Source organism: Microbacterium sp. 4-7 (genome assembly GCF_014332665.1).
Lineage (GTDB): Bacteria > Actinomycetota > Actinomycetes > Actinomycetales > Microbacteriaceae > Microbacterium.
Window position 1 is genome coordinate 704,382 of the sequence record NZ_MCRH01000001.1, and the last position, 109,437, is coordinate 813,818.

General features: G+C 68.9%; 120 protein-coding genes and 1 tRNA gene (1 of these 121 cut by a window edge). 82 read left to right on the plus strand and 39 right to left on the minus strand.

The window, feature by feature from the left end; translation table 11 throughout:
* Positions 1-63 precede the first annotated feature (63 nt).
* Both purB and BEP68_RS03365 read right to left on the minus strand, forming a co-directional pair.
* Entirely contained in the window at positions 64-1,446 is a 1,383-nt protein-coding gene (purB, locus tag BEP68_RS03360; RefSeq protein WP_056275439.1) for an adenylosuccinate lyase, read from the minus strand.
* Positions 1,443-1,919: a low molecular weight protein-tyrosine-phosphatase gene (locus tag BEP68_RS03365; protein WP_230100954.1), complete on the minus strand. Its 477-nt coding sequence runs from the start codon at positions 1,917-1,919 to the stop codon at positions 1,443-1,445. The genes purB and BEP68_RS03365 overlap by 4 nt, the downstream gene beginning before the upstream one ends.
* A 230-nt stretch (positions 1,920-2,149) precedes the next feature.
* Here BEP68_RS03365 and BEP68_RS03370 point away from each other — a divergent pair, with 230 nt between their 5' ends.
* Positions 2,150-2,413, plus strand: coding sequence for a hypothetical protein (locus BEP68_RS03370; protein ID WP_072592106.1), 264 nt, complete (start codon positions 2,150-2,152; stop codon positions 2,411-2,413).
* Positions 2,410-3,687: a hypothetical protein gene (locus BEP68_RS03375; protein ID WP_187249207.1), complete on the plus strand. Its 1,278-nt coding sequence runs from the start codon at positions 2,410-2,412 to the stop codon at positions 3,685-3,687. The genes BEP68_RS03370 and BEP68_RS03375 overlap by 4 nt, the downstream gene beginning before the upstream one ends.
* Before the next feature lie 27 nt (positions 3,688-3,714).
* Here the strand turns inward: BEP68_RS03375 and BEP68_RS03380 are convergent, their stop codons facing one another.
* Complete coding sequence (locus BEP68_RS03380; RefSeq protein ID WP_053098140.1) at positions 3,715-4,119, minus strand: phage holin family protein; 405 nt, start codon at positions 4,117-4,119, stop codon at positions 3,715-3,717.
* Positions 4,120-4,171: 52 nt separating this feature from the next.
* Between BEP68_RS03380 and BEP68_RS03385 the strand changes: the two genes are divergently transcribed.
* The 5 genes from BEP68_RS03385 to BEP68_RS03405 all read left to right on the plus strand — a co-directional run bounded on the left by BEP68_RS03385 (position 4,172) and on the right by BEP68_RS03405 (position 9,939).
* Entirely contained in the window at positions 4,172-5,245 is a 1,074-nt protein-coding gene (locus BEP68_RS03385) for a histidinol-phosphate transaminase (protein WP_187249208.1), read from the plus strand.
* Positions 5,246-5,341: 96 nt separating this feature from the next.
* A complete protein-coding gene (gene pdhA, locus BEP68_RS03390) occupies positions 5,342-6,469 on the plus strand; it encodes a pyruvate dehydrogenase (acetyl-transferring) E1 component subunit alpha (protein WP_053099303.1) in 1,128 nt (375 codons plus the stop codon).
* 115 nt (positions 6,470-6,584) lie between these two features.
* Complete coding sequence (locus BEP68_RS03395; RefSeq protein WP_053099302.1) at positions 6,585-7,565, plus strand: alpha-ketoacid dehydrogenase subunit beta; 981 nt, start codon at positions 6,585-6,587, stop codon at positions 7,563-7,565.
* Between the two features lie 36 nt (positions 7,566-7,601).
* Positions 7,602-8,957 (plus strand): dihydrolipoamide acetyltransferase family protein, encoded by a 1,356-nt coding sequence (locus tag BEP68_RS03400; protein ID WP_053098139.1) that lies wholly within the window; start codon positions 7,602-7,604, stop codon positions 8,955-8,957.
* A gap of 67 nt (positions 8,958-9,024) precedes the next feature.
* The gene (locus tag BEP68_RS03405) at positions 9,025-9,939 is read left to right on the plus strand and encodes an aldo/keto reductase (protein ID WP_187249209.1); all 915 of its coding nucleotides are present in this window, start codon (positions 9,025-9,027) and stop codon (positions 9,937-9,939) included.
* Here BEP68_RS03405 and BEP68_RS03410 read toward each other — a convergent pair.
* Both BEP68_RS03410 and BEP68_RS03415 read right to left on the minus strand, forming a co-directional pair.
* Positions 9,930-10,469, minus strand: coding sequence for a 2'-5' RNA ligase family protein (locus BEP68_RS03410; protein WP_187249210.1), 540 nt, complete (start codon positions 10,467-10,469; stop codon positions 9,930-9,932). The two genes, BEP68_RS03405 and BEP68_RS03410, sit on opposite strands and share 10 nt — an antisense overlap.
* A gap of 4 nt (positions 10,470-10,473) precedes the next feature.
* Positions 10,474-11,694 carry an ROK family protein gene (locus BEP68_RS03415; protein ID WP_187249211.1) on the minus strand — a complete coding sequence of 407 codons (1,221 nt, stop codon included), beginning with the start codon at positions 11,692-11,694 and terminating at the stop codon, positions 10,474-10,476.
* Between the two features lie 101 nt (positions 11,695-11,795).
* Between BEP68_RS03415 and BEP68_RS03420 the strand changes: the two genes are divergently transcribed.
* The 12 genes from BEP68_RS03420 to BEP68_RS03475 all read left to right on the plus strand — a co-directional run bounded on the left by BEP68_RS03420 (position 11,796) and on the right by BEP68_RS03475 (position 24,473).
* A complete protein-coding gene (locus BEP68_RS03420; RefSeq protein WP_083569407.1) occupies positions 11,796-13,139 on the plus strand; it encodes an ABC transporter substrate-binding protein in 1,344 nt (447 codons plus the stop codon).
* Entirely contained in the window at positions 13,136-14,137 is a 1,002-nt protein-coding gene (locus BEP68_RS03425) for a carbohydrate ABC transporter permease (RefSeq protein WP_230100920.1), read from the plus strand. The genes BEP68_RS03420 and BEP68_RS03425 overlap by 4 nt, the downstream gene beginning before the upstream one ends.
* Entirely contained in the window at positions 14,137-15,015 is an 879-nt protein-coding gene (locus BEP68_RS03430) for a carbohydrate ABC transporter permease (RefSeq protein WP_053098134.1), read from the plus strand. Before BEP68_RS03425 ends, BEP68_RS03430 begins: the two co-directional genes overlap by 1 nt.
* A 45-nt stretch (positions 15,016-15,060) precedes the next feature.
* Positions 15,061-16,740, plus strand: a complete 1,680-nt coding sequence (locus BEP68_RS03435) for a glycoside hydrolase family 13 protein (RefSeq protein WP_187249212.1) — start codon at positions 15,061-15,063, stop codon at positions 16,738-16,740.
* Between the two features lie 153 nt (positions 16,741-16,893).
* Positions 16,894-17,889 carry a metal ABC transporter solute-binding protein, Zn/Mn family gene (locus tag BEP68_RS03440; protein ID WP_072592100.1) on the plus strand — a complete coding sequence of 332 codons (996 nt, stop codon included), beginning with the start codon at positions 16,894-16,896 and terminating at the stop codon, positions 17,887-17,889.
* Positions 17,886-18,740 carry a metal ABC transporter ATP-binding protein gene (locus BEP68_RS03445; protein ID WP_056275410.1) on the plus strand — a complete coding sequence of 285 codons (855 nt, stop codon included), beginning with the start codon at positions 17,886-17,888 and terminating at the stop codon, positions 18,738-18,740. The genes BEP68_RS03440 and BEP68_RS03445 overlap by 4 nt, the downstream gene beginning before the upstream one ends.
* Positions 18,737-19,615 carry a metal ABC transporter permease gene (locus tag BEP68_RS03450; RefSeq protein WP_187249213.1) on the plus strand — a complete coding sequence of 293 codons (879 nt, stop codon included), beginning with the start codon at positions 18,737-18,739 and terminating at the stop codon, positions 19,613-19,615. The genes BEP68_RS03445 and BEP68_RS03450 overlap by 4 nt, the downstream gene beginning before the upstream one ends.
* 44 nt (positions 19,616-19,659) lie before the next feature.
* Positions 19,660-20,076, plus strand: a complete 417-nt coding sequence (locus BEP68_RS03455; RefSeq protein WP_042540517.1) for a Fur family transcriptional regulator — start codon at positions 19,660-19,662, stop codon at positions 20,074-20,076.
* The gene (locus BEP68_RS03460; protein WP_150115130.1) at positions 20,073-21,107 is read left to right on the plus strand and encodes a permease; all 1,035 of its coding nucleotides are present in this window, start codon (positions 20,073-20,075) and stop codon (positions 21,105-21,107) included. Before BEP68_RS03455 ends, BEP68_RS03460 begins: the two co-directional genes overlap by 4 nt.
* Positions 21,100-21,891 (plus strand): TIGR03943 family putative permease subunit, encoded by a 792-nt coding sequence (locus BEP68_RS03465; RefSeq protein WP_261987672.1) that lies wholly within the window; start codon positions 21,100-21,102, stop codon positions 21,889-21,891. The genes BEP68_RS03460 and BEP68_RS03465 overlap by 8 nt, the downstream gene beginning before the upstream one ends.
* Positions 21,881-23,740 (plus strand): Ig-like domain-containing protein, encoded by a 1,860-nt coding sequence (locus BEP68_RS03470; protein WP_187249214.1) that lies wholly within the window; start codon positions 21,881-21,883, stop codon positions 23,738-23,740. Before BEP68_RS03465 ends, BEP68_RS03470 begins: the two co-directional genes overlap by 11 nt.
* Before the next feature lie 4 nt (positions 23,741-23,744).
* Complete coding sequence (locus tag BEP68_RS03475; RefSeq protein WP_187249215.1) at positions 23,745-24,473, plus strand: DNA-3-methyladenine glycosylase; 729 nt, start codon at positions 23,745-23,747, stop codon at positions 24,471-24,473.
* Here the strand turns inward: BEP68_RS03475 and BEP68_RS03480 are convergent.
* Positions 24,413-25,423 carry a LacI family DNA-binding transcriptional regulator gene (locus tag BEP68_RS03480; protein ID WP_187249216.1) on the minus strand — a complete coding sequence of 337 codons (1,011 nt, stop codon included), beginning with the start codon at positions 25,421-25,423 and terminating at the stop codon, positions 24,413-24,415. The genes BEP68_RS03475 and BEP68_RS03480 overlap by 61 nt on opposite strands.
* A 140-nt stretch (positions 25,424-25,563) precedes the next feature.
* On the opposite strand from BEP68_RS03480, the gene BEP68_RS03485 reads away from it, so the two are divergent.
* The 9 genes from BEP68_RS03485 (at position 25,564) to BEP68_RS03525 (ending at position 34,995) form a co-directional block, all read left to right on the plus strand.
* Positions 25,564-27,573: a beta-galactosidase gene (locus BEP68_RS03485; protein WP_187249217.1), complete on the plus strand. Its 2,010-nt coding sequence runs from the start codon at positions 25,564-25,566 to the stop codon at positions 27,571-27,573.
* The gene (locus BEP68_RS03490) at positions 27,570-28,499 is read left to right on the plus strand and encodes a carbohydrate ABC transporter permease (protein WP_053098126.1); all 930 of its coding nucleotides are present in this window, start codon (positions 27,570-27,572) and stop codon (positions 28,497-28,499) included. The genes BEP68_RS03485 and BEP68_RS03490 overlap by 4 nt, the downstream gene beginning before the upstream one ends.
* A complete protein-coding gene (locus tag BEP68_RS03495; protein ID WP_410054836.1) occupies positions 28,496-29,401 on the plus strand; it encodes a carbohydrate ABC transporter permease in 906 nt (301 codons plus the stop codon). Before BEP68_RS03490 ends, BEP68_RS03495 begins: the two co-directional genes overlap by 4 nt.
* 88 nt (positions 29,402-29,489) lie before the next feature.
* Positions 29,490-30,824 (plus strand): ABC transporter substrate-binding protein, encoded by a 1,335-nt coding sequence (locus tag BEP68_RS03500; RefSeq protein ID WP_187249218.1) that lies wholly within the window; start codon positions 29,490-29,492, stop codon positions 30,822-30,824.
* Between the two features lie 63 nt (positions 30,825-30,887).
* Positions 30,888-33,008 (plus strand): alpha-galactosidase, encoded by a 2,121-nt coding sequence (locus tag BEP68_RS03505; RefSeq protein ID WP_187249219.1) that lies wholly within the window; start codon positions 30,888-30,890, stop codon positions 33,006-33,008.
* Positions 33,009-33,168: 160 nt separating this feature from the next.
* Complete coding sequence (gene rpmB / locus BEP68_RS03510) at positions 33,169-33,405, plus strand: 50S ribosomal protein L28 (protein ID WP_042540533.1); 237 nt, start codon at positions 33,169-33,171, stop codon at positions 33,403-33,405.
* A complete protein-coding gene (gene rpmG, locus BEP68_RS03515) occupies positions 33,405-33,575 on the plus strand; it encodes a 50S ribosomal protein L33 (protein ID WP_017203558.1) in 171 nt (56 codons plus the stop codon). Before rpmB ends, rpmG begins: the two co-directional genes overlap by 1 nt.
* A gap of 3 nt (positions 33,576-33,578) precedes the next feature.
* A complete protein-coding gene (rpsN, locus tag BEP68_RS03520; RefSeq protein ID WP_042540535.1) occupies positions 33,579-33,884 on the plus strand; it encodes a 30S ribosomal protein S14 in 306 nt (101 codons plus the stop codon).
* A 286-nt stretch (positions 33,885-34,170) separates the two neighbouring features.
* On the plus strand, positions 34,171-34,995 hold the full coding sequence (locus BEP68_RS03525) for an endonuclease domain-containing protein (protein WP_187249220.1): 825 nt from the start codon (positions 34,171-34,173) through the stop codon (positions 34,993-34,995).
* A gap of 141 nt (positions 34,996-35,136) precedes the next feature.
* Here BEP68_RS03525 and BEP68_RS03530 read toward each other — a convergent pair whose 3' ends face one another.
* Positions 35,137-35,964, minus strand: coding sequence for an alpha/beta hydrolase (locus BEP68_RS03530; RefSeq protein ID WP_187249221.1), 828 nt, complete (start codon positions 35,962-35,964; stop codon positions 35,137-35,139).
* A 125-nt stretch (positions 35,965-36,089) separates the two neighbouring features.
* On the opposite strand from BEP68_RS03530, the gene BEP68_RS03535 reads away from it, so the two are divergent.
* From BEP68_RS03535 to BEP68_RS03550, 4 genes are all read left to right on the plus strand, one after another.
* Positions 36,090-36,698 (plus strand): TetR/AcrR family transcriptional regulator, encoded by a 609-nt coding sequence (locus BEP68_RS03535; protein ID WP_187249222.1) that lies wholly within the window; start codon positions 36,090-36,092, stop codon positions 36,696-36,698.
* A 109-nt stretch (positions 36,699-36,807) separates the two neighbouring features.
* Positions 36,808-37,353: a helix-turn-helix domain-containing protein gene (locus tag BEP68_RS03540; RefSeq protein ID WP_187249223.1), complete on the plus strand. Its 546-nt coding sequence runs from the start codon at positions 36,808-36,810 to the stop codon at positions 37,351-37,353.
* 321 nt (positions 37,354-37,674) lie between these two features.
* Positions 37,675-37,962 (plus strand): HU family DNA-binding protein, encoded by a 288-nt coding sequence (locus BEP68_RS03545; RefSeq protein WP_042541574.1) that lies wholly within the window; start codon positions 37,675-37,677, stop codon positions 37,960-37,962.
* An 85-nt stretch (positions 37,963-38,047) separates the two neighbouring features.
* On the plus strand, positions 38,048-40,057 hold the full coding sequence (locus tag BEP68_RS03550) for a cytochrome c oxidase assembly protein (protein ID WP_083569405.1): 2,010 nt from the start codon (positions 38,048-38,050) through the stop codon (positions 40,055-40,057).
* An 18-nt stretch (positions 40,058-40,075) separates the two neighbouring features.
* On the opposite strand, the gene BEP68_RS03555 is transcribed toward BEP68_RS03550, so the two are convergent.
* The gene (locus tag BEP68_RS03555; RefSeq protein ID WP_187249224.1) at positions 40,076-41,149 is read right to left on the minus strand and encodes a hypothetical protein; all 1,074 of its coding nucleotides are present in this window, start codon (positions 41,147-41,149) and stop codon (positions 40,076-40,078) included.
* A 159-nt stretch (positions 41,150-41,308) separates the two neighbouring features.
* Here BEP68_RS03555 and BEP68_RS03560 point away from each other — a divergent pair, with 159 nt between their 5' ends.
* Positions 41,309-42,703, plus strand: coding sequence for an ATP-dependent RecD-like DNA helicase (locus BEP68_RS03560; protein ID WP_053098120.1), 1,395 nt, complete (start codon positions 41,309-41,311; stop codon positions 42,701-42,703).
* A gap of 12 nt (positions 42,704-42,715) precedes the next feature.
* Here BEP68_RS03560 and BEP68_RS03565 read toward each other — a convergent pair whose 3' ends face one another.
* Both BEP68_RS03565 and BEP68_RS03570 read right to left on the minus strand, forming a co-directional pair.
* Positions 42,716-43,363 (minus strand): heme oxygenase (biliverdin-producing), encoded by a 648-nt coding sequence (locus BEP68_RS03565; protein ID WP_053098119.1) that lies wholly within the window; start codon positions 43,361-43,363, stop codon positions 42,716-42,718.
* 55 nt (positions 43,364-43,418) lie between these two features.
* Positions 43,419-43,742, minus strand: coding sequence for a DUF2470 domain-containing protein (locus tag BEP68_RS03570; protein WP_187249225.1), 324 nt, complete (start codon positions 43,740-43,742; stop codon positions 43,419-43,421).
* Between the two features lie 90 nt (positions 43,743-43,832).
* Here BEP68_RS03570 and BEP68_RS03575 point away from each other — a divergent pair, with 90 nt between their 5' ends.
* Both BEP68_RS03575 and corA read left to right on the plus strand, forming a co-directional pair.
* Positions 43,833-45,116 carry a serine hydrolase domain-containing protein gene (locus BEP68_RS03575; protein WP_187249226.1) on the plus strand — a complete coding sequence of 428 codons (1,284 nt, stop codon included), beginning with the start codon at positions 43,833-43,835 and terminating at the stop codon, positions 45,114-45,116.
* Between the two features lie 45 nt (positions 45,117-45,161).
* On the plus strand, positions 45,162-46,178 hold the full coding sequence (gene corA / locus BEP68_RS03580) for a magnesium/cobalt transporter CorA (RefSeq protein ID WP_187249227.1): 1,017 nt from the start codon (positions 45,162-45,164) through the stop codon (positions 46,176-46,178).
* Positions 46,179-46,380: 202 nt separating this feature from the next.
* On the opposite strand, the gene BEP68_RS03585 is transcribed toward corA, so the two are convergent.
* From BEP68_RS03585 to BEP68_RS03600, 4 genes are all read right to left on the minus strand, one after another.
* A complete protein-coding gene (locus BEP68_RS03585) occupies positions 46,381-46,542 on the minus strand; it encodes a hypothetical protein (RefSeq protein ID WP_187249228.1) in 162 nt (53 codons plus the stop codon).
* Positions 46,512-48,188 (minus strand): sigma-70 family RNA polymerase sigma factor, encoded by a 1,677-nt coding sequence (locus tag BEP68_RS03590; protein ID WP_187249229.1) that lies wholly within the window; start codon positions 48,186-48,188, stop codon positions 46,512-46,514. Before BEP68_RS03590 ends, BEP68_RS03585 begins: the two co-directional genes overlap by 31 nt.
* Positions 48,189-48,359: 171 nt before the next feature.
* The gene (locus BEP68_RS03595) at positions 48,360-48,584 is read right to left on the minus strand and encodes a hypothetical protein (protein WP_053098107.1); all 225 of its coding nucleotides are present in this window, start codon (positions 48,582-48,584) and stop codon (positions 48,360-48,362) included.
* A complete protein-coding gene (locus BEP68_RS03600; RefSeq protein WP_187249230.1) occupies positions 48,571-49,953 on the minus strand; it encodes an APC family permease in 1,383 nt (460 codons plus the stop codon). Before BEP68_RS03600 ends, BEP68_RS03595 begins: the two co-directional genes overlap by 14 nt.
* Positions 49,954-50,164: 211 nt before the next feature.
* Between BEP68_RS03600 and BEP68_RS03605 the strand changes: the two genes are divergently transcribed.
* From BEP68_RS03605 to BEP68_RS03620, 4 genes are all read left to right on the plus strand, one after another.
* A complete protein-coding gene (locus BEP68_RS03605) occupies positions 50,165-50,809 on the plus strand; it encodes an MIP/aquaporin family protein (RefSeq protein WP_053098105.1) in 645 nt (214 codons plus the stop codon).
* A gap of 124 nt (positions 50,810-50,933) precedes the next feature.
* Complete coding sequence (locus BEP68_RS03610) at positions 50,934-51,605, plus strand: GOLPH3/VPS74 family protein (protein WP_187249231.1); 672 nt, start codon at positions 50,934-50,936, stop codon at positions 51,603-51,605.
* Positions 51,606-51,828: 223 nt separating this feature from the next.
* The gene (locus tag BEP68_RS03615; RefSeq protein WP_187249232.1) at positions 51,829-52,374 is read left to right on the plus strand and encodes a ThiF family adenylyltransferase; all 546 of its coding nucleotides are present in this window, start codon (positions 51,829-51,831) and stop codon (positions 52,372-52,374) included.
* Positions 52,375-52,438: 64 nt separating this feature from the next.
* Positions 52,439-53,632, plus strand: a complete 1,194-nt coding sequence (locus BEP68_RS03620; protein WP_187249233.1) for an MFS transporter — start codon at positions 52,439-52,441, stop codon at positions 53,630-53,632.
* Positions 53,633-53,638: 6 nt separating this feature from the next.
* On the opposite strand, the gene BEP68_RS03625 is transcribed toward BEP68_RS03620, so the two are convergent.
* Entirely contained in the window at positions 53,639-54,388 is a 750-nt protein-coding gene (locus BEP68_RS03625) for a DeoR/GlpR family DNA-binding transcription regulator (RefSeq protein ID WP_187249234.1), read from the minus strand.
* 67 nt (positions 54,389-54,455) lie between these two features.
* Here BEP68_RS03625 and BEP68_RS03630 point away from each other — a divergent pair, with 67 nt between their 5' ends.
* Positions 54,456-54,827 carry a DUF4406 domain-containing protein gene (locus tag BEP68_RS03630; protein ID WP_187249235.1) on the plus strand — a complete coding sequence of 124 codons (372 nt, stop codon included), beginning with the start codon at positions 54,456-54,458 and terminating at the stop codon, positions 54,825-54,827.
* Positions 54,828-54,879: 52 nt separating this feature from the next.
* The gene (locus BEP68_RS03635) at positions 54,880-55,245 is read left to right on the plus strand and encodes a cupin domain-containing protein (RefSeq protein WP_072592087.1); all 366 of its coding nucleotides are present in this window, start codon (positions 54,880-54,882) and stop codon (positions 55,243-55,245) included.
* Positions 55,246-55,260: 15 nt separating this feature from the next.
* Here BEP68_RS03635 and BEP68_RS03640 read toward each other — a convergent pair whose 3' ends face one another.
* Complete coding sequence (locus BEP68_RS03640; protein WP_187249236.1) at positions 55,261-56,163, minus strand: SDR family NAD(P)-dependent oxidoreductase; 903 nt, start codon at positions 56,161-56,163, stop codon at positions 55,261-55,263.
* Positions 56,164-56,173: 10 nt separating this feature from the next.
* Complete coding sequence (locus BEP68_RS03645; protein WP_187249237.1) at positions 56,174-56,749, minus strand: isochorismatase family protein; 576 nt, start codon at positions 56,747-56,749, stop codon at positions 56,174-56,176.
* A 223-nt stretch (positions 56,750-56,972) separates the two neighbouring features.
* Between BEP68_RS03645 and BEP68_RS03650 the strand changes: the two genes are divergently transcribed.
* From BEP68_RS03650 to BEP68_RS03685, 8 genes are all read left to right on the plus strand, one after another.
* Positions 56,973-57,497, plus strand: coding sequence for an Asp23/Gls24 family envelope stress response protein (locus BEP68_RS03650; protein ID WP_053099288.1), 525 nt, complete (start codon positions 56,973-56,975; stop codon positions 57,495-57,497).
* Entirely contained in the window at positions 57,494-57,682 is a 189-nt protein-coding gene (locus BEP68_RS03655; RefSeq protein ID WP_187249238.1) for a DUF2273 domain-containing protein, read from the plus strand. Before BEP68_RS03650 ends, BEP68_RS03655 begins: the two co-directional genes overlap by 4 nt.
* Positions 57,682-58,077, plus strand: coding sequence for a hypothetical protein (locus BEP68_RS03660; protein WP_187249239.1), 396 nt, complete (start codon positions 57,682-57,684; stop codon positions 58,075-58,077). The genes BEP68_RS03655 and BEP68_RS03660 overlap by 1 nt, the downstream gene beginning before the upstream one ends.
* Positions 58,074-58,658, plus strand: coding sequence for a DUF6286 domain-containing protein (locus BEP68_RS03665; RefSeq protein ID WP_187249240.1), 585 nt, complete (start codon positions 58,074-58,076; stop codon positions 58,656-58,658). Before BEP68_RS03660 ends, BEP68_RS03665 begins: the two co-directional genes overlap by 4 nt.
* Positions 58,655-59,269 (plus strand): hypothetical protein, encoded by a 615-nt coding sequence (locus tag BEP68_RS03670; RefSeq protein WP_187249241.1) that lies wholly within the window; start codon positions 58,655-58,657, stop codon positions 59,267-59,269. The genes BEP68_RS03665 and BEP68_RS03670 overlap by 4 nt, the downstream gene beginning before the upstream one ends.
* A 44-nt stretch (positions 59,270-59,313) precedes the next feature.
* Positions 59,314-59,526 carry a hypothetical protein gene (locus BEP68_RS03675; RefSeq protein WP_053098096.1) on the plus strand — a complete coding sequence of 71 codons (213 nt, stop codon included), beginning with the start codon at positions 59,314-59,316 and terminating at the stop codon, positions 59,524-59,526.
* A 99-nt stretch (positions 59,527-59,625) separates the two neighbouring features.
* Positions 59,626-59,799: a CsbD family protein gene (locus BEP68_RS03680; protein ID WP_053098095.1), complete on the plus strand. Its 174-nt coding sequence runs from the start codon at positions 59,626-59,628 to the stop codon at positions 59,797-59,799.
* Positions 59,800-59,886: 87 nt separating this feature from the next.
* Positions 59,887-60,750, plus strand: a complete 864-nt coding sequence (locus BEP68_RS03685; RefSeq protein WP_187249242.1) for a hypothetical protein — start codon at positions 59,887-59,889, stop codon at positions 60,748-60,750.
* Between the two features lie 4 nt (positions 60,751-60,754).
* Here the strand turns inward: BEP68_RS03685 and BEP68_RS03690 are convergent, their stop codons facing one another.
* Positions 60,755-61,696: an SDR family NAD(P)-dependent oxidoreductase gene (locus BEP68_RS03690; RefSeq protein ID WP_187249243.1), complete on the minus strand. Its 942-nt coding sequence runs from the start codon at positions 61,694-61,696 to the stop codon at positions 60,755-60,757.
* 90 nt (positions 61,697-61,786) lie between these two features.
* Between BEP68_RS03690 and BEP68_RS03695 the strand changes: the two genes are divergently transcribed.
* Positions 61,787-62,329: a TetR/AcrR family transcriptional regulator gene (locus tag BEP68_RS03695; RefSeq protein ID WP_187249244.1), complete on the plus strand. Its 543-nt coding sequence runs from the start codon at positions 61,787-61,789 to the stop codon at positions 62,327-62,329.
* On the opposite strand, the gene BEP68_RS03700 is transcribed toward BEP68_RS03695, so the two are convergent.
* A complete protein-coding gene (locus BEP68_RS03700; RefSeq protein WP_072592079.1) occupies positions 62,326-63,027 on the minus strand; it encodes a winged helix-turn-helix transcriptional regulator in 702 nt (233 codons plus the stop codon). The two genes, BEP68_RS03695 and BEP68_RS03700, sit on opposite strands and share 4 nt — an antisense overlap.
* A 90-nt stretch (positions 63,028-63,117) precedes the next feature.
* Here BEP68_RS03700 and BEP68_RS03705 point away from each other — a divergent pair, with 90 nt between their 5' ends.
* Positions 63,118-63,951, plus strand: coding sequence for a class I SAM-dependent methyltransferase (locus BEP68_RS03705; RefSeq protein WP_187249245.1), 834 nt, complete (start codon positions 63,118-63,120; stop codon positions 63,949-63,951).
* Positions 63,952-64,025: 74 nt separating this feature from the next.
* Here the strand turns inward: BEP68_RS03705 and hxlA are convergent, their stop codons facing one another.
* Both hxlA and hxlB read right to left on the minus strand, forming a co-directional pair.
* Positions 64,026-64,649: a 3-hexulose-6-phosphate synthase gene (gene hxlA / locus BEP68_RS03710; RefSeq protein ID WP_053098088.1), complete on the minus strand. Its 624-nt coding sequence runs from the start codon at positions 64,647-64,649 to the stop codon at positions 64,026-64,028.
* A 46-nt stretch (positions 64,650-64,695) separates the two neighbouring features.
* Positions 64,696-65,277 carry a 6-phospho-3-hexuloisomerase gene (gene hxlB, locus BEP68_RS03715; protein ID WP_261987674.1) on the minus strand — a complete coding sequence of 194 codons (582 nt, stop codon included), beginning with the start codon at positions 65,275-65,277 and terminating at the stop codon, positions 64,696-64,698.
* Positions 65,278-65,371: 94 nt separating this feature from the next.
* Between hxlB and BEP68_RS03720 the strand changes: the two genes are divergently transcribed.
* Positions 65,372-66,199 carry a helix-turn-helix transcriptional regulator gene (locus tag BEP68_RS03720; protein ID WP_187249246.1) on the plus strand — a complete coding sequence of 276 codons (828 nt, stop codon included), beginning with the start codon at positions 65,372-65,374 and terminating at the stop codon, positions 66,197-66,199.
* Positions 66,200-66,278: 79 nt separating this feature from the next.
* Here the strand turns inward: BEP68_RS03720 and BEP68_RS18100 are convergent, their stop codons facing one another.
* On the minus strand, positions 66,279-66,503 hold the full coding sequence (locus BEP68_RS18100; RefSeq protein ID WP_261987675.1) for a hypothetical protein: 225 nt from the start codon (positions 66,501-66,503) through the stop codon (positions 66,279-66,281).
* A gap of 541 nt (positions 66,504-67,044) precedes the next feature.
* Between BEP68_RS18100 and BEP68_RS03730 the strand changes: the two genes are divergently transcribed.
* Positions 67,045-67,362 (plus strand): DUF2277 domain-containing protein, encoded by a 318-nt coding sequence (locus BEP68_RS03730; RefSeq protein WP_053098085.1) that lies wholly within the window; start codon positions 67,045-67,047, stop codon positions 67,360-67,362.
* 7 nt (positions 67,363-67,369) lie between these two features.
* On the opposite strand, the gene BEP68_RS03735 is transcribed toward BEP68_RS03730, so the two are convergent.
* On the minus strand, positions 67,370-67,972 hold the full coding sequence (locus BEP68_RS03735) for a TetR/AcrR family transcriptional regulator (protein ID WP_053099284.1): 603 nt from the start codon (positions 67,970-67,972) through the stop codon (positions 67,370-67,372).
* Between the two features lie 94 nt (positions 67,973-68,066).
* Here BEP68_RS03735 and BEP68_RS03740 point away from each other — a divergent pair, with 94 nt between their 5' ends.
* From BEP68_RS03740 to BEP68_RS03760, 5 genes are all read left to right on the plus strand, one after another.
* Positions 68,067-68,693, plus strand: coding sequence for a stage II sporulation protein M (locus BEP68_RS03740; RefSeq protein ID WP_187249247.1), 627 nt, complete (start codon positions 68,067-68,069; stop codon positions 68,691-68,693).
* 122 nt (positions 68,694-68,815) lie between these two features.
* Positions 68,816-69,643 carry a DUF4397 domain-containing protein gene (locus BEP68_RS03745; protein WP_053098083.1) on the plus strand — a complete coding sequence of 276 codons (828 nt, stop codon included), beginning with the start codon at positions 68,816-68,818 and terminating at the stop codon, positions 69,641-69,643.
* On the plus strand, positions 69,643-70,308 hold the full coding sequence (locus BEP68_RS03750; protein WP_261987676.1) for a class F sortase: 666 nt from the start codon (positions 69,643-69,645) through the stop codon (positions 70,306-70,308). Before BEP68_RS03745 ends, BEP68_RS03750 begins: the two co-directional genes overlap by 1 nt.
* A gap of 33 nt (positions 70,309-70,341) precedes the next feature.
* Complete coding sequence (locus BEP68_RS03755; RefSeq protein ID WP_315985266.1) at positions 70,342-70,902, plus strand: RNA polymerase sigma factor; 561 nt, start codon at positions 70,342-70,344, stop codon at positions 70,900-70,902.
* A complete protein-coding gene (locus BEP68_RS03760) occupies positions 70,886-71,725 on the plus strand; it encodes an anti-sigma factor (protein WP_187249249.1) in 840 nt (279 codons plus the stop codon). Before BEP68_RS03755 ends, BEP68_RS03760 begins: the two co-directional genes overlap by 17 nt.
* A gap of 50 nt (positions 71,726-71,775) precedes the next feature.
* Here the strand turns inward: BEP68_RS03760 and BEP68_RS03765 are convergent, their stop codons facing one another.
* Complete coding sequence (locus tag BEP68_RS03765) at positions 71,776-72,498, minus strand: FadR/GntR family transcriptional regulator (RefSeq protein ID WP_315985267.1); 723 nt, start codon at positions 72,496-72,498, stop codon at positions 71,776-71,778.
* A gap of 128 nt (positions 72,499-72,626) precedes the next feature.
* Between BEP68_RS03765 and BEP68_RS03770 the strand changes: the two genes are divergently transcribed.
* The 9 genes from BEP68_RS03770 (at position 72,627) to BEP68_RS03810 (ending at position 82,423) form a co-directional block, all read left to right on the plus strand.
* Positions 72,627-74,225, plus strand: a complete 1,599-nt coding sequence (locus BEP68_RS03770; protein WP_187249250.1) for an ABC transporter substrate-binding protein — start codon at positions 72,627-72,629, stop codon at positions 74,223-74,225.
* A gap of 75 nt (positions 74,226-74,300) precedes the next feature.
* Positions 74,301-75,257, plus strand: coding sequence for an ABC transporter permease (locus BEP68_RS03775; protein WP_187249251.1), 957 nt, complete (start codon positions 74,301-74,303; stop codon positions 75,255-75,257).
* Between the two features lies 1 nt (position 75,258).
* Positions 75,259-77,313: a dipeptide/oligopeptide/nickel ABC transporter permease/ATP-binding protein gene (locus tag BEP68_RS03780; protein ID WP_187249252.1), complete on the plus strand. Its 2,055-nt coding sequence runs from the start codon at positions 75,259-75,261 to the stop codon at positions 77,311-77,313.
* Positions 77,310-78,110: an ABC transporter ATP-binding protein gene (locus BEP68_RS03785; protein WP_187249253.1), complete on the plus strand. Its 801-nt coding sequence runs from the start codon at positions 77,310-77,312 to the stop codon at positions 78,108-78,110. The genes BEP68_RS03780 and BEP68_RS03785 overlap by 4 nt, the downstream gene beginning before the upstream one ends.
* 15 nt (positions 78,111-78,125) lie before the next feature.
* Positions 78,126-79,070 (plus strand): dihydrodipicolinate synthase family protein, encoded by a 945-nt coding sequence (locus BEP68_RS03790; RefSeq protein WP_187249254.1) that lies wholly within the window; start codon positions 78,126-78,128, stop codon positions 79,068-79,070.
* On the plus strand, positions 79,070-80,032 hold the full coding sequence (locus tag BEP68_RS03795; RefSeq protein ID WP_187249255.1) for an ROK family protein: 963 nt from the start codon (positions 79,070-79,072) through the stop codon (positions 80,030-80,032). Before BEP68_RS03790 ends, BEP68_RS03795 begins: the two co-directional genes overlap by 1 nt.
* Positions 80,029-80,712, plus strand: coding sequence for an N-acetylmannosamine-6-phosphate 2-epimerase (locus BEP68_RS03800; protein WP_187249256.1), 684 nt, complete (start codon positions 80,029-80,031; stop codon positions 80,710-80,712). Before BEP68_RS03795 ends, BEP68_RS03800 begins: the two co-directional genes overlap by 4 nt.
* A complete protein-coding gene (gene nagB, locus BEP68_RS03805) occupies positions 80,712-81,488 on the plus strand; it encodes a glucosamine-6-phosphate deaminase (protein WP_187249257.1) in 777 nt (258 codons plus the stop codon). Before BEP68_RS03800 ends, nagB begins: the two co-directional genes overlap by 1 nt.
* Positions 81,485-82,423, plus strand: coding sequence for a DUF4862 family protein (locus BEP68_RS03810; protein ID WP_187249258.1), 939 nt, complete (start codon positions 81,485-81,487; stop codon positions 82,421-82,423). The genes nagB and BEP68_RS03810 overlap by 4 nt, the downstream gene beginning before the upstream one ends.
* Positions 82,424-82,437: 14 nt before the next feature.
* On the opposite strand, the gene BEP68_RS03815 is transcribed toward BEP68_RS03810, so the two are convergent.
* The 3 genes from BEP68_RS03815 to BEP68_RS03825 form a co-directional block, all read right to left on the minus strand.
* Positions 82,438-83,361, minus strand: a complete 924-nt coding sequence (locus BEP68_RS03815; protein WP_187249259.1) for a DUF1295 domain-containing protein — start codon at positions 83,359-83,361, stop codon at positions 82,438-82,440.
* Between the two features lie 17 nt (positions 83,362-83,378).
* Complete coding sequence (locus tag BEP68_RS03820) at positions 83,379-85,208, minus strand: AMP-dependent synthetase/ligase (RefSeq protein ID WP_187249260.1); 1,830 nt, start codon at positions 85,206-85,208, stop codon at positions 83,379-83,381.
* 152 nt (positions 85,209-85,360) lie between these two features.
* A complete protein-coding gene (locus BEP68_RS03825) occupies positions 85,361-85,876 on the minus strand; it encodes a TetR/AcrR family transcriptional regulator (RefSeq protein WP_187249261.1) in 516 nt (171 codons plus the stop codon).
* Between the two features lie 126 nt (positions 85,877-86,002).
* Between BEP68_RS03825 and BEP68_RS03830 the strand changes: the two genes are divergently transcribed.
* On the plus strand, positions 86,003-87,142 hold the full coding sequence (locus BEP68_RS03830; RefSeq protein ID WP_187249262.1) for a zinc-binding alcohol dehydrogenase family protein: 1,140 nt from the start codon (positions 86,003-86,005) through the stop codon (positions 87,140-87,142).
* 63 nt (positions 87,143-87,205) lie between these two features.
* On the opposite strand, the gene BEP68_RS03835 is transcribed toward BEP68_RS03830, so the two are convergent.
* Positions 87,206-87,276: transfer RNA gene (locus BEP68_RS03835), tRNA-Gly, on the minus strand.
* Between the two features lie 93 nt (positions 87,277-87,369).
* On the opposite strand from BEP68_RS03835, the gene dcd reads away from it, so the two are divergent.
* Genes dcd through BEP68_RS03850 form a run of 3 tightly spaced genes read left to right on the plus strand, consistent with a single transcriptional unit; the run spans position 87,370 to position 88,619 of the window.
* Entirely contained in the window at positions 87,370-87,975 is a 606-nt protein-coding gene (dcd, locus tag BEP68_RS03840) for a dCTP deaminase (RefSeq protein WP_042536862.1), read from the plus strand.
* Between the two features lies 1 nt (position 87,976).
* Positions 87,977-88,411, plus strand: a complete 435-nt coding sequence (locus BEP68_RS03845) for a hypothetical protein (protein ID WP_187249263.1) — start codon at positions 87,977-87,979, stop codon at positions 88,409-88,411.
* Complete coding sequence (locus BEP68_RS03850) at positions 88,404-88,619, plus strand: DUF2283 domain-containing protein (RefSeq protein WP_230100931.1); 216 nt, start codon at positions 88,404-88,406, stop codon at positions 88,617-88,619. The genes BEP68_RS03845 and BEP68_RS03850 overlap by 8 nt, the downstream gene beginning before the upstream one ends.
* 94 nt (positions 88,620-88,713) lie before the next feature.
* On the opposite strand, the gene BEP68_RS03855 is transcribed toward BEP68_RS03850, so the two are convergent.
* The gene (locus BEP68_RS03855; protein ID WP_187249264.1) at positions 88,714-89,148 is read right to left on the minus strand and encodes a DUF6069 family protein; all 435 of its coding nucleotides are present in this window, start codon (positions 89,146-89,148) and stop codon (positions 88,714-88,716) included.
* 92 nt (positions 89,149-89,240) lie between these two features.
* On the opposite strand from BEP68_RS03855, the gene BEP68_RS03860 reads away from it, so the two are divergent.
* The gene (locus BEP68_RS03860) at positions 89,241-89,825 is read left to right on the plus strand and encodes a TetR/AcrR family transcriptional regulator (protein ID WP_187249265.1); all 585 of its coding nucleotides are present in this window, start codon (positions 89,241-89,243) and stop codon (positions 89,823-89,825) included.
* Here BEP68_RS03860 and BEP68_RS18425 read toward each other — a convergent pair.
* A complete protein-coding gene (locus BEP68_RS18425; RefSeq protein ID WP_222839078.1) occupies positions 89,822-90,508 on the minus strand; it encodes a twin-arginine translocation signal domain-containing protein in 687 nt (228 codons plus the stop codon). The two genes, BEP68_RS03860 and BEP68_RS18425, sit on opposite strands and share 4 nt — an antisense overlap.
* A gap of 400 nt (positions 90,509-90,908) precedes the next feature.
* On the opposite strand from BEP68_RS18425, the gene BEP68_RS03870 reads away from it, so the two are divergent.
* Together BEP68_RS03870 and BEP68_RS03875 are read left to right on the plus strand one after the other, a co-directional pair.
* Complete coding sequence (locus tag BEP68_RS03870) at positions 90,909-91,469, plus strand: MarR family winged helix-turn-helix transcriptional regulator (protein WP_072592060.1); 561 nt, start codon at positions 90,909-90,911, stop codon at positions 91,467-91,469.
* A gap of 151 nt (positions 91,470-91,620) precedes the next feature.
* Positions 91,621-93,126 carry an HNH endonuclease signature motif containing protein gene (locus BEP68_RS03875; RefSeq protein ID WP_187249267.1) on the plus strand — a complete coding sequence of 502 codons (1,506 nt, stop codon included), beginning with the start codon at positions 91,621-91,623 and terminating at the stop codon, positions 93,124-93,126.
* A gap of 24 nt (positions 93,127-93,150) precedes the next feature.
* Here BEP68_RS03875 and BEP68_RS03880 read toward each other — a convergent pair whose 3' ends face one another.
* The 3 genes from BEP68_RS03880 to BEP68_RS03890 all read right to left on the minus strand — a co-directional run bounded on the left by BEP68_RS03880 (position 93,151) and on the right by BEP68_RS03890 (position 96,493).
* A complete protein-coding gene (locus BEP68_RS03880; RefSeq protein ID WP_187249268.1) occupies positions 93,151-94,071 on the minus strand; it encodes a cation diffusion facilitator family transporter in 921 nt (306 codons plus the stop codon).
* A gap of 46 nt (positions 94,072-94,117) precedes the next feature.
* On the minus strand, positions 94,118-95,530 hold the full coding sequence (locus tag BEP68_RS03885) for an MFS transporter (RefSeq protein ID WP_187249269.1): 1,413 nt from the start codon (positions 95,528-95,530) through the stop codon (positions 94,118-94,120).
* Positions 95,531-95,602: 72 nt separating this feature from the next.
* Entirely contained in the window at positions 95,603-96,493 is an 891-nt protein-coding gene (locus BEP68_RS03890; protein WP_056275302.1) for a serine protein kinase RIO, read from the minus strand.
* Positions 96,494-96,750: 257 nt separating this feature from the next.
* Between BEP68_RS03890 and BEP68_RS03895 the strand changes: the two genes are divergently transcribed.
* Positions 96,751-97,953: an MFS transporter gene (locus tag BEP68_RS03895; protein WP_187249270.1), complete on the plus strand. Its 1,203-nt coding sequence runs from the start codon at positions 96,751-96,753 to the stop codon at positions 97,951-97,953.
* Positions 97,954-97,989: 36 nt separating this feature from the next.
* Here BEP68_RS03895 and BEP68_RS03900 read toward each other — a convergent pair whose 3' ends face one another.
* On the minus strand, positions 97,990-98,907 hold the full coding sequence (locus BEP68_RS03900; RefSeq protein ID WP_187249271.1) for a helix-turn-helix transcriptional regulator: 918 nt from the start codon (positions 98,905-98,907) through the stop codon (positions 97,990-97,992).
* Positions 98,908-98,977: 70 nt separating this feature from the next.
* Between BEP68_RS03900 and BEP68_RS03905 the strand changes: the two genes are divergently transcribed.
* Positions 98,978-99,439: a DUF3817 domain-containing protein gene (locus tag BEP68_RS03905; RefSeq protein WP_187249272.1), complete on the plus strand. Its 462-nt coding sequence runs from the start codon at positions 98,978-98,980 to the stop codon at positions 99,437-99,439.
* A 13-nt stretch (positions 99,440-99,452) separates the two neighbouring features.
* Here the strand turns inward: BEP68_RS03905 and BEP68_RS03910 are convergent, their stop codons facing one another.
* Genes BEP68_RS03910 through BEP68_RS03925 form a run of 4 tightly spaced genes read right to left on the minus strand, consistent with a single transcriptional unit; the run spans position 99,453 to position 102,648 of the window.
* A complete protein-coding gene (locus tag BEP68_RS03910; RefSeq protein WP_056275289.1) occupies positions 99,453-100,139 on the minus strand; it encodes a hypothetical protein in 687 nt (228 codons plus the stop codon).
* Positions 100,140-100,173: 34 nt separating this feature from the next.
* The gene (locus tag BEP68_RS03915; protein WP_315985268.1) at positions 100,174-101,133 is read right to left on the minus strand and encodes an NAD(P)/FAD-dependent oxidoreductase; all 960 of its coding nucleotides are present in this window, start codon (positions 101,131-101,133) and stop codon (positions 100,174-100,176) included.
* Between the two features lie 34 nt (positions 101,134-101,167).
* Positions 101,168-101,926, minus strand: a complete 759-nt coding sequence (gene cobA / locus BEP68_RS03920; RefSeq protein ID WP_187249273.1) for a uroporphyrinogen-III C-methyltransferase — start codon at positions 101,924-101,926, stop codon at positions 101,168-101,170.
* On the minus strand, positions 101,923-102,648 hold the full coding sequence (locus BEP68_RS03925; protein ID WP_187249274.1) for a sirohydrochlorin chelatase: 726 nt from the start codon (positions 102,646-102,648) through the stop codon (positions 101,923-101,925). Before BEP68_RS03925 ends, cobA begins: the two co-directional genes overlap by 4 nt.
* Before the next feature lie 220 nt (positions 102,649-102,868).
* Between BEP68_RS03925 and dnaK the strand changes: the two genes are divergently transcribed.
* The 5 genes from dnaK (at position 102,869) to BEP68_RS03950 (ending at position 108,355) form a co-directional block, all read left to right on the plus strand.
* Positions 102,869-104,731, plus strand: a complete 1,863-nt coding sequence (gene dnaK / locus BEP68_RS03930) for a molecular chaperone DnaK (protein WP_053098066.1) — start codon at positions 102,869-102,871, stop codon at positions 104,729-104,731.
* 2 nt (positions 104,732-104,733) lie between these two features.
* Positions 104,734-105,375 carry a nucleotide exchange factor GrpE gene (locus BEP68_RS03935; protein WP_053098065.1) on the plus strand — a complete coding sequence of 214 codons (642 nt, stop codon included), beginning with the start codon at positions 104,734-104,736 and terminating at the stop codon, positions 105,373-105,375.
* A gap of 7 nt (positions 105,376-105,382) precedes the next feature.
* On the plus strand, positions 105,383-106,372 hold the full coding sequence (locus tag BEP68_RS03940) for a DnaJ C-terminal domain-containing protein (RefSeq protein ID WP_053098064.1): 990 nt from the start codon (positions 105,383-105,385) through the stop codon (positions 106,370-106,372).
* Positions 106,373-106,428: 56 nt separating this feature from the next.
* Positions 106,429-106,860 carry a heat shock protein transcriptional repressor HspR gene (locus tag BEP68_RS03945; RefSeq protein ID WP_053098063.1) on the plus strand — a complete coding sequence of 144 codons (432 nt, stop codon included), beginning with the start codon at positions 106,429-106,431 and terminating at the stop codon, positions 106,858-106,860.
* Positions 106,861-106,933: 73 nt separating this feature from the next.
* Positions 106,934-108,355: an FAD-dependent oxidoreductase gene (locus tag BEP68_RS03950; protein WP_261987678.1), complete on the plus strand. Its 1,422-nt coding sequence runs from the start codon at positions 106,934-106,936 to the stop codon at positions 108,353-108,355.
* 63 nt (positions 108,356-108,418) lie between these two features.
* Here BEP68_RS03950 and BEP68_RS03955 read toward each other — a convergent pair whose 3' ends face one another.
* Positions 108,419-109,063 carry a Pr6Pr family membrane protein gene (locus BEP68_RS03955; RefSeq protein ID WP_230100937.1) on the minus strand — a complete coding sequence of 215 codons (645 nt, stop codon included), beginning with the start codon at positions 109,061-109,063 and terminating at the stop codon, positions 108,419-108,421.
* A 207-nt stretch (positions 109,064-109,270) separates the two neighbouring features.
* On the opposite strand from BEP68_RS03955, the gene BEP68_RS03960 reads away from it, so the two are divergent.
* Positions 109,271-109,437, plus strand: partial view of a DoxX family protein gene (locus tag BEP68_RS03960; protein ID WP_187249276.1) — the beginning only. Its footprint extends 274 nt past the window's final position; the window shows 167 of its 441 coding nt (coding positions 1-167); its start codon is at positions 109,271-109,273; its stop codon lies beyond the right edge, outside the window.

Below are 109,437 nucleotides of genomic sequence, written 5' to 3' on the forward strand. Positions count from 1 at the left end.
GCGGTGCGTTTCTGGCCCCGCACCGAACGAGCGGATGCCTCAGCGGCACCCGCGCGTTCGCGCCTACTTCGCGAGCTGCTCGGCGATGCCGGTGTACGAGGCGGGGGTCAGGGCGAGCAGACGCTGCTTCGCGGCATCCCCGATCTCGAGTCCCTCGACGAACTCCGCCAGGTCCGCGGCGCCCACGCGGTGACCGCGGGTGAGCTCCTTCAGCAGCGCGTAGGGGTCGCTGATCGACGAGCGGCCGGCGACGACCTCCGCGCGGATGACGGTCTGGATTGCTTCGGCGAGGACTTCCCAGTTCACGTCGAGGTCGGCGAGCAGCACGTCGCGCGAGAGCGAGATGGCGTTCAGACCGCGACGCAGGTTGTCGATCGCGAGCAGCGAGTGGCCGAACGCGACGCCGATGTTGCGCTGCGTCGTCGAGTCGGTGAGGTCGCGCTGCAGTCGGCTGGTGACGAGGGTCTGTCCGAGGGATGCCAGCAGGGCGCCGGAGATCTCGAGGTTGGCCTCGGCGTTCTCGAACCGGATCGGGTTGATCTTGTGCGGCATCGTCGACGATCCGGTCGCGCCCGCGACGGGGATCTGCGCGAAGTAGCCGAGCGAGATGTACGTCCAGATGTCGGTGGCGAGATTGTGCAGGATCCCGCCGGCGTGACGCACGCGATCGTAGAGCTCGACCTGCCAGTCGTGCGACTCGATCTGCGTCGTCAGCAGGTTGAAGCCCAGACCCAGGCCCTCGATGTACTCGCGCGAGATGGTGGGCCAGTCGGCGTCGGGGTCGGCGGCGATGTGCGCCGACCAGGTGCCGGTCGCGCCCGAGAACTTGGCGAGGTAGTCGGATGCTGCGATCTGCGCGCGCACGCGCTCGAGACGCCACGCGAAGACGGCGAGCTCCTTGCCCATGGTCGACGGAGTGGCCGGCTGACCGTGGGTGCGGGAGAGCATCGCGGCGTCGGCGTGCTCGGCGGCCAGCTCGCGGAGCTTCGCGATCACGACGTCGAGACCCGGCAGCCAGACCTCCTCGACCGCGCGCTTGACGGTCAGGGCGTAGGACGCGGAGTTGATGTCCTCGCTTGTGCAGGCGAAGTGGGTGAGCTCGGCGATCGCGTCGAGGCCGAGGGCCGACAGGCGGTCGCGCACGAGGTACTCGATCGCCTTCACGTCGTGCTGCGTGACGGCTTCCTTCTCGGCGAGCCAGTCGATCTCGGCCTGGCCGAAGTCGCGGTAGAGGGCGCGCAGGCGCTCCTTGTCGGCATCCGACAGGGGGCTCGTCTCGAAGAGCGAGCGGTCGGTGAGCGCGATCAGCCACTCCACCTCTACCTCGACACGGGCGCGGTTGAGGCCGGCCTCCGAGAGGAAGTCGGCGAGGCCGGTGACGGCGCCGCGGTAGCGACCGTCGAGGGGGCTCAGCGGCTGGGGCGGGAGCGAAGGCTGGAAAGTCAGGGGAGTCCTCCTGATCGGGCCCCGGGAGTGCGGGGCGTGCGGGGCTGGCGGAGAGCCGGCTCGAGCTGGCGGAACAGCCCGCGAGTCGCGGTCTCAATCATACCGAGCACTGAATCGAACATCTCGGCGCCGGCGTAGTAGGGGTCGGGGACATCCTGGCTGTGCGCGTCGGGGTCGAAGGCGAGCAGCAGGGTGACCTTGCCCTCCTCGTCCTCGTTGGCGGCCCACTCGCGCAGGATGCGCTCATGAGTGCGGTCGAGGGCGACGACGAGGTCGTTCTCCGAGAAGGAGGAGAAGGTGAACTGCTTCGCGCGGTGGAGTGAGCCGTCGTAGCCGCGGCGGCTGAGGGAATCGAGAGTGCGGTGGTCGGCCCGTTCGCCGAGGTGCCAATCGCCTGTTCCCGCGCTGCGGGAGACGATCCGCGAGCCGAGACCCTGACGTTCCGCGAGATCGCGGAACACCACCTCCGCCATCGGAGAACGGCAGATGTTCCCCGTGCACACGAAGATCACGCGGAAGGGATCCGGGGATGTCACCGTCCTATTCTGCCGGTCGCAGCCCGATCGCGCGATGCCGGAGATCCCGGGCCGGGCGGGCGCACCCGTTCTGCACCGGTGCCGCGACCGAGCCATCTGCTCACGAGGCCCGAGATCCGAGGGGCGTCCGCACATCGCAGCGGCAGTGGATCGCGGATGCTGGGCGCATGTACTCCTTCGCACTCGCACAGACCGGCGCCGCAGACACCGCCTGGGCCCAGTCCCGCGCCGTGGCAGCGCTTCGCAGCGCCGTCGAGGCGCTCGACGACGTGCGCGCATCGCTCGCCGTCCTCACCGCCGACACCGACTGGCACTCCGACGGGGTGCGCGCGATGCAGCACTCGCTCGACGATCTCCGACGGAGGACACGCGTCGAGGCATCCGAGATGCGCAGCCGTGAGTCAGAGGCCGAACGGATCGACGTCTCATGACAGGGCTGACGATCGACCACGGGGGAGCGATCGCCGTCGACCCCGACGTGCTGCGCGATGTCGCTCACCGCATCGATGCCGTCGCCTCCCGTTATGACGATGCGCGTTCGGCCATCATGCGAGCGCATCGGATCATCGTCGACACTCCCGGCTTCAGCGAGCACGTCGACACGGTGGGGCTGTGGGCGTCGGGCGAGCACGTCGCTCGACTCCACTCCGAGTGCCAGGAGACCGCCGAGTCCACCCTTGTCATGGCCGACGCCTACGAATACGTCGAGCTGCGAGCGGAGGCCGAGATGCTCGCGCAGACCGATCCGAGCACGGCGCAGCGGCTGACACGACGAGCCGATCGTCTTGCTGCGTCGGACGAACGCATCTCGAAGATGGCCGACGACCTCGTCGCTGAGTGGCGCGCCAGACGCTTCGAAGGCCTCACGGGCAACCTCGTGACGCCCGCCCTGTACGACCACGTCTTCGGGACCGCCGCGCTCGTCGGGGCGTTCTCGGGGTTCGGCAAGGTGCTCCCCGGCGAGAGGCTGCAGGGCACGGCCGACCCCGTCACGGTCTCGCCGGTGAAGTCGTCCTCGCCCCAGGGGGCGCCCTCGGGCCTGGCGGGAGCCTTGAGGCGCATGCCGGGCGCCGTCGGAGCGCAGGTCGCCGTCGAGAAGTACTCCTTCGCCGACGGCACCACGAAGTTCGTCGCCTACCTGGAAGGAACGCAGAGCGTCGCATGGGGAGGTGCGCAGCCGTGGGACTCCAAGTCCAACGCCGAGCTCTACACCGGGAAGAGATCCGCGTCGTATCAGGCGACGATCGAGGCGCTCGAGGCGGCGGGGGCGCAGCCGGGCGATGAGGTCGATGTCGTCGCCCATTCGCAATCGGCCATGGTCGCCGCTCACCTCGCGATGGAGAGCCCGTTCGACGTGCAGATGCAGATCACGGCGGGAAGCCCGGTCGAGCCGACCCTGGATGACGACCAGACCATCATCCAGCTGCGTCATTCCGACGACGTGGTCTCCGGGCTGGCCGGCGGAGGATCGCCCGAGGGGACCGGGTCGGATGACAGCATCACCCTGCTCACTGAAGGAACCCCGCAGGACACCCTCGGGGACCTGACGGTCGACGCGCACCACCTCGACACGTACATCGACACCGCGGAGATGGCCGATGAGCTCAGCGACCTGCGAATCGATGCGATGCACGAGTTCTGGCGCGAACTCGACACCGCCGAGGTGGTCGAGCGCACCGAGTATCAGGCCGAGCGTGTCGGATGACGGCCGCGCGAGGTGCGCCGGCGGGCGTCAGTCCCGACGCTGCTTCTTGCTCTGCGGACGCAGGATGAAGCCGAAGACACCGTTGATCAGCGAGATGATGAGCGCGGCGAGCACGCCCCACCAGAAGCTGCCGACCGTGAGACCCCAGCCGAACCCGCTCGTGATCCACGCCGTGAGCCACAGCAGGAAGCCGTTGATCACGAAGCCGATCAGTCCGAGGGTGATGATGTACAGCGGGAACGCGACGATCTTCACCACCGTGCCGATGACGGTGTTCACGAGCGCGAAGATCGCGGCCACCGCGAGCAGGGTCAGCACGAGCTGCAGGGTCTCGCCCGGCGCGAACGCCCTGATCTGCACCTGCAGGGCGGGGATCAGCGTCACGACCCAGAGGGCGAACGCGTTGACGACGACTCGGATGATGAAGCGCATAGTCCGTCCAGTCTTCCATGTGGGGCGCGGGAGCGCCGCGGAATCTAGACTCATGACTGTGACCGACCCGATCCTTCCGCGCATCCGTCCCGCCATCGCCGCCCTGGCGCCGTACCGACAGGGCAAGCAGGCGGGCCCCGACGCATTCAAGCTCTCGAGCAACGAGAACCCGTTCGAGCCGCTTCCGTCGGTCGCCGCGGCGCTGCAGCACACGACGCCCATCAACCGATACCCGGATGCCACCGCCGGCCGCCTTCGCGTACGACTCGGTGCACGGTACGCCGTCGAGCCCGACCAGGTGCACGTGGCTGCGGGCAGCGTCTCGATCCTCCACCAGCTGATCCTCGCGACCGCCTCCGTGGGTGACGAGGTCGTCTACGCCTGGCGCTCGTTCGAGGCCTATCCGAGTCTGCCGCTCGTCGCGGGCGCGACCGGGGTGCAGGTGCCGCTGACGCCCGACTCCCGTCACGATCTCGACGCGATGGCTGCGGCGGTCACCAAGCGCACGCGTGCCGTCATCCTCTGCACCCCGAACAACCCGACCGGTCCGATCATCACGAGCGACGAGTTCGCGACGTTCGTCGAGCGCGTCCCCGCCGATGTGCTGATCGTCCTCGACGAGGCCTACGCCGAGTTCGTGACGGTGCCCGGGGCGGTCGACGGTCTCGCCGAGCGGGTGTTCGAGCGGCATCCGAACGTCGTCGTGCTGCGCACCTTCTCGAAGGCCTACGGACTCGCGGGCCTGCGCATCGGATACGCGATCGGCAACGAGAAGGTCCTCGATGCCGCGCGCACCACCGGCATCCCGCTCTCCGTCACGTCGGCAGCCGAGAACGCCGCGATCGCGAGCCTCGACGCCGAGTCCGAGCTGCTCGAGCGCGTCGCGGTTATCGTCGAGCGCCGCACGCGCCTGCTCGAGGGGCTGCGTCGGCAGGGCTGGGACGTGCCCGACTCGCAGGCCAACTTCATCTGGCTGCCCACCGGCGAGCGCACCGACGAGGTCGCCGCCGCATTCGTCGCCGCCGACCTCATCGTGCGCCCGTTCCCGGGTGACGGCATCCGCATCTCCGTGGGCGAGGAGGCATCCGTGGCGCGCGTGCTCGAGGTCGCATCGTCACTGCGCTGATCCGCGCCGTTCCGCCGTTTCTCCGGGTTCCCGGCAGATGCGAGGACGTCCTAGGTATGCGTGACCGGGCATGCGCGCGCGGGTAGCGTGGGGGTCGTGACCTCGTCAGAGACTGAACTCGTCCGCGTCCTGGATCAGGATGGCCGCTTCACGCCGAGTCCGGCTGCTGAGCAGTATCTGTCGTTGATCGAGGCGATCAGCGACGCCGAGCTCGAGCAGTTCTACCGGGACATGGTGGTCATCCGCGCGATCGACACCCAGGCCACCAACCTGCAGCGACAGGGACAGCTGGCGCTGTGGCCGCCGAGCCGTGGGCAGGAGGCCGCCCAGGTCGGTTCGGCCCGCGCCGCCCGCGCCCAGGACACGCTCTTCCCGTCGTACCGCGAGCACGCCGTGACGCGCATCCGCGGCGTCGACCCCGTCGACATCATCAAGCTGATGCGCGGTGTCTCGCACGGCGGCTGGGATCCGACAGACCCCAAGAACGGCAACACCCGCCTCTACACCCTGGTTCTCGGCTCGCAGGTGCTGCATGCAGCCGGCTACGCGATGGCGTTGAACTTCGACGGTCGATCCGGCACCGGCGACGTCGACAAGGACGAAGCCGTCATCGTCTACTACGGCGACGGGGCGTCGAGCCAGGGCGACGTGCACGAGGCGATGGTCTTCGCCGCGAGCTACCAGGCTCCCACCGTCTTCTTCCTGCAGAACAACCACTGGGCGATCTCGGTGCCGGTCGCGACGCAGTCGCGGGTGCCGCTGGTCGAGCGCAGCGCCGGCTACGGCATCCCCAGCGTCCGCGTCGACGGCAACGACGTCCTCGCCAGCTACGCCGTGTCGCGCGTCGCTCTCGACGAAGCCCGCAGCGGCCAGGGTCCCCGGGCTATCGAGGCGGTCACGTACCGTCTCGGCGCGCACACCACCAGCGACGACCCCACGAAGTACCGCGGCTCCGACGAAGAGCAGTCGTGGGCGCTGCGAGACCCGATCGACCGCATGCGCGCCTTCCTCGAGAACAGGGGAGCGGCGGGGCAGTTCTTCGCCGACGTGGATGCCGAGGCGGCCGACGCCGCCGAGGACCTGCGTTCACGCAGCGTCGAGCTCGGATCGCCGACCGCAGACAAGATCTTCGATCACGTGTACAGCGACCCGCATCCGCTCGTGGCGGAGCAGAAGGCCTGGCACACGCGCTACGAGGCATCGTTCGAAGGAGACGGCAAGTGATGGACTGCCTTCAGGATTCTCGGCCAGGAGCGACTTTCGCGGCCCGCGCTGCGCGCAGTGGCCGCCGAACGTGCGTATGGCCGCAGAAGTTCACGACGTCGAGGACGGTGCACGCATGACCCTCGAGACGATGCCCCTCAGCAAGGCGCTGAACTCGGGCCTGCGCCGGGCGCTCGAAGACGACTCCAAGGTCCTGCTCATGGGCGAGGACATCGGCAAGCTCGGCGGTGTCTTCCGCGTCACCGAGCACCTGCAGCGCGACTTCGGCGACCGCCGCGTGCTCGACACCCCCCTCGCCGAGTCGGGGATCGTCGGCACCGCGATCGGGCTCGCGATGGCCGGGTTCCGTCCGGTGATCGAGATCCAGTTCGACGGTTTCGTGTTCCCCGCGTTCGACCAGATCACGACCCAGCTCGCCAAGCTCACGAACCGCCACGAGGGCAGGATCAGCCTGCCCATCGTGATCCGCATCCCCTACGGCGGGCACATCGGAGCGGTCGAGCACCACCAGGAGAGCCCTGAGGCCTACTTCGCGCACACCCCCGGCCTGCGGGTGGTGTCGCCGTCGACGCCGAACGATGCCTACTGGATGATCCAGGAGGCCATCGCGTCGAACGACCCGGTGATCTTCATGGAGCCGAAGAGCCGCTACTGGCAGAAGGGCGAGGTCGAGCTCGACGCGTCCGCCGCCCCGCTGCACTCGTCTCGCGTCGTGCGCACGGGATCCGACGTCACGCTCGTCGGACACGGAGCCATGGTCACGACCCTGCTGCAGGCGGCCGCGCTCGCCGAGGCCGAGGGCACCAGCTGCGAGGTCGTCGACGTGCGGTCGCTGTCTCCGGTCGACTACGAGCCCATCCTGAGCTCGGTGCGCAAGACCGGACGCATGGTCTACGCCCAGGAGGCCCAGGGCTTCGTCAGCATCGGCAGCGAGATCGCCGCGACCGTCATGGAGCGCGCCTTCTACGCGCTCGAAGCTCCCGTGCTCCGCGTCTCGGGATACGACACTCCGTTCCCGCCCGCGAAGCTCGAGGGCACCTACCTCCCTGACGCCGACCGCATCCTCGAGGCCGTCGACCGTTCGCTCGCCTACTGATCTCACCCTGATCTCACCGTTCCGAAAGGACCGCACATGAGCACGCAGAACTTCAACCTCCCCGATGTGGGCGAGGGCCTGACCGAGGCCGAGATCGTGGCATGGAAGGTCGCGCCGGGTGACTCCGTCGCCATCAACGACGTCATCTGCGAGATCGAGACCGCCAAGTCGCTCGTCGAGCTGCCGTCGCCGCACGCCGGAGTCGTCGGCGAGCTGCTCGCCGCCGAGGGCGCGACCGTCGAGGTCGGCTCGCCGATCATCACCTTCGTGACCGATGCGCGCGACGACGCCGGACCCGGCAAGATCGCCACCGCCGAGGCCCCCGCGCCGGAAGAGGGCGGCGGATCGGTTCTCGTCGGCTACGGCACGGGCGGCGGTGCGACGTCGCGGCGCAAGCGTCCGGCGGAGCGCCCGGTGCGCTCGTCGGTCGGCGTGATCGCGAAGCCGCCGATCCGCAAGCTCGCCCGCGATCTGGGCGTTGACCTCACCACGGTCACGCCCACCGGAGCCGACGGCGAGGTGACTCGCGACGACGTGATGACCCACGCCTCGCAGGCCAGCGTCTTCCGCAACATCGAGACGCCCGAGTGGGGCGCCGTGCGCGAAGAGACCGTGCCCGCGCCGCAGAGCACGCCGGCGGGCCTCGCCCGTGGAGTGTCGGCAGCGCCGGCATCCGCCCCGGTGTCCGACGACCGCACCGAGTCGATCCCCGTGAAGGGCGTGCGCAAGGCGACCTCGTCGGCGATGGTGCAGAGCGCGTACTCCGCTCCGCACGTCACCGTGTGGAAGGAGATCGACGCGAGCCGCACGATGGAGCTCGTCAAGAGGCTCAAGGCATCGCCTGACTATGCCGACATCCGCGTCTCGCCGTTGCTGATCATGGCCCGCGCCGTCATCTGGGCCGCCCGTCGCACCCCGATGGTGAACGCCGCGTGGATCGAGACCGAGGGCGGCGCGGAGATCGCGGTGCGTCACTACGTGAACCTCGGCATCGCCGCGGCGACGCCTCGCGGTCTGCTCGTGCCGAACATCAAGGACGCGCAGGACCTCAGCATGAAGGACCTCGCCCGCGCTCTGAACAGGCTCACCCTGACGGCGCGCGAGGGCAAGACCAGCCCCGCCGACCAGCAGGGTGGCACGATCACGATCACCAACATCGGTGTGTTCGGGATGGATGCCGGTACCCCGATCATCAACCCCGGCGAGGCGGGCATCGTGGCCATGGGCACGATCAGCCAGAAGCCGTGGGTCGTCGACGGCGAGGTGCGCCCCCGCTGGGTGACCACGGTCGCCGGCTCGTTCGACCACCGCGTGATCGACGGCGACGGAATGAGCCGCTTCATCGCCGACGTGGCATCCGTGCTCGAGGAGCCCGCACTGCTCGTGGAGTGAGGCGGACAGCGGGGATACAGTGGCGGAGAACCGTGATGACCGCCCCGACAGAACGGACTCAACGCGGATGAGGATCGAACCGACTGCCATCACCCTCGGAACCTCCGGCCTCGGCCGGCATTCGGAGCCGGGATCCGCCGAGGAGAGAGCGGCCGTCGATGTCGCCATCGACCTGCTCACGAGCCGGCACGGGTTCGTGGACACGTCGAACAACTACTCGGCCGGTCGATCCGAAGCCGTCATCGGCATCGCGCTGCGCGAGCTGGGGATGGACGGTTCGCGAGTCATCTCGAAGGTGGATCAGGACCCTGAGACGGGCGTGTTCGACCGAGACCGCGTCCTCCGCTCGTTCGAGGAGACGACCGCGCGGCTCGGGGTCGACCGGCTTCCGCTGTTGCACCTGCACGACCCGTACTCGGTGTCGTTCGAGGACACGATCTCGATCGGCGGCGCGGTGCAGGGGCTCATCGAACTGCGGAGCGCCGGCGTGGTGGACGCGATCGGTGTGGCGGCGGCTCCGGTCCCGCTGATGGCGAAGTACGTCGAGACGGGGGTGTTCGACGCCGTGCTGATCCATAACCGATTCACGCTCGTGGATCACTCGGCTGAGAGTGTGTTCGCCGACGCCAAGGCACGCGGCATGGCCGTGTTCAACGCCGCGCCGTTCGGTTCGGGACTGCTCGTCAAGGGGCCGCATTCCGGTGCGCAGTACGCCTATCGACCGGCCGGCGAGGAGCTGCTGAGGTGGACCGAGCGGTTGCAGCACGTCTGCGCCGACCATGGAACGTCGATGGCTGCCGCAGCCCTGCACTACTCGCTGCGGTCCCCGCTGGTCGACTCCACAGTCGTCGGGGTGTCGAGACCGCATCGTCGTGAGCAGATCGACGAGCTGGAGCAGGCGGAGGTCCCGGAGGCGCTGTGGGGCGCCATCGAGAGCCTGGGGTCGGCGCCTTCCCCGGTGGACGACAGCGACTACGCCTGACGCAGCTCCGCGAGCGCAGTGATCTGCGCGGTGCCGGGGTCCCAGTGCCGCACACTGCGCGCGTGAGCGTGGATGTCGCCGCCGATGAGATCCAGCGCGTCCGCCAGATCGGTGACCCGCAACCGTCGGGCGAGGGCGACGTGCGGCATCCACTCGCCCGGCGCGGTATGCGGGGCATCGTCACCCGGCCCGACGGCGGAGAGGATCGTCTCGCGGAGGTGGATCAACTCCGCACGGGGAACGATGCTCCGCGCCAGCACACGGCGATCTCCGGAGCCGAAGAGCAGGGGAGCGCCCAGCGTGATCGGGAACGACGGGATGCCGGCGAAGACATCTGGTCCGGGCGGTGACAGGTCGACGCGTGCGACCAGCGTGATGTGAGGGCGGTTGCTCGCCGACGTGTGCCCCGCGAAGCTCGACAGGCCGCGCGCCGCGAGAGCATCCCATTCGGCCCGGACCACGGCCTCGGCCTCTGCGTCGAGGAGCAGTTCGATCGATGACGGGGAGCGCTGCGGCTCTGGTTCTCGCACGACGTCAGCTCACCGCGCTGAGCCGCCGCTCCGCGAGCAGCGGCACGGCCACCTCGCGCGCCGCCCTGCGCGCGGTCGCGACGGCGCCGATCGAGACGACCTCGGCGCCCAGCGTCGAGGCGAGGATCTCGGGTGCCGGCAGGTGCAGCTGGGCCGGCAGCACCTCGCGCGCAGCCGTGAGAACGGGGGCGATGCTCTCGGCCACCGCCCCGCACACGATCACGCGGGAGGGGTCGTACATGCTGCCGAGCACGCCGACCACACGGGCGAGCGTCGCGCCGACGCGGGAGGTGGCCAGGAGCGCAGCGGCATCGCCAGCTGCCGCCGCCGTCAGCACGGCGCGGGGGTCGATGCGGTCCTCGCGTGCGAGCCGCCCGATCGGGGATTCGAAGGAGATCTCGCCGCTCTCGACCGCCGCCCGCACCTGATCCTGCAGGGCGTAGCGCAGACCGAAGGCCGAGCCGACGCCGATGATGTGGTCGAACACGACACCCTCGCCGACTCCGCCGTGAGCGCCGTGCAGCACGTGGCCGTCGACCACGACGCCGCCGCCGAAGCGTTCGCTCGCGAGTAGGGCGACGTAGTCACGGCATCCGATGGCTGCGCCGGCCGAGCCCTCGGCGATCGCGGCGAGCTGTGCGTCGTTCTTGATCTCCACGACGGGGGCCCAGTCGGCGAGCGCCTCGGCGAGACCGGGGTTCGTGCGCTCCCAGAAGCCCTCGGGATGCGGCGGAGAGATGCCCGCCCGGTCGACGGGCGCGGCGACGCCGACGCAGATCGCGAGCACCGCCTCGCGCGAGACCTCGGCCTCGGCGAGCGCGTGCTGCATCTGGTCGAGGATCGTGGCGCGGCGTGCCGCCGCGGTCTGTGTCGGGTCGAGGTCGGTGCGGTGGTGCACGAGAGTGTGGTCGGTGGGGTCGGCGACGGTCACCGCGAGGTGGGTGTCTCCGGCATCCACCCCGATGACGACGCCCAGGTCGGATGCCAGCACGAAACGTCGCGCCGGGCGTCCTGCGCGGTAGCTTCCGGCGGCGCGGGCGTTGGGCAGCTCGCGCAGCACCCCGGCGTCGACGAGGGTGTCGATCCCGTCGATCGCTGTGGAACGGGTCAGCGAGGTGCTCGCCATCGCCTCGGTCGCGGTGAACTCCCCGGCCGCCCAGGCGAAGTCGAGGATGGCGCCGACGCTGGCTCGTCCGGTGCCGAGACCTGCGGAGACTTCTGTCACGGGCCTTGACCTCACTCTCGTCCAGATGAGAGAGTACCGTTCATCGAAGTAAATTCGCTCACTAGATTTAGTCTGCGGATCTACAGGACGAAAGGACGACGGTGTCTGTGAAACCCCCACGCCCGGCGCAGCTGGTGGCCGGTGCGGCCGCGCTCGCCCTGGTCGGAGCGGCTCTGACCGGCTGCTCGACGGCCGGCGGAACCGAGACCATCCGCTTCACGTTCAGCAAACGCGAGGCGATCGAGTTCATGACAGAGCTCGTCGCCGAGTACAACTCCTCGCAGGACAAGGTGCGCGTCGAGATCGACACCTCGGGTGTCGACGTCGTGTCGGCGAGCTTCGTGCGCGGCAACCCGCCGGACATCATGCTGGCCAACTACAACTACGAGATCGCCCGGTTCGTGCAGCGCTGCGCGCTCACGGATCTCTCCGACACCGAGGCCGCCTCGACCATCCGCGACGACCTGCAGCCGCTCATGGAGCAGTACGGCTCGTGCGAGGGGCGCACGAGTGCGCTGCCGTACTCGGTGATGGGCGCGTCGGTCATCTACAACAAGCAGATCTTCGACGAGCAGGGCCTCGAGGTCCCGCAGACGTGGGACGAGCTGCTCGCCGTGTGCGATCAGCTGAAGCAGGCGGGGATCGACCCCTTCTACGCCACCTTCAAGGACGACTGGACCGTCGCGCAGGGCTGGTACGACTACACCGCCGGCGGCTCGGTCGACGTGATCGACTTCTTCGACACCCTCGCGGAGGAGGGGACCGAGGTCGGTCCCGACTCCGAGGTGTCGTTCGAGAAGGACTTCGCCGAGCCCATGGACCGCATGATGACCCTCGCGACCGAGTACACCAACGCGGATGCCGCGAGCCGCGGATACGGCGACGGCAATCTCGCATTCGGCAAGGGCGAGGCGGCGATGTACCTGCAGGGGCCGTGGGCGTTCAGCGAGATCGAGAAGACGGCTCCCGACCTCGACCTCGGCACCTTCCCGCTGCCGATGACCGACGATCCCGCCGACCTCGGCGTGCGCGTCAACATGGACCTCGCCGCGATGATCCCCGAGGGGTCGCAGCACCAGGAGGCAGCAGGTGACTTCCTCGAGTACCTGTTCCAGCCCGAGAACATCGAGGCCTACAACGCGTCGCAGCTCGGGTTCACCCCGACGAAGGACGCACCGGCCCCGGACGACCCTCGGATCGAGGGAATGATCGAGTACTACGACAACGGCCAGATCTATCAGGGACCCTCGGTGCTCGTGCCCCGAACCCTGCCGGTCTTCAACTACGCGCAGGCGATGGTGCTGGGCGCGTCCCCGACCTCCACGTTGCGCACCATGGATGCCGACTGGGCGAGGATCGCGTTCCGCGCTCCCATCCCGTCGACCCAGGACAACGCCTCCGGTGAGGACTCAGCATCCGGCGAGACAGAGGAGTCCACGCCATGACGAACACCGCTCTGCCCAACCCGGCAGCCCCCAACCCCTCGTCGTCGAGGCCGACGGCGGGCACGATCACGAAGCCCAACACCCCCACGACCGACACCACGGCGATCATCACGGGAGGCACCCGCAAGCTCGGTCGCCGCACCCGCAAGGTCGAGCCGATCTACTACCTGTTCCTGCTGCCGACGCTGGTCATCTTCACGCTCGCGATCACCGTGCCCGGCATCATGGGCATCTTCTTCAGCTTCACCGACTCGATCGGCATCGGCGAGTGGAGCTTCAACGGGCTGACCAACTACATCGCGATGTTCAGCGACCCGGCCATCCTGCAGAGCTACCTGTTCACGTTCGGTTTCTCGATCGCCACGGTGATCGTCGTCAACGTGATCGCGTTCCTGCTGGCGGTCGGGCTGACCTCCCGCATCCGGTTCAAGACGGGGCTGCGCACGATCTTCGTGATCCCCATGGTGATCTCGGGCATCATCATCGCCTACGTCTTCAACTTCCTGTTCTCGAACTCGATCCCTGCCGCGGGTGCCGCCACCGGCATCCCGTGGCTCTCGACCAGTCTGCTCGCGAATCCCGATCTCGCGTGGGTGGCGATCGTCATCGTCACCGCGTGGCAGGCGGTTCCGGGCACACTGCTCATCTACATCGCCGGCCTGCTCTCGGTGCCGGGCGAGGTCTACGAGGCAGCCAGCATCGACGGAGCGAACAAGAGGCAGCAGCTCTTCCGCATCACGCTTCCGCTCGTCGCGGGGTACGTGGTGATCAACGTCATCCTGGGCTTCAAGGGCTTCCTCAACGCCTACGACATCATCGTCGGCCTCACCAACGGCGGTCCCGGCACCGCCACCCGCAGCGTCGCGATGACGATCATCGCGGGCTTCAACGGCGGCGACTACGCCTACCAGATGGCCAACGCGACGATCTTCTTCATCGTCGCCGTGCTCATCTCCCTGCTGCAGCTCTCGCTGACCCGCGGAAGGAACGCACTCTGATGTCGACGCAGACACTCACCACCATCCCCACCTCGGGCAAGAAGCCGCGCGTCCGCATGGAGCGTGTCAACTGGTCGGGCACGATCATCCTGATCCTGTGTGCCGTCACCGTGCTGCTGCCGCTGTACGTCACGATCTCGATGGCGTTCAAGACCACGGGTCAGGCAGTCGACGGCAACGCGTTCTCGCTGCCGGCGCCCTTCAGCATCGACGGGTTCGTCGAGGCCTGGAATCTCACGAAGTTCCCGGTCGGCGCGGGGATCTCGCTGCTGGTCACGGCCGGCACCGTGATCGCGACGATCGTGCTCGCGGCCTTCGCGTCGTACGCGATCGTCCGCAACTGGGACCACCGCCTGTTCCGCTGGTCGTTCTTCTACCTGCTCGCCGCGATGTTCATCCCGTTCCCCGTGGTGGCGCTGCCGCAGATCCAGCTGACCGGCTGGGTGGGACTCGACAACCCGTTCGGCGTGATCATCCTCGCGACGATGTTCCAGCTGAGCTTCAGCGTGCTGCTGTTCACCGCGTTCCTGCGATCGATCCCGATCGAGCTCGAAGAGAGCGCCCGCATCGACGGCGCCACCACCTGGCAGACGTTCTGGCAGCTGATCTTCCCGCTGCTGGCGCCGATGAGCGCGACGGTCGGCATCTTCGCCTTCCTCTACGCCTGGAACGACTTCATGATGCCGTCGCTGATCATCTCCGATCCCGCGCTGCAGACGCTGCCGGTGCGGCAGAACCTCTTCCAGACCCAGTTCAGCAACAACTACAACGTGTCGTTCGCCTCGTACCTCATGGCGATGGCCCCGGCGATCCTGGCCTACCTGTTCACGCAGCGCTTCGTCATGGAGGGCGTCACACAGGGCGCCGTCAAGGGCTGACACGTCGCACACCCCAGACCGCAACACGAAGGAGCAACACCCCTCATGACCGATGCGCTTCTCACCGAGACCCGCGACGACACGACGGCCGCATGGTGGCGCCAGGCCGCCGTCTACCAGATCTACCCCCGCAGCTTCGCCGATGCGAACGGCGACGGCCTCGGTGACATCCCTGGCATCGTCTCGCGGGCCGACTACCTGCGCGACCTCGGCATCGACGCCGTGTGGCTCAGCCCGTTCTATCCGTCGGCCCTGGCAGACGGGGGCTACGACGTGGCGGACTACCGCGACGTCGATCCGCGCCTGGGCACGCTCGACGACTTCGACGACATGGTCGCGGCGCTGCACGAGCGCGGCATCCGCGTCGTGGTCGACATCGTGCCGAACCATTCGTCCGACCTGCACGAGTGGTTCCAGGAGGCGCTCGCCGCAGGCCGCGGCTCGGCGGCCCGCGAGCGGTACATCTTCCGCGAGGGATCCGGTCCCGACGGCGCGGAGCCGCCGACCGACTGGACCGCCGCGTTCGGCGGATCGGCGTGGGAGCGGGTCGATGACGGCCAGTGGTACCTGCACAGCTTCGCCCCCGAACAGCCCGACTTCAACTGGGACCACCCGGAGGTGCGCGAGGACTTCCTGACGACGCTGCGCTTCTGGTCGGACCGCGGGGTCGACGGCTTCCGCATCGATGTCGCCCACATGCTGACGAAAGATCTGACCGAGCCGCTGCCCAGCACCGCCGATCTCGAGCTGCTCCCGCACGACGGCAACCATCCGCTGCACGACCGCGACGACGTGCACGAGATCTATGCCGAATGGCGCCGGGTCTTCAACGAGTACGACCCGCCCCGCACCGCCGTGGCCGAAGCCTGGGTCAGCACTCCCGAGCGCCGCGCACGGTATGCCTCGGCCGAGGGGCTCGGGCAGGCGTTCAACTTCGACCTGCTGGTCGCCGACTTCGACGCGACGCAGTTCCGCACGATCATCACCGACAACCTCGCGCAGTCCGAGGCCACCGGGTCGTCGACGACGTGGGTGCTGTCGAACCATGACGTCACCCGCCACGCGACGCGCTACGGTCTCGCGCCGCTCGAGGGGCGCACCGGAGTGAAGCAAGGGGTCGAGTGGGTCGCGGCCGGCGGGCCGGAGGATCAGCTCGATCGCGAGGCGGGTCTTCGCCGAGCGCACGCTGCGACGCTGCTGCTGCTCGGGCTCCCCGGCAGCACCTACCTGTATCAGGGCGAGGAGCTCGGCCTCCACGAGGTCGCCGACGTCGCGCCCGAGCAGCGTCAGGACCCGGCGTTCTTCCGTGGTGCCGTCTTCGACGGACTGGGACGGGACGGATGCCGCGTGCCGCTGCCCTGGACCGCATCCGGACCGTCGTTCGGCTTCGGATCCGCTGAGGCGCACCTGCCGCAGCCCGCGTGGTTCGCCGAGTCCGCGGTCGATGTCGAGGCCGCCGATCCGTCGTCGACGCTCTCGCTCTACCGGGAGGCACTGCGGCTGCGGCACGAGCTGCAGACCGAGGAGAGCCTGGAGTGGATCGAGACCGGCCGGCCCGATGTGCTGCGCTTCGCCCGCCCGAACGGCTGGCAGATCGTGACGAACTTCGGCACCGAGCCGTTCGACCTCGGAGCGGATGCCGCCGATGTCGTCCTCGGCACGGTGGTCGACGGGGCGGTCCCGGCGGACTCGACCGTGTGGATCGCGCCGGGTCTCCTCGGCTGACCCGGTCTGATTGCAGGACGAAAGCACGGATGCAGGGCGAGAACACGGTTTCTCGTCCTGCATCCGTGCGTCGGCCCTGCAATCGATCGTGGAGCGTGCCACCCCAGCCCACCGATTTGATAATGGTTCTCATTAGCGTTTAGAGTGGGGGGCATGAAGAAGCCGTTCGTCGCCCTCGCCCTCGCATCCGTCGCCGCACTCTCGCTGGCCGGATGCTCGACCACCCCCGCTGCGGGAGAGGGCGGCGACGGCGGAGCGGTGACGGTCGTCGCGAGCACCAATGTCTACGGTTCGCTCGCCGAGCAGATCGGCGGTGACCGCGTCGACGTGACCTCGATCATCACCTCGGCCACGCAGGACCCGCACTCGTACGAGGCCTCGGCCCGTGACCGCCTGACGGTGCAGAAGGCCGACCTCGTGATCGAGAACGGCGGCGGCTACGACGGCTTCATCGACACCCTGCTGCAGGATGCCCAGGACCCGCACATCGTCACCGCCGTCGAGTTCTCGCACGATTTCCCGGGCAACGAGGGTCACTCCGATGAGGAGGGCGCGACCGAGGAAGAGCACGATCACGACCACGCCGAGGGTGAAGAGGGGCATGAGGGCCACAATCACATCGAGGGCTTCAACGAGCACGTCTGGTTCGACCCGCACACGATGATCCACGTGGTCGAGGCGATCGCCGACGAGCTTGCCGAGATCGACCCCGACGGCGAGGCGGAGTTCACCGCCAACGCCGAGGACATCGTCGCCGACCTCGAGGGCTTCGAAGCCGACCTCGAGACCCTCAAGACGGATGCCGCCGGCGCCGATGTGATCATCACCGAGCCGCTGCCCGGCTACATCGCCACCGCCGCCGGACTCACCGATGTGACCCCCGAGGGATTCGCGGAGTCGGTCGAGGAGGGCAGCGATGTCGCCCCCGCGACCCTGCTCGAGACCCTGAACGTCGTCGCCAGCGGCGACGTGGCAGCCGTGCTCACCAATGCGCAGACCGGCGGGGCCGAGACGCAGCGCGTCGAGGATGCCGCGACCGCCGCCGGCATCCCTCTCGTCGCCTTCACGGAGCTGCTGCCCGAAGGATCGTCGTACTCTGAGTGGATGAGTGACGCGATCCAGAGCCTCGCCGACGCGCTCCAGTCGTGAGCGCCGCCGCCGACGCGCGGGCAGGAGCCGAGAAGTCGAACCCCGTGCTCGAGGTGCGGGGAGCCGCCCTCCAGCGCGGTGATCGGGAACTGTGGTCGGGCCTCGACCTGACCGTCGAGCCCGGGGAGTTCATCGCCGTGCTCGGACCGTCTGGTTCGGGCAAGACCACGCTGCTGCGCAGCATCCTGGGCCTGCAGCCGCTGTCGGCCGGCGAGATCTCGGTCGCCGGCGGGCCGGTGCGCAAGGGCAACCCGCGCATCGGATACATCCCGCAGCAGCGCTCGCTGGCTCCCGACACGAGCATGCGAGCCCGCGACCTCGTGGCGCTCGGTGTGCAGGGCAGCCGCTTCGGCTTCCCGATCCCGCACCGCGGCGACAAGGCCAAGGTCGATCAGCTGCTCGCCTCGGTCGGAGCCGCGCACTACGCCGACCGCCGGGTCGGCCTCCTGTCGGGCGGTGAGCAGCAGCGACTGCGCGTCGGTCAGGCGCTCGCCGACGAACCCGCCCTGCTGCTGTGCGACGAGCCGCTGTCGAACCTCGATCTCGCGAACCAGGTCGCCATCACCGACATCATCGACCGCCAGCGTCGCGATCGCCGCGCCGCTGTGCTGTTCGTCACCCACGACATCAACCCGATCCTCGGCCGCGTCGATCGCATCCTCTACATCGCCGGCGGTCGCTTCGTGCTCGGCACCCCCGAAGAGGTGCTGCAGACCCGAGTGCTCACCGAGCTCTACGGCACCCCGGTGTTCGTGCTGCGCGCCGGCGACCGACTCGTCGTCGTCGGGGTGCCGGATGCCGAGCCCCACCACCTGCACGACCACGACCACGACCACGGAGGTGCCGCATGACCGTCATCACCGGCATCGTGCCTGCGGTCGACTGGAGTGACGTGTTCTCGTTCCAGGACTACGGCGAGCTCGTCGCCCTGCTCGCGAACTCGATCATCGCGGGTGCGGTGCTCGGCATCGTCGGCGGACTGATCGGCGTCTTCGTGATGCAGCGCGACCTCGCGTTCGCGGTGCACGGCGTCAGCGAGCTCTCGTTCGCGGGTGCCGCCGCAGCGCTGCTCTTCGGGGGCAGCGTGGTCGTCGGATCCCTCGGCGGTGCGCTCGTGGCGGCGATCCTGATCGGCGTCCTGGGGGCCAAGGCCCGAGATCGCAATTCGATCGTCGGGGTGCTCATGCCGTTCGGCCTCGGCCTCGGTATCCTCTTCCTGTCGCTCTACGACGGGCGCAGCGCCAACCGCTTCAGTCTGCTGACCGGACAGATCGTCTCGGTCTCGAGCCCCGACCTCGGCTGGCTGCTCGGCATCAGCATCGTCGTGCTGCTCGGGCTGCTGCTCATGTGGAACCCGCTGCGCTTCGACTCGCTCGACCCCGAGTCGGCCGCGGCCCGCGGTGTGCCGACCCGCGCGGTGAGCCTGCTCTTCATGGTGCTGCTCGGTCTGATCGTTGCGGTCAGCGTGCACATCATCGGCGCCCTGCTCGTGATGGCGCTGCTCGTGACTCCCGCGGCGGCCGCCATGCGCGTCTCGGCCGGGCCGGTCGCTGTGCCTCTGCTCGCGGCGCTCTTCGGGTTCGTGTCGGCCGTCGGCGGCATCCTGCTCGCCCTCGCGGGCACGCTGCCGGTGAGTCCGTACATCACGACCCTGTCGTTCACGATCTACGTCGTGTGCTGGATCATCCAGCGCGCCCGAGGCGGCGTGCGCCGCGTGCGGGCCTGACGTTCCCAGGGCCCGGCAAGGGCGGCGCGCCTAGAATCGTGGGTATGGCTCAGCGGAACACCTGGCAGCGCGATCGCGTGCGCGAAGCCCTCGCCGACGCGCGAGGATTCGTCAGCGCGCAGAATCTGCATGCCTCGCTCCGCGACGACAACACCGGCATCGGCCTCGCCACGGTCTATCGGGCCCTGGCCGGACTCGCCGCAGCCGGCGACGCCGACTCGCTGCAGAGCCCCGAAGGCGAGGCGCTCTACCGCGCCTGCACGACGCAGGGCCACCACCACCACCTGATCTGTCGCAACTGCGGACTCACGGTCGAGATCGAGGCGACCGACGTCGAGCAGTGGGCGCACCGCACCGCGGCCCTCCACGGCTTCACGGATGCCGCGCACGTGGTCGACATCTTCGGGCTGTGCGCCTCCTGCACCAACAAGCGGGACGCCGAAGAGGCAGCGAACGCGTGACCACCCAGGCCGCTCCACGGACGGTGCACTCGCACCGGCCCTCCCGATCGCCGCGCTCGCCGTGGATCGGGGTCGGCCTCGGCGCCGCGATCGTGCTCGCGCTCTTCCTGATCGACCGGTTCCTTCCGTCGCTCTTCACCGCGAGCCTGCCCAGCAGGGCTCAGGACGGCCTGACCCTCGCCCTGAGCGTGCTCATCGAGGCGCTGCCGTTCGTGATCCTCGGCGTGCTGCTGTCGATCGTCGTCCAGGTGTGGCTGCCCGCCGACGTCATCCACCGCTGGCTGCCGAAGCGCGCATGGGCCCGGCGTGCGGTGCTGTCGCTGCTCGGCATGCTCATCCCGGTGTGCGAGTGCGGCAACGTGCCCTTCGCCCGCGGTCTCATGATGCGCGGGCTCGCACCGGCCGAGGCGCTGACGTTCCTGATCGCCGCCCCGATCGTGAACCCGATCGTGATCCTGACCACGCACGCGGCATTCGGCTTCGATGACGGCATCCTGGTGGCCCGTCTCATCGGCGGATACCTGATCGCCAACCTCATCGGCTGGATCTACAGCCGCCACCCCTCGCCCGACTCGCTGCTCACCCAGCGGTTCATCGACACCTGCGACCGCGTCACGCACGAGCACGGCACACCGGTGCGCCGCAGCCTCACGCAGTTCCTCGTCGAGCTGCGCGCCGTGATGCCCGCGCTCGTGATCGGATCGGCGCTCGCCGGAGCGGTGCAGGTGCTGATCCCGCGCGAGGTGCTGCTGGCGATCGGCTCGAACCCGGTGCTGTCCATCCTGGCGATGATGGCCCTCGCGATGACCGTCGCGATCTGCTCGAACGTCGACGCCTTCTTCGCCCTGTCGTTCGCCTCCACCTTCTCGTCGGGCGCGCTCGTGGCGTTCCTGCTCGTCGGCCCGCTCGTCGACGTGAAGATGCTCGCTCTCATGCGCACGACCTTCACCACCCGCACCCTCGTCGGGATCGTCGGCGTGGTGCTGTTCGCCGCCTTCGCGATCGGGATCGGGGTGAACGTCCTTGTCTGATCACGCGCACCCCACGCAGGCCCGCTCGCGCGCCCGTGCCCTGGGCACCCGCTGGCTCGGCATCGGTCTCGCCACGGTGATCTCGGTCGTCACGCTCGGACTCGGCCTGACCGGTCGCCTGAATCTCTACATCAGCCCCGAGTCGGTGTGGTTCGCCTGCGCCGCGGCCGTCGTGACTCTTGCCGGAGCGATCTGGTCGTGCACCCTGCCGCTCGGCGAAGAAGGCGACCACGGACACGATCACGGACACGGCACGGATGCGGATGCCGAGCCGTCGCCTCGCCGCAGCCTCGCCCTCGTGGGCACGGTCACCGGAGGTGTCGTCGCTTCGGGTGTCGTCATCGCAGCACTCGTGCTGCCGCCCGCATCGCTGTCGGTCGAGCTGGCGATGTCGCGGGTCGGAGCGCAGACCGCGCTGTTCGCCGGGGCCGACGATGTGACCCTCGGGGTCGCCGACACCGCGACCTTCGGGGTGGGCGACTGGGCGAGCGTGTTCGCGACGGCGACCAACACCGCCGCCTACGACGGCAAGACGGTCACGCTGACCGGCTTCGTCACCCCCACGGATGCCGACGGCGTCAACCTCACGCGCCTCGTCATCACGCACTGCGTGATCGACGCGCAGCCGGCGACGCTGCCGGTGACGATCGACGCGGGAGAGTTCGACACCGGCCAGTGGGTCGAGGTCGAGGGCACGGTCAAGGCGGATGCCGACGGCTCGCTGCACGTCGAGCCCACCACCGTCACCGCGATCGACGAGCCTCAGGACCCGTATGAGTACTGACGACGAGCGCCCCGACCTCCCGGCGGTGCCGCGCACGCGCGCCGAGCTGCGCGCCGCCCGCGAGGCGGAAGCGGCCGCTGCTGCCGCGGATTCCCCGTCGCCGTCGGTGAGCGACGGCGGCGCAGCCGAACCCACCGCCCAATCGCCGGACGAGGGCGGCGGGGCAGAGCGAGACGGAACCTCTCCTGCGACCGACACGCCTGTCGTCTCGCCTGCGGCTCGCGGGGCTCGCGGGGCCGGCGGCGAACGGCCGACGCGTTCGACCTTCGTCCCGCCTGATGCGGAGTCCACGACGTCGTTCGCGGCTCACTCCACGACCGACTACGCGCCCCCGGCGCCGGTGCAGCCGAAGGCCGAGAAGAAGCCGAAGGCCGAGAAGAAGCCCAAGCCGGCGAAGGCCGCCAAGCCCGCGAAGGCCGCCAGGCCCGAGAAGCCCGCCAAGCCGGAGAAGCCCGCCGAGCCCGGAAAGTCCGGCGCCCCGAGCGACCGCCGGTTCCTGCTGGCGCTCGGCGCTGTGCTCGGCATCCTCGTGCTGGTGGGGGCAGGACTCGGCGTCGTCAGCCTCACCCAGGGACCCCGCATCACCGAGGTGCAGGTCGACCCGACCGAGGCCATCGAGACCTCCGGCAGCCGGGTCATCCTCACCGCGAACCAGTCCCTCGCCGCGATCGACGAATCGCAGGTGACCGTCGACCCCGCCGTGCCCTTCACCCTCGACGCCGCGGGCCGCGGCATCGGCATCCGCTTCACCGTGCCGCTCGACGATGACACCGAGTACACGGTGAAGGTCGCCGATGCGGTCGGCGCCGGAGGCGGCCCGAGCGCCACGCTGTCGACGAGCTTCTCGACTCCGGCATCTCACATCTTCCTGCTGCGCCGAGACCCCGACGGGAACGACCAGATCTTCCGCACCGACCTGTCGGGTGAGAAGGCACAGCCCGTGTTCGCGGCCGACAGGATCAACGACTTCCGCGCGACGTCGTCGCAGCTCGTGGTCTCGGTCGAGGAGGACGAGGGCTCGAAGCTGCTCGTGATGGACCGCGACGGGACGGATCAGCGCGAGCTCGAGCTGCCCGGTGTCGGATACGTCGGGGCGATCCAGGTCTCCGACCGCGGGGGTCTGGTCGGCTACAGCTACTCCGACAAGGAGCTCAGCGATACGGAGGGGCGCGCCAGCGTGCTCGTCACCCAATCGCTGAGCGGCGACGACGAACCGGTGGTGACAGAGGTCGGGGGCAAGGAGGCGAACATCTTCGTCTGGCAGTTCGTGCCGGACAGCTCCGCCGTGCTCTTCATCGACTTCGACGGTGCGCTCTCGCTGGTCGACCGCTCGACCGATGCGGGAGTGCAGTCCCTCGGACTCGCGACGACCATCCAGGGCATCTCGCGGGGCACGTACACGGCGATCGTCGAGCGACTCGACGGCACGGTGGTCGAGCTGAACCTCGCTGACGGGTCGGAGGTGCCGCTCGAAGCATCGACTCCCGACTACGGCACCGCGATCACGATCACGCCGTACCCCGGCGGCACCCTCCGCCACGTGGTGTCGCGCGACGAGAACGGTCTGCCCGTCGGTCAGGCGGTCATCCGGGTCAACGACGAGGGCGCGGCGACACCGCTCGTCGAGGTCGATTCGACCGACTCGATCCTGCAGGCCTGCGCGTCGCCCAGCGGCCAGTACGCCGCGGTCGTCATAGCGCCGGAGCTCGCCGACAACCCCTACGACCAGATGCTGCTGCCGCTGCCCGAGAACCTCGAGACGCACCTGCTCGACCTGCGCACGGGTGACGAGATCGTGGCGCTCACCGGCTTCGACGCCTCGTGGTGCCAGACGGCCCCCCAGTTCTGAGCCCATGCCGACGGATGCCCTGCACCGAGCGACCCGCGCCGAGCTGAGCGGGCTGCCGGTCGAGGTCGCTCCGCTGCTGCTCGGCGGTGAGCTGCGCACCGTCGTGGCCGGCTCCGAGGTGCGACTCCGACTCACCGAGGTCGAGGCCTATCACGGGCAGGGCACGGGACCGGCGGCCGACCCCGGGTCGCACGCGCGCATGGGGCGCACCGCACGCAACGCGACGATGTGGGGCGAGCCGGGGCACCTGTACGTCTATCTGAGTCACGGCATCCACTCGTGCGTGAACGTCGTCTCGGGCCCCGAGGGTCAGGCGGGCGGGATCCTGCTGCGGGCGGGCGAGGTGGTGCACGGGGCGGATGCCGTCGCGGTGCGCCGCCGTGCGACGCCCCCTCTGACGGCGACTGCGCTGCGCGACCTCGCGCGGGGGCCCGGTCGATTCGGCCAGTCGGCGGGCCTGCGGCATCCGATCCACGACGGCATCGACGCGATCACCGGAGCGGAGTTCGCGGGCGCCCGCGCCGAGCTGTGGCTGCGTGACGAACCGGTGACCGATGTGGCGACCGGGCCGAGGGTCGGTGTGGCCGGCATCGCCGGGACCGCGGCATTCCCCTGGCGCTTCTGGATCTCCGGTGACCCGACGGTCTCGCCGTTCCGCTGGGGGAGGGGCGCTCAGGCCGAGTCTCTCCACACCACGGGCGTCGGCAGCATGATGCCCTCACGCGGACGCTGATCGTCGCGCAGCTGCGCGAGGACGGATGCCGCGGCCGCGGCCCCGAGACCTTCGGCAGGCTGGTCGACGGTCGAGAGCAGCGGGGTGGTGCGCGTCGCCCACGTGCTGTTGTCGAAGCCGACCACGCCGACGTCATCCGGCACACGCCGCCCCGCTTCGCGCAGCGCCCACATCGCTCCGGCGGCCACCGCGTCGGACGCGGCGAAGACTCCGTCGATGTCGGGTGCTCGGTCGAGCAGTTGCTTCATGGCGGCGGCTCCGTCGGCGTAGGAGTACAGCGGCACCTCTTCGACGAGGTCCGGATCGAAGTCGTCGCCGAGAGCGTCGGTGAATCCGGCGAGTCGATCGGTGCCCGAGTCGCGGTCGAGGGCGGCGGCGATCATGCCGACCCTCGTGCGACCGGTCGCCAGCAGACGTGAGGTGACGGCTTGCGCGGCGCCGCGGTTGTCGACGCCGACCCAGGCGGCATCGACGTCGGGTGGGTGGCCGACGTAGGCGACAGGCAGGTCGAGTCGCATCACGGCCTTGGTGATCGGATCCTGCGCTCGGGCCGAGACGATCACAGCGCCGTCGACGAACCCGCCGTTGAGGTAGCGCGCGACGCGTTCGGTGTCTCGCACCGAGTCGACCACGAGGCAGACCATCTGGTAGTCCGCCTCGGAGAGAGTCTCGTTCGTGCCGAGCATGATCGCGCCGATGTTGGGGTCTTCGAGGAACAGCGCGTGCGGCTCGTGCACGATGAACGCGATGGCCTGGGTGCGCTGTCGCACGAGGTTCTGGGCGGCGGTGTTCGGCACGTAGCCGACCTCGCGGATCGCCTCTTCGATCGCGGTGCGCGCGGCGTCCGACACGTAGCCGCCGTTGATCACGCGGCTGACGGTTCCTCTGGAGACTCCGGCGACGCGCGCGACATCGTGCACGGTGCTGCGACGACGGGCCGAAGTGCTCATGATCGACAGCCTAGCGACCCGGACTTGACGGGATTCGCCACGACATGCGACGATGTGTGCACGTTCACAGAAATCCCGATCGCTGTTTCGACGCAGCGGACTGTGCACGTGCACACATGATCCGCAAAGGAGCGTCACCGATGGCCGCCGCTGTGTCCGACCGCATCGCCACCCTCTCCGCAGGGCGCGGCCTCGTCTTCGGATGCGACTACAACCCGGAGCAGTGGGACCGCAGCGTCTGGCCCGACGACGTGCGGCTCATGCAGCAGGCCGGCGTGGGTCTCGTGGCGATCAACATCTTCGGCTGGTCGTCGATCAACCCCGCCAGGGGAGTGTGGGACTTCGCGGCGCTCGACGAGATCATCGCGCTGCTGCACGCCGCGGACATCCGCATCAACCTCGGCACCGGCACGGCCTCGCCCGCACCGTGGCTCACCGCGCAGCATCCCGAGATCCTGCCGGTCGGCGAAGACGGGACCGTCTTCCAGCAGGGCGGTCGTCAGGGGTACTGCCCGAGCTCGCCCCTCTTCCGCGCGTACGCCGCCGAGGTCGTCACCCGTGTCGTCGAACGCTACGGCGACCACCCGGCCGTCGCGCTCTGGCACGTGTCGAACGAGCTGGGCTGCCACAACGCGCTCTGCTACTGCGACACGAGCGCCGAGGCCTTCCGTGGCTGGCTGCGCGAGCGGTACGCCGACATCGACGCGCTGAACCGCGCGTGGGGCACGACATTCTGGAGCCAGCGCTACAGCGACTTCGACGACGTGCGGGTGCCCGCTCAGGCCCTCTCGCTGCGCAACCCGGGGCAGATCCTCGACTTCCAGCGCTTCAGTTCCGACGAGCAGCTCGCGCTCTACCGCGCCGAAGCGGCGATCCTGCGCGAGCGGAGCGACGTGCCGGTGACGACCAACTTCATGGTCACCGCGCACATCCGCAATCTCGACTACTGGTCGTGGGCGGGCGAGATGGATCTGATCGCCAACGACCACTACCTCGACCGTCGCCTCGACGACGCGCGAGGCGAGCTCTCGTTCGCCGCCGACCTCACCCGCGGCCTCGCCCAGGGTGCGCCGTGGCTGCTCATGGAGACCTCGACCGGCGCAGTGAACTGGCAGCCCTACAACCTCGCCAAGGCTCCCGGTGAGCTGCAGCGCAACATCGCCGCCCACATCGCGCGCGGCGCCGACGGCATCTGCTTCTTCCAGTGGCGGGCGTCGACCCAGGGCGCCGAGAAGTACCACACGGCACTCGTGCCGCACGCGGGCGAGGACTCCGACCAGTGGCGCGAGGTCGTCGCGCTCGGCGGACTCCTCGATCGCCTGGGCGAGGTCGCCGGGACGCGCGTCGTCGCCGACGCCGCACTGTTCTTCTCCTGGGAGAGCTGGTGGGCCGCCGAGAACGAGGGCCGTCCGAGCGAGGCGCTGACCTACCTCGGCCAGGTGCATGCCGCGCATGCCGCGCTGGCGGATGCCGGCGTCACGACAGACGTCGTGCGCCCCGGCGCCGACCTCGACGGCCACCGCCTGCTGATCGTCCCCGCGCTGCACCTCATCGGCGATGCGGATGCCGCGGCGATCGCCCGCGCGGTCGAGAACGGCGCGACAGCACTGATCACCTTCTTCAGCGGCATCGTCGACGAAGAAGACAGAGTGCGCACCGGCGGCTATCCCGGCGCGTTCCGCGACCTGCTCGGCATCCGCTCGGAGGAGTTCACGCCCCTGCGTCCCGACGAGACCGTCACCCTGACCGACGGCACGACCGCGACAGTGTGGAGCGAGCGCCTGAAGGCCACGGATGCCGAGGTCATCGCGTCGTTCGTCGACGGCCCCGCCGCCGGACGCCCCGCGATCACGCGGCGCGCGACGGGAGCGGGCGAGGCCTGGTTCCTCGGCACCCAGCCCGCTCGCGAGGACTACCGCGCACTGATCGCACGGCTCGCCGCATCCGCGGGTGTCGCGCTCGTCCCCGGCGCCGGACCCGACGTCGAGATCGTGCGCCGCACCGGCGATGCCGGCTCGTTCCTGTTCGTCATCAACCACGGATCCACGGATGCCGAGGTCGCGGCCGCAGGTCACGACCTCGTCACCGACGCCTGCGCCACCGGCCCGGTGCCGGCCGGTGCGGTCCGCATCATCAAGGAGGATGTATGACCACCACGCTCGCCGCTCCGGCGGTCGCCTCAGCGCCGAAGGCGCCGGGCCGCCGCCGACGGATCCCGCACAAGGGCGCCATCGCGTTCCTCATCGTGCCCTTCGGCGTGCTGTTCGCGCTGTTCTACGTCGTCCCCATCGCCTACGCGTTCTGGCAGTCCCTGCTCGTGGTCGAGCGCGACGGCACCTTCGGCAAGGCCGAGCAGGTGTTCGGCGGCTTCACGCAGTACGTGCTCGTCTTCCAGAACGAGGCCTTCTGGGCATCGATGGGGCGGATGCTGACCTTCGGCGTCGTGCAGGTGCCGGTCATGCTCGGCCTGGCCCTGCTGTTCGCGCTGCTGCTGGACTCGCCGCTCGTCCGCGGCAAGCGCTTCTTCCGCCTCGCGTTCTTCGTGCCGTATGCGGTGCCCGGTGTCATCGCCGCGATCATGTGGGGCTCGCTGTTCTCGCCGAACCTCTCGCCGTTCACCGCGATCACCAAGAACATCGACTTCCTCGGGGCAGACCTCGTGCTGTGGTCGATCGCGAACGTCGTGACGTGGGTCTACGTCGGCTACAACATGCTGATCATCTACTCGGCGCTGCTCTCGATCCCCCAGGAGCTCTACGAGGCGGCCATCCTCGACGGCGCCGGACAGTGGCGCATCGCCTGGTCGATCAAGATCCCGCTGGTGCGCCCGGCGATCGTGATGACCGCGATCTTCTCGATCATCGGCACGCTGCAGCTGCTCGCCGAACCGCAGGTCTTCCGTTCGTTCAGCTCGGCGGTCACGAGCACGTTCACCCCGAACATGACCGTATACGCCACGGCATCCATCCCGAACACCAACCTCGCGGCCGCCTTCTCGGTCGTGCTGGCCGTGACGACGTTCGTGCTGTCGTTCGGATTCATGAAGTACATGCAGCGCAAGGAGCAGAACGCATGAGCACCATGACGATCGTCGCCCCCGGTCGGGGCTCGCGCGCACAGGCCCCGCGCAGAAAGGGTGCTCGCGAATCGGGCATCTCCCGCACCGGCGCCATGCTGATCATGGCCGTGTTCACGGTCTACTTCCTGCTGCCGCTGTGGTGGCTGCTCGTCGCGTCGAGCAAGGAGACCGGCGACATCCTGACCACCGCCCCGCTGTGGTTCGCCGACTTCCACCTGCTCGACAACATCGCCGAGCTGTTCGCCTACCGCGACGGCGTCTACCTGCGCTGGCTGCTGAACTCGGTGCTCTACGCCGCGCTCGGCGGCGCCATCGCGACCCTGCTCGCCGCCATGGCCGGCTACGCCCTCGCGAAGTACCGGTTCCCGGGCCGCGACCTGATGTTCGACATCGTGCTCGGCGGAGTGCTGGTTCCGGCCACGGCCCTCGCGCTGCCGCTGTTCCTCATCTTCAGCCAGGCGCAGCTGACCAACACGTTCTGGTCGGTGTTCCTGCCGTCGATCGTGAGTCCGTTCGGCGTCTACCTGGCGCGGATCTTCGCGGCCTCCTCCGTTCCCGACGAACTGCTCGAGGCGAGTCGGCTCGACGGCGCGGGCGAGATCCGCACGTTCTTCACGGTCAGCATCCGACTGATGACGCCCGCGCTGGTGACGATGTTCCTCTTCCAGTTCGTCGCCATCTGGAACAACTTCTTCCTGCCGATGATCATGCTGCGATCCGAAGACCTCTTCCCGGTCGTCTTCGGTCTCTACAACTGGAACAACCAGCTGAACCAGCTGCCGGAACTCCGTGGTCTCGTGCTGATCGGCGCTCTGCTGTCGGTCATCCCGCTGATCGTCACCTTCCTCCTGCTCCAGCGCTTCTGGCGCAACGGACTGGGCGCCGGCGCCCTGAAGTGAGCAGGCGGCCGCCCGGACCGACCGGACGGCCCGCACCACCGCACCATCCCTACCGCACCACCCCCATCGCATCCACGAAAGGATCGAAATGCAGCATTCGAAGATGAAGGCAGCCGCTGTCATCGCCATCTCGGCACTCGCGCTCGCCGGTTGCTCGGCGTCCGGCGGAGACAGCTCCGGCACCGGCGGCGACGCCGCCGCCGCGTGCACCCCGGCGGACGGCGACGTCACGCTCGAGTTCACCTCCTGGATCCCCGGCATCGAAGACGTCGTCGAGATCTGGAACGAGGCCAACCCCGAGATCCAGGTCGACGTGCAGACCGGCCCGAACGGCAACGGCGGCACGTACCAGAACTTCTTCAACCAGATCAAGGCCGGCGATGCGCCCGACCTCGGTCAGATCGAGTACGACGCGCTGCCGAACTTCCTCGTGCAGGACGGCCTCGAAGACCTCAGCGCCTGTGAGGACGTCGTCGCCGCGGAGGACCAGTTCGTCGACTGGGCCTGGGGACAGGTCACCCTCGGCACCGAGGGCGTCTACGGCGTTCCGCAGGACACCGGCCCCATGGCGCTGTTCTACCGCGCCGACCTGTTCGAGCAGAACGGCATCGCCATCCCCACCACGTGGGACGAGTACCGCGAGGCGGCCGTGAAGATCCGTGACCTCGGCGGATACATCACCAACTTCTCGCAGTCGGACATCAACCAGTTCGCCGGGTTCGCCTGGCAGGACGGCGCTCAGTGGTTCTCGAGCGACGACGAGGGCTGGACGGTGTCGCTGGCCGACGACGCGACCACCACGGTCGCCGACTTCTGGCAGAGCATGCTCGACGACGACCTCGTCGCCACGGTTCCCGCCTGGACCGACGAGTGGAACAACGCCTACAACTCCGGTCAGGTCTGGACCTGGAACTCCGCCGTCTGGGGCGCCAACTCGATCTCCAGCGGAGCCCCCGACACCGCCGGCTCCTGGGCCGTCGCACCGCTGCCGCAGTGGGAGGCCGGCGGCACCGCGGCCGGCAACTGGGGCGGGTCGTCGACCGCTGTCCTCAAGGGCAGCGAGCACGTCTACGAGGCGACGAAGTTCGCGCTGTGGCTCAACACGTCGGATGAGGCGCTGACCGCGCTCGCCGAGGCCGCCAACCTCTACCCGGCCACGACAGCCGGTCTCGAGCTGCCGGTCTACGCCGAGGGCGTCGAGTTCTACGGCGGACAGAAGATCTACGACGTCTTCGCCGACGCCGCCACCCAGGTCTCGCCCGACTTCGCGTGGGGCCCGACCATGACCCAGACCTACTCGGACGTGTCCGACGGCTTCAAGGCAGCGGTCTCGGGCAACGGCACTCTGCTCGACGCGATCGAGAAGGGCCAGACGGCGACCATCGACGCGCTCAAGGCCGCATCGATCCCCGTCACGGAGTAACACCTCTCGGAGGCCCGCCCGTATGCTCACGGGCGGGCCTCCCCCTTTTCGTCTGGAGCGGCAATGAGCGAACTCGTCCACCTGACCTCGGCCGGCGTCAGCGTCGTCATCGACACGACGAGTGCGCGACTGCTGCACTGGGGAGCGGCGCTCGACACCGCCGACCTCGACGCACTCGCGGTGTCGTCGACCGGGGCTGTGACGTTCAGCTCGTTCGACGCCTCGCGCACCTTCCCGCTGCTGGCCGTCGAAGCCGACGGATGGTCCGGCGCCCCGGCGCTCGCCTGGCACCGCGGCGGGCTGCACAGCGCGCCGCTGCTGCGCTCGACCGGGTGGAAGGCGACGGAGTCATCGCTGCGCGGGGAGTTCGCGGATCCCGCGGCCGGCGCATCCGTCGTCCTCGATCTCGAGCTGGATGCCGTCGGCGTGCTCACCGCCCAGGTGTCGGTGACGAGCACGGCGGATGCTGCCGAGCCGCTCGACCTGCTCGCCGCGCGCATCCTGCTGCCGATCCCCGCACATGCGACCGAGGTGCTCGATCACACCGGACGCTGGACGGGCGAGCGGCGACCACAGCGAGGCGCCCTGCGCCACGGAGCGCACCTGCGTCAGGTGCGCCGCGGTCGTGGTGGACACGACGCCCCGTACCTGACCGCGATCGGCACCGACGGGTTCGGCTTCCGCCGAGGGGAACTGTGGACCGCGCACGTCGCGTGGAGCGGGGACCTCGAAGTCGGCGTCGAGCGTCTTCCCGAGGGTGCCGGCGTTCACGGGGCGGTGCTCGGCGGGGGAGAACTGCTGCTGCCCGGCGAGATCCGGCTCGGCGCGGGGGAGACCTACGTCTCGCCGCAGGTGTTCCTCGCCTACGGCGAGAGCGGGCTCGACTCCGTGTCGGCCCGCCTGCATCAGACCGTCCGCGCGTTCTCCGCACACCCCACGACGCCGCGTCCTCTCGTGCTCAACACCTGGGAGGCCGTGTACTTCGACCATGACCCCGCGAAGATCATCGAGCTGGCCGAGGCTGCGGCATCCGTCGGCGTCGAGCGGTTCGTGCTCGACGACGGATGGTTCCGCGGACGCCCCGACGACCGATCAGGACTCGGCGACTGGTTCATCGACGACGCCAAGTGGCCGAAGGGGCTGCGGCCGCTCGCCGATCAGGTGCACGGTCTCGGGATGCAGTTCGGTCTCTGGTTCGAGCCCGAGATGGTGAACCCGGTCTCCGACCTCGCCGCGCAGCATCCGGACTGGGTGCTGCAGGCCGCGCCCGACTCGCCCACCTGGCGGCATCAGAAGGTGCTCGACCTGGCGAACCCGGATGCTGCGGCCCACCTGCTGGAGCGCATCGACGCCCTGGTCTCCAAGATCGGCATCGACTTCATCAAGTGGGACCACAACCGCGACCTGCACGCCGCGGTGTCGCCGCACACCGGCCGCGCGTCCGTGCACGCTCAGACGGCCGCCTTCTACGCCCTGCTCGACGCGCTGCGCGAGCGGCATCCCTCTCTCGAGATCGAGTCGTGCGCGAGCGGCGGAGCCCGCGTCGACCTCGGGGTGCTCCAGCGCACCCAGCGCGTCTGGGGCTCGGACTCGAACGATCCGATCGAACGGCAGCAGATCCAGCGCTGGACCGGTACTCTCGTGCCCCCGGAGGTCGTGGGGTCTCACGTCGGTCCGCCGGTCGCCGAGACGACGCATCGCGCGGCATCCCTGCCGTTCCGCATGGCCACCGCGCTGTTCGGGCACGCCGGCATCGAGTGGGACATCACGCGGTGCACGGATGACGAGCGGGAGGCGCTGGCCCGCTGGACGGCGCTCTATCGCGAGCTGCGGCCGCTGTTGCACTACGGCGTCACCGTGCGCAGCGACGAGGTCGACGACGAGACGCTGCTGCACGGCGTCGTCGCGGTCGACGGCTCGCGCGGTGTGTTCGCGTGGGTGCGGCAGGGTGCGTCGGTCGACGCGTTCACGCCGCGCACCCGCATCCCCGGACTGCAGCCCGGCGGGCGCTACCGGCTGCGGGTGCGGGACGAGCTGGGCACCGCGACGCGGCACCAGGTCTCGGACCCCGCCTGGCTGGATGCCGGGATCGAGGCGACCGGCGCGTTCTTCGAGACGGTCGGGGTGCCCCTGCCCCTGCTCGCGCCGGGGGCGGCGCTGCTGCTCGAGGTCGTTCGGGTCTGACTCGGGGTCGTGCTAAACTGACTCTTTGTCTGCGCACACTCCTGTGCGTAGTTCGCGTGCTTCCCCTTCTTCGGCCGAGAGATCGGCGATGCGGGGTGGCGCGCAGACAAGGGATCTTGGGTGAGACCGTCCGGTCTCACGGTATAGAAGGAGTCACATCATGGCAGCAGTGTGCCAGGTGACAGGAGCTGTTCCCGGCTTCGGTCACAACGTCTCGCACTCGCACCGCCGGACGAAGCGTCGCTTCGACCCGAACGTGCAGAAGAAGACCTATTTCGTCGCTTCGCTCGGTCGTAAGATCACGCTCAACGTGTCCGCCAAGGGCATCAAGGTGATCGACGTCCGCGGCATCGAGAACGTGGTCAAGGACCTCCAGGCGAAGGGTGTGAAGCTCTAATGGCCAAGAAGGCTCAGGACGTACGTCCGATCATCAAGCTGCGCTCCACGGCAGGTACGGGCTACACGTACGTGACCAAGAAGAACCGCCGCAACACCCCCGACCGCCTCGTGCTCAAGAAGTACGACCCGGTCATCCGTCAGCACGTCGAATTCCGAGAGGAGCGTTGATCAATGGCTAAGAAGAGCAAGATCGCTCGCAACGAGCAGCGCAAGGTCATCGTCGAGCGTTACGCAGAGCGTCGCGCCGAGCTGAAGAAGACCCTGGTCGACCCGAACGCCACCGACGAGGCCCGCGAGGCCGCACGCGTCGGCCTGCAGAAGCTGCCGCGCAACGCGTCGCCGGCTCGCGTGCGTTCGCGCGACGTCATCGACGGCCGCCCCCGCGGTGTCCTCACGAAGTTCGGCGTCTCGCGCGTCCGCTTCCGTGACATGGCACACCGTGGCGAGCTGCCCGGTGTCACCAAGTCCAGCTGGTAAGTCTCAGCAGACAAGCCGAAAGGGGCGAGGATCTTCGGATGCTCGCCCCTTTCGCTGTCCCCGGGCCTGTGTCCGGCGTCCGCATCCCGGCATTCGCGACTCGTGTTGCGGCGCTCGCTGCGAAGGGGATCTCTCGCTGAGAAGGGGATGCTGCGCCATTCGCTCCTTCGTTGCATGAGATCTCCTTCGCAGCAGTCGCTCTGCACCGAGGGGCCGAGTTCACGGTTCTCTACAGGGGCCGGGTGCGCGGCCTCCTCGGAAGCCGACCACGGGGGAGTATCGCCTGATGGATGCGGTCACCGAGCTCGAACGTCAGGGTGGGGTCGCGCGCGTCGAGCGACTTCGGTCACTCGGGGTGAGCGCTCACACACTGCGCCGTGCGAAGGAGCTCGGTGCGGTGAGATCGATCCGTCGAGGATGGATTGCGCTGCCCGACGCCGACCCGATCGTCGTGGGCGCCGCGACTCGCGGGGTCGTCATCACCTGCGTCACCGCAGCCGAGCGCATGGGGTTGTGGGTGCCGAACGCATCGTCCGTCCACGTGGCTGCCCGCCCGAATGCCGCCCGCGTGCGGGTGCCGTCGCAGGTCGTCGTCCACTGGTCGCGCCCGGTGGTTCAGCGCGACCCAGACTCCACCGTGGACGGGCTCGTCAACACCCTCGCCCTGGTGGCGCGCTGCCAGCCGAGAGAGACCGCCCTGGTGATCTGGGAGTCGGCTCTGAACAAGGGGCTCGTCGACGAGCGTGTGCTGTCGCGATTCGAGCTGCCGCCCGCCGCCCGGGAGCTGCTCGAATCCGCCAGGCCGTTCTCGGACTCGGGTCTCGAGACGATCTTCGTGTCGAGGCTGCGGTGGTTGGGTCTTGCGATGGTGCAGCAGGCGTGGCTGCACGGACACCGTGTCGACCTCCTGATCGGCGAGCGCCTGGTGATTCAGATCGACGGAGCGACACACGTCGGAGCACGGCGGATGACGGACATCGAGCATGACGCACAGCTCATGCTCCGTGGCTATCACGTGCTGCGGTTCGGGTACGAGCAGATCATGGCTCGCTGGCCAGAAGTGCAGGCGATCATCATGGATGCGGTCGCTCAGGGCAGGCATCTCGGCTGATGTCCTCGCTTGCAGAGAAGGAGATCTCACCCAGCGAAGGACCGAATGCCTCATCCAGTCCTTCGCTGCGCGAGATCTCCTTCGCACATCGAGGCGCTCTCCGTATCGCGGATGCCCTCCGAGGCGCCGCAGCGCCCCGCATCAGGCGACGGATGCTGCCGCGTGCTCCACCGCCCAGGTGAGCGCGTAGTCGGCGATCTCCTCCCAGCCGTCCTGGCTGACGAGACGGTGGGTGCGGCCCGCATACTCCTTGTACTCGACGATGGCGGTGCTGCCGGACGAGTGGTACTTCTTCACGATCGCGCGTCCGATGGCCGGGGGCACGACGTGGTCGATCTCGCCGGTGATGACGAGCAGCGGGGCGCGGTCGGCGCGTGCGTAGTCGACGTGGGTGACTCCGCCCTTCTCGTTGAGCACCGAGGTCACGCCCTCGAAGAAGACCTTGTTGTAGGAGTTCACGGCGTACTCCTCCCAGAGGGCGTCGGATGCTGCGCGGGGGAGGTCGTTGCCGAACGTGAAGTGGAAGTGGCGCTTCGACAGCGGCTTGGCTCCGTTGATGCCGAAGGGGTTGGAGAGGATCGGCGTTCCGGTCCACAGGGTCGAGAGGGGCAGTGCGGTGACGCCGGCGGTCTGTCCCGGGGCCACGCCCACGTAGGCGGCGCCGAGGCCGCGGTCGGCGAGCATCTGGGTGAGCACGCCGCCGAACGAGTGGCCCATGATGATCGGCTTGACCGGAAGCGCACGGATGATGCGCTCGTAGTTGTCGGCGATCTGCTTCAGGCCGATCCCCTTGAGGGCCGACGGGTCGCGGCGGATGTCCTCGACGGAGCGGTCGTCGATCCCGGGCCATCCCGGGATGATCACCTCGTGGCCCTGCGCGCGGAACCGCTCGGCCCACGTGTCCCAGCTCTTCGGCGTCATCCAGAGTCCGTGGATCAGGACGATCGGGGTCTTGTCAGTGCTGTTCATCGTTTCTTCTCCTGTGTCTGCCCCGCCCGGTGCGAGTGCATTACGCTGATAGTAGACCGAACGTTCTATCTAGCACAACCTATTCCCGAAAACCCGAATCGGATGACACGATGAGAGGGATCATCATGAAGACCACGACTTCCAGCTCCGCTCCGACGACGGCTCCTAAGCGGCCCAGCGCAGCCCGCACCCGGCTGATCGACACCGCCACCAGGCTCTTCTACGAAGAGGGGATCCATGCGGTCGGCGTCGACCGCATCATCGATGAGGCCGCGGTCACCAGGGCGACGCTCTACAACCAGTTCGGCGGCAAGGAGAACCTCGTCCTCGCGTACCTGCGCAACGAAGACGAGATGCTCCGCGCGATGTTCGCCGACGCGGGCGAGGCGGTGACGGATCCTGCGCAGCTGGTCGACGCCGTGATCGACGGCATCGCCGCCGACATCCGCCTCCGGCACACGCGTGGCTGCCCGTTCATCAACGCGGCAGCGGAGTATCCGGATGCCGACGGTGCCGTCCGTCTGCTGATCGACGAGCACCGGGAGTGGTTCCGCTCGACGCTGCAGGCCGTCGCCGAGCAGGCCGGCCTCGAGAGCCCCGTCGATGTCGCGGCGTCCCTCGTGCTGCTGCGCGACGCCGCGCTCGTCGGCGGGTACCTCGACGGAGACGAGCGGGTCACGCCGGCGTTCGAGCGCACCGCGCGCTCGGTGGTCGCCGCCCACCGCCCGCTCTGACGCGGCGACGGGGCGGCGGATGGCGGCGGGTCGATGGCGGCCAGCTGGCGGCTGACTGGCGGCTCGGTGGCGTGGCGGCGGATCGGGGCCGCTGGAGAGCATGGAGGACATGAACACGACACGGATCACGGAACTGCGCCAGGCGCAGGGGTGGACTCAGGAACGACTGGCGACCGAGAGCGGCGTGGGACTCAGAACCGTGCAGCGCCTGGAAGCCGGACAGGATGCGAGCCTGGAGACGCTGTCTCTGGTAGCGGATGCGCTGCAGGTGCCGGTGCGGGACCTCTTCGCCACGATCGACGATGAGGCACTCAGCAGCCGGGTCGATTCGCTGCAGCAGCGCACGGATGACCAGCAGGCCGCGCGTGATCGCATCGCCCACGCCTGGACCTGGCTCTATGTCGGCATCGGCATCGTGTGCACGCTGCTGAGCTTCACGTTCTCGTATGGACTCGTGCTGTTCCTGTCCTACTGGGTGGGCGGGTATGTGATCCTCACTGCGCTGCGTCGGATCGTCCTCGAGCCACGGCTGGACGCCCGGTTTCCGTTGTCGAAGGAGACCCGCACCCGTCGTGCGAAGCGCCGCGCCGCGATGGCCTCCGCCGCGGCCGACGACGCATCCCCGACCGCCACGACGACGCCCGAACCGACCTGAGACGCGTCGTCGCCCGGGCTGATCTGCGCGCGCCGAGCGAAGGAGATCTCTCTCACGCAAGGATTGAACGGTGATTCCGCCCCTTCGCGGCAAGAGATCGCCTTCCCACGATGAGGCCGCCAGGCGGGCTGAAATCGATGCCCCACGAGTCACATTCGTCACTTCTGCCCCACGACACGCCGCCGAAAAGCCCAAAACCCGCGAAATGACGCGGAAATGTGGGTGGTGGTTGGTACATTCAAGGCGGTCACTCGACCAACGGAGGGCAGCAGCCCTCTGAACCACAACGATGCGACGGGAACCTCGTCGCTGGAGGATGACATGGCTGACAAGTCCATCACCAAGACCGAGCTCGTCGCGAGCATCGCTTCTGCCACCGGCCAGAGCCAGGCCACCGTCTCGGGTGTCCTCGACGCGCTGTTCTCCTCGGTCTCCGACGCTGTTGCCAAGGGCAGCAAGGTCTCGATCCCGGGCTGGATCTCGTTCGAGCAGGTCGCGACCGCAGCTCGCACGGGCCGCAACCCGCAGACCGGCGCCGAGATCAAGATCCCGGCCGGCCACCGCGTCAAGGTGACCGCTGGTTCCAAGCTCAAGGCTGCCGTCAAGTAAGACCGCACCTCTTCGAAGGCCGCTCCCGATCCGTCGGGGGCGGCCTTCGTGCGTCCTCCCCGGATCCGCGGCTTAGGCTGGAGGGGTGAGTGCCCGCGCCGTGCAGACCCCGACCCGCTCCGCGTATCGCGCGGCCGGAATCGGCATCCTGCTCGCGACCGGACTGATCGGCGTGATCTTCGCCCTCGTGATCGGCGGAGGCGCGGCTCCGCTGCTTCTGCAGGATCCGGGTCCCTTCGTGCGCTGGGCCACCCCCATCGTCAAGCTCGTGATGAACATCGCGGCCGCGGCGATGCTGGGCTCGCTCGTGCTGGCGCTGTTCGCCCTGCGCAGCGAGGAGAAGTCATTCGACACGGCGCTCAACACGGCCTCGGCCGGCGCTGCCGTCTTCACGGTCACCGCCGGCATCAGCGGATTCTTCACCTTCATGGCGGCCTTCAACCCGCAGCTGAGCGCCGAGCGCGAGTTCGGTGAGCAGCTCGGACGATTCCTGCTGCAGCTGCCGCTCGGTCAGTCCTGGCTGATCACCACGATCATGGGCTCGGTGATCACCGTGCTCGCGTTCGCGTGGCGCACGTGGACGCCGACGCTCATCACGGCGATCCTCGCCGCGGCATCCTTCCTTCCGCTGGCGACGCAGGGTCACTCCGGGGAGCTCGCCGGTCACAACATCGCGGTGAACTCGATCCTGCTGCACACGATCGGCGCGGCCGTGTGGCTCGGCGGCCTGCTGCTCGTCGTGATCCTGCGCGACCGCTCGGGCGTGGGCACGGCGCAGCTGGTGAGCCGCTATTCGAGTCTCGCGATCGCCGCGTTCGCCGTCGTCGCGATCTCGGGTCTCGCCCGCTCCGTCGTCTCGTTCGGCGACATCTCGCAGCTCTGGACGCCGTACGGCACCATCCTGCTCGCGAAGGTCGTGCTCCTCGTCGGTATGGGAATGCTGGGCGCCTGGTATCGCACCCGCCTGATCCCTCGGCTCGAGGACGACGGAGCCGCGCGCTGGTTCTGGATGCTGGTGCTGTGCGAGGTCGCTCTGATGGGTCTGGCCTCGGGAGCTGCCGCCGCGCTCGCGCGCACGCCCCCGCCCACCGGCGAGGAGGCGGCGTTCGTGCAGACCCCCGCCGAGAACCTCACCCGCTCCCCGCTGCCGCCGGAGTTCACGATCGACCGCTGGTTCACGGCGTGGGACATCGACGTGCTCTGGCTGGTGGCCGCCGGGTTCGGCCTCTTCCTCTACCTCGTCGGCGTGCGCCGACTGCGGCTCCGTGGTGACCGCTGGCCGATCCACCGCACCGTGTTCTGGGTGCTGGGAATGCTGATGCTGCTCTGGGTCACGGGCGGCCCGATCAACGCGTATCAGGAGTATCTCTTCAGCGTGCACATGCTGGGGCACATGATGCTGTCGATGGCGATCCCGCTGCTGCTCGTCTCGGGGGCGCCGGTCACGCTGGCCCTTCGAGCGATCCACAAGCGCGACGACGGCACCCGCGGTGGTCGCGAATGGATCATGTGGGCCGTGCACTCGCCGTTCTCGAAGGTCGTCACCCACCCGTTCGTGGCGGCGGGCATCTTCATCCTGTCGCTGTGGGCGTTCTACTTCACCGACCTGGTGCGCTGGTCGATGTTCGAGCACCTCGGCCACGAGTGGATGGTCGCGCATTTCCTCATCTCCGGCTACCTGTTCGTGCTGAGCCTGGTCGGCGCCGACCCGGTGCCCTACCGTCTGCCCTACCCGGGGCGCCTCATCACCCTGATCGCCATCATGGCCATGCACGCCTTCTTCGGCGTCGCGATCATGATGCAGGAGGGGTTGATGGTCGCCGACTGGTTCGGGTCGATGGGGCGCACCTGGGGCCCGACGCCCATCGAGGATCAGTACATCGGCGGCGGCATAGCGTGGTCGATCGGAGAGATCCCGACCCTGATCCTCGCGATCACCGTGGCGATCCAGTGGAGCCGCAGTGACACCAAGCTGCAGAAGCGCCGCGACCGTCATGCAGACCGCACGGGCGAGGCCGAGCTCGAGGAGTACAACCAGAAGCTCGCGGCGCTCGCCGAGCGCGACCTGCGTCAGGCGGAGCGCGACGCACGGTGACCGTGCTCCCGGCGGGCGTCAGCCCGTGGACTCCTCGTCGGGGGATCCGACCCGGATCGACACCTTGCCGTCGGGGAGGATCGTGATCGATCCGTTCACCTGGAACGGGACGTCCTCCGACCGCTCCTGAACCGAGCCGTCGAAGAGCGAGCGGATCTCGACGTCGACGTGCGCGACGGCATCCGTCGGGGGGATCTTCCAGTGTCCGCCGTCGGGCACGACGCTCACCTGCGGTTGTGCGGCGATCGACCACTTCGGCAGCGAGGCGAGGCGGTTGGAGACCTCGAGGCCGAACGGGCAGGCGGTCGGCTGCAGCACCTCCTGCGTCGTGCAGGCGGTGAGGAACTCCTCGACCCGCTGCTGCACCACCGCGACGAAGTCCGAGGTGGGCTCGGTCTGCACGTCGACGGGCGTGGTGGCGAGCGGGGTGTCGGCGAGGACGCCGATGCCCTCGGACTCCGCGATCGCAGTGTCGACGGTGACCGAGTACAGCCCCGGCGTGAAGACCAGCAGGGGAAGGGGATCGAGGGGTGCGGCCTCCGCCCCGGCGGGTGAGACCTGGCGGCGATCCATCTCGAAGCCGTTGACGGCGAACTGATCGGCACCGCGCACCGTGAGCTCGACCACGGCCAGCGGGCTCGTCGTGAAGCGCCAGTTGGGGGTGACCCCCGCCCAGCCGTCCTGCTCGACGGTGAAGGTGGTGCTGCCGGCGTGCCCGCTCGCCTCGTACGACACGGTCACCTCGGTCTTGCCGGACTCGTCGGCCTGTTCCGACTGCACCTCGACGTCGGTGAGCGGCGCGAGTGCCGAGTGACGCAGCAGCGCCTCCGACGCGGTGGCTCCGATGCCGGCGATCTCGAGGGTCTCCCGATCGATCGCGACGCCGGGCACGCGCAGAGCGTCAGCCGCTCGTCCTTCCGAGAGCAGGTCGAGGTAGCGCACGACGAACGCCGACGGCCCGTAGAACTGCTGGTACAGGGTGGCCCCACCTGCACCGAGAGCGGCGACGAGCACGAGGCCGACGACCGCGAGGAGCGCGAGATCGGCAGCGAGGCGCGAGCGCCGGGGCGCCTTCGTCTCGACCTGCTGCATGGCGTCAGTCTAGAAGCGTGGCCTGGGACGACGCCGTGCGTGAGTCGGTGTGCGTCGGCCGCGATCGCTGTGTTCCTCGGATGCCGGGCGGCGCCGCCACGTAGCATGGGGAGGCACGGTGTCGCCGTGCATTCCCGCCTCCGTCCGTGTGAGAGAACCGTGTCGCTTCCCGCCCTGTCCGAAGAGCAGCAAGAGCTGTTCCGGTTGATCGAGGACACCAGCGAGCACGTCTTCATCACCGGTCGAGCGGGCACCGGCAAGTCGACGCTGCTGCAGTACTTCTCGTGGAACACGAAGAAGCAGATCGCCATCTGCGCGCCGACCGGCGTCGCCGCGCTCAACGTCGAGGGTCAGACGATCCACTCCCTGTTCCGGCTGCCGATCGGACTGATCGGCGACTCGGACATCGATCAGAACGACAACACGCGACGGATCCTCAATGCGATCGAGACGCTCGTGATCGACGAGATCTCGATGGTCAACGCCGACCTGATGGATGCGATCGACCGTTCGCTCCGTCAGGCGCGGGGCAAGCGGGGCATCCCGTTCGGCGGAGTGCAGATCGTGATGTTCGGCGATCCGTATCAGCTGGCCCCCGTGCCGCCGCGCGGCGACGAGCTGCGCTACGTCAAGGACCACTACCGCTCGTTCTGGTTCTTCGACGCCAAGGTCTGGGCGGGTCCGGCCGGCGGTGAGGGTGACGATGACGACGGGGGACTGTTCGCCGTCGACACCCGGGCCGAGCTGCACGTGCGCGAGCTCGTGCAGATCCACCGGCAGTCGGATGACGGTTTCAAGGCGATGCTGAACGCGGTGCGGTACGGGCGGGTCACCGCGGAGATCGCGGGAGTGCTGAACACGCAGGGTGCGCGAACACCACCGGACCCGGAGCCGGGAGAGGTGCCGATGATCACCCTCGCCACCCGCAACGACATCGTGAACACCATCAACAGCCGCCACCTCGCAGCGCTGCCCGGCAAGGAGCAGACGGCGCGTGCCGAGGTCAGCGGCGAGTTCGGGAAGGGCGAGGCGTCGCTGCCGGCCGAGTCGGAGCTCAAGCTCAAGATCGGCGCGCAGGTGATGTTCCTCCGCAACGACACCTCGATGTCGGGCGAGCCGCCGCGGTGGGTGAACGGCACGATCGGCACGGTCGTGCGGATCCTCGGAGAGACCGTGCGCGTCGAGATCGACGGCGAAGAGGTCGACGTCGAGCCCGCGGTCTGGGAGCGGTTCCGATACTCCTACGAGCCGAGCACCAAGAAGCTGAGCCGTGACGTCGTGGCGGAGTTCACCCAGTTCCCGCTGCGCCTCGCGTGGGCCGTCACGATCCACAAGTCGCAGGGCAAGACCTACGACCGCGCGATCATCGACCTCGGCTCAGGCGCCTTCGCTCCAGGGCAGACCTATGTGGCGCTGTCTCGGCTCACGTCCCTCGACGGGCTCTACCTGTCGAGGGCGCTGCGCCCGAGCGACATCCGCGTCGACGAGGATGTGCGCCGCTTCATGCGCGACGCGTGGCTCGCGGCATCCACTCCCGAGGTCGGGAAGGGCTGAGACCGTTCGTGGTCAGGCGGCGACGCGTGCGCGGTCGAGGTCTTCGAAGAGCTCGGTGTTGAACCGGTAGGCGAGCAGGACCTCGTCGATCACGCGCTCGCGCTCGGCGTCGTCCCAGGGGGCGGAGTCGAGCTGCTCGCGGTAGACGTCCTTGAACGCCGACGGGTCGGCGATGTCGTCGAACAGATAGAAGCCGATGCCGTTGGTCTCGAAGCCGAAGCGGCGTGCCATGACGCGTCCGATGAAGATGCCGCCCGACAGATCGCCGAGGTAGCGCGTGTAGTGATGCGCGACGAAGCCACCGGCCCAGGTCGCCCCGACCTGGCGGATGCGCTCGACGTAGCGCTGCGTGGTCGGCAGCGCGACGATCACATCGCGCCAGTGCGCCCCGAGGAGGAACTCGAGGTCGGCCTCGAGCGCGGGCAGGCGGGTCAGCTTGTCGCTGAGGAAGACGGATGCCACGGGGTCCTGGCGCATGCGCTCGCCCGCGCCCTCGAGGGCTTCGTAGATGAAGTAGTGCTGCGCGACGAGCGCGATGTAGTCCTCGCGCGATCCTTCGCCCTTGAGCAGGTCGGACATGAAGCCTGCACCCTCGCTGCGCGAGTGCGAACCGGAGGAGCGCTCACGGAGGGCTGCGGAGAAGGAGAGGATCTCGGACATGTGCCCAGTGTAAGGGTCGCCTAACCTGAAAGGAAACCCCTCGGTGAGCCGAGCGTCATGCGTGCGGACGCGGCTCGACCCCGAGCTTCTCGCAGGCGAGATCGTAGAGCGCGACGACCTCGCGGCGCACGGCGGGGCGCTCCGTGATCGGACCGGAGGGCCAGGGGATGCGAAGCTCGGAGGCCTCGCCGGAGCGGGTGACCTTCCAGACTCCGCCGTCGCCGTCGAGGTCCGTCATCACGGCGTCGGTGATCTCGTCCGACTGAGACCCTTCGGCCGGCGCGAAGGCGCGCGTGATGAGCAGATTGTCATCGGTGTGGTCGCCGTTCATGTGGCGGAGGATCGCGGAGACGACGTCGGCATCGAACGTGCGGGGCATGGTGATCACCCTAAACGGCGTTCGGTGATGCCTTTCTTTCAGGATGGGCGTTCTAGACTCGGGAGACACGTCTTCCGGGGGTCCCCTTTCATGCAGCTTCTCTCGTCGCGCACGTTCCGCGCAGCAGTGGCCGGCGCAGCCGCGCTCGGGCTCTTCCTCACCGGCTGCACGGCCGAACCGGAGTTCAGCTACCAGCCTCCGTCCCAGGTCGACGGCCCTCTGCCTGACGACACGGTCACCGCCATGGAGGCGGCCATCACCAACGCGCTCGCCGCATCGGGTGCCTCGGGCGCCGTCGTGGGCGTGTGGGCTCCGTGGAGCGGCAGCTGGGTCGCCGGTCTCGGCACCCAGACCCCCGGCGGCGACGAAGAGATCAGCACCGACATGTCCTTCCGGATCGCGGACATGACGCGTCTCATGACGTGCGACGTGCTCTACGGTCTGGCCGATGACGGCGTGGTCGATCTCGACGACCCCGTGCCCGACCACGTCTCGGGCGTCGCTGACATGAAGGACATCACGCTGCTCGACCTGTGCAACAGCACGAGCGGCGTCGGCTCGTCCGAGGCGACCGCGCAGGCCGCATGGCTCACCACCCCCGAGCGCGTGTGGGCACCCCTCGAGCTCGCGGCGTACGGCCTCGGCGCCCCGCGCACCACTCCGAAGACGACCTACACGAACTCGGATGCCGGCTACCTGCTGCTCGGACTCGCACTCGAGCGGGCGTCCGGCCGCACGGCGTCCGAGCTGATCGCCGAGTACGTGACCCAGCCGCTCGGTCTCTCGGCGACGTCGCTGCCTTCGCCGGCCCCGGCCCCGCCCTCTGACGGACCGGTCATGAACGGGCACTACCTGACGCCCGTCGAAGGCGGGTACGACTGTGCGGCCCCGGTCGACATCACCACGCTCTCGTCGAGCACCGGCTACACCGACTCCGGCGTCGTGTCGACGATCGAGGATCTCGGTCGGTACGCCCAGGCCGAAGCCGCGCAGAAGCTGCGCACGAAGGACGAGCCGAACCGCTTCGGAGCTCCCCTGCCGCAGGGCCCCCAGGCTCCCTCCTGGCTCCAGGCCACGGGCGGGGCTCTGCTCGTCGGCTCGATGGTCGGACAGGCGGGCTGGACTCCCGGGTATCAGACGTCGGCGTTCTCCGACCCCGAGACGGGCTTCACGGTCGCAGTGTCGCTGAACAACTCGACGACCGGCGCGACGACCGCGATGTACCTGGCGTGGGAGCTCGCGGCGATCGCCTCAAAGGTGCCTGCAGCCGCGGGTGAGACCGCTCCCGAGTTCGGGCTTCCGTTCACGGCCGAGCAGTACCACCAGGCCATCACGGACTCGGCGGTCGCCTGCGTCGCACCGCCGGCCGCCTAGGGCCGGGCGCACGACCGCCGCGGCATACCGACGAAGGGAACGCCGATGGCGATCATCGACAACGCGATCTACGTCGACGGGGTCCGCACCGAGAATCCGCGGAGCCTCAGTGAGACGTTCGAGGTGCTGCGCGAACGCGGCGGCATGAGCTGGATAGGTCTGTACCGGCCGAGCGAAGCCGAGATCCGCGAGGTCGCCGACGAGTTCGGCATCCACGCTCTCGTCGTCGAGGATGCGCTCTCGGGTCACCAGCGGTCGAAGCTCGAGCGGTACGGAGACGTGCTGTTCATGGTGCTGCGATCCGCCCGGTATCTGGATGCCGCGGAGGAGGTCGAGTTCGGCGAGATCCATGTGCTCGTGGGTCCCGACTTCGTGGTGACGATCCGCCACGCGGAGTCTCCCGACCTGGCGAGGGTGCGACGCCGACTCGAAGACGACCCCGATCTGCTGAAGCTCGGACCGGAGGCGGTGCTCTATGCGATCCTCGACGAGGTCGTCGACGAGTACGCACCCGTGCTGTCGGGACTCGAGAACGACATCGACGAGATCGAGAGCCAGCTCTTCGAGGACGAGGTCGACGCGACGCAGCGCATCTACGAACTCGGTCGTGAGGTGATCGACTTCCAGCGCGCGGTGCAGCCTCTCGCGGGCATGCTGGACTCACTGCTGCGAGGTTCGACGAAGTACGAGGTCGACGAGGAGCTGCAGCGGTACCTGCGCGACGTGCTCGACCACACCCTGCGCGTGTCGGAGCGCGCGAACACCTTCCGCACGGTGCTCGACAACGCGCTGACCGTCGAGTCCACGATCGTGGCGCGGCGGCAGAACGAGGAGATGCGGCGGATGACCGAGCTGAGCATCCGACAGAACGACGAGGTCAAGAAGATCTCGGGCTGGGCGGCGATCCTGTTCGCCCCGACGCTCGTCGGCACGGTGTACGGCATGAACTTCGACCATATGCCCGAGCTGCATTGGACGCTCGGATACCCCATGGCGGTCGCTCTGATGCTGGCGATGGGCGTCGGGCTCTACTGGGCGTTCAAGCGCAAGGGCTGGCTGTAGGCCCCACGGGTGCGGAAGGGAATGCGGGTGGGACTGGGGAGCAGCCCCACCCGCGAGTGCCGCGTCCGTAGGGGAACGCGAGCTCTCGGACACGAAGTCGACTCAGGTCCCCAGGGCCGGCTTCTCGTCCCACTATCAAGACGCTGACGACGCCCGTTCCTGACGCCGCAACCAATATTCCGGTCGGATCCGTGCCCGGACGTCACTTGCCGCCCGGGGTGACGACGACCGCGTACTCGGCTCCAGGACCGGTGACGCCCGACTCCGCATCGACGTATCGCAGGGTGAGCAGGTGGAATCCGAGATGGATGTCGGGGATGTAGTCGTCGGAGGTCACCTCGTCGATGGCGATGAGGTGGGGCACCACGACGCCGTCGACGGCGACCTGCACCCAGCCGCCCGGGATGCCCTCGAGAGTGACGAGCGCGCGTCGTCCTGCTCGCCGTCGGCGTCAGCATCCCCCCGCTCGAGGTGGGGGCGGGGCTGATCGCCAGAGATGACCGGCACGGGGAATGCGAGGGGTCCGACCGGCTCGCTGAGGTCCACGTCGCCGGAGGGTGAGGTGTGCTGGGCCGTGAGCGTCATGCCCTGCCTCAGTTCGCCTCCCGCGACGGAGAGCGTGAACTCACCGTCGCCGTCGACCGTCGCCTGGGCGAGGACGGAGCCGAGCTCGTCGATGACGGCGACCGTGCTGCCGGGGATGCCGGTGCCGCTCACCGAGACAGCGAGGGGACTGCTGGTGTCCCACCCGTCCGGACCGATCGCGAACACGGGCGGGATCTCGACCGGCGGGACCTCGACCGGCGGGGTCGCCACGGGGGGTCTGGTCGCCGGAGGGCCCGCCGCCGGCGGTGCGGCCACCGGGGCGCTCGGCGGCTCCGGAACGGCGCGCACAGGTGTGTCCTGCCGAGTCGTCTCGACGACCGGCTGCACTGGCGGCTCCACCGGAGCAGGAATGAGCGGTGCGACAGGTGGGGGCGTCGGTGACGTGTCGTCGTCCGTCGCGGGTGTGGCACCGGGAGTCGGGGCGATGGGTCGGGCGGCGGGCCCGGACGCCTCACCACGGTCGCCGTCTGCCGCCGGTTGCGACCAAGGGCCGACCATCGCCACGGCGACCGTCGCCGCAAGGGCGACCGCGCTTCCCGCGGCGATCCCGATGGTGAGCACGCGGCGGGTCCGCAGGGCGGCGGACGGTCCGATGACGGAGGCGCTCGCTGCCGCGCCGGGCTCGAGAGCGGCGTAGGCGGCTGCCCCGGCGCTGCCGAGTGCGAGGGGCAGCAGCACGGCTCGCAGCTTCGACGAGGCCGTGTCGATGTCTCGCGCGATGATCGTGCAGCCGGCGCACCCTTCGAGATGGGACTCGAGGCGGGGGCGCTCGTGCCGACTCACCGGGCGGCGAGAGCGGCGCACGAGGCGACCGCACGCCCAGCGACACTCCTCGGGACGGGAAGGGTCGGCGATGAGCGCATCCAGCCAGGCATGGCGGAATCCGTCGCGCGCGCGGAGAGCGAGCGCAGACACGGCATTCGGAGTCAGCCCCATCAGCGGAGCGATCTCGCGCGGCTTCATGCCCTCGACCTCGAGGTACCAGAGCAGGGTGCGGTGGTTCTCGGGCAGATTCTTGAACGCCGCCGCGAGCATCGTCTTGTCCGACAGCTGCTCGATCGCGTCGGGGGCCTCATCGGGGATCTCCTCGATGAACTCGATCGGGATGTCCTTCTGCTTGCCGCCCCACGTCGCGGCGGCGTTGCGGATGGCGGCGTAGAGATACGCCCGGAAGCCATCGGTCGGTCCGCCGCCGTTCTGCATCGCGCTGAATGTCTTCGTGAAGGCCTCGCTGACGAGGTCGTCAGGGTCGATGGAACGCGTCACTGCCCGGGCCGCGCGGAGCCCCGCCTCGGAATGGCGCTGCCACAGCACGGCGAACGCTCGGGCGTCTCCGCTGCGCGTCGCGTCGGCGAGCTCGGCATCCGACCGCGTGTCGGTGCTCGGATCTGTGGTGATGCTCATGGCGTCCCCCCGATCGTGGTGACGGGGTCCGGGTCACCGACTCCGAGACCGCGGAGGCGGTCTCGGAGTCAGCATACGCTCAGAGCTTGCTTTCGAGGGATGAGTCGTGATATATCGGAACGCTGAAGTATCGCGGGGGCGATCCCGCGCGCGTTCTCGCCGCCGCTCCGGCTACTGCTCGGGCTCGTCGTCGACCTCGACCCCGGGTCCGGGTCCCGGCCGCACGGCGGCATCGGGGAGGATGTCGATGCGGGTGTTCCCGTCGTGCTCCGAGACCTCGATGCGCGGGGCGGCATCGGCCTCGGTGGCATCAGGGGCCGCGGTCAGCTGGTCGTGGCGCTTCTCCTCGCTCGTCATGGCGTCATCGGCGTCGGGGGTGAGGTCAGGCGTGCTCATCGTTCTCCTTCGTGGTGGTGGATGACGGGGCTCCGTCGTTGTCGCGGCGGTCGGAGCGGTTGCGGCCCCAGCGGGCGAGCAGGTACAGCACGGCGCCGACCGCCAGCAGGATCGCGCCGAACAGCCAGACGACCCCTCGCTGCTGGGTGAGCAGCAGGATGCACGAGGCGATGCCCAGCACCGGGATGACCGTCCAGATGCGGAAGTGATCGTGCGCGACGCGGTCACGTCGCAGCACCAGCACCGAGACGTTGACGCTGAGGAAGACGAAGAGCAGCAGCAGCACGACGGTCTCGGCGAGCGTCGCCAGATCGCCGACGAGCGTGAGTCCCATCGCGACGAGGGTCGTGGTGAGGATCGCCACCCACGGGGTCTTTCGATTCGGCAGCACCCGGCCGAGCACGGCGGGCAGCAGGTTCTGCTCGGCCATCCCGTAGGTCAGGCGGCTCACCATGATCATCGTGAGCAGTGCGCCGTTCGCCACCGCGATCAGGGCGATCAGGCTGAACAGCCAGGAGGGGATGCTGGCACCCGCGGCCTCGACGACCGACAGCAGCGGTCCGCTCGACTCCTGCAGCTCGGACGCCGGCAGCGCGATGGAACTCGCGACACCCACGAGCACGTACACCGCACCGGCGGTGAAGAGCGCGCCGAAGAGGGCTCGCGGATAGGTGCGCCGCGGATTCTTGACCTCTTCGATCATGTTCGCCGAGGTCTCGAAGCCGACGAAGGAGTAGTAGGCGATCACCGCTCCCGACAGGACCGCCAGGGCGACGGGCGTCCCCTCGGGCGTCTGAGTCAGCCGCGAGGCGTCGCCGCCGCCGCCGACCACGAACATCCCGACCACGACGATCACGATCACGAGACCGCTCAGCTCGATCGCCGTCATCACCAGATTCGCGCCGAGCGACTCACGGATGCCGCGGGCGTTGAGTGCTCCGACGATCGCGAGGAAGACGATCGCGACCGGAATGGTCGGCAGGTCGAAGAACGTGCCGAGGTAGTCGCCGGCGAAAGCGATCGCCAGGCCCGCGGCGCTCGTCACGCCGGCCGCGAGCATGCTGAACCCGACCAGGAACGAGACGACGGGGCTGTGGAAGGCGCGCTCCGCGAAGACGGATGCCCCGCCGGCGCGCGGATACTTGGTGACCAGCTCGGCGTACGACCCCGCGGTCAGCAGCGCGAGCAGGAGAGCGAGAAGCAGCGGTGCCCACAGCATCCCGCCGACCTTCTCGGACAGCACACCCATCAGGGCGTAGATGCCGGCGCCGAGCACGTCGCCCAGGATGAAGGCGAACAGCAGGGGGCCGGTGATGGCGCGACGCAGGCGAGTGGGCTCCTCCGGCGTCGTGGCGGTGTCGGAAGTCATCCCGGAACAGTACGGACAAGCGTGCCGATGTGGCGACGGGGTTGACATGCCGTCGCATCGCATTCAGGTATTTCACAGGCGCCAGCGCGGCGTACGCCCGGACTCCGACTGCCGTCGCTAGATTCGGGGGCGTTATCGGAGGGTGCGTCGGCTGGAGTGCGCAGGCGGACGGGGGTCGCCTTCCCTCACCTCTCAGAAAAGAGCACTTCTCATGTCCGGTACTCCCCGAAAGGCGCTCGCCGAAGCGATCGCCACGTTCCTCTTCGTCCTCACGATCATCGCGGCGATCAACAGCGAGAGCCCGCTGACTCCGCTCGCGATCGGCTTCACGCTCGCCGTGCTCGTCTTCTCGACCGGCCACATCTCGGGCGCTCACCTCAACCCGGCGGTCTCCGTCGGCGTCTTCATCCGTGGCGGCCTCAGCGTCGTCGACTTCATCGCCTACCTCGTGGCGCAGTTCGTCGGTGGCGCGCTCGCCGCGCTGGTCAGCTTCGCCGTGTGGCCCGCCGGTGGCGAGGCTCTGGTCGTCGAGGTAGGACCCGCCTTCTTCGTCGAGGCGCTGTTCACGCTGATCCTCGTCTGGGTCGTGCTCAACACCGCGACCTCGAAGGACACCGAGGGCAACTCGTTCTACGGCCTCGCGATCGGGGCGACGGTGTTCGTCGGCGCAGCGACCGTCGGTTCGATCTCGGGCGGCGGCTTCAACCCGGCGGTGGCCCTCGGCCTCTCGGTCGGCGGGTACTTCGACTGGGCCTCACTGTGGCTCTACATCGTCGCCCCCGTGGTCGGCGCGGTCATCGCGGCTCTGCTCTTCCGCGTGCTCAACGCGGACGATGCCAAGAAGATCGGCGCGTAACCACTCTTCATCGAACGCCGCGGCCTCTCCGGAGGGCGCGGCGTTGGTGCGTGTGGGGGGGGGTGTTCCGGAATCATCCGTCCGGGGGATGCCGTCGTGAGGTGGCCCGTCATAGCGTGGATGCATGCTGATCGTCGAGGAACTCCACATGCTGCTTCTCCGGCCTGATGGCCGCGTCGAGAGCGCGGTGAGCGTGAACCGCCTGTACGGCGAGGTCGCGGCCGTGATCGTCGACCTCGCCCTGCACGGACGCATCGCGGTGTCGGACGAGAAGAACCCGGTCGTCGAGATCGTGTCGACCGACCCGACGGGCAACCCGATCCTCGATACGACACTGCAGCGCCTCGTGCCGTTGCGCGGCAAGCGGCTGCAGTCGCTCGTGGTGCGCCCCAAGCTCGATCCGCTCGAGATCGTGGTCGAGTCGCTCATCGTGCAGGGCGTGCTCGTCAGAGGGGAGCGCGGATTCTTCGGCTGGGGGTCGGCACGCACTCCCGAATCCGATTCCACACCCGAGCAGGCGCTGAGGGCGCGGCTCGCCGCGGTGATCGCCGGAACGGGTGCTCCGACGCAGGCCGACCTGGCGCTGCTTGCGATCCTGCAGAATCTCAACGCGGCGCACGCGATCCTGCGCGAGGAGTGCGGCGGGCTGTGCTCGCGCGACCTCAAGAAGCGGATCGAGCAGCTCACGGCAGGTTCGCAGGCAGGGGATGCCGTCGCCAAGGCGGTCAACGATGCGATCACGGCCGCGATGGTGGCGATCATGACGCCGACGATCGTGGCGGCGACCATCACCTGATACCGTCCCGTCTGCCTTACGCCTCAGTCCACGCACGATTTGCGAAGACGACTGCAGCCCACGGACGAAGCCGCCGACCAGGAGATGGGGACGGCACTTCGAAACCATGCGGTGCGTCAGGATCGCATTCCGATATAGCAACGCAAGTTCTGCGCGCCGCATCGGCGTCGCTGCAGCGGCCGTGGCTACCGTCGTGATTCCACGAGACATGAGGAGGTGAACCATGGAGCTTCAGATCATCGACGTCGAGATGAATGACGTATTCGACGCCCGCGTCGGCCCGCAGCCCGTCCGAGTAGGAAGAAGGGCAGGGACTGTGAAGCCGCGCATACGCTCCGGGCATCGCATACTGGCGGAGACCGATCTATTCTTTCGCGCGGCGGACCGTCCGGACCAGATGCCGTACTGGGTTTCGGACGAGGCCCTGAAGCTGGGGACGCCATGGATTGACTGCAGCTACGCGGGGCCAATGATCAACTGCTGTATCTACGTGCCGGGTCTTACTGGCTGTTATCGGTGCCTTCGTGGCGCCGCACGTGAACGGCTCGCAAGTGAAGGACGACTTGGGTCGTTCTCGGAATCTCCACCTGCGTTCAACGCTGCTTTTGGTCCGGTGGTGCACATGGCGGCCTCCCTCGCCGCCTACGAGGGTATTCGCTTCCTGACGGGCCTCTCGCCGCAGACGATAGGTTCTTCCTTCCATCAGAACATGTTCGACTACGCCCATTCATACGTCGTTGAGGTACCTGGCGATTGTCCCCATGGGTGACGTCTCCGAGTCAGTGGGCAGTTCCTCCAGCTTGCGTCGGAACCGATCCTTTCAGCGGCTGGTCGTGGCGAAGGTGTCGAACGAACTGTCGTCGGCTATCGGAAACGTCGCACTGCCCCTCATCGTGCTCGGCATGACGGCATCGGCCACGCTTGCTGGTCTAGTGCTGTTCGTGTCGAACGCAGCGCTCATTGCCACCCAGGCTCTCGGTGGCGCACTCGTCGACCGGCATCCACCGTCGCTGGTGCTGCGACTGTCGTCCTTCGCCCAGGCGTTCGGGTGGGCGCTCGCGCTGACCGCGATACTGCTTCCTGATGCGAAGTTCCTGCCGCTTTTGCTTCTGGGGGCGGCACTCGCTGGAGGCGCATCCGGGCTCGATGGGCCGAGCGAACAGGCACTGGTGAAGGTGATCGTCCCTCGCGATCAACTCGGCTGGGCCGCTGCCGTTTCACAAGGGCGAGAGGCTGGTGCCGGCTTGATCGGCGGACCCGTAGGAGGCCTGCTCTTTTCGGCAGGCACGGTATGGGCGTTGGGGGCGCAAATCGCCCTCAACGTGGTCGCGGGCATCTTCACTCCGCGCTCGTCGTCACGAGCAACCGACCTGCAGCCCCAGAGTGGTTACGTCGTACAACTGCGCGACGGGTTCGCCTTTGTATGGAGACAGCGGGGGCTCCGCGGTGTTGCCATCGTCGCAGGCCTCGCGAACCTTCCGATCATCGTTCTCCCGCTCACATTGATCGCCTACTACCAAACACGAGGAGAGGCTCCTGTCGCGATCGGAATTCTTGCAACAGCCTTCGGGGCGGGCGTCGTGGCTGGAGCGCTGCTGGCGGGGCCGGTCTCATCCCGATTCCGGTTGGGGCGGTTGGGGAGTATCGCGCTCGCCGCTTTCGCCCTGGGGCAAGCGGCGGTCGTCCTCACCTATCCGTCGCTACCCATCACGGCCGCGATCCTGCTCCTCTCGGCGCTTCCACTTCCGGCTTTCAACGCGGCGATCAGCGCTTATACCGTCACCGTCACGCCCGCGCCGTTGATGGGAAGAGTGACAGCTGCGTCCGGTGTGCCGGGGATGCTGCTCATGCCGGTGGGAGCCTTGGGAGGAGGGCTTCTTTTCGATCACTACGGACCCGTTGTGCCGCTCGTACTCTCAGCGATGGTCGCAATCGCCACCGTCGTCGTCATGGTGAGCTCGAGCGACCTCAGACTGATACCGAGGCTCGCTGATCTCGGCGAGGTGGTTCACGAGGCCCCCGACTGACACCGGTCAGCGCAGCACCGGCATGCCCTCTGCGAGATCGCCGATGACCGGGTTCGCGTCTTGAGGGTCGACCACGAGACCGGTGATGGCGTCGACGTTCAGAACCGGGAAGCGCGAGATGGCGCCGATCTTCTCCTCGCTGCCCAGGACGTAGGTCTGCGCACAGCGTGCGGCGATCGCGCGTTTGGTGGCGGCGTCGTCGAGGTTGCCGGTGGTCAGGCCCTGGACGGGATCGACGCCCGTCACGCCCAGGAAGAACAGGTCTGCGGCGAGATGCTGCACGGCCTCCATGGCGAGGGGGCCGCTCGCGACCATCGAGAAGCGGGCGAGTTCGCCGCCGATGATCACTACGCGGGCGTCGGAGTGCTCGGCGACGGCGAGGGCGATCGCCGGGCTGGGGGTGATGACGGTCAGGTCGGCGCCGTACGGCAGCATGCGGGCCATCGCGAGCGTCGTGGTTCCGGCATCCAGCACGATCGTCGAGCCCGGCAGGATCAGCTCGACGGCGCGGCGGGCGACCCGCTCCTTGCTCTCGGTGGCCAGCGACGAGCGCTCGTCGACGGGCCGATCGGCCGGCGGAACCGGCAGAGCGCCGCCATAGACGCGGACGAGTTCGCCCGTGTCGGCGAGCTCGCGCAGATCGCGACGGATCGAGTCCTCGGAGACGCCGAGATCGGTGGCGACGTCCTTCGCCACAACGCGACCGTCTCTGCGCAGGATCTCGCGCAGATGATCCTTTCGTTGCGCACTCAGCATCCGAAGCTCCATCCCGTTCATTCACGAAGTTGCACGTTCCTGCACGGTTAACGTTACAGTCTTCTCCATGAACACACCACTGCTGATTCTCATCGCCGGCCCCTACCGCTCCGGCACGGGCGGCGACCCCGCCCTGATCGCCCGCAACCTCGAGGTCCTCGAAGAGGTCGCGGCCCCCATCCACCGTCTCGGCCATGTGCCGATGATCGGCGAATGGGTCGCCCTGCCGATCCTCCGAGGCATGGACGAGACGGATGCCGCCGAGGGCGACGTCATGTACGAGACGGCCCACCGACTGCTGCAGCACTGCGACGCGGTGCTGCGCCTGCCGGGAGACTCCGCCGGCGCCGACAAGGACGTCGAGATCGCGCTCGAGCGCGGGCTGCCCGTGTATCGATCGATCGACGAGATCCCGTCGAGGGATGCCGAAGCCGTGTGAGCGCTGCTCATCGGGAGGGGGCCGTGGCCAGCCGGTGGCTAGGCTCGTGAGCATGACAGACGATGTGCGCAACGTCCACGACGCCCTCTCGACGATCACCGAGCACTGGCAGCCGCACCGGCTCACCAGCGTCAACGACTACGACGTCAAGGTCGTCAAGCTCCAGGGCGAATTCGTCTGGCACACCCACCCCGACACCGATGAGCTGTTCATGGTGGTGAGCGGTCAGCTCACCATCCAGCTCCGCGACCGTGACGTGATTCTGCACCCGAACGACGTCTTCGTCGTGCCGCGCGGGGTCGAGCACTGCCCGAAGGCGACGGACGAGGTGCACGCGATCCTGTTCGAGCCGAAGGGAACGGTCAACACCGGGGATGCCGGAGGCGACATGACCGCGACACTCCAGGAGCTCGCCTGATCCGCTGTCAGATCGTCAGATCGTGAAGCGCACGCCCGAGAGGTGCTCGGCGACCGACCACAGTTCCGCGCCGACGTCGACCGACCGCACCTGGGCGCTCGCGGCGACCCGCTTGGGCGCCCCGCGGAACTCGAGCAGCCCGCCCGGACCCCAATAATCGCCGCCGGTGGCATCGGCCGCGACGGCAGCATGCAGGATCGGCGCGGCCCCGGCATCCTTGCCCTGCACGAGCGGGCGGCTGACCGACGCGAGGGCGCGCGTCAGAGGTGAGACCGCGGCGAGTCCGTCGCGGTGCGGAGTCAGCGGATCGACGGCGTAACCGGGGTGAGCACACAGCGCAGACCGCGCCGTGCCCCGCCACCGGCGGTTCAGCTCGAAGGCGAGGGCCATCAGGGCGGCCTTCGAGCGGCCGTACTGACGCAGCGACGCACCCGTCCACGGCTGAGTGAGCGTGCCGGGGTCGATCTCGGCGAAGCGATGCGCCAGCGATCCGACGGCCACGACCCGAGCGTCGTCGGCGAGCAGACGGTCGAGCTGGGCGACCAGGGCGAAGTGTCCGATCGCGTTGGTGCCGACCATGAGGTCCAGTCCGTCCGCGGTGCGGGCGCTGCGATCCGCCGCCTTGACCCCGGCATTGCAGATCACCGCATCGAGCCGCTCGTCGAGCGATGCCGTCGCCGAGGCGACGCTCGCCAACGACCCGAGATCGACCGGCACGATGTCGAGGTCGGCACCCGGAACCTGCGCGCGGATCGACGACACGGCCACCTGTGCGCGCTCTGCCGACCGGCATCCGAGCAGCACCCTGGCACCCTGCGTGGCCAGGATCTCCGCGCACCAGTATCCGATGCCCGCGTTCGCCCCGGTGACGAGGATCGTGCGGCCGGTGAGGTCGGGGAGCGCGAGCGGCGAGGGCATGTCCTCCAACCTAGGCGGAGACACCCACCCTGTCGGCCGTGCGGACGATCGTCGCGAATCCGCGCGCCGCCAGGATGCTCTCGGTCCGCTGCATGATCTCGTCACCCGCGACGGCCGCGAGCCCGTCCGTCGCCTCGATCGCCGAGGTCGTCGTCGCATCCGTCACGAACTCCACCGTGAAGCCGAGGTCGGCCGCCATCCGGGCCGTCGTCTCGCAGCACTGCTCGGTGCGGATGCCGCAGACGACCACCCGGCCGACGCCGCGGCGCCGGAGCTGATCTTCGAGATCGGTCGATGTGAACGCGTTGACGGTAGTCTTCGTCACGGCGATCTCGTCGCTCTGCGGGTCGAGGTCGGAGACCACCCGGACGAAGCCGTTGGCCGGATCGAAGACTCCTCCGCTGCCCGGCTCGGAGTGCGTGACCCACACGACGGCGTCTCCCGACCGACGCGCGTACGCGACGAGCTGGGAGATGTTGTCGATGACGCCCGGGTTGGCGGTGGCCGCCCACTCGTCTGGTCGCTGGCGGAAGGATTCCTGCGCGTCGATCACGAGCAGGGCGGTGGCGGGGGAGTCGTGGCTCATCCGATCATCCTCGCGGTCCCGGCCCGCGACGGCCAGTGCCTGCACGGCCAGCGACCGCGTGTTCTCTGCCGTCGATCGCCGCTCGGGCGCCTGTCTCGCAGATTCTCCCGACGAATCTGTGACGAATCCCGCTCGGCGCTCGTCCTATCTGTGAGCGACCCACACACGCTCCCGGCGAAGCCACCACGGCCCGGCCGGCACATCGTGAGACGAAGGAATGGTCATGGCAACTCAGGATCAGAACACCCCCACCAGCCCCGCCGACAAGGAGCTCGCTCAGACGTCGACCGCACCGAAGCCGGCTGCCTCGGGTTCGCGCGTCGACCGCACGTCGGCCTTCTCGACGTCGCGCGTCCCCGCCGACTCGGATGCCGCGGGCAAGACGGTCATCGCCGACGGCGTCGTCGCCAAGGTCGCCGGCATCGCCGCCCGTGAGGTCGCCGGTGTCTACGCGCTCGGTGGTGGCGGAGCACGTGCCTTCGGCGCCATCCGCGACGCCGTCAACGCCACCGACCTGACGCAGGGCGTCAAGGTCGAGGTCGGCGAGACGCAGGCCGCCGCAGACCTGACCATCGTCGTCGAGTACCCCGCCCCGATCCAGGAGGTCGCGAGCAACGTGCGCGCCGCCGTCGCCGGTGCGATCAGCCGCCTGGTCGGTCTCGAGGTCGTCGAGGTCAACGTCGAGGTCAACGACGTGCACGTCCCCGGTGACGACAACCAGGAGAACGAGGAGTCGCGAGTCTCATGACCCCCACCACCACAGGCGCCCTGATCGGCGCACTCCTGGCCCTGGCCGCTCTGCTGTTCGGGTTCTGGGGATTCCTCCTCATGGCCCTGTTCGCAGGCATCGGAGCCGTCATCGGCCGGATCGCCTCCGGCAAGCTCGACGTCCGCGGTCTCGCCGACGCCTTCACAGGGCGGCGTACCTCCTGATGCGCGTCGACCAGCACCTCGCCGCCGGTGGCGGCCCCGCGCGGGCCGCCACCGCAGAGGCCACCGTCCCTGGGCGCATCGACGTGAAGGAACGCGTCTACCGCACGGTCACCGAGAAGGCGTCCGCAACCCTGATCGGTGTGCCGCGCGGTGACGTGAAGGTCGACGTCGCCGAGCACCCGGGCGGGATCGCCGTGCGCATAGCGACCCCGCTTCCCGTCCCCGATCTCGACGACACCGTCGCGATCTCCCAGAGCGTCCCCGTCCTCGACCGAGCTCGTCAGCTGCAGGAGCAGCTGCAGCAGAGTCTCAGCGGTCTTCTCGGACGTGACGTGACCCGCATCACCCTCACCATCACCGGCGCCACCATCCCAGAGAGGAGACGAGTGCGATGAGCACCCCGGTTCTTCGTCGCGTCGTCCGACGCGAGACGCATTCGCCGCGGACCGTCGCGATGTTCGTCGCGGTCATCCTTCTCATCCTCGCCCTCGCCTACATCGGGCTCGAGATCGTGCTGAGCCTCGCGGCGCAGCCCGCTCTCCTGCTGGGGCCCGCCGCGGCGGGCGGATGGCTGGTCGGCCTGCCCACCGCACAGCCGGCCGGACTCGTGATCGCGGGCAGCGTCGTGCTCGCCCTGGTCGGCATCGTGCTCGTCGTGCTGGCCGTCACTCCGGGTCGCCTGTCACGGCACACCCTCGAGGCGGGCGACAGGGCGGTCGTCGTCGACAACGGCGTGATCGCCAGCGCGCTCGCCCAGCACCTCTCGGAGGAGACGGGTCTGGCTCGCGAGAGCATCACGGTCGGAGTCGGCCACCGCAGTGTCGACGTCACCGTGCGCCCCGGCGCCGGCATCCCCCTCGACAAGGGCGCCGTGCAGTCGGCCACGGAGGCAGAGCTGCAGACCTACCGGCTGACCCGCAGCGTCCGCACCCGCGTGCGCATCGAGCGCCCCCACGAGAAGGAAGACGAGCTGTGAACAACACCAATCGTGCGCTGAACCGCACCCTGCTGCTCATCATCGGCCTGCTCTTCCTCGGACTGGGCGCTCTCGGCATCGCCATCATGAGCTGGCCGACCGCCACCGACATCTGGACGTCGGCCGGCACGGACGCCCGCTCATGGCTCGACCAGGCGATCGCCGCCACGGCCATCGCCGGCGGCAGCCTCTCGTGGATCGGCATCGGCGCAGTGGCCGCGATCGTCATCGTGATCGTGCTGCTCATCGTCGCCCTCACCAGCATCTCGGGCCGCCGGTCGAAGACCGCCTTCCGCTCGAGCGGAGCACAGAACCCGCTCGGACGTGTCACGGTCACCGAGTCGTTCGTGTCGGATGCCGTCAAGAACTCCCTCGCCGGGAGAGCGGAGATCTTGTCGTCGCAGGTCACCGCGAACGACATCCGTCGAGAGCCGGTGCTGCATGTGGCCGTCACGCCCCGGCAGAACACCGATCCGCGTGAGCTGGTCGACCACATCGACAAGCTGCTCACCAACCTCGCCACCCTGACCGGCCGCGAGAGCGCGACCTACGTCTCGATCCACACCGGCCTCCGGGCGCGGCTCGCGCACGACCAGCGACGTCTGTCGTGAACCTCGGACCTCGCCCCCACCACCCCAGGAAGCAGGACAGCACCATGCGAAACAAGATCCTCCTCATCGGCGCCATCGCCTTCGTCGCCTACGTCGTGGGCAGTCGGGCAGCGACCGTGCAGGTGAACAAGGGCGAGTCCGTGCGGCACCAGCTGGTGCGCATGTGGAACGACCCGAAGGCGAAGAAGGAACGCGCCAAGGCAGCCAAGAAGGCGGCGAAGGCGGCCGAGAAGGCACTCGACAAGGTCCGCCGCTGACACCCCTCCACAGACTTATCGTCGGTCGCGACACGCAACGGCGATAAGACGACGGGAATCCTCCCGCCGTCACGATCACCCTCACGAAAGGAGCTCCTCATGGGACTCGATGACAAGATCAAGAACGCCGCTCAGGACATCGCCGGCAAGGCGAAGGAAGCGATCGGCAACGCGACCGACAACGACAAGCTCGCCGCCGAAGGCAAGGCCGACCAGGTCAAGGCCGACGCGAAGAAGGCCGGCGAGAACGTCAAGGACGCATTCAAGAAGTAAGACCCCCGGTGCGGGCGGATGGAGCGGTGTCACGCTCCATCCGCCCGTTGCTGTGCGCGGCGAGGATGCCGTGAGACGATGCCGGGGATGGATGCTGCCGCTGATGACGAGCTTCGCGAGCTACGGGCTCGTGCCTACGGTCCGCGTGCTGACATCGCGAGCGACCCGTCCGCGGTCCGCCGACTCGAGGAGCTCGAATCCTCGCGCAGCGCGGCGTCGACCGGGGGCGCGGCGGCATCCCAGGCCGCTGGCTCAGCGCCCGTTCTGGACTCCGTTGCCGACTCGGAGCGCGCCGAGCTGCGGGTCGTGCATCCCTCGGCCGATGCATCGCGCGAGAGCGGTGACCTGCTCGACCGACTGGACGACGAGTCCAGGTGGGACGAGCCGGTCGCGCCCGCGGCGTCGCACGAGGTGACCGGGTGGCCGGGGCGCCTGGCGAGGTGGCGAGCACCGCTGTGGGTGGCCTCCGTGGCAGTGTCGGCCGCGCTCGCGGCGTCGATCGCCTACGCCTTCGCCGTGGTACCGCCCGTGTCGTCGTCTGCGGGTGCGCCGCAGATCGAGACGCTCGAGCTCACGAGATCCGGAATGATCGCGCCCGGGTGGTTCGGCGCGGAGAAGGATGCCGCATCGGCCGAGTTCTCCGGCCTGACGGTCTTCCTGACGCCCGGGTGGTACGCCGACTCGGGAGAGCGTTCGTCGGAGAACGTCTGTCTCAATGTCGTCAGGAACGACCAGCTGCCCGATGTGCGTGACTTCACCGAGACGTCCTGGAGTTTCGAGGGCCAACGGTACGCGGCGTGCGGCGTGGGTGCATTCCCGCCGACCGTCGCGGTGCCGTTCGACTCCGAGACCCCCGACGAGCTCGCCGAGCGCTTCCCGTCAGGCGTGGCGCTGCAGTTCGTGCTCGACGGCGGCCGTGTCGGAGTATTCCTCGACAGCGGCGAGGAGTAGCGGGTCAACGCCGGATCGGCAGCGACAAGTGGACGCCCGCGAGTTCTTCGAGCTGGTCCCATACGCTCTGCGCGAGTTCGGCGGGAGGGGTGTGGGTGCGGGCGAGCGGCTCGACTCGCAGGGGAAGTCCGCGAAGCCGCCCCGCGGGCGCGTAGTACTCGCCGCCCTGCGCGGCGGGATCCGCGAGCGCGCGCACCGCAGCCCAGGCGGCGGTGTCCTTTCCCTGAGCCCAGGGCGTGTAGGGGTTGCGCCGGTACGGGGTCGAGGCGTCGTGGATGCCGGTGCGCTCGGGCGTCTTGGCGTCGACGCCCACTCCGGGACGCACCACGAGCGAGGCGACGGGAAGGCCAGCGGCGCGCAGGCGGCGGTCGAGCTCGAAGGCGAACACCTCGGTCACCGTCTTGGCCTTCGTGTAGGCCGCGATGGCGCTGCGCGGGGTCGCCCTGACGTCATCCACGTCGAGTCGGAACTGCGACACGAAGCCGGTCGACGTGTGCACGATGCGGCTCGCGACGCCCTCCGCCTCTCCGGTGGCGATCAAGGACGGCAGGATGCCGGCGAGCAGCCGGACGTTCGAGATCACGTGCGTTCCCAGAATCGGGGGGAGGCCATCGGCCGTGGGGGCACCGCGCCAGCCCGTCATGGCGCCGCCGTTGAGGAGGACTCCGTCGAGGCGGGGAAGCTCGCGCAGCTCGTCGGCCGCGCGAGACACCGAGTCGAGCGAGGCGAGGTCGATCAGCACGCTCCGCACGGAGGCTCCGGGCACCTGGCCGCGGATGGATGCCTCGGCGAGGTGCAGCTTCGATTCGGATCGCGACGCGAGCACCACGTCGGCGCCCGCCGCGGCGAGCTGCTCCGCCGCGAAGTAGCCGATGCCCGCGGTCGCGCCCGTGACGACGATCGTGCGTCCGGTCCGGTCGGGAAGACGGTCGGGGTTCCAGTTCATCTCTGCTCACATTCTCTAAACGGATTAACTATCCGATTAGACGCCAGTATAAACGGAATAGTTATCCGCTTGTGCTGATAGGATCAGACCATGGCGCAGATACGGGCGGATGCGGCGCGCAGTCGAGCGCGGATCCTCGATGCCGCCCGTGCTCGACCGTCAGGAGACCTCAGGCTGAACGATGTCGCACGCGATGCCGGGCTCGGCGTCGGCACGGTGTACCGACATTTCCCGTCGGTGCATGCGCTCACCGAGGCGCTTGCGGTCGAGACCCTGGAGCGGATGGTCACGGTCGCCCGGGCTGCGGCCGAGGACTCGGACACGGAAAGCGCTCTGGCCTCGTTCCTCGGCGAAGCACTGGCGCTGCAGCTGCAGGATGGCGGCCTTCAGGCAGTACTGCTCTCACCCGACGATGAGGAACAGTCCGTGCGCGACATGAAGATCGAGATCTTCGCCGCATTCGACGGGGTGCTTCAGAGGGCGCGCGACGAGAAGATCATCCGACCCGATCTGTCCATCGTGCAGATCGAGCATCTCGTGTGCGGAATCGAGCACGCGGTGCGCATCGGGGAGGCGGGCGACAGGCAGCTCTTCCTCGACATCATGCTCGCCGGCATCCGTCCGACCGTCTAGACCCGGCCCGCCACCACCGGCGCGCCCACCCGCGGCACCGCGGCATATCCCGGGCGGATGAACCACGACGGCAGCGCTCGCCGCAGGTCGCTCGGGCCGGTCGCGGTGGCGTCTTCGGCGAGCAGCAGCGTCGTCCATTCGATGTCCCCGCGCCAGAACCGGGTCAGCGCTCGGAGCGTGCAGCGAACCTCGACCGACACGTCGTACCCGGGGTCGGCGTCGCACACGTCGGCCTCGCCGTCGTGGATCACCAGCCACCACCGGCGCTGCGCCGGACTCGCGTCCGTGAAATGCAGTGCGATCACCGTGCGCGCATCGGGGACGGTGCCGTGATCGACATTGCGGTGCATGTCCCACAGCAGCAGCTTGGGGTCGAGGTCGGCGTCTCCGAGCTCGCCGATCCAGCGCACCCCCCACGCCGAGAGCTGTTCGACGACCGGACGCAATTCGGCACCCGCGACGGTGAGCACGTAGCGGACGTCAGCACCCTGGGCGATCCGCTCGATGAGGCCGGCACGCTGCAGCTGGTCGAGTCGATGGGACAGCAGCGTCGGCGACATGCGGGGTAGGCCGCGGCGCAGCTCGTTGAAATGCTCGGTGCCGAGCAGAAGCTCACGCAGCAGGAGCATCGTCCACCGCTCGTCCAGCAGCTCCATCGCCTTGGCGACGGGGCAGAACTGATAGTAGGGGGCGCCCACGGACCTCACGATAGACCCGGTACAGATCGGATACTAGAGCGGTCTGCGCGGGGTTCGTAGCGTGAGGATCACAAGGCAGAGGAGCCCACCATGAACACCACCACCACCGACCTCCAGGCCGACGCCGACCGCGCGCTGAAGGCGAAGCACAGAGTCGTCTGGGCGCTCGGCGACTATTCGGCCGTTGCGCGCGAAGTGATCCCCCAACTCGGTCGCGTGCTCGTCGCCGAGAGCCGCATCGGGCCGGGCGATCGCGTGCTCGACGTCGCCGCCGGCACCGGCAACGCGTCGATCGAAGCTGCGCGCACCGGCGCATCCGTGGTCGCGAGCGACCTCACGCCCGAGCTGCTCGAGATCGGCAGGCAGGATGCTGCACGGCAAGGCGTCGAGCTCGCCTTCGAGGAGGCGGATGCCGAGGCGCTGCCCTATGCGGACGACTCTTTCGATGCCGTGCTCTCGTGCGTCGGCGTGATGTTCGCGCCGCATCACGAGGTCGCGGCCGGCGAGCTGACGCGGGTGGTGCGCCCCGATGGACGGCTGGCGTTGATCAACTGGACGCCCGAGGGGTTCGTCGGACAGTTGTTCGCCACGCTCAAGCAGTTCGTCCCCGCGCCGCCTGCCGGTGTGCAGCCGCCGCCGCTCTGGGGTGACGAGGAGCACGTGCGCGCCCTCCTCGGAGACCGCGTGGCCGAGCTGTCGACGCAGCGTCGGCAGCTGTCGGTCGACAGGTTCGCGTCGGGTGCGGATTTCCGGGACTTCTTCCGGGACTTCTACGGCCCGACCGCGGCGGCGTACCGAGGTATCGGCGACGACCAACAGCGGCGAGCAGAGCTGGATGATGCGCTCGCCGACCTCGGCGACCGCCACCTCGAAGACGGTCGAATGGACTGGGAGTACCTGCTCGTGACGGCCCGCGTCGTCTAGAGCGGCGCCGTCGGGGCGTTCGACGCACGAAGGGCCGACCGGGCATCGCCGGTCGGCCCCTCTCTGTGCGGTCGTCAGCTGATCGCGGCGCGCAGCTCGGCGGCGGCGTCTCCGACGTTCTCGGCGCTGTAGATCGCGCTGCCCGCGACGGCGACCTGCGCCCCGGATGCCTGGACGGCGGCGATGCTCGAGGCGTTGACGCCGCCCGCGACGGAGAAGGCGACGCCGGATGCGGTGCCGTCGGTGAGCAGGCTGTCGAGCGAGTAGCCGTCCTGAGCCTGCTCGTCGAGACCCGCGTGCATCTCGACGAACTCGGCACCGAGGCCGATGACCTGCTGCGCGCGGGCGGGCTTGTCGGCGACGCCGATCAGATCCACGACGATGCCCTTGCCGTGCTTCTTCGCGGCCTTCACCGCGCCGGTGATCGTGCTGTCGTCGGCCACGCCGAGCACCGTCACGAGATCCGCACCCGCGCCGAAGGCGATGTCGGCCTCGAGTTCACCGGCATCCATGGTCTTGAGGTCGGCGAAGATCACCTTGTCGGGGTGGGCGCTCTTCAGGGCGGTGATCGCCGAGAGGCCTTCGCTCTTGATCAGCGGGGTGCCGAGCTCGAGGATGTCGACGTGCGCGGCCGCGGCGGCGGCGAGCTCGAGGGCCTTCTCGGTGCTGAGCGTGTCGATGGCGAACTGCAGTTTCATGGGTGTTCCGTTCGTTCTGAGGGGTGGATGATGGGGCGGCAGCCGCTCATTCGAGGTTCGCGTGGCGCGGCCAGAGGTCGTCGGCGCTGGTGCCCTGGCGCTGCCAGAGAGCGTGGAAGAGCCCGTCGCCGATGACGACGACCGCCTGCTCGAACAGGCTCGCGGCGTACTGGTGCGAGGCGTCGGCCGTGCGGTCCAGCTTCTGGGCGGCAGGCACCCGCACGACGACGTCGGCGAGCTCTGACAGGGGCGACGTCGCTGCGGTCGTGAGCGCGCCGATGCGCGCCCCGACCGACGAGGCGCGCTGCGCGGCTCGCACGATCGATTCCGTCGTTCCCGACCCGCTCGCCGTCAGCAGCAGGTCGTCGGCCTCGATTGCCGGAGTGGTGGCGTCGCCCACCACGTGCACGTCGAGTCCCAGGTGCATGAGGCGCATCGCGGTCATTCGCAGGGCGAGCCCTGAGCGGCCGGCTCCGAGCACGAAGACGCGCCGGGCATCGACGACGAGGTCTGCCAGATCGATGAGCTGATGCGCGTTCGCGACGCTGGTGCGCTCCGCGACGCGGAGCAGCTCGTTCGCGATGAGGGAGATGGCGGCGCCGGGCGACATCGTGGCGGTGAGAGGCATGTCTCCACTCTTGCGATCGCGCGACCTTCGGGCGCTCCCGCCTCGGGACCGTTCCACCTACCCGAAGGGAGAGGGACGAATAGAGTAGGTGATCATGAGCATCGAAGAGCATGCTGGGTCGGCGGGATCACGCCGACTGGCCGCAGACCACGCGCTCGCCCTCGCCGAGCAGCGGGACCGCTACGCCCTCACTCTCGAATCCCTGCTCGCGACGCTGCGCTCGCAGCGGCTCGACGACCGGGCGGCACGCACGATCGCGGTCGATGTCGCGGCCGGTGCACTGGTCGGACTGCGGACGCACAACGATGAGCAGGGAGCAGGACTCGAGCCGGTGACGGGCGCCTTCGAGCGTCTGCGCGGCGATCTGCGCCCGCTCGTGCGATACAGCGAACTCGACGTGCAGTTCGTCGAGCCCCCGGCCAACGGTCGCGCGCTCCCCGGGGTGATCGCCCACTCTGCGCGCTCGATCGTGAGAAGCACCGTGCTGGCGATCGTCGACCGCGGAGAGACGCGACGCGTGCGCATCCAATGGGACTGCGACGGATTGAACCTGCTGATCGCGATCCGCGACGACGGCCGAGGAGACCTGACGACGCACGACGACGCACTTCGCCCGATCGCCGAGCAGGTCTCTGCGCTGTCAGGCGACCTGTCGGTGGCCTCGACACCCGGATGGGGGTCGGAGGTCGGCATCCGCCTTCCTCTCGATCCACCGGCCGAGCCGGGCGATCTGCCGGATGCGATCGACGCCAGCCCGCGAGAGCGCGATGTGCTGCGACTGGTGTCGGCGGGGCGCCGCAACCGCGAGATCGCCGAGACGCTGAACGTGAGCGAGAACACGGTGAAGTTCCACGTGTCGAACCTGCTGCGCAAATCCGGGGCGGCGTCACGCGCCGAGCTCGCGGCCATCGTGCGCGGCTGACCACCCCTTCGGGTGGGGCTGTGCCTGCTCGGAAGGATAGGTGGGGAAGTCGCGACAAGCACGCCGCGGAGGGGCGTGATCAGTCCTCGCCGTCGAAGAGACCGCCGTCGAGCAGCCAGTTGTAGCGGAGTCGGAGCGCACGCTCGGTGCTCGCGGCGAGCGCGCCGACGACGAGCGAGATGTTCGCCCACGGGGGCAGGTGGATCGGGCTCTCGAAGGTTCCGATGGCTTCCGCGATCGGCGGGATCTGCGTGATCTGCTCGACGAGCTGCGGAACCCCGAGCACGAGTGCCACGACGAGCACGACGATCGAGACCCCGCCGATCGCGCGACTGAGCCCGGGCGCCCCTGCGATGCAGTCGGGCGCGTCGACCCTCGGCGGAGGCGGGGTCGGGAGACAGCTGTCTCTCCGTGCCGTCGTCGCCGACGAAGTGGGCTCGCTTCAATCCGTATCCGCTGGTGGCGACCTCGATCATCCCACCCGGCACGGCGAAGGCGGCGGGCAGCTTCGATGTCGCCTGATTCACGCCGTCGCGGTAGAGCTTCGCGCGTACGACCCCGTTCTCGTCTCCGCCGAGGCGCAGATCCACCGACCAGGTCTCGACACGGCCCTCAGGCCCGGCCAGTCGCAGGTGCAGAAGAGAGCGCGAGAACGGCTGCCACCAGCGATAGCGCTGCAGAGAGTGGCCGTCGCCGGGCTTCGCGCGTCTCGCCGCGCGTCGCCGTCTGCTCTCGGAAGCCATCCGTTCGACCCTAACAAGCGGCAGGGGGCAGGTGCCAGGGATGAGTCCGACCGGCGCCGCATGCCTCTTGACTCCGGCGCTCAGCGCTCTACCCTGGCAGGCATGTGCCGCAACATCGTTCCTCTGAACAACCTCGCCCCACCGGCCACCGATGACGAATGCCATGAGGCCGCAGTGCAGTTCGTGCGCAAGATCTCGGGTGCCAACGCCCCCTCCCGCGCCAACAGGGAGGTGTTCGACCGTGCTGTCGCTGAGATCGAGAAGTCGGTGCGACATCTGCTCGATGACCTCGTCACGACCGCACCCCCGAAGGACCGCGACGAGCAGCGCGAGAAGCGACAGGCTCGCTCAGCCGAGCGGTACGAGGCGATCCGGGTCTTCCAAGAGGCCAAGCGTGCGGCGAAGGCGGCGGCGGACTGAGCCCTCGCTAGTCGTCGCGGAACACGGCATCGACCGCCATCGTGAGCGTGTTCGTCTCGGATTCGAGGATCGACTCGTCCGAGGGGAGCGCCCGTTCGAGGGCCAGGCCGGCGAGGACGGAGTTGAGGAAACGCGCGCGCGTGGCGTTGTCTCCTGCCGGGAGTGAGCCTTCGTCTTCGAGGACGGACAGCCAGTGCTCGACCCTCCGCTGCCCTTCGCGCTCGATGGCCAGGTAGGCATCACGGAGTTCGTCCGTGAGCTCGGGTTCGATGAAGGTCCGGTGCAGGATCGTGGCTGCCTCGCGTGCCTGCGCCCCGACGCCTGACGGAGCGAGCACCTGCCTCAGACATGCGAGGAGCCGCCCCTTCGCCGTCAGCGACTCGTCATGGATTGGGTCGTCCGGTGCGATCACCTCGTAGACCACGCGGAGGACCTCGTCGAGCAGCGCCCGCTGCGTCGGGAAATGGAACCGCAACGACCCGGTGCTCACACCGGCCCGCGCTGCGACCGCGCGGACGCTGAGCTTCGCGCCGCGTGATTCGCCGAACATCGTGAGTGCCGCGTGCAGGATGCGGTCCTTCGTCGGCAGCATGCTCGGGTCGGCGGTCATTATCCCATTCTCCACGACCCCCGGTGACACAGTGTGTTAGCGTGGCGTGCGTCCCTCACTAACACACCGTGTTAGTCCATCGACGGGAGCACCCATGACACTCCTCCGCAGGCCTTTCCAGATCATCCGCTCGAACCTCCGCGTCTACGCGCTTCTCAATGCGCTCGCCTACGGCACCTTCGCGATCGGATTCATCCTCGGGCTGCTCTTCCCCGACCTGGTCGCCGGCCGCGCCCAGGCGCTGGAGGACGACGGCACAGCGAGCCTCGTCACCTCCCTGCTCAGCAGTCCCTGGCTCTTCGCGCTGACGATCCTGGCGGTCAACACCCTGCGGCTCGGCGCCCTCACGATCCTGCTGCCCTCGCTCGTCGTGCCGTTCCTCGGACTCGCGACGTTCGCGGTCTGGTCGGTGACGACCGGAGTGACCCTCGTGCCGACGACGCCGGAGGGGTGGGTCGCGCTGATCCCGCATTCGCTGACTCTCGTGATCGAGCTGCAGGCCTACATCCTCCTGCTGTTGGGCGCGTTCCTGCTGGGCCGGTACTGGGTTCGCCCACAGGCGATCGGTGCGCGGAATCGACGCGCGGCCTACCTGCGCGGACTCCAGCACATCGGCTGGCTGAGCCTGCCCGCCCTCGCGCTGCTCATCATCGGGGCGATCTACGAGGCCTTCTCGCTGCTCTACTTCGTGTACCCCCTGCAGCAGTGGCTGCTCGGATAGCCGGAACGGACATCGACATTCCGATCTGAGAAATCTTCATCCAGGTGCATCCAAACCCGGCGCTCCCGGAGAACAACTCCTATGAAGGGCCGCACAGGGCGGTCCGGGTACAGGAGGAACAGATGCGCAAGACAGTCGCCGCCGGCCTCGCCGTCGGAATGATCACCGCTCTCGGTCTGGCCATGCCGGCCGGCGCCGCCACCACCCAGGCCGCACAGCTCTCGGTGCTGCACGCGATCCCCGACACCCCCGTCGACGTGTACGTGAACGGCGAGCTCACCCTCGACGACTTCGCGCCCGGAGACCTCGCCGGACCGCTCGAGCTACCCGCCGGTTCGTACGAGGTGGCGCTCACCGCTCCCGATGCCGCCGACGCCAGCGCGCCGATCCTCGGCCCGGCGACCCTCGCTCTCGAAGCAGGCGGGAACTACACCGCCGTGGCCCACCTGACCGAAGCGGGCGAACCCGGCCTCAACCTCTTCACCAACGACATCTCGCAGACGGCTCCCGGCCAGGGGCGACTCACCGTGCGTCACACCGCCGCGGCGCCCGCGGTCGACATCCTCGCGGGCGGATCGCCCGTGATCGAGAACCTCACGAACCCGAACGAGGCCAAGCTCGACCTCCCCGCGGGCACCGTGTCGGCCGCCGTCGCTCTGACCGGCACGACCGACCCGGTCATCGGTCCGGCAGACGTCGCGATCGAAGAGGGCGTCAACACGATCGTCTACGCGTGGGGCAGCGCCGAAGACGGCAACCTCGCGATCGCCGCTCAGACGATCTCGGGACTCCACTCGAACCCCGACGGAGTGCCCTCCGGCACCGCGGGCTACCTCGCTGAGCAGGATGCCTCGGCGAACGCCCTCCTCTCGGCGGGTCTCGTCGCCCTCGCGATCGCGACCGCCGTGGGTGCGGGCCTGATCGTCCGTCGCCGCCAGACGGTGCGCTGATGCTCCGAGGCACGCTGCGGACGGACCGTCTGCGCCGCGTCATCATGACGCTCGGCGCCCTGGTCACCGCGGCGTGCCTCGTGGCATGCACACCGGGAGGGGCGGGCGCGGATCTCCCTCCTTCCACGGAGTCGCCCCCCACGACTCCATCGCCCGTCCCTCCCACTCCCGCGAGAGACGTCGCCGTGCGGCCGGGTGCTCTCCCCACCCCGACCGCATCCGTCGCTCCCGTGGGTCTGGCCATCCCGTCGCTCGCCATCGACATGCCGGTGACGGACGTCGGGGTGGCCGACTCCGGACAGATGGAACTGCCCGTCGACCCGGCCATCGCCGGCTGGTATCGATACGGAGCGGATGCCACGAGCACGAGCGGCCGGATTCTGATCGCAGCGCACGTCGACGCGATCGACTATCCGATCGGACCGCTCGCTCGCCTGCGGGACGTGCCCGCCGGCGAGACCATCCTCATCACGGCGGCCGACGGCACCAGCCGCGAGTTCGTGGTGCAGTCGCTGACCTACTACGAGAAGGCGGCACTGCCGACCGACGAGCTCTTCCAGCGTGGTGGCCCCTCGGCCCTTGTGCTGGTCACGTGCGGCGGACCTTTCGACAGCCAGACCGGGCACTACCGCGATAACGTGGTCGCGGTGGCGGTCCCGCGATGAGGCGGGGTGATCACCATGGAGAGGAGACTCCGGGTGGATGAGACCACCGAAGCCGAAGCGGCGCTCGACCAGCGCTTCGTCGCGGGCGACGAGCAGGCGCTCGCGGAGCTCTACCGGCGGTGGTCGCCGGTCGTCTTCACCCTGGCGCTGCGCTCGCTCGGCGATCGGGGGGATGCCGAGGACGTCACCCAGCGCACCTTCGTGTCGGCGTGGAACTCGCGTGCCGGATACGACTCGTCGAAGGCGCGACTGTCGACCTGGCTGATCACGATCGCGCGGCGCCGGATCGCCGACACGTTCGAGGCGCGCGCCAAGGTGCAGCAGCTGCAGGCCGAGATGGAACGACTCACTCCGCCCGACGCCCTCGTCTCCGAATCGATCGATCTGTCCGAGACGCTGCTGCTCTCGAGCGAGCTCCAGCAGCTCGCGCCGGATGCACAGGCCGTCATGCGACTGGCCTTCTACGATGACCTGACCCACGAAGAGATCTCACGCAGAATGGGGATGCCGCTCGGCACCGTGAAGAGCCATATCCGCCGAAGCCTTGCCCGCATGCGCGACCGATTGGAGGTGAACCGTGTCACATCTCGATGACGAGAAGATCGCCCTGATCGCGATGGGCGAACCGGCCGGATCCGACGCCGACATGGAACACCTCGTCGAGTGCGAGAACTGTGCCGCCGAGGTCGCTGCGATGTCGCGGGTGGCGCTCGTGGCGCGCTCCAGCGTCGTCGAGGGCGACCTGGAATCCCCGCCCGCCGACGTCTGGTCGAGGATCCACGGCGAACTCGGGCTGACCTCGGCGGTCGCTGCCGACCCGGCATCCGACGTCCACCCGCCGGAATCGGAATCGGAGTCTGCATCGGCACCGGCTGCATCGGCACCGGTCTCGGCGGCCGGTCCGGCGACAGCGACTGAGGCGGATGCTGCGGAAGCGGCTGCGCCGCGACACCGGGCTCGTGTCCGTCCACGCCGCCGCTCGTCGGCCACCATGTGGATCCTCGCCGCGTCGATGGCGCTCGTCGTCGCGATCGGCGCCGGCGTCTGGATCGCCCGCACCCTCACGCCCTCCTCTGCCGTGATCGCCTCGGCCGAGCTCGCCGCGTTCCCCGACCACCCCGATGCGGAGGGGCAGGCCCGGATCGACGACGACGGCGACGGCCGGCGCACGTTGACAGTGACCCTCGACGGCGACGAGCTCGTCGCCGGCGACTACCGCGAGGTGTGGCTGATCCGCGAGGACGGACAGGCGCTGATCAGCCTCGGGGTGCTCGACGACTCGTCGGGCACGTTCCGCGTCCCCGACAGCGTGGACCTCGACGAGTACCGCCTGGTCGACATCTCCTTCGAGCCGGTCGACGGCGATCCTGCGCACTCGGGCGACTCGATCGTGCGCGGCGAGCTCGACTTCGCGTGAGAGGCGCTCCTCCGTCCCCGTAGCTCCGCGCGCGCGCCGTGGCTCTGGGTTCAGGCGCGCGCAGCGCCGGCCTGTGCGAGCACGCGCTGCAGCGGACGGTAGTGCTCGATCACCGCCTCGCGATACGCGTCGACGTCGCCTGCTCGGACGGCGGCGAGCATGTCGCCGTGCGCGACCGCAGTCTGGTGGATGTCATCGGGCTGATCGATGTCGAGCTGGGGCAGTACGGCCGTGTGCACATCCCAGAAGGCGCCGACGAGCTGGCCGACGAGTCGGTTGCCGATCGCGTCGAAGAGCTTGGTGTGGAACAGGCGGTCGGCCTCGAGGAAGTGCTCGCCTCGGCTCGCCTTGTCGACCATCTCGGCGACGAGCTCATCGAGCTCTCCACCCTCGTCGACCTGGGCGGCCGCGACGACGCGCTCGGCCATCGAGAGGTCGAGAGCCAGGCGCACCTCGACCACCTCGCGCAGAGACTGGAGGGATCCTTCGGGTGAGAGGACCCCTCGGAAGACCAGCGCCTCGACCATCGGATCCAGCGACATCGCGCCGACGTAGGTGCCGTGGCCGTGCCGGACATCGACGATGTCGAGCGTCGACAGGGTGCGGATCGCCTCCCTGACCGACGAGCGCGACACATCGAGCTCTTCGCAGAGCTCGGTCTCGGTCGGGAGTGGATCGCCGGGGGTCAGCCCGCGGGCGATGATGAGCTGCTTGATCTGATCCGCCGTCGTCGAGCGCCGCATCCGCGATGCCCTACTCGTGGTGGACTTCATCTGGTCTCCCTCTCGTCCCGACGCAAACGCTCTGATCATCTCACTCTTGTGATTCGATCGAACGTGTGTTTAGAGTACATCAGACATCAGATGTCCTCAAGATGTCCCCCACCCACCCTGGAGCACACATGAACCGACACGTCACCCGCCGCCGTGCGGGTCGATTCACGACACTGATCGCCGGCACCGTCGCCGCGTCGGTCGTCCTCGCCGGCTGCGCGGCCGGCGCGACCCCGGCAGCCGACGAGAGCGCATCCGCCGGCGACATCGACGCGGACGCGATCATCGAAGCGGGCATCTCGTACACGCTGAACGGCAGCTTCGACCCGATGGTGGCCTCCGGCGCCGTCACGGTCTCGGCGAACTGGCATGTCTTCGAAGGCCTGGTCGACCTCGACCCCGTCACGCAGGAGGCGGCGCCCGCGCTGGCCGCGGACCTCCCGACCCAGGTCGACGACACCACGTACGAGATCGATCTGCGCGAAGGAGCGACGTTCCAGAACGGCGACCCCGTCACTGCCGAGGATGTCGTCTTCAGCTACGAGCGGGTGCTGAACCCCGACAACAACTCACTGTTCCGCACCTTCATCGACTTCGTCGACACCGTCACCGCCGTCGACGAGGACACGGTGCAGATCACCACCGACTACCCGTTCTCGCTCATCAATGAGCGACTCGGCGTCGTCAAGATCGTTCCGAAGGCGGTCGTCGAGGCAGATCCCGAGGGCTTCGGAGCGAACCCCGTCGGCTCGGGCCCGTACTCGCTCGTCTCCGCCGTGCCCGAGGACAAGCTCGTCTTCGAGCGCTACGACGACTACAACGGCCCGCACCCGGCACTCGCTGCGGGCATGAACTGGAACCTGCTGTCCGACGCCTCCGCCCGAGTCACGGCGATGTCGACGGGCACGATCCAAGCCATGGAGGACGTGCCGTACATCGACGTCGACTCCCTGGCATCCGCGGCTGACGTCGAGAGCGTGCAATCCTTCGGGCTGCTGTTCATGATGTTCAACACGAAGGCAGCGCCCTTCGACGACGTACGCGTGCGCCAGGCGATGCACTACGCCCTCGACATGGACAAGATCATCGAGACCGGGATGCTCGGCAACGCGACCCCCGCGACCTCGTTCCTGCCCGAGACGTACCCGAACTACAACGAGGCCTCGACGGTCTACAGCTATGACCCCGAGAAGGCCGAGGAGCTGCTGGACGAAGCGGGCGTCGACGACCTGTCGATCACGCTGCTCACCACCGACACCGGCTGGGTGAAGGAGGTCGCGCCGCTCATCAAGGAGTCGCTCGACGCCATCGGCATCGACACCACGCTCGACATCGGGCAGTCGGCCGCCATGTACGAGAAGGTCGACTCCGGTGACTACACTGTCGCGATCGCACCCGGAGACCCATCGGTCTTCGGCGTCGACCCGGACCTGCTGATGAACTGGTGGTACGGCGAGAACGTCTGGACCCAGACCCGCACCAACTGGGCCGACTCGCCCGAGTACGCCGAACTGCGGACGCTCCTCGACTCCGCCGTGCGGCAGCAGGGCGACGAGCAGCAGGCCACGTGGGACGAGGCGTACGACCTGCTCTCCGACCAGGCAGTGCTCTACCCGCTGTTCCACCGCAAGCTGCCCACCGCATGGAGCAGCCAGGAGCTGGTCGGATTCGCCCCCGTCCCTACCACCGGCCTGTCGTTCCTCGACGTCGGCGTGGCGGCGAAGTAGTCCCGGTCTCCACGGCGGGGGTGCGCGCCCGAGCGCATCCCCGCCACACCTCCCCGAACCTGGAAGGAGCGGCACGTGTCCAACACGCTCCGCCTCATCGGACGACGGCTGCTGCAGCTGCCGTTCATGATCCTCGGCATCACGTTCCTCGTCTTCTTCGTGATGTCGTTCTCGCCCGTCGACCCGGCACGCACCGCGCTCGGCGAGACCGCATCCCCGGAGGCGCTGCAGGCGTACCGGGAGCAGTACGGCCTCGATCAGCCGCTGCTCGTGCGCTACTTCACCTTCCTGGTGGGACTGCTGCAGGGCAACCTCGGCACCTACTCGGCGCGGAGCCTTCCGGTGATCGACGAGGTCGTCCGTGCGTTCCCCGTCACGCTGGCGCTGACCTTCCTCGGCCTCCTCATCGCCGTCATCGTCGCCTTCGTGATCGGCGTCCTCGCCGCCGTCTATCGTGACCGCTGGCCCGACCAGCTCATCCGCATCATCGGGGTGGCGTCGCTGTCGACGCCCTCGTTCTGGCTCGCGATCCTGCTCATCCAGCTCTTCACCCTCGGGCTGAACGTGCTGCCCGCGTCCGGTCCCCTGCCCGATCCGTGGGCCGACCCGGCAGGGTGGCTCGCCCGCATGGCGCTGCCGGCCATCGCGCTCGCCGTTCCGGTGATCGGTCAGCTCTCCCGCGTCGTGCGCACCTCGATGGTCGAGGAGCTCGACCGTGACTACGTGCGCACGGCACTCGGCGCCGGCATCCCGCGGACCGTCGTCGTCGGTCGCAACGTGCTGCGCAACGCCCTGATCACGCCCGTGACCGTGCTCGGCCTGCGCATCGGCTACCTCATCGGCGGGGCGGTGGTGATCGAGATCATCTTCGCGATCCCCGGCATGGGCACCCTGATCCTCAACGGCGTGACCAACAACGAACCCAATCTCGTGCAGGGCGTGACTCTCGCAGTGTCACTGGCCTTCGTGGTGATCAACATCATTGTCGACCTCCTGTACGTGCTCATCAATCCCCGAATCCGGGCGGTGTGACATGCGACGCAAACTGACTGATCGACTCTCGCTTCCGGGACTCCGCCTCGGCGGCCTGTCCCTCGGCTCCCTGATCTGCATCGTGGTGCTCGCAGTGATCGCGTTGGCCGCGATCGCCGCACCCCTGATCGCGCCGTTCGACCCGCTGGCATCCGGTGCCCCGGTGCAGCCGCCGAGCGCGGAGCACTGGTTCGGCACCGACCGCCAGGGCCGCGACATCTTCTCCCGACTGGTGTACGGCGCCCGGTACTCCCTGGTGATCGGGCTCGGCGCGACCCTGGTCGCACTCGCCGCGGCCTGCGTGTTCGGCACCATCGCCGCCACCGCCCCTCGGTGGATCTCCGAGACCCTCATGCGGGTGATGGACGTGGTGATGTCCTTCCCGGGCATCGCGCTCGCCGCGGTGTTCGTGGCGGTGTTCGGCAAGTCGCTGCCGGTGCTCGTGCTCACGATCGCCTTCCTCTATGTGCCGCAGCTCACCCGCATCATCCGCGCGAACATCCTCGATCAGTACGGCGAGGACTACGTCTCAGCCGTGCGCGTCATGGGCGCAGGCACTCCGAGGATCATCGCCAAGCACGTCGCCCGCAACGCGATGGCCCCGGTGCTCGTCTTCGCGACCGTGCTCGTCGCCGACGCGATCGTCTTCGAGGCGTCGCTGTCGTTCCTGCAGGCCGGCGTGCCCGACCCCGAGCCGTCGTGGGGCAACGTGATCGCCGCCGGTCGCAACCTGCTGATGAGCGGGGCGTGGTGGGCGACTTTCTTCCCCGGCATCCTCATCATGCTGACGGTGCTCTGTCTCAACATCCTCTCCGAGGGGATGACCGATGCGATGGTGTCGCCGCGGGCACGAAAGATCACCGCCGATGCCGCGAACACCGAGGAGTCGACGCACGAGCTCGAAGAGGCGGCCGCAGGCCACGACGACACGAATGTGATCGTCACGGTCGACACCGCCGTCAATCTCTCCGTTCCGAGCGGCGTGCCGGACGTGCTGGTGCCGGTGGCACCCGCGGTGCCTCTCTCCGAGCGGCTCGCCGTTCTGCGGCAGCGCGAGCTCTCCCGCACCGATCGGCTCGTCTACGCGGGCGACGAGACCCCGTTGCTCGATGTGCAGGACCTCTGCATCTCGTTCCCGCGGCACGGTGACGTCGACGTGGTCGACCATGTCAGCTTCACGGTGCGCCCCGGCGAGACCATGGCGCTGGTGGGCGAGTCGGGCTGCGGCAAGTCGATCACCTCGCTGGCCATCATGGGCCTGCTCGACCCGAAGGCCGACGTTCGAGGACGCATCCTCTTCGACGGCCAGGATCTGCTGCAGATGACCCCGAAGCGACGCAACGCGCTGCGGGGCCACGACATCGCGATGATCTACCAGGATGCGCTGAGCTCGCTGAACCCGGCGATGCTCATCCGCTCGCAGATGAAGCAGCTCACATCCCGAGGCGGCACGCGCACGGCGGAGGACCTGCTCGAGCTGGTGGGACTCGACCCCGCGCGCACGCTGGCCTCGTACCCGCACGAGCTGTCGGGCGGTCAGCGTCAGCGCGTGCTGATCGCGATGGCGCTCACCCGCGATCCGCGACTCGTGATCGCCGACGAGCCGACCACGGCTCTCGACGTCACGGTGCAGGCGCAGGTCGTCGAGCTGCTGATGCGGCTGCAGCGCGAGCTCGGCTTCGCCCTGGTCTTCGTGTCGCATGACCTCGCGCTCGTCGCCGAGCTCACCCACCGCATCACGGTGATGTACGCGGGGCAGGTCGTCGAGCAGGGCACGACCCGAGAGATCCTGACGCAGCCGGTGCACGAGTACACGCAGGGTCTCCTCGGCGCCGTGCTGTCGATCGAGGCGGGGTCCGACAGGCTCCACCAGGTCTCCGGCGTCGTCCCGTCGCCGCGCGACTTCCCCGCCGGCGACCGCTTCGCTCCTCGCTCGTCCGACCCGACCCGCTATGCGGGGGTCGCGCCGGTGCGTCGACGGATCGAGGGAACCGACCATTACTACGCCGCGCATCCCGACGATGCGCCCATCGACGCGATCGGAGCAGGACGATGAACGACGCCGTCATCGAGCTCGAGGACGTGCACGTCCGCTACAAGACACGTGCGTCGTCGCTGTTCCGGCCGAAGTACGTCGACGCCCTCGCCGGTGTCTCGCTCACCGTGAAGCGGGGGCAGACCCTGGGGATCGTGGGGGAGTCGGGCTCGGGCAAGTCCACCTCCGCCAAGGTGCTGGTCGGCCTCGAGAAGCCCACGAGCGGCCGGGTCGTCTTCGACGGCGAGACCGTGACGTCGTTCACCCCGGCGGTGCGCCGACGGCTCGGCCGCATCCTGTCGGTCGTGTTCCAAGACCCGGCGACGGCCCTGAACGCTCGGATGACCGTGCGCGATGCGCTGCTGGACCCGATGCAGGTGCACCGGATCGGCACGACCTCGAGCCGTGACCGCAAGGTACGCGATCTGATCGGACTCGTGGGGCTCCCGGCCTCGGCACTCGAGGCACTGCCCAGCCAGCTCTCGGGTGGTCAGCGTCAGCGTGTCGCCATCGCCCGGGCACTGGTGCTGGATCCGCAGGTCATCGTCGCCGACGAACCCACCTCGGCGCTCGATGTCTCGGTGCGCGCTCAGATCCTCAACCTCCTCACCGACCTGAAGGAGCAGCTCGGGCTCGGCATGGTCTTCATATCGCACGACATCCAGACCGTCCGCTACCTCTCAGACGAGATCGCCGTGATGAACCGGGGGAGGGTCGTCGAGTTCGGGGACGCCGCCCGCGTGTTCGAGGCGCCCTCGGACGACTACACCAGAACGCTGCTGGGCGCCGCGCCCTCGCTGCTCGAACCGACCAACTGAAACGACCGGAACACCATGACTGCATCCTCCTCCGTCACCTTCACCGGTGTCATCCCGCCCGTCGCCACGCCGTTGCTGCCCGACGGCACGATCGACCACACGTCGCTCGAGCGGCTCGTCGAGCGGCTCATCGCCGAGGGCGTCTCGGGCCTGTTCGCCCTCGGATCCACCGGCGAGACCGCCTACTTCACCGACGATCGGCGCGTCGAGCTGCTCACGACGATCGTGCGGGCGAACGCCGGTCGGGTTCCGATCATCGCCGGTGCGATCGAGCTGACCGCGCCCCGCATCATCGAGACCGCGCGACGTCTGGTGGCAGCCGGCGCAGAGGCGATCGTCACGACAGCGCCCCTCTACACGCTGAACTCCCCCGCCGAGGTCGCCGATCACTTCCGGGCGATCGCCGCCGCGATCGACGTGCCGCTGTGGGCGTACGACGTGCCGGTCCGTGTGCACTCCAAGCTCGGCATCGATCTGCTCGTGCAGCTCGGGAGCGAAGGCGTCATCCGTGGCGTCAAGGACTCCTCGGGCGACGACGTCTCGTTCCGCCGACTGATCGCCGCGAACGATGCTGCGGGCCGCCCGCTGCAGCTGCTCACGGGCCACGAGGTCGTCGTCGACGCCATGGCGCTGGCAGGTGCTGACGGCGTGGTGCCCGGTTTCGCGAACGTCGAGGCCGAGGGTTACGTCAGGCTGTGGGATGCCACGCAGCGCGGCGACTGGGCGGAGGCGCGCACAGAGCAGGAGCGCATCAACCGTGCGTTCGACATCGTCTTCGAGCCGAGGGGTCTCTCCGGCGACGCGACCGGCGTCGGCGCGTTCAAGGCGGCCATGCACGCCCGCGGCATCATCGACCACGCGACCATGGCCGACACCGTGCAGTCGCTCGACGTCGACACTGTCGCCCGCATCCGCCAGATCCTCTCCGAACAGGGGATGCTGCCGGTCGTCGTCTCCTGATGTCGGGGCGTCTCGGGCACGCGTCGTCGGGCGAGGTCGTCCTGGCCGTCGACATCGGCGGAACCAAGACGTCAGCTGCTCTCGTCGATCGTGACGATGTGCTGCTGCGCACCGAGACGGCGCCGACCAGAGCAGCCGAAGGGCCCGCGGCGGTCGTCTCGACCGTCGCGGGTCTGGCTCGGAGGCTTCTCGACGGATCGCGCGAGCGTCTCGCGGGCGTCGGGATCGGCACGGCCGGCGTCGTGAACGCATCGACCGGCACGATCGTCTCGGCCACCGACACGTTCTCCGACTGGCCGGGCACGCCTGTGGCCCGGCTCGTGCGTGAGGCACTGGGGGAACTGCTCGTACCAGACGCTCCAATCGTCGTGCAGAACGACGTCGACGCGCATGCTGAAGGAGAGCATCGGCGGGGTGCTGCGGCTGGTGCGGCGAGCGTGCTCGTCGTCGCCATCGGCACCGGAGTCGGCGCCGGACTCATCGTCGACGGCCGTGCCGTTCGAGGCGCCCATCACATCGCGGGCGAGATCGGCCACCTGCCGACTCCGGGTGCCGCGCATCTGCGATGCCCCTGTGGCCGCAGGGGGCACCTCGAAGCCATCGGCTCGGGCATCGGCATGCACGCGCACTTCCGTTCCCTCGGCGGAGACCCGCTCGTCGTCGATGCGCGCGGGGTCGCGGCCGCCGCAGCGGATGGCGATCCGATCGCCATCCGCGCCCTCAGCGGATCGGCCGCCGCCGTCGGGCGTGCGCTGGCGGGAGCCGCCACGATCCTCGACCCGGAGCGCATCGTGATCACCGGGGGTGTGCCGAAGATTGGCGACGCGTGGTGGACGCCGATGCTCCGTGCCTTCGCCGACGACGCCATCGATGCGCTGCAGTCCACTCCGATCCTGCCGGGCGTTCTCGGCGACGACGCGCCCCTGTGGGGCGCGGCAGCATCCGCCTGGAGGGCGATATGACATTCACCGACATCCTCGACGCGCTGGGCGGCGGCCTCATCGTCTCATGTCAGGCCTACCCCGGCGAGGCCATGCGCGACCCCCGCACCATGGCGCAGATCGCACAGGCGGCGGTCGTCGGCGGAGCCGCCGGCATCCGGGTGCAGGGGCTCGACGACATCAGAGCGGTCGCGGGCATGACCGTTCCGGTCATCGGGCTGTGGAAGGACGGCGATTCCGACGTCTTCATCACGCCGACGCTCGAGCACGCGAAAGCGGTCGCCGATGCGGGTGCCGACATCGTCGCGATCGACGGGACCCGCAGGCCGCGGCCGGACGGGAGAAGCCTCGCCGAGACGGTCGCGGCGCTCCGCGAGCACACGGACGCGCTGATCATGGCCGACTGCGGATCCCTCGACGACGCCCTCGCGGCCGAGCAGGCCGGAGTCGACATCCTGGGCACCACGCTCTCGGGATACACGTCCGAGCGGCCGAAGTCCGAGGGCCCCGACCTCGAGCTGATCGCGATGCTCGCGTCGCGCTGCACCACCCCGGTCATGGCGGAGGGGCGCATCCACTCGCCTGCCCAGGCAGCGGCCGCAGCTGCCGCCGGAGCCTTCGCCGTGTGCGTCGGCACCGCGATCACCCACCCGACGAGCATCACGTCGTGGTTCGTCGCCGCACTCACCGAGGAGAATTGATGGATGTCGTCATCGCGCCCGCAGACGAGATCGGCGAGATCGTCGCCGATGACATCGCTGCGGTGGTCTCGGACCGACCGGACGCCGTGCTCGGCCTCGCGACGGGGTCGAGCCCGCTGCGCATCTATGACGCGGTCGCTCAGCGCGTCGCGAACGGCGAGGTGTCGCTCGCTCGCGCCGGCGGATTCATGCTCGACGAATACGTCGGGCTGCCTCCGGGTCATCCGTGCCGCTACAGCACGGTGATCGAGGTGGACTTCGTCTCGCGAGTCGACTTCGCCCCCGGTGCGGTCCGCGGACCCGACGGCGACGCCGCCGACCTGCACGCCGCATGCGCCGAGTACGAGAAGGCGATGCGCGAGGCGGGCGGTGTCGACCTGCAGATCCTCGGGATCGGCGCCGACGGGCACATCGCGTTCAATGAGCCGGGCTCATCGCTGGCATCGAGGACCCGCGTGAAGACGCTCACTGCGCAGACCCGAGCGGACAATGCCCGGTTCTTCGGCGGCGACGTCGATGCGGTCCCGTACCACTGCCTCACGCAAGGACTCGGCACGATCATGGACGCCCGACGAATCGTGCTCGTCGCGACCGGTGAGACGAAGGCGGAAGCGGTCGGTCAGCTCGTCGAGGGGCCTGTGTCGGCCCGATGGCCCGCGACGATCCTGCAGCACCATCCGCGAGTCACCGTTCTCGTCGATGAGGCGGCCGCCTCGCAGCTGGCGCTCGTCGACTATTACCGGCACACGCAGACGCATCGCCACCTGGTGTCATGACGGAGTCGCTCACGCCGCTGCTGGTCAGCTCCTACGCCGTCTCTCCTGCGCACTCGACCTGGGACCCCGATCTGGAGGGCGAACTCCTGCCTGCGCTCTGCGCATTGCCGGGCGTGACGGGGCTCGAGGTGCCGTGGATGGGACGCCTTCACCCTCATGATCCGGCGTGGTTCCTGAGCCACGTGCCTGCCGGGGCGGAGCTCGCCGTGACGCCGTTGCCCTGGGTCATGAAGCAGTGCGGCGCGGATGCGCGCTACGGCATCGCATCACCCGACGGCGACGGCCGTCGTGCTGCCCTCGCGGACCTGCGTGCCGTCGCCGAGGACGTGCGGCGGATCGGAGCCGGAAGCGACGCCTCCGTGAAGCTGGTGGCTCTGCACACGGCTCCGCAAGGCCACGCGGACGGAGCGCGCCTCGCCGAGTCCCTGGACGAGATCGCGCAGTGGGACTGGACGGGAGCCCAGCTGATCGTCGAGCACTGCGACGCCGCGACCACGAGCCATTCGTGGGAGAAGGGGTTCCTGTCGCTCGACGAGGAGATCAGTGCGATCCTCTCGGTCGACACTCCGATCGAGCTCTGGCTGAACTGGGGGCGCTCGGCGATCGAGACCCGCGACGCCGACGCCGTGACCTCACAGATCGCTCTCGCTGCGGAGACCGGCCGGCTCGCCGGACTGACGTTCTCCGGAACCGCTGCGGTGGACGGGCCCTATGGCCCGGCGTGGGCGGACGGGCATCTGCCGCTCGCGGATGCCGATCCCGCATCGGGATCCTTGTTGGATGCCACCCATGTCGCGGCCGCGCTCGCCGCGGCGCGTGGGGTCGAGCGACTCGGGCTGAAGGTGAGCCGACGCCCGGGTGACACGACCGCGCGTGACGTGATCGGGACGATCGACCTCAACCTGGCGTCGCTGCGGGCGGCTGCGCGCGCCTGAGCCCGTCGCGGTTCTTACGCCGCGTGCTCGCGGACCACGGGCCGCGTGAGCCGCGGGATCAGCGAGGGCGTGCTCTCGCGGTACTCGACGTAGTCGGCGCGGTCGCCCCACTTCTTCTCGGCGCGGGCCTCGAGCAGCGGGATGCCGCTCACGCGCGTGAGCAGCAGGATGACGAAGAGCGGCGAGAGGATCGCGACCCACTGCCACCCGGCGAGCACGGGTGCGGCGGTGAGGAAGACGCCGACCCAGATCACGATCTCGCCGAAGTAGTTGGGGTGGCGCGAACGCGACCACAGTCCGGTGCGGATGAACTCGTCCTTGTGACGCGGGTCGGCGCGGAAAGCGGACTTCTGCGCGTCGGCGACGATCTCGATGGTCATGCCGAGCAGCCACACGACGATGCCCACGACGGTCAGCCATCCGATGGGCGCTCGCGAGGCGGCATCCGTGCTGATCGCGATCCACGCCGCTGCCGCCGTGATCGACACCCACGCGCCCTGGATCACCCACACCTGCAGGAAGCGCACGGGCGATCCCTTGATCTCGTCGAAGCGGCCGTCGGATCCGGCCTTGTGCACGCGCATCGCGAGGAACGATCCGAGGCGTGCCGCCCACAGGATCACCATCGCCGCGAGAATCCAGCTGCGGGCATCGGGCATGGGCGTCATCAGCACGAGGGCCACGGAGATGGCGAGGAAGGTGAGGCTGCCGGTGAGGTCGAAGAACCGCTCGGTGCGCAGAAGCATCGCGGGGATGAAGGCGAGGATCTGGATCGCGAAGGCCGCGGCGACGGCGATGGCGAACAGCGGGATGCCGCCGACGGTCGCGCCGCCCTGGCTGCCGGCGAGTGCGACGAGGGCGCCGATGACGAGGGCGACGATGATCGCGATCAGCGAGGACCGGGATGACTTCGGTGCGGAGGAAGTGGGGGAGGACATGGTGTTCTTTCCGGTTGTCAGAGGTAGAGGTCTTCGACGGTGAGGGCTGCGCGATGCAGCACGACGCTCCGCTTGAGCTTCATGGTCGGGGTGACGAGTCCGCGGTCGTCGAGGTCGGCGAACACGACGCTGAAACGGCGCACCTGCTCGCTGCGAGCGACGAGCGCGTTGGCGGCGTCGACGGTGCGCTGCAGGCGGGCGCGCAGCGTCGGTTCGGTCACGGCGCGGATGTCGGTCTCGGCGAGGAGAGGGATGCTGAGGCCTTCGGCATCCGCCCATGCCCGGGTCTGCTCGGGGTCGAGCACGAGGAGCGCCGAGAGATACGGCTTCCCCTCGCCGACCATCACCGCGTGCGAGACCAGCGGATCCGCCTCGACGACGCTCTCCCAGCGCGTCGGCACCACCGTCTTGCCGTTCGAGGTCACGATCACGTCTTTGAGTCGGCCTTCGAGGAAGAGCCGGCCCTGGTCGTCGAGCCGCCCGAGGTCGCCGGTGCGGAAGAAGCCGTCGACGAAGGCACCCTCGTCGTGGGCCGGGTTGCGGTACCCGCCGAAGACGCCGATGCCGCGGGCGAGCACCTCGCCGTCGTCGCTGATGCGCACGGTGAGCCCTGGCAGCGGCGAGCCGACGCTGCCGGAGGCGATGCGGCCGGGCAGGTTGCCGGTGAGCGGCGCCGTCGTCTCGGTGAGACCGTAGCCCTCGATGACGGGAACGCCGATGCCGCGGAAGAAGAGCGAGAGTTCGGCGTCGAGCGCGGCTCCACCCGACAGGATGTATCCGACGCGCCCGCCCATCACGGTGCGGAGGCGGCGGTAGAAGAGAGCGTCGAAGAAGCGGTGCCGCAGGCTGAGCCCGAGGTCTTTCGGGAGACGGCGGCCGGCGTCGATCCGTTCGGCGCGGTGGCCCCAGGAGACAGCCGTCGACCGGGCCTTGGCCCACACCGCCGAGAGCTTCTTCTCGGCGGCTTTGTCGGCCGCGGCGGCCTGGATCTTCTGCAGCACCCGCGGAACGACGACCAGGAATGTCGGGCGCAGAGTGTCGAGAGTCGCGACGACCGTCGAGGGATCGGAGAGGTGCGCGATGCGCATGCCGCTGGCCAGGCAGATCAGCTGCAGCCCGCGCGCCAGCACGTGGGCCAGAGGCAGGAAGATGACGGTGTTGCCCTGCTCGTTCACGATCTCGCGGTAGGCGGCGGCGATGTTGAGCACCTGCCCGAGGAAGTTCCGGTGCGTGAGCACGACCCCCTTCGGCTCGCCCGTGGTGCCCGAGGTGTAGACGATCGTCGCGGGGTCGTCCTGCGAGGCCGAGGTCCTGCGAGCCTCGAGTTCGTCGTCGGCGACGTCGACGCCCCGCGCGACCAGGTCGGAGAGCGTGCCGGATGCCGCGGCATCCATCGTCCAGGCGCCGAGAGTGTTCCGTCCGGTCTGCGTGAGCGCCGCCCGAAGAAGCACCGCGTGCTCCGTGGTGCCGCCGATCGCCAGGCGCACGCCGGCATCGGCGACGATGGCGTTGACCTGCGACGGCGATGACGTCTCGTAGATCGGCACGACGACGGCGCCGGCGAACCAGGAGGCGAGGTCGGCGACGGCCCATTCGTAGCGCGTCGGCGCCATGATCGCGATGCGGTCGCCGGCCCGCACGCCCTGGGAGATGAAGCCCTTGGCCAGAGCGCGCACCTGGGTGAGGAACTCCCGAGTCGTGATCGGGCGCCACGGTCCTCGAGCATCCGCGCCTTTGACCTCGAAGGCGACGTGATCGGGAGCTGCGGCTGCGCGTGCGACCAGCAGGTCGGTGACGTTGCGATACCCGTCGAGGTCGGCGAGCGGCGGGGTCGACGATTCGATCATCGGAACTCCTCTCGGGCGCGCGAGAACGGGCCCATCTGCTCCTGTTCGGAGCCCGGGAGGAATCGGATGGGGAAAGGCACTGCTGATGTCTCGGCCAGTCGACGTCTCGGCACTCTCCCGTCGGTGTCCAGTCGAATGCGGTGGGGGCGATGTCACCCGTTGATCCATCCCTGCATGTCCGTCCACACCGCAGTCAGGGCATCCTCGAGTGAGAGATCGGAGGGGCCTTCCAGCCATCGGTCCATCGCGAGGTCGAAACAGGTCACGGCGAGGGCGGCCAAGGTATGTGCGTGCTCAGGGGCGATGCCGCGCTGGTTCAGTGACCGTTCGATGGCGCGCGCGAGGTAGTGACTGCGCAGAAGATCGCGTTCGTGCAGCGCGGGTTCGCTGCGGATGATGCTGCGTCGACGTGCGATCTGCTCCCGCCACTCCTGGAGGCCTCGGCATGCGGCCGCGAGGCCTGCGCGCACGGTGGCCGTCCCGCCGCGTTCTTGCGGGATGGACTCCATGAAGTCGCTCACCGCTTGGGGGAACTCGCGATCTCGGAGGAACAGGACATCCCGTTTGTCGGAGAAGTGGCGGAAGAACGTCCGAGTGGTCAGTCCCGCCGCCTCGGCGATCTGGGGAACCGTGGTTCCCGAGTACCCCTGGTCGGTGAACAGGTTCATCGCTGCAGCTTCCAACCGCAGTGCAGCATCCGGTGACCATCGAGGCATACAGCAATGATGACACGAACTGTCGTAAGCTCGACTGTGATGACACGAGATGTCATCGGATTCGGAGAGCGCAAGAAAATGAGTGACAACACTGCGGCGTGGATCGATTCCTCCTATGCGGACCTGACGATTCGAGATGCCCCGATGCCGAAGCCGGGGGCGGGGCAGCTCTTGCTCGAGGTGCATGCGGTGGCGGTGAATCCGCTCGATGCGATCATCCAGTCCAACGGCACTGTCATGTACGGATGGTTGCGCTACCCGGTGATCCTCGGGGAGGACGTCGCGGGCGTGGTCGTCGAGACCGGAGCGGGCGTGGACGATTTCGTCGTCGGAGACCGCGTCTTGGCGTATGCGATGGGCTTGGAGAAGGGTCGGGATGCCGTCTCCGAGAGCGGCTTCCAGACCTATGTCGCGGTCGACGCGAGCCTGGCCGCCGCTCTGCCGGCCACCACAGCTTTCGAGGATGCCGCCGTCCTGCCGCTGGCGGTGTCCACTGCGGCGGCCGGCCTGTTCGAGAAGGAGCAGCTGGGACTGGACTACTCCCGTCTCGGAGACTCGGCGCAACGCGATGAGGTCGTCGTGATCTGGGGCGGCGCGACAGCCGTCGGAGGCAATGCGATCCAACTCGCCCGAGCGGCCGGTTATCGCGTCATCACGACGGCCTCTGCGAAGAACCACGACCGGATGAGGCGGCTGGGCGCAGAAGCCGCCTTCGACTATCGCGACCCGGAAGCGGCGAATCGGATCGTCGAAGCGGTCGGCGGCTCCGCGGTGGCGGGGATCCTCGCCGTCGCGGTGGGATCGGCCGAGCCCTGTCTGAGGATCGCCCGCGCCACCGGTGCCACGCGGATCGCGATGGCGAGCCCTCCCGTCTCGTTCTACGAACAACCCCGCCGTGGCGGTCTCTCTCTCGCCCGCATCCGTCTCTTCCTGACGCTCGGAACGAAGACCGCCCTCCTGCAGGTGCGCAGTCGCGCTCGCGGCATCAGGGCATCATTCATCTGGGGAAGCGCCATCGCCACGTCTCCCGTGGGTCCGGCCGTCTGGGGCGGGTATCTCCCTGCCGCTCTCGCTTCGGGCAGCCACCACCTCTACCCGGAGGCCCACATCGCAGGACACGGGCTTTCGGCCATCCAAGAAGCCATCGACACCCTTCGCCGTGGCGTATCGGCACGGAAGCTCGTCATCACCCTCGACCACCCGCCGACGAGTCCGTGATGGATCCACGAGGAGGTGCCGGAGTGCGTCGCGGGAACAGCGAGCGGGGTGTTACATATACGGAGGGGCTGACGGGAATCGAACCCGCGCTATCTGCTTGGGAAGCAGAAGTTCTGCCATTGAACTACAGCCCCGTACCCGCATCCGAGGAGCGGGTGAACGCAAGCCTACCCGCACGATCCGTCATGGCCAAAGTGTCGGCCGCGTGTGCCAACTAGGCTGGGGCCGTGCTTCTCAGCGACCGCGACATCAGAGCAGAACTCGCCTCCGGCCACATCGGTCTGGATCCGCACGAGCCGGAGATGATCCAGCCGTCGAGCATCGACGTGCGGCTGGACCGGTACTTCCGTCTCTTCGACAATCACAAGTACCCGTTCATCGACCCGTCGGTCGATCAGCCGGAGCTGACTCGGCTGATCGAGGTCGACCCCGACGAGCCGTTCATCCTGCACCCGGGCGAGTTCGCGCTCGGTGCCACGTTCGAGCAGGTCTCCCTGGCCGATGACATCGCGGCTCGCCTCGAGGGCAAGTCGTCGCTCGGTCGCCTGGGGCTGATCACGCACTCGACCGCCGGCTTCATCGACCCCGGGTTCACGGGGCACGTGACGCTCGAGCTCGCGAATGTCGCGACGCTGCCCATCAAGCTGTGGCCCGGAATGAAGATCGGTCAGCTGTGCTTCTTCCGGCTGACGTCGCCGGCCGAGAACCCGTACGGTTCGGGCCCTTACGGCAACCGCTACCAGGGGCAGCGCGGGCCGACCGCATCCCGCTCGTTCCAGAACTTCCACAAGACGGACGTCGGCACGACCGACGTCGGAGCCGTAGGGGGCTGAGATGAGCAGTGACAGCAGAGATCCGTACATCCGACCGGAGGATGCTGTCATTCCGCCGCCTCCGCCCGAGTCCGAGGTTCCGGATGCGGTGATCCCGCCGCCTCCCGCGGAGTCTGAGATTCCGGATGCCGTCATTCCGCCGCCTCCGCCCGAGGCGATGCTTCCCAGCACTCGCCGGTCGCGGCCCAAGCCGGCGATCCTCACGGGCGATCATCCGGCGCCGGTGGCCGACGACTGGGCGCAGCCGTCGGTGGCACCTGAGGTGCCGACATCCGGGGGATACCGCGCGCTGTCGGCAGTGATCTTCGGATTCCTCATCGTGCTGCTCGCGGCGGCGATCGCCGGTGCGGTCTACCTCGGCACGACGGTGTCGTTCGCGCAGTCGGCGGGTGCCCCGGATGTCGCCGCCGCCGCCGCGACTCTGTGGCGTGGGTGAGCTGCGACGCGACCCTGAGGTCGACGCCGCGTACGTGACGGTGGGCGCAGCGATCGCGGATGGCGAGGTCGCGAGAACCGTCGCGGTGAACCTGCCCGACGACATCTCCGGTGAGCTGTTTCTCGACTTCGATCGCGACGGCCACCTGCTCGGCATCGAGATTCTCGGTGCCTCCCGGTTGCTCCACCCGGAAGAACCGGGCGCCTGACTTTCGCGCCGTGCGACGCGTCCGCCGACGCGCTGTCACGCACGGACTTCGCGGCCGTGCGACCTCTCGGCCGAGAGTGGCGCCAGTGCTTCCCTCAGCGTCTCCTCGAGGCCCAGATGTATGCGGGCACTGCGACTCCGACGACGACGACATGCATGACCATGAGCCCGATGACGGCGCTCCCCGTCGTTCCCGGGATGAAGCGGAGAACGAGCAGCAGGACGTCGGGGATGAACGACGCCACGGTCACGATCGGCACGAGGATCGAGAGCGTGCGGCGGTGGTTGCGGGCGCGGCGGCGCACGAGCGACCAGCCGATCCAGCCGACGACGATGCCCAGAGTCGTGAACAGAGCGTAGGCGGGCAGTGTCAGCGGCCCGTATGTCGCCGGAGCGCCGGCAGCCACTGCGAGGAGGGCCACGACGGAGTTCGTCGCGATGGCCACGGCGATGGCGGCGGTGAGGATGAGTGCGGTGCGCAACCGGGATCCGGTGGTGCGTCGGTCTGCGCGGACGGCGGTGGTGACCATGACGGCTCCTTGGAGTGTGGTTTTTATATCCGGTACCGAGTAGTACCGGATATAAACGGTACTGCTCGATACCGGAATGTACAATGGGTCCGATGAGCGCAGATGCGATGACCAGACCGGCGGGGCGTCCTCGTGACCCCGGCGTGGAGGCGTCGATTCTCGAGGCGGTGCAGGATCTGCTGATCGAGAGCGGCTACGCCGGCACGACGATCGGCGCCGTGGCAGAGCGCGCCCGGTGCGGGCGTTCCGCGATCTACCGCCGATGGGAGACGAAGGCCGAGCTCGTCGTGGCAGCGGTCGGTGCGCTGCAGGTCGCTGCCGAGGTGCCGGACACGGGCACCCTCCGCGAGGATCTCCTCGCTGCGGCGATGCACTTCGCGAGGGCGGATGACCGCACGGCCGGCGTGCTCGCCAGCATCCTGAGCGAGATCGGACGCGACGACGAGCTGCGCGACATCGCCTATCGAGTGGTCGGCGGACCGCCCGTCGCGGCGCTCACGGCAGTGATCGAGCGATGGATCGAGCGGGGCGAGGTGCGTGCGGACGCTCCGGTCGCGCTCATCGCCAGCCTCGTGCCGACCGCGGCGTTCGGCAGCGTCAGCCTGCGGCGGCGCGCACTCGAATCGGATGCGGTGGTGCAGCTCGTCGACGAGGTCGTTCTGCCCGCTCTGCGCTAGGCGCCTCTCCGCGGCTCGCGACGGGGTCGGCGCTGTTCTCCTGGCGTGAGCTGCCTCGGGGTGCGGTTCCGACGCGCGGGAACGCCCCGTGCGCCGAAGCGAACGGGGCGTTCTGGGTGCAGCGGATGCGGGTGTGACGCCTCAGGCGTCGCGGCCGCGGGAGAAGCCGGCGTCGAAGCCGCGCTCGTAGGCGTGCTGCGCCGCGCGGGCGACGCGGTGCTCGCCGTGGCGTACGTCTCCGAAGCCACCGTGACCGTGACCACCATGGCGGTGGTCACGGTCTTCTGCGATGTCACGCGGGTGGCCGTGGTGGCCGTGGTGTGAGCGGCGTGCGTCCGCGAAGCGGTCGTGGCCCGGGTGTCCGCGGTGACCGCACTCGCGGCGGCGGAACTCGGCATCCGATTCGTGGTCGTGCTCGTGCTCGGACGCGAAGTCGGGTGCGACACCGTGATCGCGTCCGAACGGGTGTCGGTGGTGGCGGCCGAAACCGCGCCCCGGGGCGAATCCGGGTCCGAAACCGTGGCGGCCGAAGCCGCGGCGACGGCCGCGTCCACGAGGAAGCGGCGTCTGCTCGTCCCAACCGAACGCGCGAGCGATCTGCTGGAGCGTGGCCAGCGTGGTCTCGAGGTCTTCGGGCCCGACCGCGTCGGTGACCTTGGCGCGGATGCCGTCGACGACGTCACTGAGCCGGTCTTTCGCCGTGCGGCCGTCGTCGGTGAGCGTCCAGCCGCGGTTGCTGTCGGTGTCGGCGACGACCCAGCCGCGCTCGACCAGGCTGTGCAGCTTGTGTGCGTTGAGGGGGCGGCGGGCCGGCGCGGTGCCGTCGATGATGTTCAGCATCCGCCAGTCGCGGCGGCTTGCATGCTCGCCGTCGAAAGCGGAGTCGAACTCGGCCGCCATCAGGCGGTCGACGGCCTTCAGCCAATAGCCGAAGGGGCGGGAGGTGCTGTCTGTGTTCTGAGTGTCAGAGGTGTTCATGGGTGGAGTCCTTAGATGTCAGGGAGCATGTGCTTGTCACTATGCATGTATATGTAGTGTGACATGTAGTGCAGATCCATGTCAAGTCGCATGTAAAATCAATCTGTGAGCGCCGCAGAGAACGACCCCGCCGAGGCCATCGCCCGCGCCCTGTCGCGCCTTCGCGGAAGGCGCCCCGGCGACCGTGGTCGCGGATCGCGAGGGATGGGCGGGCCGCACGGCTGGCACGGCGGACCCCACCCTGACCACTTCGAGCAGGGGAGTCACGGACGCGGGCACCCTGTGCACCCCGGCATGCCGCCGTGGGCGAACGACCCGTCCGGACGCTTCGGCGGCCCGGCGCGGATGCGGATGCTCGAGGCGCTCGCCGCGGCATCCGCTCCTCTCAGCGTCAGTGATCTCGGCGCGGCGATCGGAGTCGATCAGCCCCGGGCCTCGCGGCTCGTGCAACAGGGGGTCGCTCACGGTTTCGTGCGCCGCGAGGCCGACCCCGACGACGCGCGGCGCACGCGCATCGCGTTGACGGACGAAGGGCGCAAGGTCGCTCGGGGCATGCGCGGCGAGCGGCGGGAGGCGCTCGGCAAGGCGCTCGCCGCATTCACGGATGAGGAGCGCGATCAGCTCGCGACGCTGCTGAACAAGCTCGCCGACAACTGGGAGAACTGACTGGCGCGTGGCGGTACTGGCGGTCGGTGTGGGTAGGCGCTCGCCGGTGTTCCGGAATGCATGTCCAGTGTTCCGGAATATGCTTCTGACCTGGCCGAAAAGAGGCTGACTTCAGGGCTCAAATGTCGGTGGCCCCGTGTGTGATGGAGTCATGTCATCCCGCACTCGTGCCCTTCTCGATCAGGTCGTCTCCGACCTCGATCAGGTGCTGTCCGACGACGCGCTCGCGGGGCTTACGGATGCAGAACGGGTCGAGGTGCTGCAGGCTGCGAGCGCGGCGTTCCGGCGGGTCGAAGCCGTGGTGGTCGAGACGATCGCCGCAGGGGATGCGGTGGACTTCCCGCATGCCACGGGGTGCCGCACCCAGAACGAACTGCTGCAGCGCACCCTGCTGACAGACGTGCGAGAGGCGACGCGCGTCGGCAAGGTGGTCGCTCTGGTCCGCCGCGACGTGAATCTGGTGTCCGGCGATCGGCTGCCTGCTCGCTGGCCGGCGCTGCGAGAGGCGCTGCTCGATGGGGTGATCGGAGTCGCGGGGATGCTCGCCGCGACAGAGCCGATCGAGAAGGTGTCGCATCGCATCGGTGCCGCTGATCGGCTCGACGCCGACACGTGTCTCGCTCGCGCGGCTCGCGGCATCAGACCTGACGCCGAGGCGGGCCCCGACGGGGAGGTCCGTGGCCCGGCGCCCACACTCGATGAGCTGAAGCTGCTTGCTGAGACGCTGGTCGCGCTGCTCGACCCTGATGGAGACGGGCCGGGTGATGAGCCTGCCCGGCGTCGGGGGATAACCCTCGGGCGGGTGCGAGACGGGCTGCGGTCGATCAAGGGATACCTGACGCCCGAGGTCGCCGCGCAGTTGGAGCTGATCCTCGATGCGCTGAACAACCCCAAGGGGGACGGGCCGCCGATGCCCGGCGTCGTGTTCACGCCCGCGGCCGATCGCGGCGACGGGGAAGGCGGCGATGCGGAAGACGGCGGCTCGAAAGACTGCGGCTCGGAAGCCGACGAGGATCCGTACAACTCCGATCCGCGTGCCGTCATCGATGACCGCACGCCGGCGCAGAAGCGTCATGATGCTCTCGCCGCGGCATTGGCGATCGCCGCCCGTCATCGAGATATGCCCGCACTCGGAGGCGCCGCACCGGTGCTGGTCGTGACGGTGGATGCGAACGACCTCGTGAACGGCACCGGGCGTGCGAGCGTCAGCGGTGCGTGGGGCCAACTGCCTCTGAGTGTCGCCTCCCACGTTGGATGCTCCGGCACCATCCAGCGAGTTCTCCTCGACGAGGGTCGGATCGTCGGGATCACGACGACCGACCGGGTGTTCACCGTGCATCAACGTCGCGCGATCATCGCCCGCGACAGAGAATGCCTCATCCCCGGGTGCCATGTCCCGGCATCATGGTGCGAGATCCATCACGTCACCGAACACGCCAGGGGCGGGCCGACGCATACCGACAACGGGGTGCCGTTGTGCTGGTGGCACCACCGGAGTCTGGGAACGTCCGGGTGGGAGATCCGGATGAATGACGGCATTCCGCAGGTGCGAGGGCCGAGGTGGTGGGACCCCGCACAGCAATGGCGCACCCCAAGACTCAGCGCCTCGGCGCAGGGCAGAACGCGGCGGCCGCCCGTCTTCGCGCGTGCCGGATGAACTCTTCGCGTGTGCCGGATGAACTCAGACAGCTGCCCCGAACTCGAGAGACTCCTCGTCGTCGACCGACAGCGACAGCACCACCGTCTCGACGACGTCGTGCGCCTCGATCTGCCGCTCGATCGCGCGCAGGCTTCGAGCCACATCGTGCTCGCGCGCGTCACCGGTCAGGTCGACCTCGGCGACGATGAACAGGCGGTTCGGACCCACGTACTCGATGTGCAGATACGTGAGCCGCTGGATCTGCGGAGACGAGAGCAGCGCCCGCCCGACTCGATCACGCAACGCGGGCGACGCGTTGGAGCCCACCAGAAACGCGATGTTGCGCCCGATGAGGATGACCGCCACGACACCCAGCAGGATGCCGACGAGGATCGACCCGATCGCATCCCATGCGGCGACGCCGGTGACCTGGTGCATCGCGATCGCGCCGGCCGCGATCACGAGGCCGATCAGAGCCGCCAGGTCCTCGAAGAACACCGCCCGCAGCGTCGTGTCGCTGGTGTCGAGCACGTAGTCCCACGTCGACGATCCGCGCTCGCGTGCCAACCGTCGAGACTTCACCATCGCCTGCGTGAACGACGCGCCCTCGAGCACGAATGCGATGCCGAGCACGGTGTACGCGACGGTCGGGCTCTCGACCGGGCCGGTCTCGGACAGCTCTTGGACACCATGCATGATCGACACGATCGAGCCGGCGGTGAAGATGCCGAACGCCGCGATCAACGACCAGACGAACGCCGCGCGCCCGTAGCCCAGCGGATGCCGGGCATCCTTCGCCCGCGCACCGCGACGGTCGGCGATCAGGAGGAAGACCTCGTTGCCGGCATCCGCCCACGAGTGCGCGGCTTCGGCGACCATCGACGCGGAAGAGGTGATCACGGCCGCGACCGTCTTGGCGATCGCGACGAGGATGTTGGCGAGGAAAGCGATGATGACCGTCACGCGGTCAGGCTACTCCCGGGGCTACGACGTCCGCGGGCCATCACGATCAGGCCCGCTGTGTCGCCTTCACCGGCAGCAGCAGGAGGAACCCGGCGATCAGCACCAGCACGATGCCCAGGATCCCGTACGACGTCGACCCCGAGAGCACGATCAGCAGCGTCCACGCACCGGATGCCATCCAGCTCGCCGCCCGCCCGGTCGTGGCGTAGAGGCCGAAGATCTCGCCCTCGCGCCCGGCCGGGGTGATGCGGGCGAGGAACGACCGGGATGCCGCCTGCGCGGGACCGACGAATGCGCAGAGCAACAGGCCGCCGATCCAGAACACGACCGTGCCCGCATCCACGAGGAAGAAGACGGCGAGCCCCGCGATCACCATCGAGGCGAGCGAGATGAGGATGATGCGCTTCGGCCCGAAGCGGTCGTCGTAGCGGCCGGCGATGATCGTCGAGACACCCGCGATGAGGTTCGCGGCGATGCCGAAGATCACGAGATCGAGGAAGGCGAAGTCGAACACCTGGCTGGCGATGACGGCCCCGAAGGCGAAGACGCCGCCGAGTCCGTCGCGGAACACCGCGCTCGACAGCAGGAACCAGAACGTCTGACGGGTCTCGGGGTTGCGGTAGAGGCCGACGACGTCCTTCACGAGAAGTCCGTAGGAGGCGAAGAAGCCGACCTTGCGCTCGGGGCGCCCGAGCGACGGCTCCGGCACGTTGAGGAAGATCGGGATCGAGAAGACGATCGCCCAGATCGCGCAGCCGACGGCGATGATGCGGAAGGGCAGCCCCCCGTCCTCCGGCAGGCCGAACCAGTCGAGCATGTAGAAGATGACGACCAGGACGAGAGCGATGATCCCGCCGATGTAGCCGAACCCCCATCCGAGCCCCGAGATGCGGCCCACGGTCTTGGGGTTCGCGATGCCGACGAGCATCGCGTTCGAGTTCACGGCAGCGATCTCGCCGAACACAGAGCCGGCCGAGATCAATGCGACGCCCAGCCAGAACAGCGCGGGCGTCGGTTCGACGAACCAGAGGCCGAACATGCAGGCGACGAGCGCGCCGGTGCCGATCCCGAGCCAGAGCTTCTGGCGCCCCGCGGCATCCGCTCGCTGACCGAGCACCGGCGCGATCAGGAGGATCGCGATGCCGGCGATCGTCGACCCGAGGCCGAGCCCCGAGGCGAGATCGGCCTCAGCGGCTTCGCGGATCGGATCCTTGGCGTCGAGGCCCGCGATCGACGCCGGCAGGAAAGCCTCGGTCGTGAGGTACAGGGCCGTGAAGATGAAGGTCAGGATGACGGTGTTGAAAGGCTGCGTCGCCCAATCCCACAGCGCCCACGAGTAGACCTGCTTCTTCGGGGCCGGTGTCTCGCCGCGCAGGTCGAGGCCGATCACGCCGACCGCGCCGCTGTTGGCCGTCGCAGCGGGCTCGGGCACCGCGCCGCTCTGCGGGGATTCGCTCATGCTCGAAGTCTGGCGGCGCGGGGTGAACGGACGGTGACGGCGCGCCGGGTGCCGGTGCGAGGCGCGCCGCCCTCACGCGTAGGACGCGGCGAGCAGCTCGGCGAACAGCTCTTCGGGGTCGCGTTCGACACGGCGGCGGGTGAACCAGTCGCAGATGTTGACGCAGTCGCGGTGCAGGAGATCCAGGCCTCGCGGGTTCGCGATGATGTCCACGATCTGCGGCAGGTCGATCACCCGCACCCGGCCGTCGTGCACGAGCAGGTTGTACGCCGAGAGGTCGCCGTGGGCGAAGCCCGCCGCAGCGAAGATCCGCATCAGGTCGACGATCTGGTCGTACAGACCGGCCAGCTCGTCCCGGTCGCTGCGCACCGCCGCCAGGCGGGGTGCCGCGACCCCGCTCGCGTCGCCGATGAACTCCATCAGCAGCTCGGTGCCGTTGACCTGCACGGGGTAGGGAACCGGCGCGCCGAGCTCCCACATGCGGCACAGCGCATCGAACTCCGCGAACGACCACTGCAGGGCGGCGACCGCCCGGCCGTGCTCGCTCTTCTTCGCGAGCGCCCTGGTGTCGCGGGTGTTCCTGGTGCTGCGGCCCTCGGTGTAGACGCCCGAGCGGTGGAAGCTGCTGTGATCGGTGTCGCGGTAGCGCTTGGCGGCGAGCAATGTGCGCTGGGCGGGGTCATCCGGCACCGCCCGTTCGAGCAGGAACACGTCGGCCTCCTTGCCGGTCTTCAGGATGCCGAGTTCGGTGTCGAGCGCGCCCGCGCTCGTCACCACCCAGGCCGGCCACGGCAGCGGCCCACGTTCAGAGGGGGTGATCGCCGGCCAGGTGGTCCAGCGCTGGCCGTCGCCGGGCTCGACATCGGCGAACGTCGGGACGGATTCGAAGGGGGAGGCGTCGAAGGTCGACGCACCGGAGAGACGGGAAGAGGATGCTTCGGAAGAAGCGAACAGATCAGACACGGTGTGGCTCCTGAAGAGGGAGGCCACGCGCGGATCAGGAGCGGGAGGCCTCGAGAGGAAGGATGTCGGCGAAGGGCACGACAGAGACGGTGGTCATGTCATCCACTCCTCTCGCTCTGGCCTTCCGGGAGAACCCCGGTGCGTCGTCGAGCCTAGGGTGCGCAGCCGACCGGTGTCCAGACCCGATCCGGACGAATGGTCGGATGCCGTGGACGCCGCGTCGGGCGGAGGGGCCGCAGCGCTGCGAGTGTGGAGCCATGACGACGACCGCGCCCGTGCCCGTGACGACCGCCCGCACCGAGAGCATCCGCTACGGCGGGCTCATCGTGCTCATGCTGATGGGCTTCCTGCTCGTCACGGCGGAGTTCCTGCCGAACGGCGTGCTCACCGAGATGGCCGATGCGCTCGGCGTGACCCCCGGTCAGGCGGGACAGACCGTCACGGTCACCGCTCTCGTCGGCCTGATCGTCGCACCGACGGTGGGACTCATCTTCCCCCGCCTCGACCGTCGATCGCTGCTCGTCTGGATGGCGCTCGCCGCAGCGGTGTCGAACCTCATCGTCGCCATCGCGCCCAATCTGATCATCGTCCTCCTCGCCCGATTCCTGCTCGGGGCCGCGATCAGCGCGTTCTGGGCGATGTCGATCACGGTCGCCGTGCGCCTCGCGGGCCCGCAGCACCTCGGCAGGGGGGTCATGTTCACGTCCGCGGGCGTCTCGCTCGCGACCGTCGCCGGAGTGCCGCTGGGCGTGATGCTCAGCGAGATCGTCGACTGGCAGACGGTGTTCGCGATCGCCGGTGTGCTCATGGTGCTGCTGGCCGTCGCGCTGAGATTCGTGCTGCCCTCGGTGCCGGCTGAGCAGGCGTCCAGCATCCGACTCCTGGTCGACACGGTTCGCCGCCCCGGCATCGCGCTCGGCATGGTCGGACACGTGCTCGTGGTGCTCGGGCACTTCCTCGCCTACACGTACGTGCGACTGGCTCTCGAGCGCATTCCCGAGGTCGACGGCTCGACGATCATCCTGCTGCTCGCGCTCTTCGGCGTCGGCGGTCTCGCCGGCAACCTCGGTCTCGGGTTCTTCATCGACCGCACGTTCGCCTTCTTCGCCGTCTTCGCGCCGCTCGTGATCGCGGCCTCGGTGCTGTCGATGATCTTCCTGTCGGGATCGGTCCTCGGCATCGCGATCGTCGTGCTCGTCTGGGGGTTCTTCTTCTCGTCCTGGCTGCTCGTGATCAACACCTGGGTCGGCCACCGCACCCCCGATCGCCTCGAGGCCGGGGGCAGCCTCGTGGTCGTCGGGTTCCAGGGGGCCATCACGATCGCCGCCGGTGTCGGCGGCCTGCTCGTCGACACGCTGAGCGTCGAGGTCGTCTACGTCGTGGGCGCGGCGGCTCTGCTGCTCGGTGCCGTGCTGTTCGGTGCGTCGAACCGGATGAGCACCGCGGCGGCGCGGCTCTGAGCCGTCTCGCCGTGCCCGGCAGGGCGGTCGCCGGGCTCAGGCCGGAACGGCGGTGAGCTGCGATGCCCGCCAGGCGGAGGGCGTCATCCCCGTGCGGCGGCGGAACGCACGGCTGAAACCCTCATCCGAGGCGTAGCCCAACTCGCGCGAGATCTCGCTGATCGCGCGGCCCTCGCTCAGCATCCGCTTCGCCGCGTCGACGCGCACCTCGGTGACGTAGTCGGCGGGTGAGCGTCCGATCGCGCTGCGGAACCGCTCGGCGAACACCGACCGAGACATCGCGCCGACGTTCGCGAGGCGCTCGACCGTCCAGTCGCGTCCGGGCTGCTCGTGGATCGCCTCGACCACCCGGTCGAGGAACGGATCGTTCGACACCGAGGGCCAGCCGGCCGGTGCGCAGCCGTTCGCCGCCCAGGCGCGGATGACCGAGAGCAGAACGGTCTGCGCCATCATCCGGCAGATCACGGGATCGCCCTGACGCGAGGGGCAGGTGGCGGGGTCGGAGGGGCCCATGCTGCCGGCGAGCGCGGCCGCCGCCGGCTCGAGAGCGGCGAACGACATGACGGTGATCGGATCGGGAAGAAGCGCGGCGATCATCGAGGCGCTGTCCGAGAACTCCAGGTCGACGACCACCAGGTCGGCCGTCCCGTCGGCTTCGAGGGCGATCGCGGCGCGGCCGAGCGTCAGGAACGCGTCTCCGGCGACCAGGTTCGCGCTCAGCGGGCGATCGTCCACCGCGACGAGCTGGGCCGCGTCGTCGACGTCGAGGCGGCATCCGGTGGTCAGCGGGGGGTGCCCGTGCACCGAACCCGATGCGATGTACACGAGGGTGGCGGCACCCGAGGGGATCGGCAGGATGCCGCCGGTGGCGAGTGCGACGCGACGGGCGACACCGACGCGGAGGTCGACGGCGTCGAGCACCTGCCCGAGGGCTGCGGAGTCGACGGTCACCATGCCTTCGGCAACGCCCGGGCGTTCATAGCTATTCCGGATACGCTGAAGGAACCCCCACCCGAGGAGTCCCGTGTTCCGCACACCCGACCGCCTGTTCCGAGTTCTCGCGATCGCGGAGGCGATCACCTGGACCCTTCTGATCTCGGCGATCATCGCCCGTGCCGCCGGTGCGCCCGGCGTCGTCGTGACGGTGGGCGGTGGCATCCACGGGTTCGTGTTCCTCGCCTATGCGGCGACGGCCGTGCTCGTCGCGCTCAACCAGCGCTGGCACCTCGGCGTCGCGATCCTCGCCGTGGCGAGTGCGATCGTGCCCTACGCGACCATCCCGATGGAGATCTGGCTGCACCGCACCGGGCGGCTGGCCGGTGACTGGCGCCTGGAGCAGACCGACGACCCGCACGACGCGCGCTGGTACGACCGCCTCATGCGCTGGTTCCTGCGTCGCCCGTGGGTGCTCGCGATCCTGCTCGCCGTCGGCATCGTCGCGCTGTACGTGATCCTGCTGCTGGTCGGCCCGCCCGGCGGCAAGTGAGCCGAGGCCCGGCTCACGAGATGACGACGGCGTTCTTGTCGATCACCTCGGCCATCGTCGCGTCGATGTCGCCACCGGTGCAGTCGACGATGACGTAGAGTCCGACCCCGGTCGCGGTGAAGGCGCGCGCCGCCATCGCCCACTGACGGTCGGCCTCCTGCCCGAGGACCTGCCGGTTCTCGACCTCGGCATTGCCGCCGACCTGGTAGCTGAAGCCTCCGGTGGTCGACAGCGGGGTGATCGCGGCGGCATCCGCCTCGCCCAGGATGACGGCGAGCATCGCATCGGAGCTCACGCTGTCATCGCCGGCCACGGTCGGCACGTCGGGGATGAGCCCCTGCCAGAACTGCGCGGTGCACGTGTCGTCGACCGTGCCGTAGGTCCAGCCTCCGTTGCCGTCGTCCGGCTTGACGATCTTCCAGCCGTCGTCGACGACGAAGCCGTCTCCCCACTGGATGTAGGCGCTCGCCGGGATGTCTGCGCCGTCTGCGAAGGTCATCGACGACGGCAGATCGCCGGAGGGCTCGTCGGAGGGCTGCTCGGACGGGATCGCGGTCGGGGAGGGATCGGGTCCGTCGCCGTCGGGGACGTTCACCGGGATCTGCGCATACAAGCATCCGCTGAGCGGCAGCACGGCCAGCGCGACCACCGAGGCGGCGGCGAGGCGGACGAGCGGCGAGACCTGCGAGATGCGCGTCATGCCGGTCAGCCTAGCCCTCGCTGCGGGCACTAAGTCAGTGCGCTGTCGCGATCCCGACCGCGTCATGCACGATCACGGACGCGACCCTCGCGCCGGCCCCCGCGGCGACGATCAGCTGCTGAGGGCCGGGGATCGCCGCATCGCCGGCGGCGTAGAGTCCTGGGACGTCGGTGCGCCCCGAGCGGTCGGTGACGAGGTGCCCGTCGTGGTCGATGGCAGGCGCGAATCCGCGGAGGAACGACAGATCCGTCTCCCACTCGGGGCGCACGAAGCCGCCCTCGACCGCGACGACGGTGCCGTCGGTCAGTCTGATCGCCTCGATGCGGCCGCGGTCGCCGACGAGCTCGGCGATGGGATGCCGCTGCACGGCCACCCCGGAGGCGGCGAGCTCGGCCTCTTCGGCGGGGCTGACGGTGTCGGCTCCGAGGGTGAAGATCGTGAGATCCTCGGTCCAGCGCGCGATGAGGCGGGCTCGCTCGGCGATGTCGGGGGTCTCGCCGATGAGCGCGAGTCGTCGGCCGCGCAGCTCCCACGCGTCGCAGGCGGCGCAGCTGAACAGGCTGATGCCGTAGAAGCCGCGGAGGTTGGGGACGTCGGGGAGGGTCTCGCGCAGGCCCGTCGCGAGCAGCACGGTCCGGGCGGTCACCACGTCGGTGGGATCCTTGCGCCCCACGGATGCCGTGAACCCGCCGGCCGCATCGGCATCCGCACCTGCATCCGTCCTGCGGAGTTCGAGCACCCTGACGCGTGTGCGCACCTCGATGTTCGGGTAGGCGGCGAGCTCTTCGCGGGCCATGCGACGCAGCTCGTGCGGGGCGACTCCGTCACGGGTGAGGAAGCCGTGGGAGTTCAGCGTGGCGGCGTTGCGCGGGCGATCGGCGTCGACCACGAGCACCCGCATGAGCGAACGGCCGAGATTCAGGGCGGCGGAGAGGCCGGCGGGGCCACCGCCGATCACGAGCACGTCGTAGGTGTCCGCCTCAGCAATTCGCACGTCCTCAGTCTGCCATCTCGGAGCTGAGGGTCGCCTAACTCGCGGTGGCCTCGGCGTGCGGGCTGAGCATGACGACGTCGCCGACGACCACGACCGCGGGGGAGCGCACCTGCCGCTCGGCGGCGAGATGCGCGATCGTCGCGAGCGTGCCGACGGTGACGCGCTGCCGTGCGCCGAACCCGTCCTCGATGATCGCCACGGGGCAGTCCCCGCCGCGCTCGCCGGCCGCGAGGACGTGCGCCGAATGGCCGAGCGTGTTCACGCCCATCAGCAGCACGACGGTGTGGTCGCGTCCGCCACCGAGCGCGACGATCTGATCATGTGCGCTGGCGACGGTGAACGTCTCGGCGATTCCGCGCTGCGTCAGCGGGATGCCGGCGAGGCCGGGCACCGCGACCGCGCTCGTCACCCCGGCGACCACCTCGACGGGAATGCCGGCCGCCTCGCAGAACAGCTGCTCCTCGCGACCGCGGCCGAAGACGAACGGATCGCCGCCCTTCAGCCGCACCACGCGGCGCCCGTCCCCGGCCAGCGAGACGAGCAGTGCGTTGATGCCGTCCTGCGGCACCGGGTGGTGACCGGGGAGCTTGCCGACGTCGACCACCTCGGCATCCAGCAGGACGCCGTCCTCGGCGAGCTGCGCGAGCACGGCCCGGGCTCCGAGACGGTCGGCCACGATCACATCGGCCTGCTGCAGCGCGCGCAGACCGCGCAGAGTCAGCAGGCCCGCGTCGCCGGGTCCGGCACCGACCAGCGTGACCGTGCCGACTCGGGAGGGCGTGTCCGGGATCATGACCGTGCGGCAGTGGCGGGCAGTCGAGCCGCCGCCTCGTCGTATCGGGCGATGACGAGGTCGATCAGCGGCTGCGGCACCGTCACGCCGTCGAGCAGGGGCGCGGTGACCGAGCGTCCTGCGGTCTGCCTGATCGTGAGGTCGAAGAAGAAGCCCTGCGCGAGCAGATAGGTCGAGACGACCGCGCCGGGGTGCGCGGCGATCGATGAGGGCAGGTCGGGCTGCCGGGCTGCGAGATAGGCGAGCTCGACCTTCGCGCCGAGTCGCAGCGAGAGCAGGGAGGCCATGGCCTCGGCATCCGTCACCGACGCGGGGTCGCGAGAGCCCGCCACCGCGAGGATCACCGGCTCGAGCCGTGCCGCGTCGGCGGACGTGGCGGAGGCCGCACCTGCTGCCGCGAGTCGATCCGCGAGCACCTCGGCGAGCCGGGGGTCGGGTCCCATCGCGTCGCTGACGACGGCGTCCGGCTTCTTCGCCGCCATCCCGTGCAGGTCGTGGTGCACGTGGAAGCCGCGCGACAGCAGCAGCGGCACGATCACGACCGGCCCCTCGATCGTCGGAAGGAGGTCGGCGGCATCGGGCTGCTGCACGTCGACGAAGGCGCTGCGCACCTCGACGTCGGGAAGCGCGGCGGCGACCGCATCGACCAGGTCGGCGATCGCCCGGGCACCCTCGGCATCCGAGGTGCCGTGCGAGACGGCGAGCAGGATGGGGCGGCTCATGGTGCGACTGTAGGCGAGCCGTGTGACGACGGTGTTTCGAGGATCTCGCGGCGCCTCGGGCGCGAATGTGCGCGCCTGGTCGCAAAGTTGAGCCGGGTCGTATCAACTTCATTTGACAGCCTCGGGAGGTCGGAGTACAGTTGAGTCATCGCGACTCAGGTTTCCCTGATCGCCCCGGATTTCCAGACCCACATCAACCTCAGCAACAAAGGAGAATCACATGGCACGTGCTGTTGGAATCGACCTCGGTACGACGAACTCCGTCGTCAGTGTCCTCGAAGGTGGCGAGCCCAAGGTCATCGCCAACGCCGAGGGCTTCCGCACCACCCCCTCGGTCGTCGCATTCACGAAGGACGGCGAGGTGCTCGTCGGTGAGACCGCGAAGCGCCAGGCCGTCACGAACGTCGATCGCACCATCGCATCCGTCAAGCGTCACGTCGGCACCGACTGGACGTTCGACGTCGACGGCAAGAAGTGGACGCCGCAGGAGATCTCCGCGCGCATCCTCCAGAAGCTCAAGCGCGACGCCGAGTCCTACCTGGGCGACACGGTGACGGATGCCGTCATCACCGTCCCCGCGTACTTCAACGACGCCGAGCGTCAGGCCACCAAGGAGGCCGGTGAGATCGCGGGCCTCAACGTCCTGCGCATCATCAACGAGCCGACCGCCGCAGCCCTCGCCTACGGCCTCGACAAGGGCAAGGAAGACGAGCTCATCCTGGTCTTCGACCTGGGTGGCGGAACCTTCGACGTCTCGCTCCTCGAGGTGGGCAAGGACGACGACTTCTCGACGATCCAGGTGCGCTCCACCGCGGGTGACAACCGCCTCGGCGGTGACGACTGGGACCAGCGTCTCGTCGACCACCTGATCAAGCAGTTCAAGGAGACCACGGGCGTCGACGTCTCGGGCGACAAGATCGCTCTGCAGCGTCTCAAGGAGGCGGCTGAGCAGGCCAAGAAGGAGCTCTCCTCCTCGACCAGCACCAGCATCAACCTGCCCTACCTGTCGCTGACCGAGTCGGGCCCCGTCTCGCTCTCCGAGACCATCACCCGCGCGAAGTTCGAGGACCTCACCAAGGACCTCCTCGACCGCACCAAGAAGCCGTTCGAGGATGTCATCCGCGAAGCCGGCATCAAGGTCGCCGACATCGATCACATCGTGCTCGTGGGTGGATCGACCCGTATGCCCGCCGTCGCCGAGCTCGTCAAGCGCGAGACCGGCAAGGAGGCCAACAAGGGCGTCAACCCCGATGAGGTCGTCGCCGTGGGCGCAGCCCTCCAGGCCGGTGTCCTCAAGGGTGAGCGCAAGGACGTGCTGCTCATCGACGTCACGCCCCTCAGCCTCGGAATCGAGACCAAGGGCGGCATGATGACCAAGCTCATCGAGCGCAACACGGCCATCCCGACCAAGCGCAGCGAGACCTTCACCACGGCAGACGACAACCAGCCGTCCGTCGCGATCCAGGTCTTCCAGGGCGAGCGCGACTTCACCCGCGACAACAAGCCGCTGGGAACGTTCGAGCTCACCGGGATCGCCCCGGCTCCCCGCGGCATCCCGCAGATCGAGGTGACGTTCGACATCGACGCCAACGGCATCGTGCACGTGTCCGCCAAGGACAAGGGCACGGGCACGGAGAAGTCGATCGTCATCTCCGGCGGCTCGTCGCTGTCGAAGGAGGACATCGAGCGCATGGTGCGCGAGGCCGAGGAGCACGCGGCTGAGGACAAGGCACGCCGCGAGGCCGCCGAGGTCCGCAACCAGGCCGAGACGCTCGCGTACTCGATCGACAAGCTGATCACCGAGAACGACGAGAAGCTGCCCGAAGACGTCAAGACCGAGGTCAAGGCCGACGTCGACGCTCTGAAGACGGCTCTGGCCGGCGACGACGACGAGGCCGTGAAGACCGCGTTCGACAAGCTGAACCAGTCGCAGGGCAAGATCGGCGAGGCCATCTACGCACAGTCCCAGGCAGAGGGCGCTCCGAGCGCCGACGCCGCGGGCGAGGCTCCGGCCGATGACACCTCCTCCGACGAGGACGTCATCGATGCCGAGGTCGTCGACGACGAGGACGAGAAGAAGTAATCATGACGGACAAGAACTTCGAAGGTGACGACGAGGTTCGCAGCGAGGGGTCGGATGCTCAGGCATCCGGCCCCGCGCCGCAGAATCCCGACTCGCGCGAGGCCGCGGCCGCAGAAGGATCCGACGAGACGCCGGTCGACGGCGCCCCCGACGATCTGACGGTCGATGACATCCTCGGCGCCACCCAGACCGGCGAGGCCGCAGCAGAGGATGCTGTGCTCGCCGACCTGGAGTCGACGCTGCTGAACGACCTCAAGCGCCTCCAGGCCGAATACGCCAACTACCGCCGCCGCACCGAAGAGCAGCGCCAGGTCGAGATCGAGCGCGCGAAGGGCGAGGCCGCCAAGGGCCTCATCCCCGTGCTCGACGACCTCGACCGCGCCGCGCAGCACGGTGACCTGGTCGAGGGGACTCCCTTCGCCGTCATCGCCGGCAAGGTGCGTGCGGTCGTCGAGCGTCTCGGTGTCGTCTCGTACGGCGAGAAGGGCGAGGAATTCGACCCGCAGCGTCACGAGGCGATCTTCCAGCAGCCCACCCCGGGCGCCGACAAGACCACGGTGCTCGAGGTCGTCGAGGTGGGTTACCGCCTCGGTGACGTCGAGCTGCGTCCCGCGAAGGTCGTCGTCGCCGTACCCGCAGAGTAGGTGATCGATGGCTAGCCAGGACTGGTTCGACAAGGACTTCTACAAGACCCTCGGGGTCACGAAGGACGTCAGCGACGCTGATCTCAAGAAGACGTACCGCAAGCTCGCTCGCAAGTATCACCCCGATTCCAATCAGGGTGATGAGAAGGCGGAGGCGAAGTTCAAAGAGGTCAGCGAGGCGTACTCCGTGCTCTCTGACGCCGAACAGCGCAAGGAGTACGACGAGATCCGCGCGATGGGCTCGGGCGCACGCTTCACGGCGAGCGGCGCGGGCGCGGGCGGCTTCGAAGACGTCTTCAGCCGGTTCGGGCAGCAGGGGCGCGGGCAGCAGCAGTCCGCCGACTTCGAGGACATCTTCGCGATGTTCAACCAGGGTCAGGGCGGCTCGTTCGGCTCCGGTCGGTTCGGGCAGACCTCCGGCGGATACCGCGGTTTCGGCGGACCCCAGAAGGGGGCCGACGTCACGGCGCGCACCACGCTCGACTTCGTGACGGCCGTGCAGGGCGAGACGATCACCCTGCAGGGCGAAGACGGCAAGCCGTTCAAGGTCAAGATCCCCGCTGGCGTCGCCGACGGTCAGAAGATCAGGCTGCGCGGCCGCGGGCGTCCCTCGCCCGACGGCGGCGAGAGCGGCGACGTGGTGGTCCAGATCGCTGTGCGACCGCATCCCGTCTTCACCCGTGAGGGGCTGAACCTGCGCGTCATCGTGCCGGTGACCTTCACGGAGGCCGCCCTCGGCGCGACCATCGAGGTTCCCACTCTGAGCGGCGACACGGTCAAGCTCCGTGTCGCGCCCGGTACGCCGTCCGGACGCGTTCTGCGCGTCAAGGGGCGTGGGGTCACGACCTCGAAGGGCACCGGCGACCTGCTCGCCGAGCTGCAGATCGCGGTGCCGTCGCACCTCGACGAAGCCGCTCGGGAGGCGCTGGAGAAGTTCCAGGCGCTCGAGCCCTCGGAGAATCCGCGGGCCGACCTGATGGCCAAGGCCCGCCGCTAGAGAACCGCAACACCTGATGATGACGAACGCGAACACCGAGGAAGAGGTGAGGGAACATGGCTGACCAGCACATGGATGCCGACACCCCGGTGTTCGCGATCGCCGTCGCCGCCCAGCTCTCGGGGCTGCACCCGCAGACCCTGCGACAGTACGACCGCATCGGGCTCGTCGTGCCCGGCCGGACGTCCGGCGGCTCACGCCGATATTCGACCCGCAACATCGAGCAGCTCCGCGAAGTCGCTCAGCTGTCGTCGGAAGGCGTCAGCCTTCCTGCGATCGCACGCCTTCTCGACCTCGAAGACGAGAACCGGATGCTGCGCCGCCGCGTCGCCGAACTCGACGCCGCTCTGCGCGCCGAGCGTGAGAACCGCCCGGGCATGCGCGTCTTCGCAGCAGGATCCGCCGGTGTCATCCCGATGCCCAGTGGTCGCCGCATGCGTCGATCGGCCGAGGTCGTGCTCTGGCATCCGGGCAGCGGCCGGGGCTGACAGCTCGCGGCTCGCAGGGTGCAGCCGGCACGCGTCGTCCACCCGCGCGCGGTATCGTTGCGACACGATGAGGATGACGCGTCGCACACTGCTGATCGGCGCCGGAGCCGGTGTCCTGGGAGTCCTGCTGGCCTCCTGCACGCCCGAGCCGGTGCCGTCTCCCACGCCCGATCGCTCGCCGACTCCGAAGCCGACCGCCGGGTCGATCACGCCCGCGGCGTTCGCCCGCAGCTCCTGGACGACCGACCCGTTCGCGCTGGGCGCCGCGAGCTTCACTCCCGTCGGCACGCAGGCCAGTGCCCGCGAGGCGCTGGCCGAGCCGATCGACGACCGCCTGTTCATCTCCGGCGAGGCGACGGATGTCGACGCGCCGGGCACGATCGCGGCTGCGCTCCGATCTGGAGACCGGGCCGCCGACCAGCTCCTCCGCGCGGCCGACAGCGGTGAGCGTGTGGCGATCGTCGGTGCAGGACTCGCGGGTGCGGCCGCCGCAGCTCGCCTCGTCGCCGAGGGGCTGCAGGTGACGGTGTTCGAGGCCCGCGACCGCGTCGGCGGACGCGTCCAGTCCGTGATCGACGACAAGGCCTGGCCGTTCCCCGCTCAGCTGGGCGGCTGGCTGCTCGGGTCCTCCGACGACGTCTTGCTCGACGCTCTCAACGCCCTCGACATCCGCACGGTTCCGGTCACCGGCTCGCTGTGGCGGTCGACCGACGGCGACGTCGAGCCGGTGCCGATCGAGCCGGTGCAGGCCGCCATAGCGACTGCCCAGCAGGGCCTGACCGACGCGTCTCTCGACGACGCGCTCGCGGCGGCGGGTGCCGACCTCGAGGAGCCGGGGCTGGCAGCACTGCTCGCCTCGGTGGCCGCCAGTGCCGGCGCCGATGCGTCCGATGTCTCGACGTGGTTCCCCCCGCGACTGCCGGTCGACGAGATGGTGGCGCCACTCGGCGACCTCACCCCGGCGATCGAGGGGCTGCTCGAGGGTGCGAAGCTGAGCCTCTCGTCGCCGGTCAGTCGCGTCGCCTACGACGAAGCGGGAGTCAGCCTCGGCATCGCCTCGGGCGAATCGCTGTCGTTCGACCGCGTGCTGATCACGGTGCCGCTCGGTGTGCTGAAGAGCGAGGGCCTGCAGTTCTCTCCCGCATTGCCCTTCGGTCACCGCGGAGCGATCGCCGAACTCGGCATGGGGCGCATCGAGACGGTGTGGCTGCGCTTCGAGGATCCGTTGATCGTGGCCGAGCCCGAGCCCGAGCCCGAGCCCGAGCCCGAGGAAGGCGCCGATGCAGCGGATGCCTCCGCCGCCACCCTCTGGCATGTGGTCGGCGGCGATGCGCTGATCCGCACGTGGATCAACCTCGCACCGGCCACCGGCGAGAACGTCGTGGTGGGCATCGTCGGCGGAGAAGCGGCGGGCACATTCGCCGAGCTGAACGACCAGAAGGCGGTCGAGGCCGCGATCGCCTCGCTCGCGCCCTTCCTCAGCGCCCCTGCCTGATCGCACGAGCCTGCTCGCCCCCTGCCTGATCACGCGAGCCTGATCCCGCCGGATCGAGCGCGCTCAGACCTCCGGCCGCTCGTGGCCGCGCCGTCGCATCCTGCTGACGAGCACGATCACCGTCGCGACGAGAGCGAAGATCGCCAGGGCCACTGCGCTGGTGATCAGGAACTCGGGCGGGCCGGACACCTGCCGCGGGTCGAGGAAGTAATACGGGTACCAGCCCACCGACGGTCCGCGCCACATGGTGACGCCGCCCCAGGCGAGCGGGAAGGTGAGCGCCGTCGGCACCACCCACCACGGCACCCCGCGGTGCCCGGGGGTGAGCACCCAGGCGAGGGCGGTGCAGGCTGGCAGGTAGAAGTGCAGCACCTGGTCCGACCAGGGCACGTCGACGCGGATGCCGCGCAGACCCGCCTGCCAGACGATGAGCGCGAAGGCGAGCCCTGCCGTGATGGTCCAGGTGAGCACGAGGGCCAGAGCCACGGTGAACCAGCGGGGGTCCGTCGCCCGGATGAAGGCGAGCACCGTGCCGATCAGCAGCACGACCACGAGGGCGCAGTTGGACTGCACGGTGAGATAGGCGAAGAAGTTCTCGCCGGCGATCGTCCGCGAGCTCAGACCCCAGAAGAGGCGGTGCACGAGGGCGACGGTGCAGACGGCTGCTGTCGTCAGGCGCAGCACGCCGAACACCGATCGTGCCCTCACCTTCGCCTCTGCCCCTTTCCGGCTGTGCCCGATGTTCCCGTATATCGCGCATCATGCCATCCGGCGAGTCTACGGAAGAGAACGGGGCGGGCGTCTGCCCCGCGACTCGTACAGGAGACGGAAAAGTCGTCTTCATAGCGTGGATGCAGGGATCGCCCCTGCTCCGCGCCTGGCGCGCGGTGTCCTGCCACGAAGGAACACCTCCTCATGACGAACACCACCCGCCCCTCTGCCGCCGCCTCGCTGGGACTGCTCGTCCTCCGCGTCGTGGTCGGCGCCGTCTTCGCCGCTCACGGAGCGCAGAAGATCTTCGAGTACACCCTCCCTGGAACCATCGGCAGCTTCGCAGGCATGGGCATCCCTCTGCCCGAGAT

Excerpts from the sequence above, each read along its gene's own strand:
- BEP68_RS03365 (WP_230100954.1), bottom strand. The coding sequence starts at position 1,919 with ATGGCGGAGGTGGTGTTCCGCGATCTCGCGGAACGTCAGGGTCTCGGC.
- BEP68_RS03370 (WP_072592106.1), top strand. The coding sequence starts at position 2,150 with ATGTACTCCTTCGCACTCGCACAGACCGGCGCCGCAGACACCGCCTGG.
- BEP68_RS03375 (WP_187249207.1), top strand. The coding sequence starts at position 2,410 with ATGACAGGGCTGACGATCGACCACGGGGGAGCGATCGCCGTCGACCCC.
- BEP68_RS03380 (WP_053098140.1), bottom strand. The coding sequence starts at position 4,119 with ATGCGCTTCATCATCCGAGTCGTCGTCAACGCGTTCGCCCTCTGGGTC.
- BEP68_RS03385 (WP_187249208.1), top strand. The coding sequence starts at position 4,172 with ATGACTGTGACCGACCCGATCCTTCCGCGCATCCGTCCCGCCATCGCC.
- BEP68_RS03395 (WP_053099302.1), top strand. The coding sequence starts at position 6,585 with ATGACCCTCGAGACGATGCCCCTCAGCAAGGCGCTGAACTCGGGCCTG.
- BEP68_RS03400 (WP_053098139.1), top strand. The coding sequence starts at position 7,602 with ATGAGCACGCAGAACTTCAACCTCCCCGATGTGGGCGAGGGCCTGACC.
- BEP68_RS03405 (WP_187249209.1), top strand. The coding sequence starts at position 9,025 with ATGAGGATCGAACCGACTGCCATCACCCTCGGAACCTCCGGCCTCGGC.
- BEP68_RS03425 (WP_230100920.1), top strand. The coding sequence starts at position 13,136 with ATGACGAACACCGCTCTGCCCAACCCGGCAGCCCCCAACCCCTCGTCG.
- BEP68_RS03430 (WP_053098134.1), top strand. The coding sequence starts at position 14,137 with ATGTCGACGCAGACACTCACCACCATCCCCACCTCGGGCAAGAAGCCG.
- BEP68_RS03435 (WP_187249212.1), top strand. The coding sequence starts at position 15,061 with ATGACCGATGCGCTTCTCACCGAGACCCGCGACGACACGACGGCCGCA.
- BEP68_RS03440 (WP_072592100.1), top strand. The coding sequence starts at position 16,894 with ATGAAGAAGCCGTTCGTCGCCCTCGCCCTCGCATCCGTCGCCGCACTC.
- BEP68_RS03450 (WP_187249213.1), top strand. The coding sequence starts at position 18,737 with ATGACCGTCATCACCGGCATCGTGCCTGCGGTCGACTGGAGTGACGTG.
- BEP68_RS03455 (WP_042540517.1), top strand. The coding sequence starts at position 19,660 with ATGGCTCAGCGGAACACCTGGCAGCGCGATCGCGTGCGCGAAGCCCTC.
- BEP68_RS03470 (WP_187249214.1), top strand. The coding sequence starts at position 21,881 with ATGAGTACTGACGACGAGCGCCCCGACCTCCCGGCGGTGCCGCGCACG.
- BEP68_RS03475 (WP_187249215.1), top strand. The coding sequence starts at position 23,745 with ATGCCGACGGATGCCCTGCACCGAGCGACCCGCGCCGAGCTGAGCGGG.
- BEP68_RS03480 (WP_187249216.1), bottom strand. The coding sequence starts at position 25,423 with ATGAGCACTTCGGCCCGTCGTCGCAGCACCGTGCACGATGTCGCGCGC.
- BEP68_RS03485 (WP_187249217.1), top strand. The coding sequence starts at position 25,564 with ATGGCCGCCGCTGTGTCCGACCGCATCGCCACCCTCTCCGCAGGGCGC.
- BEP68_RS03490 (WP_053098126.1), top strand. The coding sequence starts at position 27,570 with ATGACCACCACGCTCGCCGCTCCGGCGGTCGCCTCAGCGCCGAAGGCG.
- BEP68_RS03495 (WP_410054836.1), top strand. The coding sequence starts at position 28,496 with ATGAGCACCATGACGATCGTCGCCCCCGGTCGGGGCTCGCGCGCACAG.
- BEP68_RS03500 (WP_187249218.1), top strand. The coding sequence starts at position 29,490 with ATGCAGCATTCGAAGATGAAGGCAGCCGCTGTCATCGCCATCTCGGCA.
- BEP68_RS03505 (WP_187249219.1), top strand. The coding sequence starts at position 30,888 with ATGAGCGAACTCGTCCACCTGACCTCGGCCGGCGTCAGCGTCGTCATC.
- rpmB (WP_042540533.1), top strand. The coding sequence starts at position 33,169 with ATGGCAGCAGTGTGCCAGGTGACAGGAGCTGTTCCCGGCTTCGGTCAC.
- rpmG (WP_017203558.1), top strand. The coding sequence starts at position 33,405 with ATGGCCAAGAAGGCTCAGGACGTACGTCCGATCATCAAGCTGCGCTCC.
- rpsN (WP_042540535.1), top strand. The coding sequence starts at position 33,579 with ATGGCTAAGAAGAGCAAGATCGCTCGCAACGAGCAGCGCAAGGTCATC.
- BEP68_RS03525 (WP_187249220.1), top strand. The coding sequence starts at position 34,171 with ATGGATGCGGTCACCGAGCTCGAACGTCAGGGTGGGGTCGCGCGCGTC.
- BEP68_RS03530 (WP_187249221.1), bottom strand. The coding sequence starts at position 35,964 with ATGAACAGCACTGACAAGACCCCGATCGTCCTGATCCACGGACTCTGG.
- BEP68_RS03535 (WP_187249222.1), top strand. The coding sequence starts at position 36,090 with ATGAAGACCACGACTTCCAGCTCCGCTCCGACGACGGCTCCTAAGCGG.
- BEP68_RS03540 (WP_187249223.1), top strand. The coding sequence starts at position 36,808 with ATGAACACGACACGGATCACGGAACTGCGCCAGGCGCAGGGGTGGACT.
- BEP68_RS03545 (WP_042541574.1), top strand. The coding sequence starts at position 37,675 with ATGGCTGACAAGTCCATCACCAAGACCGAGCTCGTCGCGAGCATCGCT.
- BEP68_RS03555 (WP_187249224.1), bottom strand. The coding sequence starts at position 41,149 with ATGCAGCAGGTCGAGACGAAGGCGCCCCGGCGCTCGCGCCTCGCTGCC.
- BEP68_RS03565 (WP_053098119.1), bottom strand. The coding sequence starts at position 43,363 with ATGTCCGAGATCCTCTCCTTCTCCGCAGCCCTCCGTGAGCGCTCCTCC.
- BEP68_RS03570 (WP_187249225.1), bottom strand. The coding sequence starts at position 43,742 with ATGCCCCGCACGTTCGATGCCGACGTCGTCTCCGCGATCCTCCGCCAC.
- BEP68_RS03575 (WP_187249226.1), top strand. The coding sequence starts at position 43,833 with ATGCAGCTTCTCTCGTCGCGCACGTTCCGCGCAGCAGTGGCCGGCGCA.
- corA (WP_187249227.1), top strand. The coding sequence starts at position 45,162 with ATGGCGATCATCGACAACGCGATCTACGTCGACGGGGTCCGCACCGAG.
- BEP68_RS03590 (WP_187249229.1), bottom strand. The coding sequence starts at position 48,188 with ATGAGCATCACCACAGATCCGAGCACCGACACGCGGTCGGATGCCGAG.
- BEP68_RS03595 (WP_053098107.1), bottom strand. The coding sequence starts at position 48,584 with ATGAGCACGCCTGACCTCACCCCCGACGCCGATGACGCCATGACGAGC.
- BEP68_RS03600 (WP_187249230.1), bottom strand. The coding sequence starts at position 49,953 with ATGACTTCCGACACCGCCACGACGCCGGAGGAGCCCACTCGCCTGCGT.
- BEP68_RS03605 (WP_053098105.1), top strand. The coding sequence starts at position 50,165 with ATGTCCGGTACTCCCCGAAAGGCGCTCGCCGAAGCGATCGCCACGTTC.
- BEP68_RS03610 (WP_187249231.1), top strand. The coding sequence starts at position 50,934 with ATGCTGATCGTCGAGGAACTCCACATGCTGCTTCTCCGGCCTGATGGC.
- BEP68_RS03615 (WP_187249232.1), top strand. The coding sequence starts at position 51,829 with ATGGAGCTTCAGATCATCGACGTCGAGATGAATGACGTATTCGACGCC.
- BEP68_RS03625 (WP_187249234.1), bottom strand. The coding sequence starts at position 54,388 with ATGCTGAGTGCGCAACGAAAGGATCATCTGCGCGAGATCCTGCGCAGA.
- BEP68_RS03630 (WP_187249235.1), top strand. The coding sequence starts at position 54,456 with ATGAACACACCACTGCTGATTCTCATCGCCGGCCCCTACCGCTCCGGC.
- BEP68_RS03635 (WP_072592087.1), top strand. The coding sequence starts at position 54,880 with ATGACAGACGATGTGCGCAACGTCCACGACGCCCTCTCGACGATCACC.
- BEP68_RS03640 (WP_187249236.1), bottom strand. The coding sequence starts at position 56,163 with ATGCCCTCGCCGCTCGCGCTCCCCGACCTCACCGGCCGCACGATCCTC.
- BEP68_RS03645 (WP_187249237.1), bottom strand. The coding sequence starts at position 56,749 with ATGAGCCACGACTCCCCCGCCACCGCCCTGCTCGTGATCGACGCGCAG.
- BEP68_RS03650 (WP_053099288.1), top strand. The coding sequence starts at position 56,973 with ATGGCAACTCAGGATCAGAACACCCCCACCAGCCCCGCCGACAAGGAG.
- BEP68_RS03655 (WP_187249238.1), top strand. The coding sequence starts at position 57,494 with ATGACCCCCACCACCACAGGCGCCCTGATCGGCGCACTCCTGGCCCTG.
- BEP68_RS03660 (WP_187249239.1), top strand. The coding sequence starts at position 57,682 with ATGCGCGTCGACCAGCACCTCGCCGCCGGTGGCGGCCCCGCGCGGGCC.
- BEP68_RS03665 (WP_187249240.1), top strand. The coding sequence starts at position 58,074 with ATGAGCACCCCGGTTCTTCGTCGCGTCGTCCGACGCGAGACGCATTCG.
- BEP68_RS03675 (WP_053098096.1), top strand. The coding sequence starts at position 59,314 with ATGCGAAACAAGATCCTCCTCATCGGCGCCATCGCCTTCGTCGCCTAC.
- BEP68_RS03680 (WP_053098095.1), top strand. The coding sequence starts at position 59,626 with ATGGGACTCGATGACAAGATCAAGAACGCCGCTCAGGACATCGCCGGC.
- BEP68_RS03685 (WP_187249242.1), top strand. The coding sequence starts at position 59,887 with ATGGATGCTGCCGCTGATGACGAGCTTCGCGAGCTACGGGCTCGTGCC.
- BEP68_RS03690 (WP_187249243.1), bottom strand. The coding sequence starts at position 61,696 with ATGAACTGGAACCCCGACCGTCTTCCCGACCGGACCGGACGCACGATC.
- BEP68_RS03695 (WP_187249244.1), top strand. The coding sequence starts at position 61,787 with ATGGCGCAGATACGGGCGGATGCGGCGCGCAGTCGAGCGCGGATCCTC.
- BEP68_RS03705 (WP_187249245.1), top strand. The coding sequence starts at position 63,118 with ATGAACACCACCACCACCGACCTCCAGGCCGACGCCGACCGCGCGCTG.
- hxlA (WP_053098088.1), bottom strand. The coding sequence starts at position 64,649 with ATGAAACTGCAGTTCGCCATCGACACGCTCAGCACCGAGAAGGCCCTC.
- hxlB (WP_261987674.1), bottom strand. The coding sequence starts at position 65,277 with ATGCCTCTCACCGCCACGATGTCGCCCGGCGCCGCCATCTCCCTCATC.
- BEP68_RS03720 (WP_187249246.1), top strand. The coding sequence starts at position 65,372 with ATGAGCATCGAAGAGCATGCTGGGTCGGCGGGATCACGCCGACTGGCC.
- BEP68_RS03730 (WP_053098085.1), top strand. The coding sequence starts at position 67,045 with ATGTGCCGCAACATCGTTCCTCTGAACAACCTCGCCCCACCGGCCACC.
- BEP68_RS03735 (WP_053099284.1), bottom strand. The coding sequence starts at position 67,972 with ATGACCGCCGACCCGAGCATGCTGCCGACGAAGGACCGCATCCTGCAC.
- BEP68_RS03740 (WP_187249247.1), top strand. The coding sequence starts at position 68,067 with ATGACACTCCTCCGCAGGCCTTTCCAGATCATCCGCTCGAACCTCCGC.
- BEP68_RS03745 (WP_053098083.1), top strand. The coding sequence starts at position 68,816 with ATGCGCAAGACAGTCGCCGCCGGCCTCGCCGTCGGAATGATCACCGCT.
- BEP68_RS03750 (WP_261987676.1), top strand. The coding sequence starts at position 69,643 with ATGCTCCGAGGCACGCTGCGGACGGACCGTCTGCGCCGCGTCATCATG.
- BEP68_RS03765 (WP_315985267.1), bottom strand. The coding sequence starts at position 72,498 with ATGAAGTCCACCACGAGTAGGGCATCGCGGATGCGGCGCTCGACGACG.
- BEP68_RS03770 (WP_187249250.1), top strand. The coding sequence starts at position 72,627 with ATGAACCGACACGTCACCCGCCGCCGTGCGGGTCGATTCACGACACTG.
- BEP68_RS03780 (WP_187249252.1), top strand. The coding sequence starts at position 75,259 with ATGCGACGCAAACTGACTGATCGACTCTCGCTTCCGGGACTCCGCCTC.
- BEP68_RS03785 (WP_187249253.1), top strand. The coding sequence starts at position 77,310 with ATGAACGACGCCGTCATCGAGCTCGAGGACGTGCACGTCCGCTACAAG.
- BEP68_RS03790 (WP_187249254.1), top strand. The coding sequence starts at position 78,126 with ATGACTGCATCCTCCTCCGTCACCTTCACCGGTGTCATCCCGCCCGTC.
- BEP68_RS03795 (WP_187249255.1), top strand. The coding sequence starts at position 79,070 with ATGTCGGGGCGTCTCGGGCACGCGTCGTCGGGCGAGGTCGTCCTGGCC.
- BEP68_RS03800 (WP_187249256.1), top strand. The coding sequence starts at position 80,029 with ATGACATTCACCGACATCCTCGACGCGCTGGGCGGCGGCCTCATCGTC.
- nagB (WP_187249257.1), top strand. The coding sequence starts at position 80,712 with ATGGATGTCGTCATCGCGCCCGCAGACGAGATCGGCGAGATCGTCGCC.
- BEP68_RS03810 (WP_187249258.1), top strand. The coding sequence starts at position 81,485 with ATGACGGAGTCGCTCACGCCGCTGCTGGTCAGCTCCTACGCCGTCTCT.
- BEP68_RS03815 (WP_187249259.1), bottom strand. The coding sequence starts at position 83,361 with ATGTCCTCCCCCACTTCCTCCGCACCGAAGTCATCCCGGTCCTCGCTG.
- BEP68_RS03820 (WP_187249260.1), bottom strand. The coding sequence starts at position 85,208 with ATGATCGAATCGTCGACCCCGCCGCTCGCCGACCTCGACGGGTATCGC.
- BEP68_RS03825 (WP_187249261.1), bottom strand. The coding sequence starts at position 85,876 with ATGAACCTGTTCACCGACCAGGGGTACTCGGGAACCACGGTTCCCCAG.
- BEP68_RS03830 (WP_187249262.1), top strand. The coding sequence starts at position 86,003 with ATGAGTGACAACACTGCGGCGTGGATCGATTCCTCCTATGCGGACCTG.
- BEP68_RS03845 (WP_187249263.1), top strand. The coding sequence starts at position 87,977 with ATGAGCAGTGACAGCAGAGATCCGTACATCCGACCGGAGGATGCTGTC.
- BEP68_RS03855 (WP_187249264.1), bottom strand. The coding sequence starts at position 89,148 with ATGGTCACCACCGCCGTCCGCGCAGACCGACGCACCACCGGATCCCGG.
- BEP68_RS03860 (WP_187249265.1), top strand. The coding sequence starts at position 89,241 with ATGAGCGCAGATGCGATGACCAGACCGGCGGGGCGTCCTCGTGACCCC.
- BEP68_RS03875 (WP_187249267.1), top strand. The coding sequence starts at position 91,621 with ATGTCATCCCGCACTCGTGCCCTTCTCGATCAGGTCGTCTCCGACCTC.
- BEP68_RS03885 (WP_187249269.1), bottom strand. The coding sequence starts at position 95,530 with ATGAGCGAATCCCCGCAGAGCGGCGCGGTGCCCGAGCCCGCTGCGACG.
- BEP68_RS03895 (WP_187249270.1), top strand. The coding sequence starts at position 96,751 with ATGACGACGACCGCGCCCGTGCCCGTGACGACCGCCCGCACCGAGAGC.
- BEP68_RS03900 (WP_187249271.1), bottom strand. The coding sequence starts at position 98,907 with ATGGTGACCGTCGACTCCGCAGCCCTCGGGCAGGTGCTCGACGCCGTC.
- BEP68_RS03910 (WP_056275289.1), bottom strand. The coding sequence starts at position 100,139 with ATGACGCGCATCTCGCAGGTCTCGCCGCTCGTCCGCCTCGCCGCCGCC.
- cobA (WP_187249273.1), bottom strand. The coding sequence starts at position 101,926 with ATGATCCCGGACACGCCCTCCCGAGTCGGCACGGTCACGCTGGTCGGT.
- BEP68_RS03925 (WP_187249274.1), bottom strand. The coding sequence starts at position 102,648 with ATGAGCCGCCCCATCCTGCTCGCCGTCTCGCACGGCACCTCGGATGCC.
- dnaK (WP_053098066.1), top strand. The coding sequence starts at position 102,869 with ATGGCACGTGCTGTTGGAATCGACCTCGGTACGACGAACTCCGTCGTC.
- BEP68_RS03935 (WP_053098065.1), top strand. The coding sequence starts at position 104,734 with ATGACGGACAAGAACTTCGAAGGTGACGACGAGGTTCGCAGCGAGGGG.
- BEP68_RS03940 (WP_053098064.1), top strand. The coding sequence starts at position 105,383 with ATGGCTAGCCAGGACTGGTTCGACAAGGACTTCTACAAGACCCTCGGG.
- BEP68_RS03945 (WP_053098063.1), top strand. The coding sequence starts at position 106,429 with ATGGCTGACCAGCACATGGATGCCGACACCCCGGTGTTCGCGATCGCC.
- BEP68_RS03950 (WP_261987678.1), top strand. The coding sequence starts at position 106,934 with ATGACGCGTCGCACACTGCTGATCGGCGCCGGAGCCGGTGTCCTGGGA.